The organism is Microbacterium sp. Y832 (genome assembly GCF_057669765.1).
This window is the reverse complement of record NZ_JBYHFM010000003.1, coordinates 343,336-458,678: the sequence shown is the minus strand read 5'-3', so window position 1 is coordinate 458,678 and position 115,343 is coordinate 343,336. Positions and strand designations below refer to the sequence as shown.

The 115,343-nt window shown below is 68.6% G+C and carries 106 protein-coding genes, 5 tRNA genes and 1 other RNA gene (2 of these 112 only partly in view); 75 read left to right on the top strand and 37 right to left on the bottom strand.

Annotated features, from left to right (window positions below; genetic code table 11):
- The 8 genes from AC25YV_RS07865 to ndk form a co-directional block, all read left to right on the top strand.
- Nucleotides 1–279 carry the end of an ABC transporter substrate-binding protein gene (locus AC25YV_RS07865; protein ID WP_488123275.1) on the top strand. Its footprint begins 1,344 nt before the window's first position, so only the last 279 of its 1,623 coding nucleotides appear in the window; its start codon lies off the left edge, out of view; it ends in the stop codon at nt 277–279.
- Nucleotides 276–1,244 (top strand): ABC transporter permease, encoded by a 969-nt coding sequence (locus AC25YV_RS07860; protein WP_488123274.1) that lies wholly within the window; start codon nt 276–278, stop codon nt 1,242–1,244. Before AC25YV_RS07865 ends, AC25YV_RS07860 begins: the two co-directional genes overlap by 4 nt.
- Nucleotides 1,241–2,053, top strand: a complete 813-nt coding sequence (locus tag AC25YV_RS07855; RefSeq protein WP_488123273.1) for an ABC transporter permease — start codon at nt 1,241–1,243, stop codon at nt 2,051–2,053. Before AC25YV_RS07860 ends, AC25YV_RS07855 begins: the two co-directional genes overlap by 4 nt.
- On the top strand, nt 2,050–3,600 hold the full coding sequence (locus AC25YV_RS07850; protein ID WP_488123272.1) for a dipeptide ABC transporter ATP-binding protein: 1,551 nt from the start codon (nt 2,050–2,052) through the stop codon (nt 3,598–3,600). Before AC25YV_RS07855 ends, AC25YV_RS07850 begins: the two co-directional genes overlap by 4 nt.
- Before the next feature lie 186 nt (nt 3,601–3,786).
- Nucleotides 3,787–7,188 (top strand): isoleucine--tRNA ligase, encoded by a 3,402-nt coding sequence (gene ileS, locus AC25YV_RS07845; RefSeq protein ID WP_488123271.1) that lies wholly within the window; start codon nt 3,787–3,789, stop codon nt 7,186–7,188.
- Nucleotides 7,185–8,537 (top strand): bifunctional folylpolyglutamate synthase/dihydrofolate synthase, encoded by a 1,353-nt coding sequence (locus tag AC25YV_RS07840; protein WP_488123270.1) that lies wholly within the window; start codon nt 7,185–7,187, stop codon nt 8,535–8,537. The genes ileS and AC25YV_RS07840 overlap by 4 nt, the downstream gene beginning before the upstream one ends.
- Nucleotides 8,534–8,935, top strand: coding sequence for a DUF4233 domain-containing protein (locus tag AC25YV_RS07835; RefSeq protein ID WP_488123269.1), 402 nt, complete (start codon nt 8,534–8,536; stop codon nt 8,933–8,935). The genes AC25YV_RS07840 and AC25YV_RS07835 overlap by 4 nt, the downstream gene beginning before the upstream one ends.
- 22 nt (nt 8,936–8,957) lie before the next feature.
- Complete coding sequence (ndk, locus tag AC25YV_RS07830; RefSeq protein ID WP_488123268.1) at nt 8,958–9,371, top strand: nucleoside-diphosphate kinase; 414 nt, start codon at nt 8,958–8,960, stop codon at nt 9,369–9,371.
- A gap of 6 nt (nt 9,372–9,377) precedes the next feature.
- Here the strand turns inward: ndk and AC25YV_RS07825 are convergent, their stop codons facing one another.
- On the bottom strand, nt 9,378–9,998 hold the full coding sequence (locus tag AC25YV_RS07825) for a vitamin K epoxide reductase family protein (RefSeq protein WP_488123267.1): 621 nt from the start codon (nt 9,996–9,998) through the stop codon (nt 9,378–9,380).
- Between the two features lie 288 nt (nt 9,999–10,286).
- On the opposite strand from AC25YV_RS07825, the gene AC25YV_RS07820 reads away from it, so the two are divergent.
- The gene (locus tag AC25YV_RS07820; RefSeq protein WP_488123266.1) at nt 10,287–12,560 is read left to right on the top strand and encodes an Rne/Rng family ribonuclease; all 2,274 of its coding nucleotides are present in this window, start codon (nt 10,287–10,289) and stop codon (nt 12,558–12,560) included.
- A gap of 8 nt (nt 12,561–12,568) precedes the next feature.
- Here the strand turns inward: AC25YV_RS07820 and AC25YV_RS07815 are convergent, their stop codons facing one another.
- A complete protein-coding gene (locus AC25YV_RS07815; protein ID WP_488123265.1) occupies nt 12,569–12,841 on the bottom strand; it encodes a DUF4031 domain-containing protein in 273 nt (90 codons plus the stop codon).
- Between the two features lie 198 nt (nt 12,842–13,039).
- Between AC25YV_RS07815 and rplU the strand changes: the two genes are divergently transcribed.
- From rplU to AC25YV_RS07760, 11 genes are all read left to right on the top strand, one after another.
- Nucleotides 13,040–13,348: a 50S ribosomal protein L21 gene (gene rplU / locus AC25YV_RS07810; RefSeq protein WP_488123264.1), complete on the top strand. Its 309-nt coding sequence runs from the start codon at nt 13,040–13,042 to the stop codon at nt 13,346–13,348.
- Between the two features lie 20 nt (nt 13,349–13,368).
- Nucleotides 13,369–13,629, top strand: a complete 261-nt coding sequence (rpmA, locus tag AC25YV_RS07805) for a 50S ribosomal protein L27 (RefSeq protein ID WP_488123263.1) — start codon at nt 13,369–13,371, stop codon at nt 13,627–13,629.
- Between the two features lie 100 nt (nt 13,630–13,729).
- Nucleotides 13,730–15,238: a GTPase ObgE gene (obgE, locus tag AC25YV_RS07800; RefSeq protein WP_488123262.1), complete on the top strand. Its 1,509-nt coding sequence runs from the start codon at nt 13,730–13,732 to the stop codon at nt 15,236–15,238.
- Nucleotides 15,235–16,065, top strand: coding sequence for a glutamate 5-kinase (gene proB / locus AC25YV_RS07795; protein WP_488123261.1), 831 nt, complete (start codon nt 15,235–15,237; stop codon nt 16,063–16,065). The genes obgE and proB overlap by 4 nt, the downstream gene beginning before the upstream one ends.
- Nucleotides 16,066–16,069: 4 nt before the next feature.
- The gene (locus AC25YV_RS07790; protein ID WP_488123260.1) at nt 16,070–17,329 is read left to right on the top strand and encodes a glutamate-5-semialdehyde dehydrogenase; all 1,260 of its coding nucleotides are present in this window, start codon (nt 16,070–16,072) and stop codon (nt 17,327–17,329) included.
- A 60-nt stretch (nt 17,330–17,389) separates the two neighbouring features.
- On the top strand, nt 17,390–17,617 hold the full coding sequence (locus tag AC25YV_RS07785; protein ID WP_488123259.1) for a hypothetical protein: 228 nt from the start codon (nt 17,390–17,392) through the stop codon (nt 17,615–17,617).
- A gap of 12 nt (nt 17,618–17,629) precedes the next feature.
- Nucleotides 17,630–18,226, top strand: coding sequence for a nicotinate-nucleotide adenylyltransferase (nadD, locus tag AC25YV_RS07780; RefSeq protein WP_488123258.1), 597 nt, complete (start codon nt 17,630–17,632; stop codon nt 18,224–18,226).
- A complete protein-coding gene (locus AC25YV_RS07775) occupies nt 18,223–19,434 on the top strand; it encodes a hypothetical protein (protein WP_488123257.1) in 1,212 nt (403 codons plus the stop codon). The genes nadD and AC25YV_RS07775 overlap by 4 nt, the downstream gene beginning before the upstream one ends.
- Entirely contained in the window at nt 19,434–19,811 is a 378-nt protein-coding gene (gene rsfS / locus AC25YV_RS07770; protein WP_488123256.1) for a ribosome silencing factor, read from the top strand. Before AC25YV_RS07775 ends, rsfS begins: the two co-directional genes overlap by 1 nt.
- Nucleotides 19,812–19,880: 69 nt before the next feature.
- A tRNA-Ala gene (locus AC25YV_RS07765) sits at nt 19,881–19,953 on the top strand.
- 134 nt (nt 19,954–20,087) lie between these two features.
- Nucleotides 20,088–20,429 carry a hypothetical protein gene (locus AC25YV_RS07760; protein ID WP_488123255.1) on the top strand — a complete coding sequence of 114 codons (342 nt, stop codon included), beginning with the start codon at nt 20,088–20,090 and terminating at the stop codon, nt 20,427–20,429.
- Between the two features lie 98 nt (nt 20,430–20,527).
- On the opposite strand, the gene AC25YV_RS07755 is transcribed toward AC25YV_RS07760, so the two are convergent.
- Both AC25YV_RS07755 and AC25YV_RS07750 read right to left on the bottom strand, forming a co-directional pair.
- On the bottom strand, nt 20,528–21,052 hold the full coding sequence (locus AC25YV_RS07755) for a hypothetical protein (protein ID WP_488123254.1): 525 nt from the start codon (nt 21,050–21,052) through the stop codon (nt 20,528–20,530).
- Between the two features lie 108 nt (nt 21,053–21,160).
- Nucleotides 21,161–22,642: an MFS transporter gene (locus AC25YV_RS07750; protein WP_488123436.1), complete on the bottom strand. Its 1,482-nt coding sequence runs from the start codon at nt 22,640–22,642 to the stop codon at nt 21,161–21,163.
- A 280-nt stretch (nt 22,643–22,922) separates the two neighbouring features.
- On the opposite strand from AC25YV_RS07750, the gene AC25YV_RS07745 reads away from it, so the two are divergent.
- The 13 genes from AC25YV_RS07745 (at nt 22,923) to AC25YV_RS07685 (ending at nt 37,207) form a co-directional block, all read left to right on the top strand.
- On the top strand, nt 22,923–24,665 hold the full coding sequence (locus AC25YV_RS07745) for an FG-GAP repeat domain-containing protein (RefSeq protein WP_488123253.1): 1,743 nt from the start codon (nt 22,923–22,925) through the stop codon (nt 24,663–24,665).
- A gap of 8 nt (nt 24,666–24,673) precedes the next feature.
- On the top strand, nt 24,674–25,129 hold the full coding sequence (locus tag AC25YV_RS07740) for a HEAT repeat domain-containing protein (protein ID WP_488123252.1): 456 nt from the start codon (nt 24,674–24,676) through the stop codon (nt 25,127–25,129).
- Entirely contained in the window at nt 25,126–26,010 is an 885-nt protein-coding gene (locus AC25YV_RS07735; RefSeq protein WP_488123251.1) for a GlcNAc-transferase family protein, read from the top strand. Before AC25YV_RS07740 ends, AC25YV_RS07735 begins: the two co-directional genes overlap by 4 nt.
- A complete protein-coding gene (locus tag AC25YV_RS07730; protein ID WP_488123250.1) occupies nt 26,007–26,603 on the top strand; it encodes a prolyl hydroxylase family protein in 597 nt (198 codons plus the stop codon). The genes AC25YV_RS07735 and AC25YV_RS07730 overlap by 4 nt, the downstream gene beginning before the upstream one ends.
- 24 nt (nt 26,604–26,627) lie before the next feature.
- Nucleotides 26,628–26,924 carry a hypothetical protein gene (locus tag AC25YV_RS07725; protein ID WP_488123249.1) on the top strand — a complete coding sequence of 99 codons (297 nt, stop codon included), beginning with the start codon at nt 26,628–26,630 and terminating at the stop codon, nt 26,922–26,924.
- Between the two features lie 112 nt (nt 26,925–27,036).
- Nucleotides 27,037–27,112 (top strand) — tRNA-Ala (locus AC25YV_RS07720).
- A 140-nt stretch (nt 27,113–27,252) separates the two neighbouring features.
- Nucleotides 27,253–28,041 carry an alpha/beta fold hydrolase gene (locus AC25YV_RS07715; RefSeq protein ID WP_488123248.1) on the top strand — a complete coding sequence of 263 codons (789 nt, stop codon included), beginning with the start codon at nt 27,253–27,255 and terminating at the stop codon, nt 28,039–28,041.
- A gap of 368 nt (nt 28,042–28,409) precedes the next feature.
- Nucleotides 28,410–29,978 carry an alpha/beta hydrolase gene (locus AC25YV_RS07710; RefSeq protein ID WP_488123247.1) on the top strand — a complete coding sequence of 523 codons (1,569 nt, stop codon included), beginning with the start codon at nt 28,410–28,412 and terminating at the stop codon, nt 29,976–29,978.
- A gap of 108 nt (nt 29,979–30,086) precedes the next feature.
- Nucleotides 30,087–30,929 (top strand): universal stress protein, encoded by an 843-nt coding sequence (locus AC25YV_RS07705; protein WP_488123246.1) that lies wholly within the window; start codon nt 30,087–30,089, stop codon nt 30,927–30,929.
- 104 nt (nt 30,930–31,033) lie between these two features.
- A complete protein-coding gene (locus AC25YV_RS07700) occupies nt 31,034–32,251 on the top strand; it encodes a PucR family transcriptional regulator (RefSeq protein ID WP_488123245.1) in 1,218 nt (405 codons plus the stop codon).
- A gap of 152 nt (nt 32,252–32,403) precedes the next feature.
- A complete protein-coding gene (locus tag AC25YV_RS07695) occupies nt 32,404–33,528 on the top strand; it encodes a COG1470 family protein (protein WP_488123244.1) in 1,125 nt (374 codons plus the stop codon).
- A gap of 39 nt (nt 33,529–33,567) precedes the next feature.
- Nucleotides 33,568–35,892 (top strand): Xaa-Pro dipeptidyl-peptidase, encoded by a 2,325-nt coding sequence (locus tag AC25YV_RS07690; RefSeq protein ID WP_488123243.1) that lies wholly within the window; start codon nt 33,568–33,570, stop codon nt 35,890–35,892.
- Between the two features lie 121 nt (nt 35,893–36,013).
- Complete coding sequence (locus tag AC25YV_RS07685; protein WP_488123242.1) at nt 36,014–37,207, top strand: glycoside hydrolase family 3 N-terminal domain-containing protein; 1,194 nt, start codon at nt 36,014–36,016, stop codon at nt 37,205–37,207.
- Here AC25YV_RS07685 and AC25YV_RS07680 read toward each other — a convergent pair whose 3' ends face one another.
- From AC25YV_RS07680 to AC25YV_RS07665, 4 genes are read right to left on the bottom strand one after another with little or no spacing between them, the layout of a single operon-like run.
- Entirely contained in the window at nt 37,208–38,083 is an 876-nt protein-coding gene (locus tag AC25YV_RS07680) for a 3-methyladenine DNA glycosylase (protein WP_488123241.1), read from the bottom strand.
- A 23-nt stretch (nt 38,084–38,106) separates the two neighbouring features.
- Nucleotides 38,107–38,826: an SOS response-associated peptidase gene (locus AC25YV_RS07675; protein WP_488123240.1), complete on the bottom strand. Its 720-nt coding sequence runs from the start codon at nt 38,824–38,826 to the stop codon at nt 38,107–38,109.
- 28 nt (nt 38,827–38,854) lie between these two features.
- Nucleotides 38,855–39,892 (bottom strand): App1 family protein phosphatidate phosphatase, encoded by a 1,038-nt coding sequence (locus AC25YV_RS07670; RefSeq protein WP_488123239.1) that lies wholly within the window; start codon nt 39,890–39,892, stop codon nt 38,855–38,857.
- A 4-nt stretch (nt 39,893–39,896) separates the two neighbouring features.
- Nucleotides 39,897–40,595 carry a DedA family protein gene (locus AC25YV_RS07665; RefSeq protein ID WP_488123238.1) on the bottom strand — a complete coding sequence of 233 codons (699 nt, stop codon included), beginning with the start codon at nt 40,593–40,595 and terminating at the stop codon, nt 39,897–39,899.
- A gap of 41 nt (nt 40,596–40,636) precedes the next feature.
- Here AC25YV_RS07665 and pabB point away from each other — a divergent pair, with 41 nt between their 5' ends.
- The 6 genes from pabB to holA all read left to right on the top strand — a co-directional run bounded on the left by pabB (nt 40,637) and on the right by holA (nt 49,371).
- On the top strand, nt 40,637–41,938 hold the full coding sequence (pabB, locus tag AC25YV_RS07660; protein ID WP_488123237.1) for an aminodeoxychorismate synthase component I: 1,302 nt from the start codon (nt 40,637–40,639) through the stop codon (nt 41,936–41,938).
- 72 nt (nt 41,939–42,010) lie between these two features.
- Nucleotides 42,011–44,590, top strand: a complete 2,580-nt coding sequence (leuS, locus tag AC25YV_RS07655; RefSeq protein ID WP_488123236.1) for a leucine--tRNA ligase — start codon at nt 42,011–42,013, stop codon at nt 44,588–44,590.
- Nucleotides 44,591–44,682: 92 nt separating this feature from the next.
- Complete coding sequence (locus AC25YV_RS07650) at nt 44,683–45,288, top strand: helix-hairpin-helix domain-containing protein (RefSeq protein WP_488123235.1); 606 nt, start codon at nt 44,683–44,685, stop codon at nt 45,286–45,288.
- 19 nt (nt 45,289–45,307) lie between these two features.
- Nucleotides 45,308–45,847 carry a YaeQ family protein gene (locus tag AC25YV_RS07645; RefSeq protein WP_488123234.1) on the top strand — a complete coding sequence of 180 codons (540 nt, stop codon included), beginning with the start codon at nt 45,308–45,310 and terminating at the stop codon, nt 45,845–45,847.
- 93 nt (nt 45,848–45,940) lie between these two features.
- Nucleotides 45,941–48,292, top strand: a complete 2,352-nt coding sequence (locus AC25YV_RS07640; protein ID WP_488123233.1) for a ComEC/Rec2 family competence protein — start codon at nt 45,941–45,943, stop codon at nt 48,290–48,292.
- 32 nt (nt 48,293–48,324) lie between these two features.
- Nucleotides 48,325–49,371 carry a DNA polymerase III subunit delta gene (gene holA / locus AC25YV_RS07635; RefSeq protein WP_488123232.1) on the top strand — a complete coding sequence of 349 codons (1,047 nt, stop codon included), beginning with the start codon at nt 48,325–48,327 and terminating at the stop codon, nt 49,369–49,371.
- A 66-nt stretch (nt 49,372–49,437) separates the two neighbouring features.
- Here the strand turns inward: holA and rpsT are convergent, their stop codons facing one another.
- Entirely contained in the window at nt 49,438–49,698 is a 261-nt protein-coding gene (gene rpsT / locus AC25YV_RS07630; RefSeq protein WP_488123231.1) for a 30S ribosomal protein S20, read from the bottom strand.
- Between the two features lie 114 nt (nt 49,699–49,812).
- A complete protein-coding gene (locus tag AC25YV_RS07625) occupies nt 49,813–50,553 on the bottom strand; it encodes an alpha/beta hydrolase (protein WP_488123230.1) in 741 nt (246 codons plus the stop codon).
- A 53-nt stretch (nt 50,554–50,606) separates the two neighbouring features.
- Here AC25YV_RS07625 and lepA point away from each other — a divergent pair, with 53 nt between their 5' ends.
- From lepA to era, 11 genes are all read left to right on the top strand, one after another.
- Entirely contained in the window at nt 50,607–52,475 is a 1,869-nt protein-coding gene (gene lepA / locus AC25YV_RS07620; protein WP_488123229.1) for a translation elongation factor 4, read from the top strand.
- A 10-nt stretch (nt 52,476–52,485) separates the two neighbouring features.
- On the top strand, nt 52,486–53,136 hold the full coding sequence (locus AC25YV_RS07615) for a DUF1990 domain-containing protein (protein WP_488123228.1): 651 nt from the start codon (nt 52,486–52,488) through the stop codon (nt 53,134–53,136).
- 2 nt (nt 53,137–53,138) lie between these two features.
- A complete protein-coding gene (gene hemW, locus AC25YV_RS07610; RefSeq protein WP_488123227.1) occupies nt 53,139–54,356 on the top strand; it encodes a radical SAM family heme chaperone HemW in 1,218 nt (405 codons plus the stop codon).
- 80 nt (nt 54,357–54,436) lie between these two features.
- Nucleotides 54,437–55,477: a heat-inducible transcriptional repressor HrcA gene (hrcA, locus tag AC25YV_RS07605; RefSeq protein WP_488123226.1), complete on the top strand. Its 1,041-nt coding sequence runs from the start codon at nt 54,437–54,439 to the stop codon at nt 55,475–55,477.
- A 52-nt stretch (nt 55,478–55,529) separates the two neighbouring features.
- Nucleotides 55,530–56,639 (top strand): molecular chaperone DnaJ, encoded by a 1,110-nt coding sequence (gene dnaJ, locus AC25YV_RS07600; protein WP_488123225.1) that lies wholly within the window; start codon nt 55,530–55,532, stop codon nt 56,637–56,639.
- Nucleotides 56,640–56,642: 3 nt separating this feature from the next.
- Entirely contained in the window at nt 56,643–57,398 is a 756-nt protein-coding gene (locus AC25YV_RS07595) for a 16S rRNA (uracil(1498)-N(3))-methyltransferase (protein WP_488123224.1), read from the top strand.
- A gap of 23 nt (nt 57,399–57,421) precedes the next feature.
- On the top strand, nt 57,422–57,769 hold the full coding sequence (locus tag AC25YV_RS07590) for an HIT domain-containing protein (RefSeq protein ID WP_488123223.1): 348 nt from the start codon (nt 57,422–57,424) through the stop codon (nt 57,767–57,769).
- A 52-nt stretch (nt 57,770–57,821) separates the two neighbouring features.
- Nucleotides 57,822–58,850: a PhoH family protein gene (locus AC25YV_RS07585; RefSeq protein ID WP_488123435.1), complete on the top strand. Its 1,029-nt coding sequence runs from the start codon at nt 57,822–57,824 to the stop codon at nt 58,848–58,850.
- Nucleotides 58,847–59,314 carry an rRNA maturation RNase YbeY gene (gene ybeY, locus AC25YV_RS07580; protein ID WP_488123222.1) on the top strand — a complete coding sequence of 156 codons (468 nt, stop codon included), beginning with the start codon at nt 58,847–58,849 and terminating at the stop codon, nt 59,312–59,314. Before AC25YV_RS07585 ends, ybeY begins: the two co-directional genes overlap by 4 nt.
- On the top strand, nt 59,311–60,660 hold the full coding sequence (locus tag AC25YV_RS07575) for a hemolysin family protein (RefSeq protein ID WP_488123221.1): 1,350 nt from the start codon (nt 59,311–59,313) through the stop codon (nt 60,658–60,660). Before ybeY ends, AC25YV_RS07575 begins: the two co-directional genes overlap by 4 nt.
- Nucleotides 60,657–61,565: a GTPase Era gene (era, locus tag AC25YV_RS07570; protein WP_488123220.1), complete on the top strand. Its 909-nt coding sequence runs from the start codon at nt 60,657–60,659 to the stop codon at nt 61,563–61,565. The genes AC25YV_RS07575 and era overlap by 4 nt, the downstream gene beginning before the upstream one ends.
- Nucleotides 61,566–61,569: 4 nt before the next feature.
- Here the strand turns inward: era and AC25YV_RS07565 are convergent, their stop codons facing one another.
- Both AC25YV_RS07565 and AC25YV_RS07560 read right to left on the bottom strand, forming a co-directional pair.
- Nucleotides 61,570–61,983, bottom strand: coding sequence for a DUF2255 family protein (locus AC25YV_RS07565; protein ID WP_488123219.1), 414 nt, complete (start codon nt 61,981–61,983; stop codon nt 61,570–61,572).
- A gap of 116 nt (nt 61,984–62,099) precedes the next feature.
- Nucleotides 62,100–62,726 (bottom strand): hypothetical protein, encoded by a 627-nt coding sequence (locus tag AC25YV_RS07560; protein WP_488123218.1) that lies wholly within the window; start codon nt 62,724–62,726, stop codon nt 62,100–62,102.
- 206 nt (nt 62,727–62,932) lie between these two features.
- Between AC25YV_RS07560 and leuA the strand changes: the two genes are divergently transcribed.
- Entirely contained in the window at nt 62,933–64,693 is a 1,761-nt protein-coding gene (leuA, locus tag AC25YV_RS07555) for a 2-isopropylmalate synthase (RefSeq protein WP_488123217.1), read from the top strand.
- Nucleotides 64,694–64,774: 81 nt separating this feature from the next.
- Here the strand turns inward: leuA and AC25YV_RS07550 are convergent, their stop codons facing one another.
- Nucleotides 64,775–65,461: a trimeric intracellular cation channel family protein gene (locus AC25YV_RS07550; RefSeq protein ID WP_488123216.1), complete on the bottom strand. Its 687-nt coding sequence runs from the start codon at nt 65,459–65,461 to the stop codon at nt 64,775–64,777.
- A 36-nt stretch (nt 65,462–65,497) separates the two neighbouring features.
- Between AC25YV_RS07550 and recO the strand changes: the two genes are divergently transcribed.
- Genes recO through AC25YV_RS07535 form a run of 3 tightly spaced genes read left to right on the top strand, consistent with a single transcriptional unit; the run spans nt 65,498 to nt 67,766 of the window.
- Nucleotides 65,498–66,232, top strand: coding sequence for a DNA repair protein RecO (gene recO / locus AC25YV_RS07545; RefSeq protein ID WP_488123215.1), 735 nt, complete (start codon nt 65,498–65,500; stop codon nt 66,230–66,232).
- Complete coding sequence (locus AC25YV_RS07540; protein ID WP_488123214.1) at nt 66,229–67,053, top strand: isoprenyl transferase; 825 nt, start codon at nt 66,229–66,231, stop codon at nt 67,051–67,053. Before recO ends, AC25YV_RS07540 begins: the two co-directional genes overlap by 4 nt.
- A 29-nt stretch (nt 67,054–67,082) precedes the next feature.
- Nucleotides 67,083–67,766, top strand: a complete 684-nt coding sequence (locus tag AC25YV_RS07535) for a DsbA family oxidoreductase (RefSeq protein ID WP_488123213.1) — start codon at nt 67,083–67,085, stop codon at nt 67,764–67,766.
- Here the strand turns inward: AC25YV_RS07535 and AC25YV_RS07530 are convergent, their stop codons facing one another.
- Nucleotides 67,767–68,270 carry a glutathione peroxidase gene (locus tag AC25YV_RS07530; RefSeq protein ID WP_488123212.1) on the bottom strand — a complete coding sequence of 168 codons (504 nt, stop codon included), beginning with the start codon at nt 68,268–68,270 and terminating at the stop codon, nt 67,767–67,769.
- A gap of 50 nt (nt 68,271–68,320) precedes the next feature.
- On the opposite strand from AC25YV_RS07530, the gene dusB reads away from it, so the two are divergent.
- The 5 genes from dusB to AC25YV_RS07505 all read left to right on the top strand — a co-directional run bounded on the left by dusB (nt 68,321) and on the right by AC25YV_RS07505 (nt 73,668).
- A complete protein-coding gene (dusB, locus tag AC25YV_RS07525) occupies nt 68,321–69,502 on the top strand; it encodes a tRNA dihydrouridine synthase DusB (RefSeq protein ID WP_488123211.1) in 1,182 nt (393 codons plus the stop codon).
- Complete coding sequence (locus tag AC25YV_RS07520; protein ID WP_488123210.1) at nt 69,492–70,838, top strand: deoxyguanosinetriphosphate triphosphohydrolase; 1,347 nt, start codon at nt 69,492–69,494, stop codon at nt 70,836–70,838. The genes dusB and AC25YV_RS07520 overlap by 11 nt, the downstream gene beginning before the upstream one ends.
- Complete coding sequence (gene dnaG / locus AC25YV_RS07515; protein ID WP_488123209.1) at nt 70,838–72,694, top strand: DNA primase; 1,857 nt, start codon at nt 70,838–70,840, stop codon at nt 72,692–72,694. The genes AC25YV_RS07520 and dnaG overlap by 1 nt, the downstream gene beginning before the upstream one ends.
- A gap of 53 nt (nt 72,695–72,747) precedes the next feature.
- Complete coding sequence (locus tag AC25YV_RS07510; protein ID WP_488123208.1) at nt 72,748–73,533, top strand: ATP-binding cassette domain-containing protein; 786 nt, start codon at nt 72,748–72,750, stop codon at nt 73,531–73,533.
- A 62-nt stretch (nt 73,534–73,595) separates the two neighbouring features.
- Nucleotides 73,596–73,668 (top strand) — tRNA-Asn (locus AC25YV_RS07505).
- A gap of 91 nt (nt 73,669–73,759) precedes the next feature.
- Here the strand turns inward: AC25YV_RS07505 and def are convergent.
- Nucleotides 73,760–74,326, bottom strand: coding sequence for a peptide deformylase (gene def / locus AC25YV_RS07500; RefSeq protein ID WP_488123207.1), 567 nt, complete (start codon nt 74,324–74,326; stop codon nt 73,760–73,762).
- Nucleotides 74,327–74,377: 51 nt separating this feature from the next.
- Between def and AC25YV_RS07495 the strand changes: the two genes are divergently transcribed.
- Both AC25YV_RS07495 and AC25YV_RS07490 read left to right on the top strand, forming a co-directional pair.
- Nucleotides 74,378–75,373, top strand: coding sequence for a DMT family transporter (locus AC25YV_RS07495; protein WP_488123434.1), 996 nt, complete (start codon nt 74,378–74,380; stop codon nt 75,371–75,373).
- Nucleotides 75,374–75,390: 17 nt separating this feature from the next.
- A tRNA-Ile gene (locus tag AC25YV_RS07490) sits at nt 75,391–75,464 on the top strand.
- A 48-nt stretch (nt 75,465–75,512) separates the two neighbouring features.
- Here the strand turns inward: AC25YV_RS07490 and AC25YV_RS07485 are convergent.
- The 5 genes from AC25YV_RS07485 to AC25YV_RS07465 form a co-directional block, all read right to left on the bottom strand.
- Complete coding sequence (locus tag AC25YV_RS07485; RefSeq protein WP_488123206.1) at nt 75,513–76,262, bottom strand: anti-sigma factor; 750 nt, start codon at nt 76,260–76,262, stop codon at nt 75,513–75,515.
- Nucleotides 76,249–76,707, bottom strand: coding sequence for an RNA polymerase sigma factor (locus tag AC25YV_RS07480; RefSeq protein ID WP_488123205.1), 459 nt, complete (start codon nt 76,705–76,707; stop codon nt 76,249–76,251). Before AC25YV_RS07480 ends, AC25YV_RS07485 begins: the two co-directional genes overlap by 14 nt.
- Before the next feature lie 122 nt (nt 76,708–76,829).
- Complete coding sequence (locus AC25YV_RS07475) at nt 76,830–77,273, bottom strand: class F sortase (protein ID WP_488123204.1); 444 nt, start codon at nt 77,271–77,273, stop codon at nt 76,830–76,832.
- A gap of 221 nt (nt 77,274–77,494) precedes the next feature.
- Nucleotides 77,495–78,319 (bottom strand): DUF4397 domain-containing protein, encoded by an 825-nt coding sequence (locus tag AC25YV_RS07470; RefSeq protein WP_488123203.1) that lies wholly within the window; start codon nt 78,317–78,319, stop codon nt 77,495–77,497.
- Nucleotides 78,320–78,411: 92 nt separating this feature from the next.
- The gene (locus AC25YV_RS07465; RefSeq protein ID WP_488123202.1) at nt 78,412–79,974 is read right to left on the bottom strand and encodes an SDR family oxidoreductase; all 1,563 of its coding nucleotides are present in this window, start codon (nt 79,972–79,974) and stop codon (nt 78,412–78,414) included.
- A 181-nt stretch (nt 79,975–80,155) separates the two neighbouring features.
- Here AC25YV_RS07465 and AC25YV_RS07460 point away from each other — a divergent pair, with 181 nt between their 5' ends.
- The gene (locus tag AC25YV_RS07460; RefSeq protein WP_488123201.1) at nt 80,156–80,605 is read left to right on the top strand and encodes an Hsp20/alpha crystallin family protein; all 450 of its coding nucleotides are present in this window, start codon (nt 80,156–80,158) and stop codon (nt 80,603–80,605) included.
- Nucleotides 80,606–80,742: 137 nt separating this feature from the next.
- Nucleotides 80,743–80,979: a hypothetical protein gene (locus tag AC25YV_RS07455; protein WP_488123200.1), complete on the top strand. Its 237-nt coding sequence runs from the start codon at nt 80,743–80,745 to the stop codon at nt 80,977–80,979.
- On the opposite strand, the gene AC25YV_RS07450 is transcribed toward AC25YV_RS07455, so the two are convergent.
- Nucleotides 80,958–82,970, bottom strand: a complete 2,013-nt coding sequence (locus AC25YV_RS07450) for a DUF262 domain-containing protein (protein ID WP_488123433.1) — start codon at nt 82,968–82,970, stop codon at nt 80,958–80,960. The two genes, AC25YV_RS07455 and AC25YV_RS07450, sit on opposite strands and share 22 nt — an antisense overlap.
- A gap of 217 nt (nt 82,971–83,187) precedes the next feature.
- Between AC25YV_RS07450 and AC25YV_RS07445 the strand changes: the two genes are divergently transcribed.
- On the top strand, nt 83,188–83,961 hold the full coding sequence (locus AC25YV_RS07445; protein ID WP_488123199.1) for a hypothetical protein: 774 nt from the start codon (nt 83,188–83,190) through the stop codon (nt 83,959–83,961).
- Between the two features lie 182 nt (nt 83,962–84,143).
- Nucleotides 84,144–84,647, top strand: a complete 504-nt coding sequence (locus tag AC25YV_RS07440) for a DUF3145 domain-containing protein (protein WP_488123198.1) — start codon at nt 84,144–84,146, stop codon at nt 84,645–84,647.
- Nucleotides 84,648–84,781: 134 nt separating this feature from the next.
- Here the strand turns inward: AC25YV_RS07440 and AC25YV_RS07435 are convergent, their stop codons facing one another.
- From AC25YV_RS07435 to aceE, 6 genes are all read right to left on the bottom strand, one after another.
- Nucleotides 84,782–86,020: a beta-ketoacyl-[acyl-carrier-protein] synthase family protein gene (locus AC25YV_RS07435; RefSeq protein WP_488123197.1), complete on the bottom strand. Its 1,239-nt coding sequence runs from the start codon at nt 86,018–86,020 to the stop codon at nt 84,782–84,784.
- 64 nt (nt 86,021–86,084) lie between these two features.
- Complete coding sequence (locus AC25YV_RS07430) at nt 86,085–86,333, bottom strand: acyl carrier protein (RefSeq protein ID WP_488123196.1); 249 nt, start codon at nt 86,331–86,333, stop codon at nt 86,085–86,087.
- A gap of 68 nt (nt 86,334–86,401) precedes the next feature.
- On the bottom strand, nt 86,402–87,403 hold the full coding sequence (locus AC25YV_RS07425) for a beta-ketoacyl-ACP synthase III (protein ID WP_488123195.1): 1,002 nt from the start codon (nt 87,401–87,403) through the stop codon (nt 86,402–86,404).
- A complete protein-coding gene (locus AC25YV_RS07420) occupies nt 87,400–88,314 on the bottom strand; it encodes an ACP S-malonyltransferase (RefSeq protein WP_488123194.1) in 915 nt (304 codons plus the stop codon). Before AC25YV_RS07420 ends, AC25YV_RS07425 begins: the two co-directional genes overlap by 4 nt.
- Nucleotides 88,315–88,411: 97 nt before the next feature.
- Complete coding sequence (locus AC25YV_RS07415) at nt 88,412–89,623, bottom strand: PucR family transcriptional regulator (RefSeq protein ID WP_488123193.1); 1,212 nt, start codon at nt 89,621–89,623, stop codon at nt 88,412–88,414.
- Nucleotides 89,624–89,631: 8 nt separating this feature from the next.
- Nucleotides 89,632–92,361, bottom strand: coding sequence for a pyruvate dehydrogenase (acetyl-transferring), homodimeric type (gene aceE, locus AC25YV_RS07410; RefSeq protein WP_488123192.1), 2,730 nt, complete (start codon nt 92,359–92,361; stop codon nt 89,632–89,634).
- A 152-nt stretch (nt 92,362–92,513) separates the two neighbouring features.
- Here aceE and AC25YV_RS07405 point away from each other — a divergent pair.
- A tRNA-Val gene (locus AC25YV_RS07405) sits at nt 92,514–92,586 on the top strand.
- A gap of 94 nt (nt 92,587–92,680) precedes the next feature.
- On the opposite strand, the gene AC25YV_RS07400 is transcribed toward AC25YV_RS07405, so the two are convergent.
- Complete coding sequence (locus tag AC25YV_RS07400) at nt 92,681–93,715, bottom strand: zinc-binding dehydrogenase (RefSeq protein ID WP_488123191.1); 1,035 nt, start codon at nt 93,713–93,715, stop codon at nt 92,681–92,683.
- A gap of 358 nt (nt 93,716–94,073) precedes the next feature.
- On the opposite strand from AC25YV_RS07400, the gene mgtE reads away from it, so the two are divergent.
- From mgtE to AC25YV_RS07385, 3 genes are read left to right on the top strand one after another with little or no spacing between them, the layout of a single operon-like run.
- Complete coding sequence (gene mgtE, locus AC25YV_RS07395; RefSeq protein WP_488123190.1) at nt 94,074–95,420, top strand: magnesium transporter; 1,347 nt, start codon at nt 94,074–94,076, stop codon at nt 95,418–95,420.
- 38 nt (nt 95,421–95,458) lie between these two features.
- Nucleotides 95,459–96,190, top strand: coding sequence for a zinc ribbon domain-containing protein (locus tag AC25YV_RS07390; protein ID WP_488123189.1), 732 nt, complete (start codon nt 95,459–95,461; stop codon nt 96,188–96,190).
- A 3-nt stretch (nt 96,191–96,193) separates the two neighbouring features.
- Complete coding sequence (locus AC25YV_RS07385; RefSeq protein ID WP_488123188.1) at nt 96,194–97,906, top strand: bifunctional 3'-5' exonuclease/DNA polymerase; 1,713 nt, start codon at nt 96,194–96,196, stop codon at nt 97,904–97,906.
- Between the two features lie 6 nt (nt 97,907–97,912).
- Here AC25YV_RS07385 and AC25YV_RS07380 read toward each other — a convergent pair whose 3' ends face one another.
- Together AC25YV_RS07380 and AC25YV_RS07375 are read right to left on the bottom strand one after the other, a co-directional pair.
- On the bottom strand, nt 97,913–99,691 hold the full coding sequence (locus AC25YV_RS07380; RefSeq protein WP_488123187.1) for a DUF4012 domain-containing protein: 1,779 nt from the start codon (nt 99,689–99,691) through the stop codon (nt 97,913–97,915).
- Nucleotides 99,691–100,329 (bottom strand): LPXTG cell wall anchor domain-containing protein, encoded by a 639-nt coding sequence (locus AC25YV_RS07375; RefSeq protein ID WP_488123186.1) that lies wholly within the window; start codon nt 100,327–100,329, stop codon nt 99,691–99,693. Before AC25YV_RS07375 ends, AC25YV_RS07380 begins: the two co-directional genes overlap by 1 nt.
- A gap of 146 nt (nt 100,330–100,475) precedes the next feature.
- Between AC25YV_RS07375 and rnpB the strand changes: the two genes are divergently transcribed.
- An RNA gene (gene rnpB / locus AC25YV_RS07370) (RNase P RNA component class A) lies at nt 100,476–100,862 on the top strand.
- 30 nt (nt 100,863–100,892) lie between these two features.
- On the opposite strand, the gene ppgK is transcribed toward rnpB, so the two are convergent.
- The gene (ppgK, locus tag AC25YV_RS07365) at nt 100,893–101,654 is read right to left on the bottom strand and encodes a polyphosphate--glucose phosphotransferase (RefSeq protein ID WP_488123185.1); all 762 of its coding nucleotides are present in this window, start codon (nt 101,652–101,654) and stop codon (nt 100,893–100,895) included.
- 110 nt (nt 101,655–101,764) lie between these two features.
- Here ppgK and AC25YV_RS07360 point away from each other — a divergent pair, with 110 nt between their 5' ends.
- From AC25YV_RS07360 to AC25YV_RS07350, 3 genes are read left to right on the top strand one after another with little or no spacing between them, the layout of a single operon-like run.
- The gene (locus tag AC25YV_RS07360) at nt 101,765–101,992 is read left to right on the top strand and encodes an SPOR domain-containing protein (RefSeq protein ID WP_488123184.1); all 228 of its coding nucleotides are present in this window, start codon (nt 101,765–101,767) and stop codon (nt 101,990–101,992) included.
- Between the two features lie 2 nt (nt 101,993–101,994).
- Nucleotides 101,995–103,332, top strand: coding sequence for a type I glutamate--ammonia ligase (gene glnA, locus AC25YV_RS07355; RefSeq protein WP_488123432.1), 1,338 nt, complete (start codon nt 101,995–101,997; stop codon nt 103,330–103,332).
- Between the two features lie 10 nt (nt 103,333–103,342).
- A complete protein-coding gene (locus tag AC25YV_RS07350; RefSeq protein ID WP_488123183.1) occupies nt 103,343–106,366 on the top strand; it encodes a bifunctional [glutamine synthetase] adenylyltransferase/[glutamine synthetase]-adenylyl-L-tyrosine phosphorylase in 3,024 nt (1,007 codons plus the stop codon).
- Here the strand turns inward: AC25YV_RS07350 and AC25YV_RS07345 are convergent.
- On the bottom strand, nt 106,357–107,352 hold the full coding sequence (locus AC25YV_RS07345; protein WP_488123182.1) for an alpha/beta hydrolase: 996 nt from the start codon (nt 107,350–107,352) through the stop codon (nt 106,357–106,359). The genes AC25YV_RS07350 and AC25YV_RS07345 overlap by 10 nt on opposite strands.
- A 160-nt stretch (nt 107,353–107,512) precedes the next feature.
- Nucleotides 107,513–108,937 carry a type I glutamate--ammonia ligase gene (gene glnA, locus AC25YV_RS07340; RefSeq protein WP_488123181.1) on the bottom strand — a complete coding sequence of 475 codons (1,425 nt, stop codon included), beginning with the start codon at nt 108,935–108,937 and terminating at the stop codon, nt 107,513–107,515.
- A gap of 134 nt (nt 108,938–109,071) precedes the next feature.
- Between glnA (AC25YV_RS07340) and AC25YV_RS07335 the strand changes: the two genes are divergently transcribed.
- The gene (locus AC25YV_RS07335; protein ID WP_488123180.1) at nt 109,072–109,506 is read left to right on the top strand and encodes an RDD family protein; all 435 of its coding nucleotides are present in this window, start codon (nt 109,072–109,074) and stop codon (nt 109,504–109,506) included.
- 10 nt (nt 109,507–109,516) lie between these two features.
- Here AC25YV_RS07335 and AC25YV_RS07330 read toward each other — a convergent pair whose 3' ends face one another.
- Nucleotides 109,517–110,224, bottom strand: coding sequence for a DUF4191 domain-containing protein (locus AC25YV_RS07330; RefSeq protein WP_488123179.1), 708 nt, complete (start codon nt 110,222–110,224; stop codon nt 109,517–109,519).
- A 122-nt stretch (nt 110,225–110,346) separates the two neighbouring features.
- Between AC25YV_RS07330 and AC25YV_RS07325 the strand changes: the two genes are divergently transcribed.
- Nucleotides 110,347–111,657, top strand: a complete 1,311-nt coding sequence (locus AC25YV_RS07325; protein WP_488123178.1) for a hypothetical protein — start codon at nt 110,347–110,349, stop codon at nt 111,655–111,657.
- A gap of 12 nt (nt 111,658–111,669) precedes the next feature.
- Here AC25YV_RS07325 and sucB read toward each other — a convergent pair whose 3' ends face one another.
- From sucB to AC25YV_RS07310, 3 genes are all read right to left on the bottom strand, one after another.
- The gene (sucB, locus tag AC25YV_RS07320) at nt 111,670–113,394 is read right to left on the bottom strand and encodes a 2-oxoglutarate dehydrogenase, E2 component, dihydrolipoamide succinyltransferase (protein ID WP_488123177.1); all 1,725 of its coding nucleotides are present in this window, start codon (nt 113,392–113,394) and stop codon (nt 111,670–111,672) included.
- 64 nt (nt 113,395–113,458) lie between these two features.
- Nucleotides 113,459–114,832 (bottom strand): dihydrolipoyl dehydrogenase, encoded by a 1,374-nt coding sequence (lpdA, locus tag AC25YV_RS07315; RefSeq protein WP_488123176.1) that lies wholly within the window; start codon nt 114,830–114,832, stop codon nt 113,459–113,461.
- Nucleotides 114,829–115,343: the 3' portion of a leucyl aminopeptidase gene (locus AC25YV_RS07310; protein ID WP_488123175.1), read on the bottom strand. It continues 958 nt past the right edge of the window; only the last 515 of its 1,473 coding nucleotides appear in the window; the start codon falls outside the window, past its right edge; the stop codon is at nt 114,829–114,831. The genes lpdA and AC25YV_RS07310 overlap by 4 nt, the downstream gene beginning before the upstream one ends.

Below are 115,343 nucleotides of genomic sequence, written 5' to 3'. Positions count from 1 at the left end.
CCCGATCTGCTGCGCAGCCACCTGCACACCGAGGGGTTCCAGAACGCCTCGCAGGTGTCCGACCCTGAGATCGACGCGCTGTTGGACCGCGGCGTCGCGACGAGCGACATCGACGAGCGCAGCGACATCTACCGCGAGCTGCAGCGCTGGAACGCCGACTACACCGCGATCGTGCCGCTGTACGTTCCGTCGTCCATCACGGCCGTCTCCCCGGGCCTGAGCGGACTCTCGTACGACCTCTACGGCCGGCCCCTGTTCTACGACGCCACGGTGGAATGACCCCGGCGGGGCGCGTCCTCGCGCGGATCGCCGGCCACCTCGCCGGACTCGTCGTGGTCCTCTGGGGGGCGGCGACCCTCGCGTTCGTCGCGATGCGACTGATTCCCGGTGACCCCGTCGAGGTGATGCTGGGCCCGCAGGCCCAGGTCTCGGACTCGGTCAAGGCCGGCATCCGCCAGGATCTGGGGCTCGACCGCCCGCTGCTGCAGCAGTACATGGACTACATGGCGCGTCTCGCGCGCGGCGACCTCGGCGAGTCCTATCAACTGCGGATGCCGGTGGCAGACGTCATCGGCAGGCAGCTGCTGCCGACACTCCAGCTCACCGGTCTCGCGCTCGTCATCGCGGTCGTGCTCGCGCTGGTCGTCGCCGTCACGGTGCGGCGACGCGCCGCGCGGATCGTCGTGGCCGGGGTCGAACTGGTCATCCTCTCGTCACCGGTGTTCTGGATCGGGCTCATCCTGCTCACGGTGTTCGCCTTCACTCTGGGCTGGTTCCCCGTGACGGGGTCGCGCAACGCGGCATCCCTCGTTCTGCCGGCCGTCACATTGGCCCTGCCGACAGCTGCCCTGCTCGGGCAGGTGCTGCGCGACGGCATCGAGGCGGCCGAGCGACAGCCGTTCGCCATCACGGTGCGCGCGCGCGGCGCGAGCCCGAGCAGGATGACGCTGCGCCACACACTGAGACACGGCGCCACGGGCGCCCTCACGCTCGCCGCCTATCTCGTGGGCACACTGCTCGGCGGGGCGGTGCTCGTCGAGACGGTGTTCGGCCGCCCGGGCCTCGGCCGGGTGACGCTGGTCGCGATCACCGACCGTGATCTGCCGGTCATCGGCGGCATCATCCTGCTGAGCGCCCTCGTGTTCGTCGTGATCAACATCGTCGTCGAGCTCACCTCCGCGGTCATCGACCCGCGGCTGCGTCGACCGAAAGCGGCCGATCACGCGAGAGTGGGCGTGCCGTGAGCCGCCGTCAGATCGCGGCGCTGACCGCGGCCGGGGCTGTTCTCTCGGTCTTCCTCGCGATGGCCGTCGCGCCGTCGCTGCTCACGCCGCTCGATCCGTTGCAGACCGACGTGCGGGCAGCGCTGTTGCCGCCGAGCGCCGAACACCTGTTCGGCACGGACCAGAGCGGGCGGGATGTCTTCGCGCGTGTCGTCTACGGAGCGCGCTCGTCGCTGTCGATCGGCCTGATCGCCGTCGGGATCGCGCTCGTCGTCGGCCTCATCGTGGGCACAGCGATCGGCGCGGCACCGCGCGTCGTCGATGCCGTGGCCGTGCGCGCCCTCGATGTCGTCCTGGCCTTCCCGGAGTTCCTCATCGCGCTCGTCGTCGTCGCGATCCTGGGGCCGGGCCCCACCAACGTCGCGATCGGCGTCACGATCGCGGTGATCCCGGTCTACATCCGGCTCGCGCGGGTGCAGACACGGACGCTCCTTGCCGCCGATCACGTCGAGGCGGCGGCGCTGCTCGGCGTCGCCCGGCCGGTCGCCCTGCTGCGGCATGTCGTACCCGGTGTGCTCGGTGCCCTCAGCGTCATCGCGACGATCGGATTCGGCACGAGTATCCTCGCCGCCGCGGGACTGAGCTTCCTCGGCCTCGGAGCCGTCGAACCCGTACCGGAATGGGGTCTCATGCTCTCGGGCGGGCGCAACGTCCTCGCGCAGGCGTGGTGGATCGCCGTCTTCCCGGGACTCGCGATCACCCTCACGGTCATCTCGGCGACGGTCGTCGGTCGCACGCTGCGCGCCGCCGCGGAAGGACGCACGACATGAGCGCCCTCGACGTCGCGAACCTGCGCATCTCGTTCGACGGGCGCACCGTCGTCGACGGCGTCGACCTCGCCGTCGAACCGGGGGAGTGCGTCGCCGTCGTCGGCGAGTCCGGCGCCGGCAAATCGCTCACGGCGCTGGCTCTGCTCGGGCTGACACCGCCCGGGGCGCACGTGCGCTCCGATCGGCTCGAGATCGACGGCGCCGACCTGCGCGATGCGGGGGAGCGCGCGTGGCGCACCGTGCGCGGGGACCGGGTCGGTGTCGTCTCACAGGATGCCCTCGTCTCGCTCGACCCGCTCGCCCGCATCGGCAGCGAAGTAGCCGAGCCGCTCGAGATCCACACGCGTCTGGACCGACGTGAACGCGCGCGGCGCGTACAGGACCTGCTTCACCGGGTCGGGATGCCGCATCCTGAGCGCCGCGTGCGCCAGCACCCGCATGAGCTGTCAGGCGGCCTGCGGCAGCGTGCGCTCATCGCGTCGGCTCTCGCCGCCGGGCCGCGCGTGCTCATCGCCGATGAGCCGACCACGGCGCTGGATGCGACCGTGCAGGTGCGCGTTCTGAGTCTGCTGCGATCGCTCGTCGACGACGACGGCGTGGGTCTGCTCCTGGTCAGCCACGATCTCACCGCCGTCGCGCGCATCGCGGACCGGGTCATCGTCATGCGGGACGGGCGCGTCGTCGAGTCGGGCCCCGTCGCGCAGGTGCTGGGCGCCCCCCAGCACCCGTACACGCGCGAACTCGTCGTCGGCGCGCTGATTCCCCCCGCCGCGTCGCCCGTCGGCGGCGACATCGTGCTCGCCGCCGACGGGCTGTACAAGAGCTTCCGCGGTGTGACTGCCGTCCAGGACGTGTCGTTCACGGTTCGGGCGGGCCGCAGCCTCGGGATCGTGGGCGAGTCGGGTGCAGGAAAGACGACCGTCGCACGGCTGCTTCTCGGTGTGGAGACTCCCGACCGCGGCACGGTGCGCCTCGAGGACACACTGTGGAACCCCGCCCGCGAGAGGGATCGTCGCGCTCGCCGGGCCCGGATCCAGCTCGTGCACCAGGATCCCCGCGCTGCGTTCGATCCGCGCTGGACGATCGGCAGGTCGCTGCGCGAAGCCCTGACGGCGGGTGGCGTCCCCGCGTCGCAGCAGGCGGGGCGCACCGACGACCTGATGAAGCTCGTCGAGCTCGACGCCGCCCTGGCGCAGCGCCGTCCGGGTCAGCTCTCGGGTGGCCAGCGCCAGCGGGCCGCGATCGCCCGCGCCCTCGCGACGCAGCCCGATGTGCTCGTGCTCGACGAGCCGGTGTCGGCCCTCGACGTCTCGGTGCAGCGGCGCATCCTCGAGCTGCTGGCGCAGCTGCGGCGCGAGATGGGACTCACGATGGTGCTCATCTCGCACGACCTGTCGGTCGTCCGCGGGCTCGCCGACGACGTGCTCGTCATGAAGGAGGGCCTCGTCGTCGAACGCGGCGCGACCGCCGATGTCCTGAGCAGCCCGCAGCATCCGTTCACCTCCGAACTCGTCGCCGCCTCGGCGCGGTCGGATAGAATCGCCTGAGCAGCACCGATCCGGCCATCACCGGGGAGCTCTCGGAAGAACGGCGCAAGCCCAGTAGAACCGAGCGGGTCAGGCCCGTGACAGCCGCAGTGAAAGTGGCCGGCAACGGCAACGCGGGGTGGTACCGCGGTCCTTCACAGGGTCGTCCTCGCAGGAACCGGCGACCACGACACCTGCGAGAGATCCATGACCTACCCCCGTCCTTCAGCAAGCTCAGGAAGCGACGCTTCGGCGTTCGGACCCGCAGCGGTCGTGCCGAGCCCGCGGTTTCCCGAGATCGAGCGCGAAGTGCTCGCTTTCTGGAAAGACGACGACACGTTCCGCGCCTCGATCGAGAACCGCGAAGGCGCCGATGAGTGGGTGTTCTACGACGGCCCGCCCTTCGCCAACGGTCTGCCCCACTACGGCCACCTGCTGACCGGCTACGCCAAAGACCTGTTCCCGCGGTTCCAGACGATGCGGGGCAAGAAGGTCGATCGCGTCTTCGGCTGGGACACGCACGGCCTGCCGGCCGAGCTCGAGGCGATGAAGCAGCTCGGCATCACCGAGAAGGCCGAGATCGAAGCCATGGGCATCGACGTCTTCAACGACAAGGCTCGGTCATCGGTGCTGGCGTACACGCGCGACTGGGAGGACTACGTCACGCGTCAGGCTCGCTGGGTCGACTTCGAGCGCGGCTACAAGACGCTCAACCCCTCGTACATGGAATCCGTGCTGTGGGCGTTCAAGACGCTGCATGACAAGGGCCTCGCCTACGAGGGCCACCGCGTGCTGCCGTATTGCTGGCGGGACGAGACCCCGCTGTCGGCGCACGAGCTGCGCATGGACGACGACGTCTACCAGATGCGCCAGGATCCGTCCGTGACGGTCACCTTCCCGCTCGTCGGCGCGAAGGCCGAAGCTCTGGGCCTCACGGGTGTGCGCGCCCTCGCCTGGACGACGACCCCGTGGACGCTGCCGACGAACCTCGCGCTCGCCGTCGGTCCCGACATCCGATATGTCGTCGTGCCGGGCGGTCCCGCGGGCGCAGCCGATGTGCAGCCGGGTGATGAGCCGTTCGAGGCGACGGCGCACCGCTACCTGCTGGCGGAATCGCTTCTCGCCGGGTATGCGAAGGACCTCGGGTACGAGTCGGCACAAGCCGCGCAGGACGCCGTCGAGCAGAGCGTCCTCGGCGCCGATCTCGAGGATGTCGCCTACGACCGGCTCTTCGACTACTACGCCGATGCCGACACGTGGGGCACCGAGCGCGCGTGGCGGATCCTCGTCGACGACTACGTCACCACCTCGGACGGCACCGGCATCGTGCACCAGGCACCGGCATTCGGTGAGGATGACCAGCGGGTGACCGAAGCCGCCGGCATCCCGCTCATCATGAGCCTCGATGACGGCGGACGCTTCCTGCCCCAGGTGACGGATGTCGCGGGCGAACTGTGGATGGACGCCAACACGCCGCTCGTGCGCCTGCTGCGCCAGAGCGGGCGCCTGCTGCGCCTGGCGAGCTACGAGCACTCGTACCCGCACTGCTGGCGCTGCCGGAACCCCCTCATCTACCGCGCCGTGTCGAGCTGGTTCGTGCGCGTCACCGACATCAAGGACCGCCTGCTGGCGGGCAACGAGCAGATCACGTGGGTTCCCGAGAATGTCAAGCACGGCCAGTTCGGCAAGTGGCTCGAAGGAGCACGCGACTGGTCGATCAGCCGCAACCGGTACTGGGGCTCGCCCATCCCGGTGTGGAAGAGCGACGACGCGGCGTACCCCCGCGTCGACGTCTACGGCAGCCTCGCCGACATCGAACGCGACTTCGGCCGCCTGCCGCGTGACCCCGACGGCAACGTCGACCTGCACCGCCCGTACATCGACGACCTGACCCGCCCGAACCCCGACGACCCCACGGGCCGGTCGACGATGCGCCGCATCGAAGACGTCTTCGACGTATGGTTCGACTCCGGTTCGATGCCCTACGCCCAGGTGCACTACCCGTTCGAGAACCGCGAGTGGTTCGACTCGCACGCCCCGGCGGACTTCATCGTCGAGTACATCGGCCAGACGCGCGGCTGGTTCTACGTCATGCACGTGCTGTCGACGGCGCTCTTCGACCGCCCCGCGTTCACGGGGGTGTCGTGCCACGGCATCGTGCTTGGCAGCGACGGCCACAAGATGTCGAAGTCTCTCAGGAACTACCCCGACGTGTCCGAGGTCTTCGACCGCGACGGGTCCGACGCGATGCGCTGGTTCCTCATGTCCAGCTCCGTCCTGCGCGGTGGCAACCTGGTCGTGACAGAAGAAGGCATCCGTGCGGCCGTGCGGGAGTTCATGCTGCCGCTGTGGAGCACGTGGTACTTCTTCGCGACCTACGCCAACGCCGCTGCCCCGGGCGGTTACGAAGCGACGTGGCGCACCGATTCGACGAACGTGCTCGACCGGTACATCCTGGCCCTCACGGGTGACCTCGTGCGCGACGTCGCCGCCGACCTGGAAGGGCTCGACTCGACATCGGCGGCCGCCAAGCTGCGCGACTTCGCCGCGGCGCTCACGAACTGGTACATCCGTCGTTCGCGCGACCGGTTCTGGATCGGCGTCGACCCGTCGTCGAGCGCGGCCACCGGGACCGAGGCGTTCGACACCCTCTACACCGTGCTCGAGACGCTCACGCGCGTCGCCGCCCCGCTCATCCCGCTCGTCTCGGAGCGCGTGTGGCAGGGCCTCACTGGCGGCCGCAGCGTGCATCTGCAGGACTGGCCTGACGCCGACGCGTTCCCGCAGGCGGCGGACATCCGCCACGCGATGGACGCCGTGCGCGACGTCTCGAGCGTCGCGAACGCGCTGCGCAAGAAGGAGGGCAAGCGTGTGCGTCTGCCGCTGCCGCAGCTCACGGTCGTCGTGCCGAATGCCGCGGACCTGGCGCAATTCGAAGACATCCTCCGCGACGAGCTCAACGTCAAGGAGGTCCGGATCGACGAGTTCCGACCGGAGTCCTATGACCAGTACGGTGTCGCGCTGCGGCTCGTCGTCGACGCGCGCGTCGCAGGACCGAGACTCGGCAAGCGGGTCCAGCAGGTCATCAAGGCGGCCAAAGCCGGCCAGTGGATCGAGGATGAGCGCGGAATCGTCGTGCAGACGGCAGACGGCGACGTCGTGATGGCGCAGGGCGAAGCATCGCTCGACAGTGACGTCTCGGTGCGTCCCGAGGGCGAGGCCATGGGCTTCCTCGGCGGCAGCGACGGGTTCGTACTGCTCGACACCACGACGACGCCCGAGCTCGAGGCGGAAGGACTCGCCCGCGACGTCATCCGCGCCGTGCAGGACACGCGCAAGGCGGCCGGTTTCGACGTCAGTGACCGCATCCGTCTCGCGCTGCAGTTCGACGACGCCGGGGATGCCGCAGCGGTGGCGCAGGCGTTCACGACGGCCGACGTCGCCGGCGAGACACTCGCCGTCGCCTACGCGGTGCGGAACAGCACCGCGACGATCTTGGCGCTGGGCGACGGGGGAGACCCCGAGTTCGAGGCGACCGTCGAGCCGGGAACGTACGCCAACCGGGGCGCGTTCACCGTCTCGGTGGCACGAATGGAGGCATCCGGATGAGCGACCGCACGCGGGCTGACGCCGTGTACGAAACGCTGCTGCAGCGGCAGGGCGAGCAATGGGTGCAACCGCGCGTCGAGCGCACCGCACGCGTGCTCGAACTGCTCGATGACCCGCAGAAGACCTACCGAGTCGTGCACATCAGCGGCACGAACGGCAAGACCTCCACAGCGCGGCTCATCGAGAGCCTGCTGCGCGCCCACGGGCTGCGCACGGGGCTGTTCACGAGTCCGCACCTCGAGCGGTTCACGGAACGCATCGCGATCGACGGAGAGTCGATCTCGGATGCCGCGATCGCCGACGCGTGGGATGAGATCGAGCCGTTCGTGGCCATGGTCGACGCCGAACTGACGGCCGCGGGCGACGCGGCGCTGACGTTCTTCGAGCTCCTCACGGTGCTCGCCTTCGTCGCATTCGCGGACGCGCCGATCGACGTGCTCGTGCTCGAAGTCGGCATGGGCGGTGCGTGGGACTCGACGAATACGGCAGACGGAGACGTCGCGGTGTTCACTCCCATCGACATCGACCACGTCGATCGCCTCGGTGACACCGTGGTCGAGATCGCGACGGTCAAGGCCGGCATCATCAAGGACGGCGCGGCGGTCGTCTCGGCACAGCAGCTGCCCGCCGTGAAGGCCGTCCTCACCGACGCCGCCGAAGCGCGAGGCGCGACCATCGCGTTCGAGGGCGACGACTTCGCCCTCGTGTCGCAGCGCCTCGCCGTCGGCGGACAGCTCGTCTCGGTGCGCGGTCTCGCGGGGGTCTACGAAGACGAGTACCTGCCGCTGTACGGCTCGCATCAGGGCTTCAACGCCGCGCTCGCCATCGCCGCCGTGGAGTCACTCCTCGGTGGCGGGACGCGGGCGATCGCGGGCGACGTGCTCGCCGAGGCCTTCGGCCAGGCGACGTCCCCCGGACGCCTGCATCTCGCCGGCACGCACCCGACCGTTCTCGTCGACGCCGCGCACAACCCGCACGGCGCGCAGGCTCTCGCGACGGCTCTGCGCGAGTCGTTCGACTTCGACGAGTGGGGCGTCGTGCTGGGCGTCCTCGATGACAAGGACGCCGTGGGCATCGTCTCTGCCCTCGCCGAGACCGCCTCGCACGTCTTCGCGACGGCGCCCGAGTCGGACCGGGCGAATGAGCCTGACACGATCGCCGACGCGGCTGAGGCAGCGGGTCTGCTCGTGACGGTTCACGATGGCCTCAGCGTCGCGGTCGAGGCGGCTCGGGAATGGGCAGCGGCATCCGATCGTCGTGGCGTCGTCGTGACGGGATCGGTCGTGCTGGCAGGCCAAGCGCTCACTCTCGCCGAACTCGAAGACTGGAAGTCAGGGTGGACATCATGACCGATACACAGACACCGCGGCCGCGCCGCCGGCGCGGGGCAGCCGAGTCGCTCGCCTCGATCGTGCTGGCCTTCGAATCGGTCATCGCGTTCCTCGGCGGGCTCGTCCTCTTCGGACTCGATGCGCTGCCCGACGGCGTCGAGCGCTGGTGGGGGATCGTCGCAGGTACGACCCTCGCTGTGCTCATGATCCTGACGGGCCGGTTCGTCCGCTACCGGTGGGGAATCGTGATCGGCTGGCTGCTGCAGGTCGTCGTCGCCCTCGGCGCACTCTTTGAACCCGTCCTCATCATCGTGGCGCTCATTTTCGGCGGCATGTACGGCTATGCCACCATCAAGGGTGCGGCTCTCGATCGGCGCAACGCCGCGATCGAGGCCCAGTACTCCGACCAGGCCTGACAACGGAACGGAAACACCAGACATGACCACGGAAGAGACCCTCGTCCTCATCAAGCCGGACGGCGTCGCCCGCGGGCTCACGGGCGCGATCCTCGCCCGCATCGAAGCGAAGGGCTACGCCCTCGTCGACATCCGACTCGTCGAACCCGACCGTGCGCGCCTCGAACGGCACTACGCCGAGCACGAGGGAAAGCCCTTCTACGAGCCGCTCCTCGAGTTCATGATGTCGGGCCCGTCCGTCGCGATCCGTCTCGCCGGCAACCGCGTCATCGAGGGGTTCCGCTCGCTCGCGGGAACGACCGACCCGACGACGGCGGCGCCCGGCACAGTGCGCGGCGACTTCGGGCGTGACTGGGGCGTCAAGGTGCAGCAGAACCTCGTGCACGGCTCGGACAGCCCCGAGTCCGCCGCGAGGGAACTTGACATCTGGTTCTGACGCGAGTCAGAACAGCGAGTTCACGATGCTTACGACGGCGTTCATCTCGAGCTGGGCAAGCAGCAGCACGAGCGCATAGCTGAGGATCGTCGCGAGCGGCACCCACGACATGAGCTTGTCCGCTGCCTGGCGCACGCCGGGCGGCACGGCGAGCACACCCGAGCGCAGCACATGCAGCGTCACGAGGTAGAACGTCGGAATCGTGACGGCCCAGGTGACCATGCACCACGGGCAGAGGGTGTGCAGGTTCGGCGCGTAGATGCTCTGGCCGATGAGCCAGATCACGAAGCCGAAAGCGAAGGTCGTCCCCGCCCAGAACAGCAGCCAGAACCAGCGCGCGAAGCGAGCACGAGCGAGGATCGCCGCCCCGACCACGATCGGGGCCACCCAGCATGCGAGCCCCAGGATCGGATTCGGAAAGCCGAAGATCCTGCCCTGCCAGGCATCGAGATTCGCGCTGCACTGCACGAGGACCGAGATGTCGCAGGCCGCGCCTGCGCCGGGATTCGCGAGCGTGTCGAGTTTCGCGACGGTGAGTGAGAACGCCGCCCACCACCCGATCGCTCCGGCGATGATGAGCCACACCGCGAGAACAGTCGGGCGCGTGTGGGTCTGAGTCGGGGGCATACCTCGGATTATGGCAAACACCGCCTATGTGTGAGGCATGGATGCGGCGCGGAAATGACTGCCGCGTCCTCATGTGAGCAATCCGGCGGGGAAAGTGCGATAATGATGCGGATGCGCCGCGGCCGCGCCGCCACAGCATCATCGAAGACTTCAGGGCGATGACAGCCCTTCGCAGCCTGGGCGCACAGCCGGTTGCAGACCGAGTGAGTTCGTGGCACCGCAGGTGCGGCGCCACACGAGATTTCGCCGGGCGACGCGCGGTGTCGCCCCGCAGGGAGTACGCCAGTGATGGCTGTTGACAGCACCTCAGAAAACCCCAACGGCGACGAATCGAGCGCCCCGACGAAGGCGGAGATCTCTCCGCCTGAGGTGACCGGGCTTCCGGTCGCCGACGAAGCGCCTGACATAGAGGTGCCGAGCGACGCCGAAGCACCGGCTGCCGCGAAGAGCACCGACGACGCGCCCGAGACGCCCGAAGAGGCGCCCGAAGAGGCGACGGATGCCGACACGGAGAAGTCCGAGGCCTCCGGCCCCGTCACAGCCGTGTCGCTCGGCCTGCTTCCCGAGACCTTCGTCTCGGAAGTGACGACCGATCTGCACTTCTACGCACCCGAGGTCGCGCCGCTGCCTTCGCTCCCCGAGGAGCGTCCGCAGATCGACGACCAGTTGTCGTCGACGAGTTCGCGCCGACGGGGGCGTCGACGCGGGGGAGACCGTGACGACGATCACGGCGACTCCGCGCCGCCCCCCCGCCAGCGCGCTGTCGAGCTCATCACCGAGCCGCAGCGCATCAAGGGCTCGACCCGTCTCGAGGCCAAGAAGCAGCGTCGTCGTGATGGCCGGGAAGCCGGTCGTCGCCGTGCCGTCGTGACCGAGGCGGAGTTCCTCGCACGCCGCGAGGCCGTCGACCGCGTCATGATCGTCCGCTCGAAGAACGGTCGCGTGCAGATCGCTGTGCTCGAGGACAGCGTGCTCGTCGAGCACTACGTCGCGCGCAACCAGGACGCATCCCTCATCGGCAACGTCTACCTCGGGCGCGTGCAGAACGTGCTCCCGAGCATGGAGGCGGCGTTCGTCGACATCGGCCGCGGGCGCAACGCCGTGCTGTACTCGGGCGAGGTCGACTGGGATGCGGTCGAGACCGGCAATCAGCCGCGCCGCATCGAGCTCGCCCTCAAGTCGGGCGACAAGGTCCTCGTGCAGGTCACGAAGGATCCCATCGGCCACAAGGGCGCGCGCCTGACGAGCCAGATCTCTCTCCCGGGCCGCTACCTCGTGTACGTCCCCGGCGGCGCGATGAACGGCATCTCACGCAAGCTTCCCGACACCGAGCGGGCACGTCTGAAGAAGATCCTCAAAGAGGTCCTGCCGGAGTCCTCGGGCGTCATCGTGCGCACGGCGGCCGAAGGGGCGACCGAGGAGCAGCTCACCCGCGACGTGCAGCGCCTGACCAAACAGTGGGAGCACGTCTCCCGTCAGGTCGATTCGATCCAGGCGCCCGCGCTGCTGCACTCCGAGCCGGATCTGCTGGTCAAGATCGTGCGCGACGTCTTCAACGAGGACTTCTCGCGCATGCTCATCCAGGGCGACGAGGCGTACGCGACGATCACGAAGTACCTCGAGTCCGTCGCCCCCGACCTGCTCGACCGCGTCGAGGCCTACGAAGACGACATCGACCCGTTCGACGCGTATCGGATCACCGAGCAGATCGAGAAGGCCCTCGACCGCAAGGTCTGGCTGCCCTCGGGTGGTTCTCTCGTGATCGACCGCACCGAGGCGATGACCGTCGTCGATGTCAACACCGGCAAGTTCGTCGGCTCGGGCGGCAACCTCGAAGAGACCGTCACCAAGAACAACCTCGAGGCTGCCGAAGAGATCGTCCGTCAGCTCCGCCTGCGCGACATCGGCGGCATCATCGTGATCGACTTCATCGACATGGTGCTCGAATCCAACCGCGACCTCGTGCTGCGTCGCGTCGTCGAGTGCCTCAGCCGCGACCGCACCAAGCACCAGGTCGCCGAGGTCACCTCGCTCGGGCTCGTGCAGATGACCCGCAAGAAGCTCGGCCTCGGCCTGCTCGAGACCTTCAGCGAGGCGTGCGACGTGTGCGCGGGCCGCGGTGTCATCGTGCATCACGATCCCGTCGTCAAGCACCGCGCGTCATCGGGCGGCTCGTCCAGCGGACGCCGCTCGCGCGGTGCCACGACTCCGCCGCCCGGTTCCAACGGAACGCACGTCATCACCGAAAGCGCCAAGACGGCGCTCGCGCAGATTGCGGCATCGACGATCCACCACGACGAGGCCGACGATCAGGCCCCTGTTGTCGAGGCGCCCGTCGAGCGCCCGAAGAAGCAGCGAAAGAAGCGGCGGGACTCGTCCGCGAAGGACGCCAATCCACCCCGCACCGAGAAGGACGCGCTGCTGGATTCGGTGCTCAGCGCGCTTCCTGAGCCCAAGGCTCCGGGCCAGGGGCGGTCTCGCCGCCGGGTCTCGACGGCCGCGCTGACGGGCACGCCGGTCTCGCCGACGACGTCGCCGGTCGCACCCGCCTCAGAGGACTGAGCCCGCCGTCACAGCCCGCGTCGTTCGCGGGCTGTGACGCGCAGGCCGGATGCGATCAGGCGGCGCACGAGCTCGTGCCCGCTGACGTGCTCGGCACCGGCGGCGACGAGCCGGGCATGACTCTCGTCCGGCACGTCGTAATGGTCGAGGTCGAAGCCGCGACGGGGGATCCCGTTGGCCGCCGCGAAGGTGTGCAGCTCGGTAAGATCGGTGTCGCTCACGAGGTGCGCCCACAGTCTTCCGTGGGCGGGCCAGAGCGGGTCATCGAGGAGGATCGCCACCCCGCGATCCTAGGCGGGCCATGACAGCGGCCGGTGCTTTTGCGGGAGATCGTTCCATCCGGTAAAGTATTCCTTTGGTGCGTCCCGTGTCGCATGCCTCCCGGCGTTCGTCGACAGCTCAGCCCAGCTCAGCCGTCCGCACCAAGACTTTCCAGTCTCAATCGGAGCATCCCGCTCCCAGACGAAATCAGGTGTGAAGTGGTTTACGCAGTTGTGCGAGCCGGTGGCCGGCAGGAAAAGGTAGAGGTCGGCACCATCGTCGTCCTCGACCGTCAGGCTGCCTCGATCGGCGACAAGATCGAGCTTCCGGCCTTGCTCCTCGTCGACGGTGACGCCGTGACGAGCGACGCCGACAAGCTCGCCAAGGTCAAGGTCACTGCCGAGGTTCTCGGTGAGCTTCGCGGACCGAAGATCATCATCCAGAAGTTCAAGAACAAGACCGGCTACAAGAAGCGCCAGGGCCACCGTCAGGACCTCACGCGCGTCAAGATCACCGACATCAAGTAAGTCCAGGAAGAGACGCAGAGATGGCACACAAAAAGGGCGCAAGCTCCACCCGCAACGGTCGTGACTCCAACGCACAGCGCCTCGGCGTGAAGCGCTTCGGCGGCCAGAAGGTCCTCGCCGGCGAGATCATCGTCCGCCAGCGTGGCACGCACTTCCACCCCGGCGCGAACGTCGGTCGCGGCGGTGACGACACGCTCTTCGCCCTCGAAGCCGGTGCTGTCCAGTTCGGCCAGAAGGGCGGCCGCAAGGTCGTCAACATCGTCGCCGCAGCGGCGGAGTGACCTCGACAGGTCTCACCGACCAGCGGTAGTACACCTTCAGCGAAGGGGGCGGGCTCCGGCTCGCCCCCTTTCGCATTCCTCAGACAGATAGGAGACGCAGATGGTCACATTCGTGGATCGAGTGACGCTGCACCTGCGTGCCGGCAAGGGCGGCAACGGCTGCGTCTCGGTGCGTCGTGAGAAGTTCAAGCCGCTCGCCGGCCCCGACGGCGGCAACGGCGGTCAGGGCGGAGACATCGTCCTGGTGGCCGACCCGCAGGTGACGACGCTGCTGTCGTACCACCACTCTCCGCACCGCACCGGCGGCAACGGGGGATTCGGCATGGGCGACAACCGTTCCGGCGCCGCAGGCGAGAACGTCGAGCTGCCGGTTCCGGTCGGGACGGTCGTCAAGGACGCCGAGGGCGAACCGCTCGTCGACATGATCGAGCCCGGCATGCGCTACGTGGTGGCGCCCGGCGGACTCGGCGGACTCGGCAACGCTGCGCTGGCTTCACCGAAGCGCAAGGCTCCCGGCTTCGCCCTGCTCGGCACGCCCGGGTGGGAAGGCGACGTTCAGCTCGAACTCAAGACGGTCGCGGACGTTGCTCTCGTGGGCTTTCCCTCCGCGGGCAAGTCGAGCCTCATCGCCGCGATCTCGGCGGCGCGTCCCAAGATCGCCGACTATCCGTTCACGACTCTGCACCCCAACCTCGGCGTCGTCCAGGCGGGCGACATGCGCTACACCGTCGCCGATGTGCCGGGCCTCATCGAAGGAGCAAGCGAGGGCAAGGGCCTGGGACTGGAGTTCCTGCGCCACGTCGAGCGGTGCACGGCGCTCGTGCACGTGCTGGACTGCGCGACGCTCGACCCCGGTCGTGACCCGCTGACCGACCTCGACGTCATCCTCGAAGAACTCGCGGCCTACCCCGTTCCCGAAGGCCAGACGCCCCTGCGGGAGCGGCCCCAGATCGTCGCGCTCAACAAGATCGACGTTCCCGAAGCCAAGGATCTCGCCGACCTCGTGCGTCCCGAGCTCGAGGAGCGTGGCTTCCGCGTCTTCGACATCTCGACCGTCAGCCACGAGGGACTGCGCCCGCTCACCTTCGCACTGGGCGAGATCGTCGCCCAGCACCGTGCCGAAGTGGCCGCGACCCCCGTCGCTGAGCGCATCGTCATCCGGCCGAAGGGCGGGGTCAAGGAGTTCACGATCCGTGTCGAGGGCGGCACGTACGGAAACGTCTACCGCATCCTGGGCGACAAGCCGCTCAAGTGGGTGCAGCAGACCGATTTCCAGAACGAAGAGGCCGTCGGCTATCTCGCCGACCGACTCGACCGCCTCGGTGTCGAGACCGAGCTGTTCCGTGTCGGCGCGACGCCCGGTGCGACGGTCGTCATCGGCGAGGGCGACGGCGTCGTCTTCGACTGGCAGCCCTCGCTCAGCTCGGCCGCCGAACTGATGGCGGCACCTCGCGGCACCGATCCCCGCCTCGATGACAACGCGCGGCGCACGACCGCGCAGCGTCGCGAGCGCTATCACGACCGCATGGACGCGAAGGCGGCCGCCCGGGCCGAACTCGACGCGGAACGGATCGCCGACAAGCAGCGCCCGGTCGAGGAAGCGGAATGACTGCGCTCGAGCGCGGGGACATCCCCGGTGCTCGACGTGTGGTCGTAAAAGTAGGTTCGTCGTCGATCAGCGGCGGGCAGGCCTCGCGCATCCCGCCGCTGGTCGCCGCTCTCGCGAAAGCCCACGGGCGTGGCACCGAGGTGGTCCTCGTCTCATCAGGGGCGATCGCGACCGGCATGCCGTACCTTGCGCTCGACGAGCGACCGAGCGACCTCGCGACGCAGCAGGCGGCCGCCGCGGTCGGTCAGAATGTGCTCGTCTATCAGTATCAGCAGGCGCTGCAGCCGTTCGGCATCGTCGCCGGTCAGGTGCTTCTCACCGCCGGCGACCTCGAGAACGCCACGCCGCGGTCCAATGCGCGCAGAGCGATGGAGCGTCTTCTCGGCCTGCGCATCCTGCCGATCGTCAATGAGAACGACACCGTCGCAACGCAGGAGATCCGCTTCGGCGACAACGACCGGCTCGCCGCACTGGTCGCCGGTCTCGTCGGTGCCGACGCGCTCGTGCTGCTCAGCGACATCGAATGCCTGTACACACGGCCGCCCGACCAGCCCGGTGCCCGCCCGATCGAACGTGTCGCCTACGACGAAGACCTTGCGGGCTTCGAGTTCGGGTCGACCGTCGTCAACAGCGTCGGCATGGGGGGCGCGGCGACCAAGGTGTCCGCGGCCCGTCGGGCAGCGGCATCCGGAATCGGGGTGCTCGTGACACGCACCGACCTCGTCGAGAACGCCCTCGCCGGTGAGTCGGTCGGAACATGGTTCGCCCCCAACCCCGACCCCGCCTCCGACCTCGCGACGGGCCCTGTTCGCACGTCGATAGGCTGAGGACGTGACCACCACCGCCGTGACAGCACGTGAGCGGATGCAGCGCGCTAAAGACGCCTCCCGCTCGATCGCGCTGTTGTCCGATGACATCAAGCGTGCGGCGCTGCTCGCGATCGCCGACGGCATCGACACGGCCGCATCCGCCGTCATCGCCGCCAACGCCGAAGACCTCGAACGCGGTCGCGCCGGGGGACTGTCCACGGCGCTGCAAGACCGGCTCGCGCTGGATCAAAAGCGCGTGAGTGCGCTCGCAGACGCCGTGCGCGACATCGCCGACCTCCGCGACCCCGTGGGCCGCGTGCTCGACGAGCGGACGCTTGCCAATGGCCTCGCCCTGACGAAAGTGGCGGTGCCGTTCGGCCTCGTGGGCGCGATCTACGAGGCGCGACCCAACGTCACGGTCGACATCGCCGCGGTCGCGCTTCGCTCGGGCAACGCCGTCGTGTTGCGCGGAGGCACAGCCGCCGAGCGCACGAACGCCGTGCTCGTCCGCATCATGCGCGCGGCGCTGGACGCACAGGGGATCGATCCCGACGCCATCCAGACGGTCGATGAGTTCGGCCGTGACGGCGCGCGCGACCTCATGCAGGCGCGCGGCATCGTCGACGTGCTCGTGCCCCGCGGGAGCGCAGAGCTCATCGAGACGGTCGTGACCGAATCGACGGTGCCTGTCATCGAGACCGGCGCCGGTGTCGTGCACATCGTCCTCGATGCGTCAGCGCCCCTGGAATGGGCTCGTGACATCGTCGTCAACGCCAAGGCTCAGCGACCGAGCGTGTGCAACGCCGTCGAGACGGTGCTCGTCCACCGCGCAGCCGCGGAACGCCTCGTCGAGCCCGTCGTCACGGCGCTGCGCGAACAGGGCGTCGTCGTGCACGGCGACGACGAGGTCGCGGCTCTGGCAGCCGACGTCGTGCCGGCATCCGAAGACGACTGGTCGACCGAATACCTGAGCCTCGATGTCTCGATGCGGATCGTCGACGACCTCGACGCGGCACTCGCGCACATCCGGCAGTACTCGACGCACCACACCGAGTCGATCATCACGACCGATGAGGCCAACGCAGAGCGCTTCCTCGCCGAAGTGGACTCCGCCGTTGTCATGGCGAACGCCTCGACGCGGTTCACCGACGGCGGCGAGTTCGGCTTCGGCGCCGAAGTCGGCATCTCAACCCAGAAGCTGCACGCGCGGGGCCCCATGGGACTCGCAGAACTCACGAGCTCGAAGTGGCTCGCGCGCGGCTCAGGACAAGTACGCGCCTGACCACCTAAACTGGAGGCGCGCTGTGCCACAAGCGCGGAAAGACCCTCGAATGGAGCCGGAATGACCATCGCCACGCTACTCGCCTTCGCCGCCGAAGAGGCGGACCACGGGAACGTGGCCCTCGAGACCGTCGGGTACGGCATCGTCGCGATCATCGCGTTCGCATCCCTGGGCCTGGTGACGCTGTCGTACCGCAACGTCGCCAACCGCCACGCCGCCAAGGCCGACGCCTACGCGAAGGCGCACGCCAACGACGTCCAGCACGCAGGGCACGGTCACGGCCACTGAGGCCGAAACCGCATGACGGTTGCGCGTCCCCCGCGGATCGGGGTCATGGGTGGGACGTTCGATCCCATTCATCACGGACACCTCGTCGCCGCGAGCGAGGTTGCGCAGTCGTTCGACCTCGACGAGGTCATCTTCGTGCCCACGGGTCAGCCGTGGCAGAAAGAAGACGTGAGCCCGGGCGAAGACCGGTACCTCATGACCGTCATCGCCACCGCATCGAATCCGCGCTTCAACGTGAGCCGCGTCGACATCGACCGCGACGGTCCGACCTACACGATCGACACACTGCGTGAACTGCAGGCCGAGCGTCCCGACGCCGAGCTCTTCTTCATCACCGGTGCCGACGCCATAGCGCAGATTCTCAGTTGGAGGGACCATGATGAACTTTGGGATCTCGCCCACTTCGTCGCTGTCTCCCGGCCCGGCCATGTCCTGAACACGGACGGGCTTCCGACCGAGGACGTCAGTCAGCTCGAGATACCGGCCCTGTCGATCTCGTCGACGGACTGCCGGGAACGCGTGCAGACCGGGCACCCCGTGTGGTACCTCGTTCCTGACGGGGTCGTCCAATACATTGCGAAGCACCACCTTTACCGGAGCGAGGCATGAGCACACCCGAGCAGCCGAACACCCCTCCACTGACGCGCAAACAGCTGCGCGAGATGCGCACAGGGGTGACGCCCATCGTGACGATGGATGAGGACCCGTCCGAAGAGTCCGCCGAAACGGTTCCGGACGTCTCCGTACCGCTTCCGCGGCCCGCAGAACCCGCCGTCGTACCCGACGCACCCGTGGACGATTCCGAGGTCGACCTCAGCGCCGCACCGCTGACCCGGCGCCAGGCCCGTCAGCAGGAGCGGATCCGCACCGCGTCGGTGCCGGTCATCACGCCCGAGCAGGCCGCCGCACACGCAGCAGCCATCGCTGCCGTTCCACCGATCTCGTCGCTGCCGCAGGATGACGAGCGCTCCGACGACGACGTCGAGGCGCTTCGCAGCCTGTTCGCGCCCGCGGACGAGGACGAGGACGAGGACGTCGAGCCTGAGGTCGTCGCGGACGAGGACGTCGAGGACGAGGACCAGATCGTCGAGGCCGAGATCGTCGAGGCTGAAGCACCCGAGTCCGTCGTCGTCGTCGACTACGAAGACGACGACGTGGACCTCATCGCATCCGACATCGTCAATGACCAGGCGGGCGACACCGCCGAGTACGACGACGAGCCGGAGCCGGCTGAGGATGCAGCCATGGAGGCCGCCTCCGACGTCGAGGAAGACGCAGACGGCGAAGCCGGAGACGGCTCGCAGGTCGACGAAACGCCCGAGCGCATCGTCAATCCGTCGCTCGGCGCGGGCGTGATCGCGGGGGAGCCCGTGCAGCTCGACCTGCCGCCGTCGTTCGACCAGCTTCTGTCGCGCGGAGCGACCGGTTCGATCGGCGCACCCAACGCGCTGATCCTGTCGCAGTCGACGGGGGAGCTGCCCATGGTCGCGCCCGTCACGGCCACCGGCGACGTGCTCGTCACCGGAACCTTCGCCCTGCCCGAGGGCCTCGGCTCGCGGGGACACGCACACGGCACGACCGACGGAAAAGAGCTCGACTCCGTGCTTCTCGACGGCGAACTGCCGGCACACTCCTCGCCGACGCCGATCGCGGCAAGTTCCGCGGTCAGCACCATCAAGCCCGCGGGCGAAGTGATCCGGCCGCCTGCTCCTGAAAAGGGCAATCGACTCATGCTCTGGCTGGCGATCACGGCCGGTGCACTCTTCGCAGCTCTCGCTGTTCTTCTCATCGTCGCCGTCGTGACGGGGCTCTTCTGATGGCCGCCGGTCCGCAGGCCCACGAGATGGTCGCGATCGCCGCGGCCGCAGCCGATGCGAAGGGCGGCGAAGACCTCGTCGCGATCGACGTATCGCAGCCGCTTCCGCTCGTTGACATCTTCCTGCTCGCGACCGGACGCAGCGAGCGCAATGTCGCCGCGATCGCCGATGAGATCGAGGAGAAGCTGCTCGAAGCGGGGCACAAGCGGCTGCGCCGCGAGGGCCGCCAGGAGTCACGCTGGATTCTGCTCGATTTCGGCGACCTCGTGGTGCACGTCTTCCACGAGCAGGAGCGCGTGTTCTATGGTCTCGAGCGCTTGTGGAAGGACTGCCCGGTCGTTCCGATCGAGCTGCCCCGCCCCGCTGCGAGCGAGTGACGCGGTCAAAGATGCCCTCTGCTGTGTAGTAGCATTATCGAGTTGCCTCGAGCGATCGAGACAGCGTCTGGGCCTGTGGCGCAGCTGGTAGCGCACCTGCATGGCATGCAGGGGGTCAGGGGTTCGAGTCCCCTCAGGTCCACGTAAAGTTGAACGTTCGAACCTTGCCCCGCTTGATCGCGGGGCAAGGTTCTTTCGTCGTGTGGCCTGGGGATGGCGTCAAGGATCGTCGCGATCGTGTGGGCTGGTTCGAGGGCAGCTTGGTCTTCGTCGTCGATGGTGATTCGGTCGAACAGTGTCGAGCCTGCCGGTGATGGCGTGGCGGCTCGCGCGGATGCGGTCCTGTTCGGTTTTGAGCAGGTCGATGGGGATCGCGTCGGCGTAGTGGGCTTGGCGGAGCTTGACCTGTTCGGCTTCGAGCTTGATCTTCTGTCCTTCGAGGAGGGTCCGTTGGGCACACTCGCCGGCCACTTCCGGCTCACGTTCATCACATGGAAGGTCACCGATGACGTGGTCACGGGGCTGAAGCTCTCTCGCAGGAAGCTCGGGCTGAAGTGGACGCTGAAGCAGAAGCGGGATGTCGTCCATCAGCACAACGACATGTCGCGGGCACGATGATCGGCGAAGTCGGGTCGTCTCGATCGGGTTGCGCCGGTGGTCACGTGCTCGAGTCTAGAGAGGCGTGCCTGTTGCGGTTTCGACAGCTTCGGTTGCTATCAACTCGTGGAATGGAGTCTCGGGATGTGCGCGCCGATGCTCTCTGGTAGCTCCCGCACGCGCTCCGGGCGCCAGAACTCGGTCAGGTAGACGATCTTTCCCATCGGGTCGCCCATCCAGAGGTTGTCGAAACCTGGCGGCGTGGTGAAGTACATGTAGAAGGTGCTCTCGCCGATGTAGACGAGCGCGAACACCGACTTCAGGTTCCAGTTCGGACTGTCGCCCTCGGGTTCGAACCGGAGATAGACGGGGCTCTTCATGATGTTCCCCGTGTCGATCGCGAACCCCACCCGGGGGTCGTTGAACTCCGGCCATTCGACGCGCACCTGCGGACTCGGCAGATCGAGCTCCTTCGGACCGCGCCCGAGCACATACTCGCGCCACGAGCCGCGCGCGTAGTCGTCGGCTTCGCTGTCGAGGCGGAACTCCCTCCCACCCAAGCCCAGATAGACCCTGCCGTCGGTACCCGCGTTCTCGACATCCCCCGTGATGATCTGCACGAGGATCCCTGTGATCGCCGACATGTCAATCTCCCATCCCTTGAGCCGGCATTGCGGTCGGCTATTCCGAAGGGAAGAGCAGCGGGGGAGGGTGCTGATACCCCTCCGGATGCAGGCGCGCGCCTGTACAGGTCAGCTTTCCGAGTCGGCAGCGGGGACGGGGTCCGACGCGGACTCCTTTGCCGACCGGCGCCCCAGCGGGATCGTGGTGAGGAGTCCGATCATGAGCGCGGCGACGCCGACCCAGGCAGCCACCGACACTCCCTGCGTGAGTGCTTCGCGCGCGGCATCCGCGATCGCTGCCGTCGACGGGTCGGACGCCAGCTTGGCGATGATGGCCCCGGCCGAGTCGGAAACGGCGTCCACGAGTTCACCCAACCGCGGATCGGCCGCGATCTGCTCGCTCAGGCGCGCCTCGGTGCCGACCCGCAGCGTGGTGAACAGCGCGGTCCCGAGGATCGCGATGCCCAGCGCCGACCCCACCTGGCGGGCCGTGGACTGCGTGGAGGACGCCTGTCCGGACTTGTCCACCGGGATGTCCACGAGGATCAGCTGCGTCAACTGCGCGGTGGCCAGCCCGACGCCCATGCCGTAGAAGAACAGGGGTGCAGTGGTGACCCACGGAGAGGAGTCGGGCCGGACCAACAGTGCCAGCGCGGCAAGGGAGAGGACCTCCAGCACCAGGCCTGTGCGCACCAGCTGGACTGCACTCATCCGCTTCGACAGCGGGCGGACGAATCCCGTGGCCAGGAAGGAGCCCACAGCGAGGGGGAGGAAGGCGAGCCCGGCTTGCAGCGGGTCCATCCCGAGTCCGTACTGGAACCAGATCGGAAGCGCGAGGATCAGCCCGAACTCGCCCATCGAGACGGTCAGCGCCGTGACGTTGCCGTTGCTGAAGGTCTTGAACCGGAACAGGGTGACATCGAGCAGCACGGAGCTCCCGGCAGCCGCGCGCCGCCGCTCCCGGAGGACGAGCAGGCCAAGCACGGCGATCGCGAGCACGAACATGACTGGGATGACGCTGAAGCCGCCGAGGCTGATCGGAGCGGAATCCCTCGCGTCCCACCAGCCGTAGGAGCGGCCCTCGATCAGGGCGAAGACGAGCAGCCCGAATCCCAGCACCGAAGTGAGGGCGCCGATCCAGTCCGTGAAGGGGGCGGTCCGGCTCTCCTTCGACTCGGGCAGGGAGAGCAGCAGGCCAATGATGACCAGGATGCCGAACGGGACGTTGATCCAGAACGCCCAGTGCCATGAGAACGCGGTGGTGAGCCAGCCGCCGAGGACCGGGCCGACGGCGGCCATCGCCCCGATCGTGGAGCCCCACACCGCGAACGCGATACCGCGCTCGGCCCCGCGGAAGGTCGCGTTAAGCAGCGCCAGAGTGGTGGGAAGGATCATCGACCCCCCGACGCCCTGCAGGGCGCGTGCTGCGATCAACCAGGTCCCGCTGAGGGCGAATGCGCACAGGATGCTGGAGCCGATGAAGATCACCAGACCGATCACGAGCAGCCGCCGACGACCCAATCGGTCACTCATCGTGCCCCACACCATGAGCAGGGCGGCGAAGACGAGGGTGTACACCTCCTGCACCCACTGCACCTGGGTCGTGCTCAGATCGAGCCGCGGTCATATCGGTGTAGGGCATCGGATCGACTCCGAGGAGGAGGTGGTCTGCGCCAGTGGCGAGTATGAGGCGGGAGCTGGCGCCGGATTCGGTCGCCTTCTTTGTGCAGTAAGACGTTCTGTCCGCGAGGGGCATGATCCAGCTGGCCCTCGCGCGTGAGCATCTTGTGGCCCGTGCCCCCCAGGAGTAGGTTCGGGCTGTCTCGGGGGAGCGGTGCACCGGGTGCGCGCGTGTGGAGAGTGTAGCGATCTACGAGAGCGAGGCTGCATCATGGTCGGTTCTTACCTCGACTTCGACGGCGACGGTCGGGCCGAGGTGCCTGTTCGTAGCCCGTGGGGCATCGGGCTCTTGGAGTACACCGGCGGTGCGCTCGGCAGTCCCGCGCTCAAACCCAACGGCACGCGCTTCGGCGGCTGGCTTCTCAATACCGCCGACAACGTCTTCGTCGACGCCGCTGACGTCGACGGCGACGGGCGTGCCGAGCTGCTCGTCACAAGCTCGTGGGGCATCGGGGTACTCGAGCAGGCAGGGTCCGGCTTCAACGGCCTCGCGCTCGCGGGCAACGGGACCCGCATCGGCGGCTGGTTGCTCAATACGGCCGACAACCGCATCGGGCCTACCGGCGACTTCGACGGCGATGGCGCCTCCGAGTGGCTCATGGTCAGCCCGTGGGGCATGGGCATCATGGAGCTGAGGGGCGGCGCGTTCGTCGGCGTCATGCTCGTGCCCAACGGCACGATGCTCGGCTCGTGGCGCCTGGACACCTCGATCGACCGATTCGGACCTGTCGGCGACGTCGACGGGGACGGATCCGCCGAGATCCTCGTGACGAGCACGAACGGGATCGGCATCCTGAAGCTCACGGGCACATCGCTCACCTCGCTGGCCGTCGTCAGCAACGGCTCCCGGATGGGCGAGTGGCTGCTCAACACGGCCGACAACCACTTCTGGGCCTTCGCCGACTTCGATGGCGACGGGCGCAGCGACCTGCTGGTGACGAGTCCGTGGGGCCTCGGCATCCTGTCGTACTCGTCCGGGAGGCTGACGGCGTCGGTGATGGCACCCAACGGCCCGATGTACGGGAACTGGCGACTCAATACCCTCGACAACCGCTTCGCGCGGCTCGGCGATCTCGATGGCGACGGCCGCGCAGAGATCCTCGTGACGAGCCCATGGGGCATGGGGATCCTCGAAAAGTCCGGATCGACGCTCGGCAATCCGTGGCTCGCTCCCAACGGCACGCGGTTCGGTGGCTGGCTGCTGAATACGGCCGACAACTACGTCGACGCGGTCGCCGATGTCGACGGCGACGGCCGTGACGAGATCGTCGTCACGAGCCCGTGGGGGATCGGTGTGCTCGGGTTCCGCCGCGGGACGATGACCGGGCTCATGCTCTCGCCCAACGGCACGCGGTTCGCCGGTGGCTGGCTGCTGAACACGGCCGACAACCATGTCGGGATCGGCATGCAGCTCCTGCGAATCCACGCGAAGGTGCTCACCGCGCCGACTTCCGTGTCTCTCGACACGATGTTCAGTCAGATGCAGCGGGTGTACGAGCTGCTCGGCGTCCGCGTGCAGCGCGTCAGCACGGAGAATCTCACTCTCCCTCTTCTTACGGATGTCGATATCGGCGGCTGCACGATGGGAAGAGTCACGGCGGAGCAGACGCAGCTCTTCGGCAACCGCAACAACGTTCCGACGGGTGACCTCACGGTGTACTTCGTGCGCTCGACGGTGCCATCGAACAACGGCTGCGCGGCGTTCCCGGCGGGGCGGCCGGGGGCTGTCGTCGCGAGCACCGCTTCGCCCTGGACGCTCGGGCACGAGTGCGGTCATGTGCTGGGGCTCAACCACGTCGACGACCCGCCGCCGCCGGCCCCTGCAGCGCCCGCCCCATTGCTGAACCGGCTCATGACGGGCCGCGGCACATGGAACATCACCGACCCGCCGCCCGACGTCACCGCGCAGGAGAATCTGGCGCTGCGCGCGAACCGTCTGACGCACAACATCTAGGAGCGGTCATGGCTGTCACCCGCGAAGACGTTCTCTGGGCGCTCTCGCCCGACGAGATCAACTACAACGCCGTCGCGGAGTATCTCGGACCCGCCGCGGTGCCGGTTCTGCGCGAACTCATCGCGGAGGGCGACCCCGCGATCGCACCGAAGGCGACCTACCTCGTCGCCCGGATCCCGTCGGACGAAACGTCCGATGCCATCCGCGAGGCTGCTACCGCCACGGAGCCGCTCGTGCGGCTCGCGGCGGCGTCGGTGGCGCCTGCGGTGGGCGTCGCCGACGCACCCGAACTGCTGGGGCGACTCCTCGAGGATGAGGACGTCGGGGTACGCAAGCAGGCAGTCGACTCCGCCGCGCGGTTCCGCGACCACGATGAGGTCAGCGTGCGCCTCGAGAAGATCGCGATCGGCGACGACGAAAAGGCCCTGCGCAACCTCGCCGAGCGGGTGCGTCAAGCGCCATGAGCATGCCGCCCCGTATCTTCGTGCAGATCCCCGCCTATCGCGACTCCGAGCTTGCCGCGACGCTGCGCGACATCTATGCCAAAGCCCGGCATCCTTCGACCCTGCGCACCGTCGTGCTGTGGCAGAAGGACGACAGCGACGTGCTGCCCGACGATGTCCGCGCGCTGCCCGGTCTCACGATCATCGAAACGGATGCCGCGGACAGCCGGGGGCCCAACTGGGCCCGGAATCTTCTGCAGCGGGAACTCGGCGACGAACCGTACACGCTCCTGCTCGACTCGCACCATCGCTTCGTCCGTGGGTGGGACGAACAGGCGATCGGGATGCTGCACGGGCTCGAGGGCGCCGGCATCCGCAAGCCCGTCCTGAGCTCATATCTCCCCAGATACGTCCCGGGCCGCAGCAAGACGCTGCGCCAGACCGACCCGTTCGCCGTCTCGCCGATGGAGCGCGAGGGGGGCGTCCTGACACGGCTCACGAGCTACCCCATCCACCGTTGGAGCGATCTTGCCGGGCCCGTGCGTGGGTCGTACGTATCGCTGCACTTCCTGCTGGCGCCCCGCGCGTTCACCGAGGAGGTCGGGATCGATCCCGAGATCTACTTCTTCGGCGACGAGGTGACGCTGAGCGTCCGCGCCTTCACCCACGGGTGGGACGTCTTCCACCCTCACCACGTGCTCGGCTGGCACGCGTACAGCCGGTCGACCCGCGAGCCGCACTGGGGTCGGCATCCCGACTGGCACGTCGCCCACCGCGCCTCGCTCGCGCGACAGCGTTCTCTCTACACCGGGGGTGCCGACACGGCGTCACTGCGCGGCGACGAACGCAGTGTCGCCCAGTTCGAGGAGTGGGCGCTGCACCGACTCGTGGTACCGGCATGAGCATCGTCGCGGACATCGCGACCCGCGGGATCGGATGGGACGCGTCGTTCATCACGCGCAAGCGCGCGGCTGCGATGGTCTCAGACCTCCGCTACGTGCGGTGGCAGTCAAGCCGCGTCATCACGCAGGGCGAGGCTGGGCGGATGATCGCGGACGACCCAATGCGCGTGAGCCGCTCGGCGGGACAGATGTGGTTCAACGAGGCTCTGTCCCACCGCGTCGCGCAGATCGCGGCGCGGGTGTGCGCCGACTTCGCCGTAGAGCCCGATCATCTCGAGACCTGGCAGGCGGTGCAGTACGACCCAGGCGGCAAGTTCGAGACGCACCTCGACGGGGGCTCGTTCCGCGACGAGCTCGGGGGAGAGCGCGTGCTCACCCTCTTGCTCTTCCTCGAGCAGCCGGACTCCGGCGGCGAGACCTATTTTCCCGAGCTCGATCTGCTTGTCGAGCCGACGGCGGGGAAGCTCGTGGCCTGGAACAACCTTCTCCCCGACGGGGGGCTCGACCGGCGCCTCCTCCACGCTGCCACGCCCGTGCGCGAGGGGCGCAAGACCATCCTCACGACCTGGTCGCGCGAGCGACCCGTGCGCTGAGGCCAGAAGAGAAAGGAAGGCACGATGTCCGATAAGGACCACGCCCTCGTCAAGCAGGTCATCGCGAAGTTCGGTCCGACGCTCGACCTCGTCAACCGGCCGCAGGAGTTCATCGAGATCCTTCGCAACACGAGATTCGACGATCAGGACGCGGGACTGAACCCCTGCGCGGGCACTCCGCCGGCACCGCCGCCCGGCCCCACGAGCCTGCAGTTCGACGAGACCCAGCTGGTGGACGTCATGAAGCAGGTCTTCGCCTTATCGAAGGCGGTCGACCAGAACACGAAGCAGCTCAAGGCGATCAGGAAGCAGTTGGGTTAGGCGGCGCCGAGCCCGTCAATCGATGAGGTGTTCCGCTCGCGACTTGCGTGCGGGGATCAACGGGATCAGGCCGAGATCGACCAGGTTTCACCCGGTCGATGCAACATCATCCGGGCCTGTGGCGCAGCTGGTCGCGCACCTGCATGGCATGCCGGTGGTCAGGGGTTCGAGTCCCCTCAGGTCCACCAGAACTCCCGCTTCGGCGGGGGTTCCTGTTTCCTCCGTCGCGGGGGCATCCTGTCCCTCTGGCGGTGCTCCCCTTCACTCTGGTACACGTGGCATTACGCGCGGCCGCGTGGGCCGCACGGCGTGGACAGGGGAGTGGCTCATGACCAGCGCGGAACCGTCGGCTCGCACGGACGGAGTCGTCGCGTCGGAGGACGGGACGCGGATCGCCTGGAGCCGCATGGGTTCGGGCCCCGACCTCGTGATGGTGCATTCCGTGGGCGTCTCTCGCGCCACGACGCCACAGCCGACCCTCGCGGAGGCGCTCGCGGACGCCTTCACGGTGTGGTCGTACGACCGCCGGGGAACGGGCGACAGCGGTGACACCGAGCCGTACGACGTCCAGCGCGAAGTCGAGGATCTGACCGCGATCATCGGGCTCGCGTCCGGGCCGGTCACGGTCTACGGCTTCTCCTCCGGCGCCACGCTCGCGTTGCTCGCGGCCGCGGCCGGTGCTCCGGTCGAGTGCCTCGCGCTGCTCGAGCCGCCGCTGTCGGACGAGTCGGATTCCGACGGTGCCTTGCAGGCGGAAGGGGAGCGACAGTTGCAGCAGGGACCGGACGTGCTGCACAGGTGGTTCTATACCGAGATCGTCGGTGTCCCGGATGAAGTGCTCGCCGAACTCGGGCCACCCTCGGAGGCCGTATTGCGCGATGCGCCGTCCCTCCTGCACGAGCTGGCCTTCCTGCCGGCCACGCCCGCACGCCGGTTCGCGGAGGTGAGGCAGCCGACGCTCGTGATCGCGTCGGACTCCACGGCCCCCGAGATGTACACGTGGGGGCGGGCGCTCGAAGCCGCGATGCCCAACGCGAGGTTCGTGGTACTACCCGGCGAGTGGCACGGCGTCGACGATGCGACGCTCACGCGCGCGATCGCCGATTTCGTGGGCTGAGGACGGCGGGTCCCGGCTGTCATCCGTCCTGGGCACCGGGAGCACGCGATCGAGGATCGCGGCGGCCGACGGGAACGACAGGGCGGACACGAGACCCGCCGTCCCCAGAGTGACGCCTCCGCGCAGTCCGGGCGATCGATGACCCGCGGAGCACGGTCGCACACCCCCTGCGTCCCGCGCCCGGGCGCAGCTGAGGGCTCGCCAAAGCGCGAGAGACGCGCGGGCCCCGTCCACCGTAACGACGCGTGCGGCTGGGCCGAGGGACACGTGTGTCGCCGCGGATCTATTTACAACGTCGTAAACCGTCGATAGCCTGGCGACGCTTCACCCCAGACCGGCGTGAAGCCGCCATTCAAGGAGGAACGGCTATGAAGGTATTCCGATGGAGTAGGGAGTCCGAAGGAGATCTCGGCTCGAGCCGGGTGGCCCGCCGCCGGTACCTGAGGCCGGTTGCGGTCTTCGGGATCGCCGTGGCGATGGTGCTGGGCACGTCGAGCGTGGCAGCGCAAGCCGACGACGTCGATCTGACTCCGGGGCCGACGGTCGTCGCCGATCCCACCTCGCCCACCGGTTACACGGGGCACTTCGTCTACTACAACCCGACCGCCACCAGCGTGCGGTTCGTCGCCGACATCATGCTTCGCAACTGGGCGAACCCCGCCGACACGACGGTCTATTCGCCGTTCCAGTACCGCCCCGGTCTGATGCGCGGGGGCGGCGGTTACGACGTGCAGATGACGAACGCCGGCGACGGCTACTGGGTCACCGACGTCCCGCTCGCAGCCGGCGCCAACCAGTACTGGTTCTACGTCGACAACAACACCAACCTCTGGGTGGCAGACCCGGCGAACCCGCCGATCTACGCGCCCGACGGGCTGACCGGCACCGCCAGGCGCGCCTTCAACAAGGTGAACGTGCCCTACGACCCGGAGAAGCAGAACTTCGCTCCGCTGGCGGCGCGCGAGATCGAGAACCCGCGGCCCGACTCGCCCAAGGGCACATGGAGCTACGTACCGTTCCAGGTGAACGACACGACACGCACCATGGGGGTCTACCTTCCCCCCGGCTACGACGCGAACCGCGCCGAGCCGTACAAGACGATCTACCTGCAGCACGGCAGCGGTCAGGACCAATCGGACTGGATGAACATCGGCAGCGCACCGGTCATCATGGACAACCTCCTGCAGGACGGGCTCACCGAGCCCGCCGTCATGATCACGACCAACACGACCTACCTCGGCGCCGCGAACCAGGGGCACCCGGTGCTGCGGGATGTCGTCATCCCCTTCGTCGAGACGACCTACAACGTCTCGACGGAGGTCAAGGACCGGGCGTTCGCCGGTCTATCGCAGGGCGCCGGGGTCACGAACGCCCTCATCAGCTACGACCCCACGCTGTTCGGATACTTCGGCCCTTGGAGCCGTGACGTGGGATTCGACAACGCCACGCCGAACCTCGGGGCGCCATACATCCTCTTGGGCGGAGGGGCATGGGACTTCGGTCTGCCGAACCCGACGCGAGTGGCGGCGCTGACCGACGCACACGTCGAGAACGTCGTCGTGTCCGGGGCTCACGACTTCAACACGTGGAACCAGCTGTTCACGACGTTCGCGCGGGACTACCTGTGGCAGCCGGATGCGTGGGACCTGAAGGTGTCGGCGACGGCTTCGGTGCGGTGCGTTGCAGGCAAGGGCCTGGTGACGGTCAAGGTGGCGAACGCCGATGTCAACGCCACCGTCGATCTCGGGGTCACGAGCACGTATGGGACGAAATCCTTCGCGGGCATCGCGACGGGCAAGGGCGCGACGCACGCGTTCACGACGCGCCTGGCGAACGTGCCCGCGGGATCGGTGACGGTGGCCGCGTCGTCGGTCGTGCACGGTGAACCGGTCTCCACTGAGGTGACGGCGTCGTACGCGGCGACCTCCTGCGGCTGACCGAGTCATGGTGGTGGTGGGCTCGTCCGGATGGGCGGGCCCGCCACACATTCCGGGCCGACGGCCACCGCTAAAGTGAGGACGGAAGCGCACGCGAAGGAGAAAGACATGACCGGCACGATTGTTGTGGGTGTTACGGGGGCTCCAGTAACCCGACGGGCCGTTGACTGGGCCATCGCACGCGCGGCAGCGCGCCGGCAGCGCGTTGAGCTCCTCGGCGTCGTCGGCGGCGCCATCGGGGCCGTGGGCGAAGGCAGCGTGCTCCAGGCGGCCGAGGCCGACACCCGCGAGATGCTCGAAGAGGAACGCGATCGCGTGGCGCCATCCGGTGTCGACGTCTCTATCCGCGTCGCGGTCGGTGACCCGGTCTCGACCCTCGTCGAGGCGACCAAATCCGCCGACCTGCTCGTGATCGGCAGCGACTACCGCGGTCCCGGAGACGGACCCAACCGCGGCGTGCACGGCATCCGCGTCGTCGCCGACGCGTCATGCCCCGTCGCCGTCGTGCCCGACCTCGAGCTCGGACAGCGACGCGGTGTCGTCGTCGGCATCGACGGATCGCCCGTGTCCGAAGCCGCCGTCGCCTTCGCCGCCGCGGAAGCCGACCGGCTGGGCCAGCCTCTCATCGCCGTTTGCGCGTGGACGCCGCTCGCGTCACCGCGGAACGCCCTCATGGTGCTGCCCGACGAGTACCGCGCGGGCATGGAGCTGCTCGCGCGCGAGCGGCTCGCCCTCGCTCTGGCGGGCCTGCTGGCACAGTATCCCGGCCTGGTGATCGACGAGCGCATCGTCGAGGGCTTCCCGTCTGACGTGATCAACGATGCGGCCGCCGATGCGCAGATGGCCGTCGTCGGGTCTCGCGGGCGCGGGCCCGTGCGCCGTTTCCTGCTGGGGTCGATCAGCCACGAAGTCCTGCAGCGTCTGGCGACGGTGACGGTGGTCGCCCGCTGACGTAGTTGCACATCCTGTGTCGATCATGAGAATCTGCTCATGTAGTCACGTCGAAGCGGCTGCACAGTAACGGCACTCCCTGCCCGACCCGAGCGGAGTCCACGATGATCGTTCCCGACCTCGTCAATCAAGTCGCCCATGTGCTCAAGCGTCCGGCGGTCCTCGAAGACACGCGCCAGCGCATGGTGGCCTTCAGTCCGCAGGATGACCGGATCGACTCGGTGCGCGAGGCGACGATTCTGCGCCAGCAGGCGGGATCCGACGTCAGCGAATGGCTGCGCCGCATGGGCGCCTTCACGACTGATCTCGCGGTGCACGTGCCTGGTAACGGCGACCTCGGGATGCTGCCGAGGCTTCTCGTGCCCGTGCGCGCCGACGGCGAACGGCTCGGTCACCTGTGGTTCATCGAGGCTCCCGACCAGCTGACGGCCGACCAGGTTTCGGTGGCGTCCGAATTCGCCACCCGCATCGGTCGCGCATGGCGACAGGCCGAGGCGACGGTGCAAGACGGCTCGGCCGAGCGGGCAGACCGATCGATGCGTCTGCTCACCGGCTCGACCAAGATGCGCACGCGCACAGCGCGCGAACTGGTCGGACGCGGTCACACGTGGAATCAGGGCACTGTCCGGGTGCTCGTGCTGTCGTTGCAGGGCACCGAGCGCAAAGCCGAGCCGTCTGAAGCGCTGCGCCGAGAGCTGCGTGCGTCCGCGCTCGGCGCGTTGCGCGGGGTCGGCGGCGCGGGTCTGCACGGAACGATCGGCCAGCAGGGCGTCGTGATCCTGACCGGTGCGGCCGGGGGAGACGATGACGCCGTCGCCGAAACGGCCGAACGATTCCTCTCGATCGCCGAGTCGCGCCTGCCCGAGGTGCCCGGCGCCGGGCCGATCGTCGTCGGCACGGGGAGCCCCGTCGACACGCTCATCCGTGCACGCACGAGCTACCGTGAAGCGCGGCACGCGATCGAACTCGGCGCGGCCTTCGGGCTGCAGGAGCGCGTGCTCGCGTGGTCGAAGCTCGGGATCTACCGCGTGCTGCACACGGCCGCGCAGAACGGCCTGCGCGCCGAGGGGCTGCAGCCCCGGCTCGATGAGCTGCGCACGCAGCGCGACGGCGCCGTGCTGCTGGAGACCCTCGACTGCTACCTCACGACGGGAGGCCAGGTCCAGGAGGCGGCCGCGCGGCTCAATCTGCATCGCAGTTCGCTGTATCACCGGCTCGCCCGCGTCGAGAAGATGCTCGGCACCGATCTTCAGGACGGCGCGCAGCGGCTCAACCTGCACGCGTCGCTTCTGCTGCTGCGTCTGGAGTCCTTCACATTGTGACCCGTCGCCGGCCTCGTCTCCTCGGGCGACATCTGTCGCACGGGATAGTGTCAACTTCGAACGGTCGCTTGATGAGGTCGAGGGCCGCACGACCTATCATTACCCGAGACTGGGCGCCCGTGTCGCGTGCCAGCGGATCCAGGAGTACCCACGTGAGAAGCATCGCCGCCCGGTTCGGGGCGATCGTCAGCACGCTCGCACTCGGTTTGGGGCTCGCCGCGCTGGCCGCGCCGGCCGCAGCGAGTGAGGCCGACGAGGTCACGACCTGGGCCGTCCAGCCCTCCTCTGTGGATGGGCCCGACGGCCGCGACGCCTTCACGTACACCCTGGCGCCGGGCGAGACGGTGACCGACTACATCGGCGTCTCGAACCTCGGCACCGCCCCGCTCTCCCTTCGCGTGTACGCACAGGACGCCGCCATGACGGCGGACGGCGCCTTCACGCTGCCGCCCGCTGACACGGCCTCGACGGATGTCGGCACCTGGGTCGGCTTCAACGGCGACGGCGTCTTCACCGTCGAGCCGGGCACGCGCATCGATGTGCCCTTCCGTCTGACCGTGTCTCCGACGGCCTCGCCGGGTGATCACGCCGGTGGCATCGTCGCATCCGTCGTCGAACTCGCCGGAAGCGGTGACGGCGAGCAGCAGGTCGCCGTCGACCGCCGCGTCGGTGCGCGGGTGTACGTCAACGTTCCGGGCGATCAGCTTCCCGCCGTCGATGTCTCCGATGTCTCGGTCGCGTATTCGGCGTCGCCCATCTTCGCGTCGAGCCCGGCGACGATCTCGTTCGACGTCACGAACACCGGAAACATGCGCGTCGGCGGCACCGCGACGATCCAGATCACGGGGCCCTTCGGACTCTCACTCGACGCGGTGCACGAGATCGAGGTGCCCGACGTGCTGCCGGGAGCGACCGTCACCCTCAGCGCAGAGCTCGACAACGTACCGCCCGCGCTGCTGCTCTTCGCCACCGTGACACTCGAGCCCACGATGGCCGGCGCTGCCGCCGACGTCGACGGCGAGCACTCAGCCACAGGGATCGCCTGGGCCGTGCCGTGGCTGCTGATCGTCGCGCTCATCATCGTCATCGCGATCTTCGTGCTCGTCTGGCTGCGCGGACGACGTCTGCGCCAGCGTCTCGCGGCGGCCGAGGCAGCTGCGGCCGAGGCGACGGCGGCGCGCGAACCCGCTACAGTGCCGGATACCAGCACAACGGATGCCGCGCCCCCGAGCGACCTCGAAGCTTCCGACGCGGCAGAATCACCGCGCGGAAACTGAGCCCTTCCCTCAAACCCGAACAAAAGGAGAAGCAGTAACATGCCACATTCCACCAAATCCACGACGCGACGCCGCGTCGTGGCCGCAGGGATCGCGGTTCCCGCGGTCGCCTGCAGCCTGCTGTTCGCGGCCGTGCCCGCGAACGCCGACACGGCGACGACGCCGACGTTCGTCGACGGGCTGTCGCAGGCGGTCTTCACGACCGACCGCAACGCCTGGATCCGCGAAGAAGCGTGGGTCGAGAGCGAGATCGACTCCGACGGAGACGGCAAGCTCGACCTCATCCACATCGACGTGACGCGCGTGCCCGAGACGGCCAACGGCCTCAAGGTTCCCGTCGTCTTCGAGATCAGCCCGTACTACGCCGGTGGCGGCGCTGTCGAGAACTGGTCAGTCGACCACGAGATCGGCCAGCCGCCGACATCGAAGCCCGGCTTCCCCGCACCGCGGGCGCCCCGCACCAGCCCCAAGATCTCCACGAGCCACGAGTCGACCTGGGTTCCGCGCGGCTTCGCCGTCGTGCACGCCGAGGGCATGGGCTCGGGCTTCTCCGAAGGCTGCCCCACGACGGGCGGTGTCAACGAGACGCTCGCCGGCAAGGCCGTCATCGACTGGCTGAACGGCCGGGCGAAGGGCTACACGAGCATGGACCGCTCGCAGCAGGTCACCGCTGACTGGACCACCGGTTCCGTCGGCATGATGGGCACGTCGTACAACGGCACGCTCCCGACCGCCGTCGCCACGACCGGTGTCGAGGGCCTCGACGCGATCGTCCCGATCGCCGCGATCTCGAACTGGTACGAGTACTACCGTTCGGACGGCGCCGTGCGCGCTCCCGGCGGATACCAGGGTGAAGACGCCGACGTGCTCGCCGACTACGTCCACACGCGTCCTGACCAGGCCACGTGCCAGCCCGTCATCGACCAGATCCGCGCCGAGCAGGACCGCGTCACCGGTGACTACAACGAGTTCTGGGACGAGCGGAACTACCTGAACGACGTCGACAAGATCAAGGCGGCGACGCTCGTGACCCACGGTCTGAACGACCGCAACGTCATGATGACGAACGCTTCCGACCTGTACACGGCGCTCAAGAAGACCGGCACGCCGCACCAGATCTACCTGCACCAGGGCGGCCACTCCAGCACCCTGCCCGCGGACATCGTGAACCGCTGGTTCACCCGCTACCTGTTCAAGCACGAGAACGGCGTCGAGAACATGCCGAAGGCGACCGTGCAGCGCGAAGACCGCGTCAACACGCCTTACTCGAACTGGCCTGACGTGGCTGCCGCCGACGTGACGCTGAACTTCCACGCGGCCGACACCGCCAACGGCGTCGGAACGCTGGACTTCGGCACGGAGCGCGACGCTGTCACCGAGACCCTCGTTGACGACGCCACGCTGCGCACGCAGGCGCTGGCTGCGGCTGCTGAGTCGCCGAACCGTCTCGTCTACCAGACGCGTGAGCTGACGGCTGGCGTGCGCTTCTCGGGCACCCCCCGCGTGTCGCTCGACATGGCGGTCGACCGCGAGAAGGCGAACCTGTCCGCTGCTCTCGTCGAGTACCCGGCGAACGGTGCCGCACCGAAGATCATCACGCGCGGCTGGATGGACGTGCAGAACCGCGAGTCGGCTGCACGCACCGACGCGATCGTCCCCGGTGAGTTCAACCAGTTCACCTTCGCGTTCGAGCCGCACGACTACGTGTTCCCGGCCGGATCGAAGATCGGCGTCGTCGTGACGTCGTCGGACAACGAGTTCACCGTTCGCCCGGCTCCCGGCACCAAGCTGACCGTCGACCCCTCGGGTTCGTCGCTCACGCTGCCGGTCGTCGGTGGCGCGCAGGAGCTCATCGCCCGCCTCGGCGCCAGCGGACCCGGCACCGACCACCAGGTCATCACGACCGAGGTCGAGCAGGGCACGCTCTCGCTCACCGTCACGAGCGACGAGCCCGTCGTTCTCGAGTCGGTCGCCCTCACGGGTGTCGACCAGACCACGACCGGTGCGCTGCACCCCGTTGACGTTCTCGACGGACGCGGCACCGCGGCCGGCTGGGACCTGACGGCACAGATGTCCGACTTCACGAGCGGAACCGGCAGCATCCTGGGTGAAAACCTCGGATGGACGCCCAACGCACGCGCCGCGGTGAGCGACCTGCCCACCGACGGTTCGCAGAACTCGGTCGTCACGCCGGGTGCACCGGCTGCGCCGGGCACCGGTATCGGCGACTCGGCGACGCTCTGCGCCGCCGCCGCCGGTCACAGCGCGGGTTCGTTCACGTGTGGTGCTGACCTCGTGCTCGGCGTGCCGGGCTCGACCCGGGTCGGCACGTACTCGGGTGTTCTGACGCTGACGCTCATCTGAGCATCCGAACGGGTGGTGCGCGGCGGCTCGTCCGCCCGCACCACCCGTTCGCATTTGTGCCGAAGCCCCACCCCACCCCCGACGCGACGGGCGAGAGCACCCGCGCGTCTATGCTGGCCGGATGACCCGTCAGCGCGCCCTCACCCTCGCGCTCCTGTGCGCGGGGGTGCTCGCGATGTCATCCGCCCCCGCAGCATCCGCCGACGACGAAGCGGTCACGGCGTCACGCGTCGTCGTCCTCGCCGCGACGCCCGACGACACCGCGACCCAGGCAGCCGCCGTGCGCGACGCGATGTCACTGCGCGAGCGTGCCGCGACGGTCGTCATGGGGCATATCCCGACGACGGATGCCACGGCGGTGAGTGCCTACCTCGCATCCACCGGCGTCGGCGGTTTCATCCTGATGGGATCGAACATCCCCGCGACCGAGGCCGAGCTGCAGACGCTCACGGCTGCGATGACCATCGACCCTTCGCTGCCGCCCCTGCTGGCCATCGATCAGGAGGGCGGCGATGTCAGCCGTCTGCCGTGGGACGACTTCGCCTCGGCCGCTGCGCTCAAGGACCGGCCGGCCGACGAGACGCGTGACGCCTTCGCGGGCCGCGCAGCACTCGTGCAGCGGGCCGGCATCGGCGTCAACTTCGGGATCGTCGCCGATGTCACGAGCGACCCGGGGATGTTCATCCACCGGCGCGCCCTCGGCACGACGCCTGCCGCGGGCGCCGAGCGGGTCGAGGCAGCCGTCGACGGCGAGAGCGGTGCCGCACTGTCGACACTCAAGCACTTTCCCGGACACGGCGCTGCGCCCGGAGACTCCCACGCGGGCATCCCGTCGACGGGCTTGTCGGCGACGCAGTGGCGTGCCACGGCAGGGGAGCCGTTCGCCGCGGGGATCGACGCGGGCGCCGAACTGCTCATGTTCGGCCACCTCGCCTACACGGCCGTCGACGCCGCACCGGCGACGCTGTCGGCCGAGTGGCACCGCATCGCGCGCGAGGACCTCGGCTTCGATGGTGTCATCATCACCGACGACCTCGGCATGCTGCAGGCTTCGGGAGACCCCGCGTACGCCGACCCGGTCGCGAATGCCGTGACGGCTCTCGCCGCGGGAAACGACATGGTGCTCGCCGTCATGTTCTCGACGGCGGATTCGGCGGCACTCATCATCGACGGCATCGTGACGGCCGTGGAGTCGGGGTCGCTGCCCGCGACACGGTTGGACGATGCCGCAGCCCGCGTGCTCGAGCTGCGATTGACGCTGGCGGCAGACGGGCGCGGCCTGCTGCCGTGCGCGGAGTGCGCGCCGGCGGAGTGATCAGCCCTGCTCGACGGCCTCGAGGAGGCGAGTACGCAGTGCCTGCCCGCGCTCGGCGAAGACACGCTGCGCGCGCACGTACGTCGCCTTGCCCTCGGGCGTTTCGATGGGGACCGGCGCATACCCCCACGCCGAGAGGTCGTACGGTGAGGCCCGCATGTCGAGGGCGCGGATGTCGCGAGCGAGCTCGAACGCGTCGAGCAGCAGGTCACCGGGCACGAGCGGCCCCAGCTTCTGGGACCACTTGTAGAGGTCCATGCCGGCGTGCAGGCATCCGGGCTGTTCGAGGGCTGCCTGCGTCGCGCGCGTGGGCTGCTCCCGGTTGCGCGGCACGGCTGCGGGAGTAAAGAAGCGGAACGCATCGGCGTGCGTGCAGCGCAGCTCGTGCGCCTCGACGACGGCGTCGGTCTCGGCCTGTCCGAGTCGCAGGGGTTCGGGGTGGCGGTGCTCGCCCTGGCGGTAGACCATCGCCCACTCGTGCAGACCGAAGCAGCCGAAGCCCGCCGGCCGAGCCGCGGTCGCGCCGAGGATCGCGACGATGCCGGCGACGAGCGACCCCCTGTCGGCGCGGAACGCGGCCGTATCGACCGTCACCGACCCCGGGGCGGCGCCAACCGCGTACCAGCGCCACGTCGCGCGCGGCTCAGCCGCGGCATCAGCCAGTTCGACACCCGCTCCCGGGTGCCACCGACGCAGCACCGCCGGCTTGTACGAGTAGTACGTGAAGAGGAAGTCCTCGACCGGGTGCCGCTCACCGCGACGCGCGCGCTGCCGGTGGGCGGAAGTCAGTGCGTCGGCGCGCTCTTCATGCCGCGCCTGGGCGCCACGCCACGCGTCGACGTCGAGGACGGTGCGGGATGCGGCGAGGGTGGACACCGTTCGAGGATAGGCGCCGCGCCTCAGGAAGACCCCTCGACGGGCTCGATGAGAGCGGGGGAGTCGTTGCGGACGTTGCCGACGGCGGCGGAGACGACGTAGTCGTCGAGCGTCTCGGCGACGGCCGGTGCGGCATCGATCGCGGCGTCGAGCACATCGCGCACGTTGTCGGTGTCGGTGTCGAGCCACGCGTCGGCGTGATCGGCGTCGACGAACAGCGGCATGCGGTCATGGATCGACCCCAGCCGTCCGATCGAGTCCCGCGTCAGGATCGTGAAGCTCAACAGCCACCGGCTCGGGTCGTCATCCGCCTTCGCCGGGTCTTTCCACCACTCGTAAAGGCCCGCGAAGAAAAGCGGGGAACCGTCTGCCGGGTGGATGTAATGCGGGATCTTCGCGCCGTCGGCGGTCTTCCACTCGAAATAGCCGGATGCCGGCACGACGGCCCGTCGGCGCTGCAGGGCCGTGCGGAACATGGGCTTGTCTTCGAGCTCTTCGGCGCGGGCGTTGAAGGCGCGCGCGCCGATCTTGGGATCTTTCGCCCAGCCCGGCACGAGGCCCCAGCGAGCTGGTTCGAGCCGGCGCGTCGGCGGCTCGGTCTTGGTCGAGTCGAGCACGATTCCGACCGCGCTCGTCGGCGCGATGTTGTACGACGGGGGCGGCAGGTCGTCGCTCTCGACGTCGACGCGCAGGACACCCACGAGTTCCGAGCTGACATTTGCCACGACGAAGCGTCCGCACATGGCGTCAGCCTACGTCGGGGACCCGACATCAGGGTTCGATGACGCCGACCTCTTCGAGCCTTTCGAGCAGTCCCGCCCCGTCGTTGTCAGCGACCCAGGGGATGTCCGCCGCAGAGTGGTCGTTCACGGCGGTGCGACCGCCCGCGAGCACGGCTTCGGCGGGTGTGAGGCGTCGGATGGCGACCGCGACGACATTGCCCGGGTGCTCGCTGGTGAACCTCGTGTACAGGTCATCGTCGTGCTGGCCGTCGTCACCGATCAGGAGCCATCTCACCTGCGGGAACTCCTGAGCGAGTCGCCGCAGGTTCGCCTCTTTGTGGGCCCTGCCGCTGCGGAACCACCGGTCGTGCGTGGGCCCCCAGTCGGTGAGAAGCATCGCGCCCGGAGGGAAGACATGGCGCCGCAGGAACCGCATCAGCGTCGGTGCGATGTTCCATGCGCCCGTCGACAGATACACGACGGGGGCACCGGGGTGATCGCGCACGACCCGCTCCAGCAGCACCGCCATTCCGGGAACCGGCTGGCGCGCGTGCTCGTTGACGACGAAGGAGTTCCATGCCGCGACGAGCGGGCGCGGCAGCGCCGTCACCATGACGGTGTCGTCGACGTCCGAGACGACCCCGAAGCGCACATCCGGCCCCACGATGAACGCGCGCGTCTCGACGGGCTCGCTGCCCTCGACCGACATCGTGAACGTCTGCCATCCCGGTTCGAGGGTCGCTGGCAACCTGGTGTCGATGACTCCGCCGCGATCGGCGACCACTTCGTGGGTGACACCGGCGATCGTCACGCTCACCTGCGCGAAGCCCACGGGCACGGCGGCGAAGCTGCGCCACCCCCGCACCCCGGCATACTCGCCGGGGTTTCGCGGCGCGGCGGGCGGCACGATGAGCACGCGTCCGAGCACACGGATCCACCCGACCCCGCCGTATCCGGGGAACGGCGTGACCGTCGGCGTCAGGCCGCGAGCACGCGCACGACGTTCTCGCCAGGTGTGCACACGGTGCTCGAGCCGAGCGAGCCACATCACCTTCGCGGGCCGGGCGGCCCCGGAGTTCTCGGGCATCCCGTCAGTCTTTCATGTCGTCCGCGCCACCCTGGGACGCATCGGCGTCGACGTCTGCCTCGGGCGAGCCGGTCAGGTGCCGCCGTTCGGAGCGCTCGATGAGCCGTTTGACGATCACGACGGCCACCACGAACACCACGATGACGGCCACGAAGATGTATGCCGCGAAGTGCAACTGATCCGCGAGCGCGCGGTATCCCTCGGCCGCGACGGCCGAGACCGAGATGTACGCGGTCGACCAGATGAGGCAGGCGGGTGTCGTCCAGGCGAGGAAGCGCCGATACGAGAAGTCGCTCATGCCGACGGTGAGCGGCACGAGGGAATGCAGGACGGGCAGGAACCGCGAGATGAAGATCGCAGGCCCGCCACGGCGCTGCAGATAACGCTCCGAGCGCGCCCAGTTCTCACGCCCGATCCACCCGCCCACGCGCGAGTCGCGGATCTTGGGGCCGAGCAGCCGCCCCAGCCAGAACCCGATGCTCTCTCCGACGAGCGCACCCATGACGACGACGAGGACGAGGACAGCGCCCTCGACGAATCCGTCGACCGCCGTACCGGCGACGATCACGATGGTGTCGCCGGGAACGACGAGGCCGACGAGCACGCTCGTCTCCAACATGATCGCGAGGCCGGCGATGAGGGCGCGCACGGCCGGATCCACGCTCTGAACCGTGTCCAGCAGCCACGTCAGGATCTCGTTCACCCCACGAGCCTAAAGCTCCAGCGTCGCCCTAGCCTGGGAACATGTCGCCTTCTCTTTCGCCGGTCGTCCTGCCGCGCTGGATCGACCCGGCGACGGCGTTCGCGCACTTCGAGGCGTCCGCGGAAGAGGTGTTCTGGCTCGATGCGGGCCCCTCCGCCGCGTCGGGGTGGAGCTGGGTCGGCTGCGGCGATTCCGAGCGCGACCCCGCGAGTGTGCGCGCGGTTGTGTGCGGGGGCGCGGGGGAGTCAACCGAAGGCGGTCCGTTCCGCGGAGGGTGGGTCGGCTGGCTGGGGTACGAGGGTGCCGCGCGGAGCGCCGGGGCGGCTGTCTCGGCCGGCGACGGGACGGCGCCCGATGAGGTCTGGCTGCGCGTGCGGCGCTTCGCCGCGTTCGACCACGCCGCGCAGCGGGTGTGGGTCTTTGCGGAACCGGGCGAGAGCACGGCGCTCAGTGACGCGCTCCTTGCGGCCGGCGGTGCTCCCGCTCCCAGCGCACCGCCCGACCTCGGGCCGGCCCGTGCGCGTCATACTCCGCACGGCTATGCGGATCTGATCGAGCGGTGCCGCGACGCGATCCGCACCGGCGATGCGTACCAGCTGTGCCTCACGACGCGGTTCGAGGTCGCCGCATCCGTCGATCCTGGCGACGTCTTCCGCAGGCTGCGCGAGGCGACGCCGGCCCACCACGGCGGCCTCGTCGTCAGCGGCGCCCACGCGCTCGCGAGTGCGAGCCCGGAACGCTTTCTCGACGTGGGCGGGGGCACGGTGCGCACACGGCCCATCAAGGGCACGCGCCCGCGCGGCGGCGATGCCGACGCCGACGCCGCTCTCGCACGCGAGCTGCGCGAGAGCGAGAAGGAGCGCGCGGAGAACGTCATGATCGTCGACCTCATGCGCAACGACCTATCGCGCGTCTGCGAACCGGGATCGGTGGGGGTCGACGCGCTCCTCGAGATCGAGTCGTACCCCGCCGTGCACCAGCTCGTCAGCACCGTGTCCGGCCGGCTGCGCACGGGGACGACGGTGGCAGAGCTGCTCGAGGCGACCTTTCCCGCCGGCAGCATGACCGGGGCGCCCAAGCTCTCGGCGATGCAGATCCTCCACGAGCTCGAGAACGCGCCGCGCGGCGTCTTCTCGGGGGCATTCGGCTGGATCGGAGTCGACGGGTCCCTCGACCTCGCGATGGTCATCCGCTCGATCGTCGTGCACCCCGGCGGTGCCTATGTCGGGGCCGGCGGAGGCATCACCTGGCGATCGGATGCCGGCGCCGAAGTCGCCGAGGTCGGGATCAAGGCACGGGGTCCCCTCGCCGCTCTGGGGGCGCATCTGCCGCACGGGTGGTGACTCGGGCGGTCCGCTAATCTGGAGGGTGGCGCCCTCGCGCCCCGCCCGGCATTCCATGATTGGTGTTTCTCTGTGAGCCAGACCCTGCCCCCCGACTCCCCGGCCGACGGCAGCGCCTACGACCCGCACGCCGTCCAGCGCAAGTGGCAGGCGCGGTGGGAGGCGCAGGATCCGTTCCGCGCAGGCGGCGAAGAGGACACGAGGCCGCGCAAGTATGTGCTCGCGATGTTCCCCTATCCGTCCGGCGACCTGCACATGGGTCACGCAGAGAACTACCTCTACTCGGACATCGTCGCCCGTTCGTGGCGTCACCGCGGCTACAACGTGCTCAACCCCATCGGGTGGGACTCGTTCGGTCTGCCTGCCGAGAACGCCGCGATCAAGCGCGGCGCCGACCCGCGCGAGTGGACGTATGCCAACATCGCGCAGCAGAAGGCCGGGTTCCACGCCTACGGGGTGTCGTTCGACTGGAATCGCGTGCTGCACACGAGCGATCCCGACTACTACCGCTGGAACCAGTGGCTCTTCCAGCTTCTGCACGAGAAGGGCCTCGCGTACCGCAAGCAGAGCCCCGTCAACTGGTGCCCCAACGACCAGACGGTGCTCGCGAACGAGCAGGTCGTCGACGGCCGATGCGAGCGCTGCGGCGCCGAGGTCATCAAGAAGAAGCTGACGCAGTGGTACTTCAAGATCACCGACTACGCCGACCGCCTGCTCGATGATCTGAACCAGCTCGAAGGGTTCTGGCCGCACAAGGTGCTGCAGATGCAGCGCAACTGGATCGGCCGTTCGGTCGGCACCGACATCGAGTTCGAGATCGAGGGGCGCGACGAGCGCGTCACGGTCTTCACGACGCGCCCCGACACTCTTTACGGCGCGACGTTCTTCGTCGTCGCCCCCGACAGCGACCTGGCTGCCGAGCTCGTCGCCGACGCCGATCCCGACGTGCGCATGCGCTTCGCGGACTATCTGACCACGGTGCAGAAGCAGACCGACATCGAGCGCCAGAGCACCGACCGCCCCAAGACGGGCGTCTTCCTCGGCCGCTACGCCATCAATCCCATCAACGGCGAGCGGCTGCCGATCTGGGCTGCCGACTACGTCCTGGCCGACTACGGTCACGGCGCGGTGATGGCCGTTCCCGCGCACGACCAGCGCGACCTCGATTTCGCGCGCGCCTTCGATCTGCCGGTGCGCGTCGTCGTCGATACGACCGCCCCCGTGACGGGCGCGATCCCCGTGATCGAACTCGACGACGAGGGTGTGCCGATCGATCCGGGCACGGATGCGGCATCCCTCGAGGACCCGGCACAGACCGGCGTCGCGCTCACGGGCGAGGGTCGCCTCATCAACTCCGGCTCTCTCGACGGCATGTCCAAGCGCAACGCCATCGCGCGCATCACAGAGGAGCTCGAGGCGAAGGGTCTCGGAAGAGCGACGAAGTCGTACCGCCTGCGTGACTGGCTCATCTCGCGCCAGCGCTTCTGGGGCACCCCGATCCCGATGGTGCACACCGCCGACGGTCGCATCGAGCCTGTTCCCGCCGACCAGCTGCCGCTCGTCCTGCCCGACGCGCACGGTCTGGATCTGTCGCCCAAGGGCACCTCGCCCCTCGGCGGCGCGACGGAATGGATGCAGACGGTCGACCCCGTGACCGGGGAGCCGGCGCTGCGCGACCCCGACACGATGGACACCTTCGTCGACAGCTCGTGGTACTTCCTGCGCTTCCTCAACCCCGGCGACCCCGACCAGGCGTTCTCACGCGATCAGGCCGATCGCTGGGCGCCTGTGGACTTCTACATCGGCGGTGTGGAGCATGCGATCCTGCACCTGCTGTACGCCAGGTTCATCACGAAGGTGCTCTTCGACTTCGGCTACATCGACTTCACCGAGCCGTTCTCGTCGCTCATCAACCAGGGCATGGTGATCCTGGGCGGTTCGAAGATGTCCAAGAGCAAGGGCAACCTCGTGCTCTTCTCGGACGAGCTCGAGGCGCACGGCGCCGACGCCCTGCGCGTCGCGCTGGCATTCGCCGGGCCCGTCGAAGACGACAAGGACTGGGACGACGTCTCGACCACCGGCGCCGCCAAGTTCCTGGCGCGCGCGTGGCGCGTCGCGCACGACGTCACGAGCGCCCCGGATGTCGTGTGGGCCGACGGCGACGCTGCGCTGCGCCGCGTCACCCACCGCCTGCTGTCGGACGCGCCGGGGCTCATCGAGCAGACGAAGTTCAACGTCGTCGTCGCACGGCTCATGGAACTCGTCAACGCGACGCGGAAGACGATCGACTCGGGCGCCGGCGGTGCCGACCCCGCCGTCCGGGAGGCCGCCGAGGCGACGGCCATGATCCTCGACCTCTTCGCGCCGCACACGGCCGAGGAGATGTGGGAGATGCTGGGCCACAGCTCGTTCGTCGGCCTCGTGCCGTGGCGTCAGGCCGACCCGGCGCTTCTCGTGGAGGACTCTGTGACGGCCGTCGTGCAGATCGATGGCAAGGTGCGCGCGACGCTCGACGTGCCCGCGCGTATCTCTGCCGACGACCTGGAGGCGCTCGCACGCGGTGACGAGCGCGTGCTGCGCTCGCTCGGCGATCGCGAGATCGTCCGGGCCATCGTGCGCGCACCGAAGGTCGTGAGCTTCAGCACGCGCTGAGCGACTCCTCCACAGACGGGCACCTCGTCCGCGAGCGCACGGCCTGCCGTGCTCGGGACAACGGGCGCGCTCACGCGGCCTAGCGTAGCCGGGTGACCACGGCCGAGGACCCGCCCGCGACGCGGCGCCGCCTCGGCGTGGGCGCCGCGGTCGTGCTCGTCATCGTCGCGCTGGCGGTCACGGTCGGGATCGGAGTGGTCCGCGGTGCTGCCGCGCCGGTCGAGTCGGTGACGTTCGACGAGGCGGCGGATGCACCGCGGGATGCAGCGGGGGTGCAGCTGTCCGACCTCTATGCGCACGTGTCGGGCGCGGTCGCCACTCCGGGGCTCTATGTCCTGCCGCAGGGGGCCCGGGTCGTCGATGCGATCGCCGCAGCGGGCGGCTTCACCGACACGGCGGCGCGCGACGCCGTCAACCTCGCGCGGCCGCTCAGCGACGGCGAACAGATCGTGGTGCCGCAGGAGGGCGACGACGTCGCGGCGCCCGGTGTCGCGCCCGTGACCGACGGCCGCGTCAACCTCAACGTGGCGGATGCGGCCGCGCTCGAGACGCTGCCGCGCGTGGGTCCGGCCATCGCACAGCGCATCATCGATTGGCGCGACCAGCACGGTCGGTTCACGAGCGTCGACGACCTGCTGGCTGTTCCCGGAATCGGCGACAAGATGCTCGCGGCGCTGCGTGATCTCGTGACCGTCTGAGCGCGTAGGCTCGATTCCCATGGCCCTCGGTGCGACGATCCACACGTTCGATGTGCAACTCGCCGACGTCGACCGCGGGGTGTATGAAGATCTCATGCTGCGCGTCGCTCGGCACCCGTCCGAGACCGATGCGTTCATGATGACGCGCGTGCTCGCCTACTGTCTCGAGCACGAAGAGGGCATCTCGTTCAGCGAGGGCGTCTCAGCGACCGATGAGCCCGCCGTGCTCGTTCGCGATCTCACGAACCGCGTCACGGCGTGGATCGAAGTGGGGTCGCCCGACGCGGCGCGGCTGCACCACGGCAGCAAACTCGCCGATCGCACGGTCGTCTACACCCACCGTGATCCCGCGAAGGTGATCGCGACATGGTCGGGCAAACGCATCCACCGGTCCGACGAGATCCCCGTGCGCAGCTTCGATCCCGGCTTCGTCGAGTCGCTCACCCCGGCGATCCAGAGGCGAAACACCGCGACGCTCTCGGTCACCGAGGGGCACCTCTACCTCGAGCTCAACGGCGCGGCGTTCAACTCGCCGATCCACGAGCACGCGATCGGCTGACTCGGCTCCTCCCCACCGCCGCTGACCGGCGACCTCGGCACGGATCACGGATGCCGCCCCGACGCCCCGTATGCCGCTGCGTAGCGTCGAGGCGTGGCGGAGGACGGTCGGCTCGGACGGCGCCTCCGGCTGCTTCCTGCCGCCGGGGTGGCGTGGGCGACAGCGGCCGGGACGACAGCCGCCCCCGACACCGCTGCCGCCACAGCGGGCCTGCTGTGGATCGCCTCACTGACGGCCGTGGTGGTGCTGTCGGTCCGGTCTCGGTCGGCGCGACGAGATGGCCTCCACGGCGCCGCCGTCGTGCTGGTCGTGGCGCTGGCGGCCGGGGGCGCCGCGGCATCCCACGTCGCGGTCGCGCACGGCCCGCGCGAAGCCCTCGCGGCACTGACCGTCGACGGCGGCCGCTCGATCGACCTGCGGGCGAGCGTCATCGGCAAGGTCGAACGCCGCGCCGACGACACGCTCGCCTTCGACGCGCGTGTGAGCGCTGTGCGCATCGGATCGGCCGAGCACCGCGTCACTGGGGAGATCGTCGTGCGCGTCGCGCCCGGCGACATCGACGCGCGTCGCGGCGACCTCGATGTCGGGGCCGAGGTGATCGCGCGCGGCACAGCGCGACGATCGGATCCCGGCGAGCGTTCCGTGCTCGATGTGAGGGCGGGCCGGGGCGTGACGGTCATAGCACCCGCGCGGAGCATCCTCGGTGTGTCCGCCGACCTGCGGCAGGGGCTCGTACGTGCCGTCGCGGGCCTGCCGGAACCAGGGGCGGGACTCATTCCCGGGCTGTCCGTCGGCGACACCTCCGCCGTCTCCGGCGACCTCGATGAGGCGATGAAGCGCTCCTCGCTGTCACACCTGACCGCCGTCTCGGGTGCGAACTGCGCGCTCGTCGTGGGGATCGCATTCTTCGCCGCGGCTGCCCTCGGGGCCGGTCGCACAGCACGCGTCGTCGCGGGGCTCGGTGCGCTCGCGGGGTTCGTGATCCTCGTCACCCCCGAGCCGAGCGTCGTGCGCGCCGCGACGATGGCCGCGATCGCCATGGTCGGGCTGCTGCTCGGGCGCGCCGGGGCGGGGGTGAGCGTGCTGAGCCTCGCCGTCACGGTGCTGCTCGTCGCCGACCCGTGGCTCGCGCATTCGCTCGGCTTCGCGCTGTCGGCTGCAGCGACCGGCTCGCTGCTCGTCTTCGCGCGTCCGCTCGCCGAGGGACTCGCCCGGCATCTGCCACGGGCCCTGGCGCTCATGCTCGCCGTACCGCTGGCGGCACAGCTGGCGTGCGGACCGCTCCTCGTACTGATCCAGCCGAGCGTGCCGCTGTACGGCGTGCTCGCCAACCTGCTCGCGGCGCCCGCGGCACCCGCTGGCACCGTGATCGGTCTCGCGGCCTGCCTCGCCGCACCGCTGCCCCGGCTGCAGCACGGCCTCGCGGCGATCGCGTGGGTGCCCGCGGCATGGATCGCGGCAACCGCCCATACGGCGACGGCGCTGCCGGGCGACCTCGTGCCGTGGGCCGAGGGTCTCGCGGGGGCGGTGCTTCTCGGCGCGACGGGGGCCGCGCTCGGCATCGTCGTGGGCCTGCGCCCGGGCCGAGGCCGTCGTCGCGCTCTGCGCGTGGCATCCGGCGCGCTGGTCGCGATCGTCGTCGGGGTCGTGGCGGGCAGTACCGCGACCGCGACGGTCGCAGGCGGGTGGACCCTGCCGGGGAACTGGCGCGTCCTCGTGTGCGATGTCGGGCAAGGAGACGCCGTGCTCGTGCGATCGGGCGCGGCGGTTGCACTCATCGACACCGGCCCCGAGCCTGAACCGCTCGAGGCGTGCCTCGCGCGCGTCGGCGTCGCACGCATCGACCTGCTCGTGCTGACGCATTTCGACCTCGACCACGTCGGCGGAGTGGAGGCCGTGCGCGGACGCGTCGGGGCCGTGCTGCATGGGCCCGCCGCCTCCGCCGCCGATGAGCGACTTGTCGCCGAGCTCGCTCGACAGGGCGCCGACACCGTATCGGCGACAGCGGGAATGCGGGGGAGGCTCGGGTCCGCCCGGTGGCGTGTGCTGTGGCCGCGCGCGGACAGCCTCGCGTTTCCGCACGGCAACGATGCGAGCGTCGTGGTGGACATCGGCGGGGGAGACGTTCCCCGAACACTCTTGCTAGGCGATCTGTCAGCGACGGCGCAGGCGGCGCTCGCCGCGTCCGCTCCGCTTGCTCCGCCGTACGCACTGGTCAAAGTCGCACACCACGGCAGTGCCGACCAGCACGTCGCCCTCTACGCCCACGCCGACCCCGCCGTCGCGCTCGTGACGGTCGGCGAGAACCGGTACGGGCACCCGCGCCGCGAGATCCTCGATGCCCTCACCGTGATGGGCGGGTCGATCGCGCGAACCGACACCGAGGGGATGATCGCGCTGTCGGTGCGCGATGGAGGCCTGCAGGTCTGGAGGGAGCGCGGCTGAATGCGGTCGGTACCGATCGGTAGGCTGATCTCATGGCTGCCGCACCCCGACGATCGACCGGATCGTCGAGTCGAGCGGCGAAATCGGTCATCCCCCAGGTGTCGTGGCGCGCGCCGCAGCCGGCACCGATCGTGCTCATCTCAGGCCCCGAAGAAGTCTGCGCCGAGCGAGCGATCGCCGGCATCCGCGAGTTCCTGCGGGCAGAGGACCCCAGCCTCGAGGTATCCGACCTGCGCGCCGACGACTACACGTCGGGGTCGCTCCTGGGCATGACGTCGCCGTCTCTCTTCGGCGAGCCGCGCCTCGTGCGCGTCTCGGGCGTCGAGAAGTGCTCCGACACCTTCCTCACCGAGGCGATCGCCTACCTCAACGGCCCGCAAGACGGCGCGACGGTCGTGCTGCGGCACACCGGCGCGAGCGTGCGCGGCAAGAAGCTGCTCGACGCGATCCGGGCAGGCACCGGGGGCGGCATCGAGATCGCCTGCCCCGCCATCAAGCGCGACTCCGACCGGTTCGACTTCGCAGCGGGCGAGTTCGCCGCCGCCCGCAAACGCATCGCGCCGACGGCTCTGCGTACGCTCGTCTCGGCCTTCGCCGACGATGTGACCGAGCTCGCCGCCGCGTGCCAGCAGCTGATCTCCGACGTGCCCGGCGACATCACAGACCAGGTCGTCGAGCGCTATTACGGCGGCCGCGTCGAGACCTCGGCCTTCACGGTGGCCGACACAGCGATCGCCGGCCGTTACGGTGACGCCCTCATCGCGCTCCGCCATGCGCTGGCCTCCGGCGCAGACCCGGTTCCCCTCGTCGCCGCCATCGCCTCGAAGCTGCGCACCATGGCACGCGTCGCGGGTCACCGCGAATCGTCATCGGCGATCGCGGCCCGCTTGGGGCTCAAGGACTGGCAGGTCGACCGGGCCCGCCGCGACCTGACGGGGTGGAACGAGACGACGCTCGGGATGGCGATCCAGGCCGCCGCGCGCGCCGACCTCGAAGTCAAGGGCGGCTCGCGCGATCCCGTGTTCGCGCTCGAGCGCCTCATCACCGTCATCGCGACGCGCGCGCCCTTCGGCGCCTGATCAGCGTCCGGCAGCCGGGAACGCGAAAGGCCCGCCCCCGAAGGGACGGGCCTGAAGTATTGCGGCTCAGAGAGCGGCGACCTGCTTCGCGATGGCCGACTTGCGGTTCGCGGCCTGGTTCTCGTGGAGGACGCCCTTGCTGACGGCCTTGTCAAGCTTCTTCGTCGCCTGCTTGAGCGCCTTCTCGGCGGCAGCCTTGTCGCCCGTGGCGACGGCGTCGCGCGTGTTGCGGATGACGGTCCGCAGCTCGCTCTTGACGGTCTTGTTGCGCTCGCGCGCCTTCTCGTTGGTCTTGTTGCGCTTGATCTGCGACTTGATGTTCGCCACGTTCGACGTCTTTCGTTCGGAGTGAATTCGATGGAAGTGCCGGGCGCCGGGAGAGGGCCGTCGCATCGGCGGTCGTGAGGGCAGAACCCACACGCAAGCCAATCACCGAGTCTATCAGTTCTCGTGCACTGCCTGTTCCCTCGCATCCAGCGTCGCGATCGCGAGATCGAGCACGGCGTTGAAGACACGCGGGCGCATCGCCGTCACGAGGTGCGAGGTGCGCGGCACGACGATGAGCTCGGCGTGCGGGGCGACCCTCATGAAGAGCCGCTCATTGGCCCGAAGCTGGTCGTACTGCCCGTTCACGAACCACAGCGGCACATCGATGCGCGCGAGGGCCGCGAGCAGATCCAGCACCGACAGGCTGCGCAGCGCGACATCCTGTGCGTCGAAGGCATAGCCGCCCGCACCGAAGTCTGCGCGCGTTTCGACCGGAAGGGTCGAGGCGAGCCAGCGGTTGCTGAGCCACATTCCCCGGTCGGGAAGGGCATCGAAGCGCCGCGCGAGGAACCGGTACGCCGCGAGCCCCACACCCCGCGGAACCGTCGTGCAGGATGCCGCGATGAAGCCCGCGATCGGGGGGCGCTGCTCGGACCCCGCATACGCGGTCGACAGCAGGCCACCCATCGAATGCCCCACGAGCAGCACGGCGCCGCGTGTCGCGGCGTCCCTCACGGCGCCATCGATCGTGGCGAGCGCTTCGCCCAGGTCGAACACCTCGGAGCGCCGGGCGCCATGACCGGGCAGATCGACGACCGTCGCAGCGAGTCCGCGCTCCTGGAGATGCGCGACCTGTGCGCGCCACATGGTGGCGGACGTGCGGATCCCGTGCACGAACACGACCTCGACCACCATGGTCACCAGGCTAGACCGCCTCACCCGCGCCCGCCGGGTAGGATCGACAGGATATGTCACCGCGCGCCCTGAAGCCCCTCGAGCCGTCCGCGACGCCGCCCGAGATGATTCGAAACTTCTGCATCATCGCCCACATCGACCACGGCAAGTCGACCCTCGCCGACCGGATGCTGCAGATAACCGGAGTCGTCTCGGACCGCGACATGCGCGCGCAGTACCTCGACCGGATGGATATCGAGCGCGAGCGCGGCATCACGATCAAGTCGCAGGCCGTGCGCATGCCGTGGGCGACCGCCGAGAAGGACTCCGCGGGCGCGTCGACCTACGCGCTCAACATGATCGACACCCCCGGACACGTCGACTTCACGTATGAGGTCTCGCGGAGCCTCGCGGCCTGCGAAGGCGCCGTGCTGCTCGTCGACGCCGCGCAGGGGATCGAAGCGCAGACCCTGGCGAACCTCTATCTCGCGCTCGAGAACGATCTGCACATCATCCCCGTGCTCAACAAGATCGACCTGCCCGCCGCCGACCCTGAGAAGTTCGCCGCAGAGATCGCGGGACTGATCGGCGGCAGGCCCGAAGACGTCCTGCGCGTGAGCGGCAAGACCGGCATGGGCGTCGAGTCGCTCCTCGATCGCATCGTCGAGCAGATCCCACCGCCGCAGGGCAACGCCGACGCCCCGGCACGCGCCATGATCTTCGACTCCGTATACGACTCGTACCGCGGCGTCGTGACGTACGTCCGCATGATCGACGGCAAGCTCGAGCCGCGCGAGCGCATCCAGATGATGTCGACGCGTGCGACCCACGAGCTTCTCGAGATCGGCGTCTCGAGCCCCGAGCCGGTCCCTTCCAGGGGACTCGGCGTCGGCGAGGTCGGCTACCTGATCACGGGCGTGAAGGACGTGCGCCAGTCCAAGGTCGGTGACACGATCACCAACCTGCGCAAGCCCGCCACCGAGGCGCTTCCGGGCTACACCGATCCGAAGCCCATGGTCTTCTCGGGCGTCTACCCGATCGACGGCAGCGACTATGCAGAGCTGCGTGAAGCCCTCGACAAGCTCAAGCTCTCAGACGCGTCGCTGCAGTACGAGCCCGAGACCTCGGTCGCGCTGGGCTTCGGCTTCCGCTGCGGGTTCCTGGGTCTGCTGCACCTCGAGATCATCACCGAACGACTGTCGCGCGAGTTCGGCCTCGACCTCATCACCACCGCCCCGTCGGTTACCTACGAGGTCACGACCGACACGGGCGAAACGGTGACCGTGACCAACCCGAGCGAATACCCCGACGGCCGCGTGGCCGAGGTGACCGAGCCCGTCGTCAAGGTGGGCATCCTGCTGCCGAAGGACTACGTCGGAACCGTCATGGAGCTGTGCCAGGGCCGCCGCGGCACCCTGCTGGGCATGGACTACCTGAGCGAGGACCGCGTCGAACTGCGGTACAACATGCCGCTCGGCGAGATCGTGTTCGACTTCTTCGACCACCTCAAGAGCCGCACGCAGGGTTACGCGAGCCTCGACTACGAGCCGGCGGGCTCTCAGACCGCTGACCTCGTCAAGGTCGACATCCTGCTGCAGGGCGAGAAGGTCGACGCGTTCAGCTCGATCGTGCACCGCGACAAGGCCTACGCGTACGGCACCCTCATGACCGAACGGCTGCGCAAGCTCATTCCGCGTCAGCAGTTCGAGGTGCCGATCCAGGCCGCCATCGGCGCACGCATCATCGCCCGCGAGAACATCCGCGCGATCCGCAAGGATGTCCTTGCGAAGTGCTACGGCGGTGACATCAGCCGCAAGCGGAAGCTGCTCGAGAAGCAGAAAGAGGGCAAGAAGCGCATGAAGATGGTCGGCCGAGTCGAAGTCCCGCAAGAGGCGTTCATCGCCGCACTCTCGGGCGACACCGACGCGAAGACTTCGAAGTAGGCGGGTCTTCATGCGCCGCGGAACCTTTCGGGACGGAACCGTCGACTACGCCGCCGTCGGGGCCACGCAGGCTCCCGACCTCATGGGCTACCCACCCGAGCGCAGCATTCCGGCAGAGGAATCCTGGCGGATCGGCAGCGGCGAGGCGCGGTTTCACAGCGCGAGCGAAGCCCTGCTCTCGTGGGGCGCGCAGCGCGGCGCAGGACTTGCGCTGCGGGATGTGCGCCCGGCCGCCGGGCCGATGTACTCGGGCGTCGGCTTCGACGCCGAGGGCAACCCCATCGCGCCGAGCCGCACCGATGCCGAGCAGCGGTTCGACGCCGACGGCACGCCGTTCGTCTCCAGCGGCACCAGCGTGCGGGTGCACGGGCGCGTGAGAGGACTGAACGGCGACGCCGAACTGCGCGTCATCTTCGTCGTCGAAGAGCCCCGCCGCGTCGGCTTCGCGCTCGGCACAGTCGGCGGTTCGGTCGTGAGCGGCGAAGAGTCGTTCATGATCGACTGGCACGAGAACGACGAAGTGTGGTTCACGGTGCGCGCGTTCGATGCCCCCGTCTCCCCGCTGTACCGTCTGGTGCCCGCGCTGACACGGCGCCGCCGCCGTGAGCTGTTCACGCGCTACCTGCGTGCGATCTCGCCGCTGTACACGACGCCCGCCTGACGATGGGCTCCGCACTTCCGCTCGGCGATCCCGCTCCGCCCGACGGCCGCCTTCCGGCCGGCGCCGCCGTCGATCAGAGCACGCCCTTCGGCGTTTACCTGCACGTGCCCTTCTGCGTCGTGCGGTGCGGCTACTGCGATTTCAACACCTACACGTCGACCGAACTGCGCGGGGCGCGTCAGGACGAGTTCGCCGACACGCTGCTGCAGGAAGTGGCGCTGGCGCGGAACGTCCTGGCCGAGCACGGCGATCTGCGGCCCGCGGCGACCGTCTTCTTCGGCGGCGGGACCCCTACCCTGCTGCCGCCCGGCGACCTGGTGCGCATGCTCGCGGGCGTCCGCGACACGTTCGGCATCGCGGACGACGCCGAGATCACCGTCGAGGCCAATCCGGACACGGTGACAGATGCCGTCGCGGCTGAGCTCGCGGCATCCGGCGTCACGCGACTGTCGATCGGTATGCAGTCCGCGGTGCCGCACGTGCTCGCCGCGCTCGATCGCACGCACGAGCCGCGCAATGTCGCGACGGCGGTGGCCGCCGCCCGTCGCGCGGGCCTCGCCGTGAGCCTTGACCTCATCTACGGTGCACCGGGGGAGTCGCTCGATGACTGGCGGGCCTCGCTCGAGGCGGTCACGACGCTGCAGCCCGACCATGTCTCGGCGTACGCGCTCATCATTGAAGACGGCACGAAGCTCGCGCGTCAGATCCGTCGCGGCGAAGTACCCGCACCCGACGACGATCTGCAGGCCGACATGTACGAGTTCGCCGACAGAGTGCTCGCCGAGGCGGGATACGACTGGTACGAGATCTCGAACTGGTCGCGCTCGGCCGCCCAGCGCTCGCGCCACAACCTCGCCTACTGGTCGGGAACCGACTGGTGGGGCTTCGGCCCCGGCGCGCACAGCCACATCGCGGGAACCCGCTTCTGGAACGTCAAGCACCCCGCCGCCTACGCCCAGCGGCTCGCGTCGGGCCTTTCCCCCGCCGCCGGCCGCGAGACGCCGGATGCCGCCGCGCGGGCACTCGAGACCGTGCTGCTGCGCACACGCATCCGCGAGGGGATGCCCCTGGCCGACCTGCCGCCGTCGGCGCGCGCCGGCGTGGCGGGTCTCATCGCAGACGGGCTCATCGAGGGTGCCGCCGCGATCACCGGACGAATCGTGCTGACGCTGCGCGGCCGGCTGCTCGCTGACGCCGTCGTGCGCGCCCTCACGTCATGACGTCGAGTGGGCCGGGCGTCCGCTAGAATTGGCACTCTCTTGCGGTGAGTGCCAGCACGGACGTTTTCGAAGGAGTCGCAGTGGTCAGCGAACGAGGTCTGCAGGTTCTGCGGGCGATCGTGCAGGACTATGTCGACACCCATGAACCGGTCGGCAGCAAGTCCATCGTCGAACGGCATGCCTTCGGCGTGTCGGCTGCGACGATCCGCAACGACATGGCCCAACTCGAAGACGAAGAGCTGATCACGGCTCCGCACACGTCGTCCGGTCGCGTTCCGACCGACAAGGGCTACCGCGTCTTCGTGGACCACCTCGCAGAGCTCCGCCCGCTCAGCCTGGCACAGCGCTCGGCCATCTCGTCGTTCCTCGACGGTTCGAGCGACCTCGACGACGTGCTGTCCCGCTCGGTGCGCGCCCTGACACAGCTGACCGGTCAGGTCGCGATCGTCCAATACCCGTCGTTCGCGCGGGCGACCCTCACCCACGTCGAGCTGGTCCAAATCGGCGGCGGACGGATGCTCGTCGTCCTCGTCACCGACACGGGCCGCGTCTCGCAGCGGCTCGTCTACGTGGGAGACGAGTACGACGATGTCGAGCTCGGCGTCATCCGTGCCGAGATCGCCGCCCTCGTCGTCGGCCGCCCCGTCCGCGACGGGCTGCAGCGCCTCACCGATGACGACGCCGTGCGCGCGGCGAGCACGTCGTCGCGCGATACCGCGATCAGCGCCATCGCGCAGATCGTCGCCGAAGAACTCGACGGGTTCCGTCAGGACCGGCTCGTGATGGCGGGCTCGGCCAACCTCGCCCGGCGCGAGACCGACTTCCGCGGCAGCATCTACCCGCTGCTGCAGGCCATCGAGGAGCAGGTGACGCTGCTCACCCTGATGAGCGAGATGGTCGCCGACGAGCATGGGCTCGCGGCGAGCATCGGTCGTGAAAACGAAGCATTCGGGCTCACCGAGGCCTCGGTGCTCGCGAGTGACTACGACGCGACCGGATCCCGTGCGCGCGTGGGTCTGCTCGGTCCGACCCGCATGGACTACTCCAACAACCTCGCCGCGGTGCGGGCGGTCGCCCGCTACCTCACGCGACTACTCGAAGAAGACGAAGCCGCCCGCTGACGCGGTGACGGCATGACACGACCCCGCGGTGAGCCGCGGAGGGAAGGCGACAGTGGCTGACCACTACGAAGTCCTCGGCGTCGGACGCGACGCCACCACCGACGAGATCAAGAAGGCGTACCGCCGTCTCGCCCGGGAGCTGCACCCCGACGTCAATCCGGGCGAAGAGGCGTCTGAGCGCTTCAAAGAGGTGACGCACGCCTACGACGTGCTGAGCGACGCCGATCAGCGTGCACGCTACGACAGGGGCGGCGATACGCCGTTCGGTGGCGCCGGCGGATTCGGTGGCTTCGGCGACATCTTCGAGACGTTCTTCGGCGCCGCCGGGGGTGGGCGCTCCGGTCGCCCCCGCTCGCGGCGCGAGCGCGGGCAGGATGCCCTCGTGCGGGTCACACTCGAACTGAACGACGTCGTCTTCGGCGTGCACCGCGACATCGAGGTCGACACGGCGGTGCTGTGCGACACGTGCGAAGGGTCGTGCTGCCAGCCGGGCACGTCGCCCGTGACGTGCGACATCTGCCACGGTTCGGGAAATGTGCAGCGACAGGTGCGGAGCCTGCTCGGCAACGTCGTCACGACGCAGCCGTGCAACGTCTGCCAGGGCTACGGCACGACGATCCCTTACCCGTGCGCGACGTGCCAGGGCCAGGGGCGCGTGCGCTCTCGCCGCACCGTGTCGTTGGACATCCCGGCCGGCGTCGAGACCGGCCTGCGCCTGCAGCTGCCGGGCTCGGGCGAGGTCGGGCCGGCGGGCGGTCCGAACGGCGACCTCTACGTCGAGGTGAGCGTGACCCCGCACCCCGTGTTCAGTCGTGACGGCGATGATCTACTCGCGACGCTCGACGTGTCGATGCCCGATGCGATCCTCGGCACGACGACGACCATCGAGTCTCTTGACGGGCCGGTCGAGCTCGAGATCCGCCCCGGCGTGCAGGCCGGCGACGTGCTGACGATCAAGGGCCGCGGCATCACGCCGCTGCGCGGCACCCAGCGCGGCGATCTGCGCGTCGGCGTCCACGTGCTGACCCCGACCCGGCTGGACGGCAAGGAACGGGCGCTCATCGAGGAGTTCGCCAAGCGCACGAAGGCGCCCGGCCCCAAGCTCACCGAACACCACCAGGGGCTCTTCTCGAAGCTGCGGGACCGCTTCCGGAACGGGTGACCGATGCCACTGCACTTCCTGCTCGACGAGCCGACGGCGGCGCAGTCGGGTGACGAGATCACCCTGACGGGCGCCGAAGCCCACCATGCCGCGACCGTGCGGCGCGTGCGCGTCGGCGAAGAGGTCACGGTGGGCGACGGCCGCGGAGCCTGGCTCGCGGGGTCGTGCGTGTCGGTCGCGCCGCGCGAAGTCGTCGTGCGCGTCGACTCGCGTCGCGACGAGCCCCCGCCACGCCCACGCATCGTGCTCGTGCAGGCGCTCGCGAAGGGGGACCGCGACGAACTCGCCGTGCAGGCCGCGACCGAGCTCGGCGTCGACGCGATCGTGCCCTGGCAGGCCGCCCGCAGTGTGTCTCGATGGGGCGAGAAGGCCGAGAAGGGCCGCGCGCGGTGGGCCACCATCGTGCGCGAAGCCGCCAAGCAGGCCCATCGCCCGTGGGTTCCCGAGGTCGAACCGCTCACGACCACGAAGCAGCTGATCGGCCGCGCCGCGGCATCCGTCATGCTCGTGCTCGAGCCGTCCGCGACGGACCGTCTCACCGACATCGTCCGCCCCGCGGATGCACCGGGGGACCCCTGGCACGACGGCGCTGACGTGCTGCTCGTCGTCGGGCCCGAGGGCGGGATCGCGCCCGTGGAGCTCGCCGTGCTGCGCGAGGCCGGAGCCCGGGCCGTGCGTCTGGGAAGCACGGTGCTGCGCACGTCGACGGCGGGGCCTGCAGCCCTCGCGGCCGTGAGTGTCGCCCTCCGCCGCTGGTGACCGGTGCCGATTAGACTGTCCGAATGAGCGAATCGTCGATCTTCACGCGGATCCTCCGCGGGGAGATCCCCTCCGAGATCATCGCCGAGACCGAGAATGCCTTCGCGATCCGCGACATCGCCCCGCAGGCGCCCGTGCACCTCCTCGTGATCCCCAAGACCGAGGAGTACCGGAACGTCGTCGAGCTGGCCGCGGGTGATCCCGCACTGCTGGCCGAACTCGTCGGCCTCGCGAACTCCCTCGCAGCCGAGCACGCCGACGGGGACTTCCGACTCATCTTCAACACGGGCCCCGGTGCGGGTCAGACGGTCTCCCACGTGCACGCCCATGTGCTCGGCGGCGGACTGTCAGAGGAGAGCCTCGGTGCCTGACGACACCCCTGACGGAGCGACCGTTGACCATGTGTACGTCGACGGCGTCGCGATGGTGCAGCTGCTCGGTCCGCAGGACCGCCTGCTGCGGGTCGTCGAGACCGAGCACCCCGGTGTCGACGTTCTCGTGCGCGGCAACGAGATCACCCTCACCGGAGCCGCAGACGCCGTCGCCGCTGCCCGCAGCCTCGTCGACGAGCTGATCCAGATGACCAAGGCCGGCCAGGGTCTCGAACCCGCCGATGTCTCGTCGTCCAGCCGCCTCCTCCGCACAGAAGGCGGACCGCGTCCGTCCGAGGTGCTCGGCGAGGCCATCCTGTCCTCGCGCGGCAGAATCATCCGCCCCAAGACGCCGGGGCAGCGTGCGTACGTCGACGCGATCGATGAGAACACGATCGTCTTCGGCATCGGCCCCGCCGGCACGGGCAAGACCTACCTCGCGATGGCCAAGGCCGTGCAGGCGCTGCAGCGCAAAGAAGTCAGCCGCATCATCCTGAGCCGCCCCGCGATCGAAGCGGGGGAACGTCTCGGGTTCCTTCCGGGAACGCTCACCGACAAGATCGATCCCTACCTGCGGCCGCTCTATGACGCGCTGAACGAGATGATGGATCCCGAGATCGTTCCCAAGCTCATGGCCAGCGGAACGATCGAGGTCGCACCGCTCGCCTACATGCGCGGCAGGACGCTGAACGACTCGTTCGTCGTGCTCGACGAAGCACAGAACACGACGCCCGAACAGATGAAGATGTTCCTCACGCGTCTCGGTTTCGGCACGCGCATGGTCGTCACGGGCGACATCACCCAGATCGACCTGCCCGAGGGCGCGTCGGGGTTGCGGCTCGTGACGCGCGTCCTCAAAGACATCGACGACATCCACTTCGCTCACCTGACGAGCGCCGACGTCGTGCGCCACTCGCTGGTGGGGCGCATCGTCGACGCGTACAGCGAGTACGACGAGCGCCGCCTTGCCGGGCGGCGCGAGCGCGACGAAGCGTCGGAGCTCGCCAACCGCGCCGACCGGCGCGGTGCTCAGCGCCCCTCGGGGCCCCGCGATCGATTCCCCAAGCGAGGACGCTCATGACGATCGAGATCGGCAATGAATCCGGTATGCCCGCCGATGAAACGGTGCTGCTGCGGCTCATGGAGCACAATCTTGCGCAACTGCACGTGAGCCCCGACGCCGACGTGGCCATCCTGCTCGTCGACGAGGGTGCGATGGAGGCGCTCCACGTGCAGTGGATGGACGAACCCGGGCCGACCGACGTGCTCAGCTTTCCCATGGACGAGCTTCGCCCCGGCACGGACGACGCCCCGACGCCCCCGGGCCTGCTCGGTGACATCGTGCTGTGCCCGCAGGTCGCCGAGACGCAGGCGGTGGCCGCGCACCATTCGACGATGGACGAACTGGTCATGCTGACGACCCACGGACTTCTGCACCTGCTCGGCTTCGACCACGCAGAGCCTGCCGAAGAGCGTGAGATGTTCACCCTCCAGAAGGAGCTCATCACCAGCTTCCAGTCGGCCGAGCGCCGACGACGCGCATGATCGCGGGTCTCCTCCTTCTCGCTGCCGTCCTGCTCATCGCCTTCGGCAGCCTCATGGCTGCGATCGATGCGGCGCTCTCCGTCACATCGCGCGCGGACCTCGCCGAGATGGGCGAGGACGGCGGGCGCAACGCGGCCTCGCTGCAGCGGATCGCCGCCGACCCCGAAGCGCACGCGACCGCCGTGGTCTTCATCCGCATCCTCGCCGAGACGGGCGCGGCCGTGGTGGTCACGGTCGCTTTCACGATCCTGTTCGAGGACATCTGGTGGGCGATGCTCGCCGCCGTCGTGCTCATGACCGGCATCTCGTTCGTCGTGGTGGGCGCCAGTCCCCGCGCGTGGGGTCGGCAGCACGCGACGCGCCTGCTGCGTTCGGCCGCGCCCGTGATCCGCGGCATGCGCCTCATCCTCGGCCCGCTCGCGCACGGGCTCGTCGCGCTCGGCACGCGTGTCACCCCCGGAGTGCGGCGCAGTGCCTCTTTCGCCTCCGAAGAGCAGCTGCTCAGCATCATCGACGAAGCGACCGAGAACGAGCTCATCGAAGAGGACGACCGCGAACTCATCCACTCGGTCTTCGACTTCACCGACACGATCGTGCGCGCCGTCATGGTGCCTCGCACCGACATGGTGACGGTGGATTCCGCTGCCACCGCCCGCGATGCCATGAGGATCTTCCTCGAGAAGGGCATCTCGCGCATCCCGATCGTCGACGACGAAGCCGACGACCTCGTCGGAATGCTCTATCTGAAAGACCTCGTGCAGTTCGCTTTCCGCGACGAAGCTGCGTGGGCCGACGCTCCCGTCACCCGTGTCGCGCGTCCCGCCGTCTTCGTGCCCGAGTCGATGAAGGCCGAGTCGCTCCTGCAGCAGATGAAGCGCGAAGCCGTGCACGCCTGCCTCGTGATCGACGAGTACGGCGGCGTCTCCGGACTCGTCACCCTTGAAGACCTCATCGAAGAGCTCGTGGGCGACATCGCCGACGAGTACGACCCGCGCGCCGACGAGGTCAGCGAGATCGAGCCCGGACGCTTCCGCGTCAGCGCGCGTCTCGGACTCGACGAAGTGGGCGACCTGTTCGGCATGGATCTCGAAGACGAAGACGTGGATTCGATCGGCGGGCTGCTCGGCAAGGCCCTCGGACGCGTGCCCCATCCCGGTGCCACGGCGGAGTACGCCGGCCTCGTGCTCACCGGCGGTGCCTCACGCGGTCGCGGGCGCGGCATCTCGACCGTCTTCGTCGAGCGCGGCGAGACGCCCGTCGACGCGAGTCGAAACCCCCGAACCGGAGAGCTTCGCCTGCCACGCACGGGCGAGATCCGCAGACCCCAGAACGAGGAGACGCCATGACCAATCCCGAGCCCACGGGGTATCGTTCCGGCTTCGTGACGTTCGTCGGACGGCCCAACGTCGGAAAGTCGACGCTCACCAACGCGCTCGTCGGCGAGAAGGTCGCGATCACGAGCGACAAGCCCCAGACGACGCGCCGCGCGATCCGCGGCATCCTGAACCGACCGACCGGGCAGCTCGTCATCGTCGACACCCCGGGAATCCACAAGCCCCGCACGCTCCTGGGTCAGCGACTCAACGACCTCGTCGAGTCGGTGCTCGGCGATGTCGATGTCATCGGGTTCTGCGTGCCGGCGACCGAGAAGGTGGGGCCCGGAGACCGGCGAATCGCCGAATCGCTGTCGGGATACGGGCGAGCCAAGAAGGTCGCCATCGTGACCAAGACGGATGCCGCGACCCGTGAGCAGATCACGGCACGTCTCATCGAGGTCGACCAGCTGCGCGAGGACTGGGCTGCCGTCATCCCGTTGTCGGCCCTCACACACGAACAGCTCGACGTGCTGACCGACGAGCTTCTCTCACTCATGCCCGAGGGCCCGCCGCTGTATCCGGACGACGTCGTGACGGACGAGTCGATCGAAGACCGCGTCGCCGAGATCATCCGCGAGGCCGCGCTCGAGGGCGTCCGCGACGAATTGCCGCACTCCATCGCCGTGACGATCGAGGAGATGTCGCAGCGCGAGACGGGGTCGATGACGGACATCCATGCGAACGTCATCGTCGAGCGCGACAGCCAGAAGGCGATCATCATCGGACATCGCGGCTCTCGCCTGCGCGACGTGGGCGCACGCGCCCGTGCGCAGATCGAACCGCTCGTCGGGACGAACGTCTTCCTGAAGCTGCACGTGCGCGTCGCTAAGGAATGGCAGCGCGACCCGAAGCAGCTCGGACGACTGGGGTTCTAGTCGCTCAGCGCGCTTCTTCGACGCGCAGGGTGCACGCGCGGGCGTCGGCGCTCAGCATCATCCTCACCGGGTCGGGACTCGACGCGTACTTGCGCCACAGCTCGTCATCGATCTCGGCCTGTACGGGGTCGTCGACGGGGACATGCGAGGTGGTGACGCGCTCGCGCTCGAGGTCCAATGCCGCGACGCGGTCCCGCTCGGCGATCGATCCGTCCCCCAGTGCGAAAGCGACTGGGCGACCGGACTGAACATGGCGGTACCACGCGGCCCCGGGGCCGTTGACTGACCGGATGTACGGCACGCCGTCGACCACCATCGACCAGATCGGCGTCGCGACGGGCTGCCCGTCGGCCTTCGTCGTGACCACGGCGACGACCTGGGTCTCATCCAGCACTCGAACGATGTGGTCGAAGCTCATGCAGCCGAAGCTACCCCACGCGGGTGACAGGCCGCTCAGGCCCGGCGGGTCCAGACAGCCGACCGCCGATGCGGCGAGCGGAGCGCGACACGCTCACACGCGCCGATCTGCACCTCTCACTCCGGGAGGGGCCTCAGTGCCGAGCGGATCACGACGATGTCCTCGCCGAAGTCCTCGTCCGCGGCCTTCTGCCACGTGCCGTCGTCCCACACGACGTCGACCAGGAGCCGCCCGTCCTCGGGGAACGACATCAGAAAAGCATCGCCCAAGCGGTTCGGCATCTCATCCTGCAGGTCGACAAGCTGCTCCTGTGTGGCCGGGCCCGGCTCGCCGGGGGTCGTCTCGGGGGATGCGATCGGGTCGTACAGCGCCAACATGATGGGTTCCTCCGTGAGCGTGAAAGTCTCACCGTCGTACGTCCCCTGGACGGCATACGCACCCCACGTGACGTCACCTGCCGTCTCGGAGCCGTCCAGTCCCTCCCAGTCCCATCCCTCGATCGGGATACCGCTGCACTGCGGGGGATACGATTCGGCGATCATGCCGAGACACAGCTGAGGGTCGCCGCCCTGGTCCAGCACCGTGCCCTGCGTGATGACGTCGCCCTGCGGCGGCGCGGGCCACACCGAGCCCAACGACGCCCCCGCAGCGGCATCGGACGCGGACGGCGTCGCACAGCCAGCGAGCACGACGGCGAACGTTGCGCCCGCGAGTGCGATAGAAAGTCGACGATGACGTGTCATGTCCTTCCAGTGTCGCGTGCGGCGGGTTCGTCTCAGGTGCCTTGCCCCCTGGTATCATCGACGCATGCGCTTCGGCGGGCTCCTTCTTCTTAGCCGCCGCGACGAGTCCTCGCTCTAGGACCTTCCTCGTCGCGGCGATCGTCGTTGGTCCGCTATCCATCCGGCACACTGCCAGCCCCATCGGGCGATGAAAGAAGCGACGAGTCATGCAGAACACCCAGAAGCCCTCGGGAATGCCGATCCACAAGTATCGGCCGTACCACGAACAGATCCGCGTCGACCTGCCCGACCGCACGTGGCCGTCACAGCGCATCACGACCGCGCCGCGCTGGTGCGCCGTCGACCTGCGCGATGGCAACCAGGCCCTCATCGATCCCATGAGCCCCGAGCGCAAGCGCATCATGTTCGAGCTGCTCGTGAAGATGGGCTACAAAGAGATCGAGGTGGGGTTCCCCTCGGCGAGCCAGACCGACTTCGACTTCGTGCGCCAGCTGATCGAGGACGACCTCATTCCCGAGGACGTCACGATCCAGGTTCTGACGCAGTCGCGCGAACACCTGATCTCACGCACCTATGAGGCCATCGCGGGCGCCAGGCAGGCGATCGTGCACCTGTACAACTCGACGTCGATCGTGCAGCGCGACGTCGTGTTCCGCACCGACAAGCAGGGCATCATCGACATCGCGCTCGAGGGCGCACGCCTGTGCCGCGAGTACGAGAAGCGCGTCCCCGAGACGGCCGTCTACTACGAGTACTCGCCCGAGTCGTACACGGGCACCGAGCTGGAGTTCGCCCTCGACATCTGCAACCAGGTGCTCGAGGTCTTCGAGCCCACGCCCGAGCGCAAGGTCATCATCAACCTGCCCGCGACGGTCGAGATGGCAACCCCCAACGTCTACGCCGACTCGATCGAGTGGATGAGCAGGCGGCTGAACCACCGCGAGAACGTCATCCTGTCGCTGCACCCGCACAACGACCGCGGCACGGGCGTCGCCGCCGCCGAGCTGGGATACCTCGCCGGAGCCGACCGCATCGAGGGATGCCTGTTCGGAAACGGTGAGCGCACCGGCAACGTCGACCTCGTCGCGCTCGGCATCAACATGCTGACGCAGGGGATCGACCCGCAGATCGACTTCAGCGACATCGACCACGTCAAGCGCACGGCGGAGTACTGCAACCAGTTGCCCGTGCCCGAGCGCAGCCCGTGGGCGGGAGACCTCGTCTTCACGGCGTTCAGCGGCTCGCACCAGGACGCCATCAAGAAGGGTTTCGAGGCGATGGAGGCCCGGGCCGAGGCGGCGGGAGTCACGGTCGACGAGATCGAATGGGCCGTGCCCTATCTGCCGATCGACCCGAAGGATCTCGGTCGTTCGTACGAGGCCGTCATCCGCGTCAATTCTCAGTCGGGCAAGGGCGGGGTGTCCTACCTGCTCAAGACCGACCATGCGCTCGACCTGCCGCGCCGCCTGCAGATCGAGTTCTCGGGCGTCGTGCAGGCCAAGACCGACGAACACGGCGGTGAAGTGACGAGCGAGCAGATCTGGTCGATCTTCACCGACGAGTACCTGCCCGCGGCCAACGAGGCCGACCGCTGGGGTCGGTTCGAGATCCTCGCGACGCGCAGTTCGAGCGACATGACCGGTGACGTCGAGCTCGCGGTGCGTCTGCGCGACGGCGAGGAAGTGCAGGACGCCACGGCGCACGGCAACGGGCCGATCGCGGCGTTCCTCGAGGTGGTGCGTGCGCACGGCTTCGACATCTCGCTCTACGACTACGTCGAGCACACGCTGAGCGCCGGCGGTGACGCGCAGGCTGCCGCCTACGTCGAACTGCAGGTCGACGGCGAGCGCCTGTGGGGCGTCGGCATCGACGGCGACATCTCGACCGCGTCGCTCAAGGCCGTCGTCTCGAGCGTCAACCGCGCGATCCGCACGCGCGAGCGCTCGGCCTCGCTCGTCTCCGCCTGACCATCCCGGCAGCGAGGCGGCACCGGCGTGCCGGCTGCCGTCTCGCGGGGAGCGGGGGAGCGGCGGCGGACGGCGGCGGGGTCAGGGCTTGATGATCGGGATCGTCGAGGTCTCGACGGCCACCTTGCGGCGGTGCAGGGCGCGCTGCTCGGGCAGCGAGATGTCGAAGATCACCGCGAGCAGACGGATCACGGCCGTCACGACGATCCCCGCGACGGATGCTGCGACGAGCGGTACGCCCAGGGCGTGGGTCGTCGCGAGCACGACGCATCCGGCCCCGGCAGCCACGGCATAGAGCGACCCGACGTGCATGATCGCAACCGGCAGCCCCATGATCATGTCGCGCAGGATGCCGCCACCCACCGCGGCACACACGCCGACGAAGATCGCCGGGATCTCGGGAAACCCGAGCCCGATGGCCTTGCTCGTGCCGAGGGCGCCGAACATGCCGATCACGAGGGCGTCGAGCCCCACGATGAAGCGGTTGAGTCGCTGGAAGATCCCCGCCAGGAGCATGCCGACCAGCGCCGCCGCCGTCGCCGTGATGAGATACCAGTTGCTCTGCAGGGTCGCCGGCGGCACGTTCAGCAGCATGTCGCGGATGAGGCCACCGCCCATTCCCATCACGATTCCGATGATCGCGACACCGAGCAGATCGAGGCGGCGCTGACCGCGGAAGCCCGACGCGAAGAGGGCACCCTGCACGCCGCCGAGTCCGACGGCAGTCAGGTCCACCCACAGTGGGATCTGGAAGAGCGGGTCGTTCACGCATCCATTCTCTCGCCTGGACGGGATAATCAAGTGGTGCCCACCTACCGCGATGAGGTCGTGATCCTGCGCACCCACAAGCTGGGTGAAGCAGACCGGATCCTCACGATGCTCAGCCGCCGCCATGGCAAGATCCGCGCGGTGGCGAAAGGGGTGCGCCGCACGTCGTCGCGCTTCGGCGCACGCCTCGAGCCGTTCATGGTCGCCGACGTGCAGCTCTATCAGGGCCGTTCGCTGGACATCGTGCAGCAGGCCGAGTCGCTGGGCTCGTACGGGGCGGACATCGTCGCCCACTACGACCGGTACACATCGGCTCATGCCATGGTCGAAGCAGCCGACCGCCTCAGCGAGGCCGACGCGACGCACCAGCAGTACCTGCTGCTCGTCGGTGGTCTGCGCTCGCTCGCGCGCGGCGAGCACACGCCGCGCAGCATCCTGGATTCGTATCTGCTGCGGGCGATGGCGCTGTCCGGGTGGGCGCCGGGTCTGTCGGAGTGCGCGCGGTGCGGGCGCCCCGGACCGCACGATGCCTTCGTCGCTCAGCTGGGCGGCACGGTGTGCGCCCAGTGCGCGCCCGCCGGTTCCGCCCGCATCGCCTCCGCGACCGCCGACCTGCTGCGATCGCTCATGGCGGGGGAGTGGGAGAAGGTGGATGCTGCCACCGCGGGGTCGACCGCAGCGGCGTCCGGCCTCATCGCGGCCTACGCACAATGGCACCTCGAGCGTGGCATCCGCTCGCTCGCGCACGTCGGCTCGGAAGGAGCACGATGACCCCGAAGCCGTACACGCACCGTGACGCCGTCGCGTACCGACCGCTGGATTGGACCGGGCAGTACCCGCCCGCGTTCCCGAAGGGCTCCGTGCCGAAGCACGTCGCAATCGTGATGGACGGCAACGGGCGCTGGGCGAACCGGCGCGGCCTCACCCGCGTAGAGGGCCACAAGGCGGGCGAAGCGGCCCTGCTCGACGTCGTCGCCGGTGCCGTGCAGGCCGGCGTGACGCACCTCTCTGTGTACGCCTTCTCGACCGAGAACTGGTCCCGCTCACCCGACGAGGTGCGCTTCCTGATGGGGTTCAACCGCGACGTGCTGCATCGACGCCGCGACCAGCTGAACGAGTGGGGCGTGCGGGTGCGCTGGGCCGGTCGCAAGCCGCGCCTGTGGGGTTCGGTCATCAAGGAGCTGCAGTTCGCCGAGCAGCTCACTCGCGACAACGACGTGCTCACCCTCACGATGTGCGTCAACTACGGCGGTCGGATCGAACTCGTCGACGCGATGCGCTCGATCGCGCAAGACGTCGACGCCGGACGACTGCGTCCGTCTGCCGTGACCGAGCGCCTGATCCGCAGCCGGCTGTACCAGCCCGACATGCCGGACGTCGATCTGTTCATCCGCTCGAGTGGCGAGCAGCGTACGTCGAACTTCCTGCTGTGGGAGTCCGCATACGCGGAGTTCGTGTTCCTCGACACGCTGTGGCCCGATTTCTCGCGCACCGACCTCTGGCGCGCGATCGGCCTCTACCTCGACCGCGACCGTCGCTTCGGGGGCGCCGTCGACACCCCGCGCGGGCCTGCAGAACATTCGCCGGAATAGACGCTGTCCGGGCGCCGTTGCACCGTGCTGTGAGTGAATCCATCAAGATCGACGTCTGGTCCGACATCGCGTGCCCCTGGTGCTACATCGGCAAGCGAAACCTCGAGAACGGTCTCGCGGCCACCGCCGACGATGACGACGCCCCGCACGTCGAGGTGACCTTCCACTCGTACGAACTCTCACCTGACACCCCCGTCGACTTCGACGGAGACGAGATCGACTTCCTCGCGACCCACAAGGGGATGCCGGCCGACCAGGTGCGCCAGATGCTCGATCGCGTGACCGGTGTGGCCTCCGAGGTCGGCCTCGAGTACCGCTTCGAACTGCTGCAGCACACCAACACCCTCAAAGCGCACGAACTGCTGCACTTCGCCAAGGAGCAGGGCCGGCAGCCCGAGCTCGCCGAGCGCCTGATGGCGGCGTACTTCACCGAGGGCCGGCACCTGGGGCGCGTGGACGACCTCGTCTCGCTCGCTGCCGACGCCGGTCTCGACGTCGATGCGGCCCGCGAGGCGCTGCAGTCGGGACGGTTCGCCCCGGCTGTGCAGGCAGACAAGGCACAGGCCGCGGCCTACGGCATCAACGGAGTGCCGTTCTTCGTCATCGACGGCAAGTACGGCGTGTCGGGCGCACAGCCCGCCGAGGCGTTCAGCGAGATCGTCCGCCAGGTGTGGAGCGAGTCCCGCGGCGGCGCGCCCGTCGCCGGCTCCTGATCAGCGCGGCAGGTTCTCTTCGATCACGGCCACGACGGCCGGGTCGTCGGGCTTCGTGGCCGGGCGGAAGCGGTGCACCTCACCTGAGGGAGTGATGACGAACTTCTCGAAGTTCCAGGCGATGCGACCCTTCTTGCCCTCGAGGTCGTGCGCCGCCTTGAGCGCCTGGTAGAGCGGGGCGGCATTCTTGCCGTTCACCTTGACCTTGTCGTGCACGGGGAAGGTGACGCCCCACGTGGTCGCGCAGTAGTCGAGGATCTCGTCCATCGACCCGGGCTCCTGCCCCATGAACTGGTTGCAGGGAAAGCCGACGACGGTGAATCCACGGTCGCCGTAGGCCTTCTGCAGCTCCTCGAGCTGGGCGTACTGCGGAGTCAGTCCGCACTTCGATGCCACGTTGACGACCATGACGACGTCCCCGTCGTACTCCGCGAGTGTCGAGGTCCCTCCGTCGGCGGTCTGGAAGGGGATCTCGCGCAGGTCGGGTGTCGTCTCATCGGTCATATCCCCAGGGTAAAGCCCGGCTGAGCAGCGGGACCGAAAGGGATGGGAGAATGGGAGACGTGACGACTGCCCTCGCTCCTGCACGGACGCTGCGCATCGGGCCCATCGAGCTCGATGCGCCCGTCGTGCTTGCGCCCATGGCGGGAATCACCAACACCGCCTTCCGGCGACTCTGCCGCGAGTACGGCGCGGGGCTGTACGTCAGCGAGATGATCACGACGCGGGCCCTCGTCGAGCGCAACGCCACGACGATGCGCCTCATCACGCACCACGAGTCCGAGACGCCGCGCTCGATCCAGCTCTACGGCGTCGACCCCGCGACGACCGAGGCTGCCGTGCGCCTGCTCGTCGACGAAGACCGAGCAGACCACATCGATCTCAACTTCGGATGCCCCGTGCCCAAGGTCACCCGCCGGGGCGGGGGAGCAGCCCTGCCGTGGAAGCTCGGCCTGTTCCGCGAGATCGTGACGCGCGCGGTGCGCGCCGCGGGCGATGTGCCTCTCACGATCAAGATGCGCAAGGGCATCGACGCCGACCATCTGACGTACCTCGACGCCGGCCGCATCGCCGAAGACGCGGGTGTCGCCGCCGTCGCACTGCACGCCCGTACCGCGTCGGAGTTCTACTCGGGCCAGGCCGACTGGACCGCCATCACGGCGCTCAAACAGGCCGTCACGAGCGTGCCCGTGCTCGGCAACGGCGATATCTGGGCAGCGGACGACGCGGTGCGCATGATGACCGAGACCGGGTGCGACGGGGTCGTCGTCGGACGCGGCTGCCTCGGGCGCCCGTGGCTGTTCGGAGACCTCGCCCGATCGCTCGGAACCCCCGACGCGCAGGGGCCCGGCAGCGCTCCCGTCGATGCGACGCTCGGCTTCGTCGCGCACGCCTTCCGCCGCCACGCCGAGCTGCTCGTCGACTTCTTCGATGACGAGGTCCGGGGCTGCCGCGACATGCGCAAGCACGTCGCGTGGTACTTCAAGGGCTACCCCGTCGGCGGCGAGACACGGGCGGCACTCGCGGCCGCCTCGACGCTCGCCGAAATCGACGACCTTCTGGCCACGCTCGACCTCACCGCGCCGTACCCGGGGGCGGATGCCGAAGGCCAGCGGGGGCGCGCCGGCTCGCCCAAGCGACCCGCGCTGCCGCAGGGGTGGCTCGACTCCCGCGAAATCGGCTCCGCCGCGAGCAGCGCCCTCGCCGAAGCGGAGCTCGACCACAGTGGCGGGTGAGCAGACGGCGGTCGAGCCCCTCGCCCGGCCGCTGGGTTACGACGACCGCGACGCAGAACGCCTCTTCACCGAACGACACCGCTCGCTGCGCGACGACTTCGCGCGCGACCGTGCCCGCGTGCTGCATTCGGCGGCGCTGCGACGCCTCGCCGCGAAGACACAGGTGCTGAGCCCCGCGAGCCCCGCCGACTTCGCGCGCAACCGGCTGACGCACTCCCTCGAGGTCGCGCAGGTCGGACGCGAGCTCGCCACCGCGCTGCAGCTGTCGCCCGACGTCGTCGACACGGCGTGCCTCAGCCACGACCTCGGACACCCGCCGTTTGGGCACAACGGCGAACGTGCGCTCAACGACTGGGCTGAGGACATCGGCGGATTCGAGGGCAACGCCCAGACGCTGCGTATTCTGACGCGGCTCGAGCCGAAGACGATCGGCGCCGACAAAGCGACGTTCGGCCTCAATCTGACGCGCGCGAGCCTCGACGCGACGTGCAAGTACCCGTGGACGGCCGCGCACCCGCTGCCCGACCCCGGCGGCCGTCTGAAGTTCGGCGTGTATCCCGACGATGAGCCCGTCTTCCACTGGATGCGCGCCGGTGCTCCCGGTCGCGTGCGCTGCATCGAGGCCGAGGTCATGGACCTCTCGGACGACATCGCCTACTCGGTGCACGACTTCGAAGACGCCATCGTCAACGGCTACCTGCGGCCCGACTGGCTCGGCGACCCCGCGCAGCACGACGCGCTGCTGAACGGCATCCAGGCGTGGGTCGGCTTCGACTTCCCCCGGGATGCACTCGCCGACGCGCTCTACCGCCTCATGCGAATGCCGGAGTGGATCACGTCGTTCGACGGCACGCGCGGCGACTTGGCCCGGCTGAAGAACCTCACGTCCGACCTGATCGGACGCTTCGCGCGCGCCGCGACCACGGCGACCCGCGATGCATACTCGGTGACGGCATTGACCCGCTACCGCGCACACGTCGTCGTTCCCCCCGTCGTCGCCGCGGAGATGGCGGTGCTGAAGGGCATCATCGGCACCGCGGTCGTCTCGATCGAGGGGCGCAAGGAGCTCTACAAGGAGCAGCGTCGTGTTCTGAGGCGGCTGGCATCGGCGCTGTGGGAATCGCCCGATTCGCTCGACGCTCTGCACGCCGCGGACTTCGCCGCCTGCGCGTCGGATGCCGCACGCCGACGGGTCGTCGTCGATCAGGTCGCGAGCCTCACCGACCAGCTCGCGATCGCCTGGCACGAACGTCTCGTCGGAGACGTCGATGCGGCATCCATCGGGGTGTGGGCGCCCGGCGCGACGACATCGTCAACTCTCGCAGAGGCGACCTGATGGCGGGGCGCATCCGTCAAGCCGACGTCGACGAGGTCAAGGCCCGCACCAACATCGCCGACATCATCGGAGAGCGCGTCGCCCTCAAGAACGCGGGCGTGGGGGCGATGAAGGGGCTCTGCCCCTTCCACGACGAGCGCAGCCCCAGCTTCAACGTGCGCCCGCAGGCGGGCTTCTACCACTGCTTCGGATGCGGCGAGTCCGGCGACGTCTACTCGTTCCTGCGCGCCATGGATCACGTGTCGTTCCAAGAGGCGGTCGAACGGCTCGCGGGGCGCATCGGCTACTCGCTGCACTACGAAGACGGCGGATCGGCCCCCGAGACGAGCGGACGCGCCCGCCTGTATGCCGCGAACGCCGCGGCGGCCGAGTTCTTCCGCGAGCAGCTCATGACCCCCGAGGCCGAGACCGCACGTCGGTTCCTCGGCGAGCGGGGCTTCGACGCGGGAGCGGCGGCGCACTTCGGGGTGGGCTACGCACCGCGGGGCTGGTCCGGCGTCATCGCGGCGCTCCGACCCCGGGGGTTCACCGACGACATCCTGACGCAGGCCGGCCTCGTCTCGCAGGGGCAGCGCGGCGTGTACGACCGGTTCCGGGGTCGGCTCGTGTGGCCCATTCGCGATGTGACGGGGCAGGTCATCGGCTTCGGGGCACGTCGCCTGTTCGACGACGACAAGGGGCCCAAGTACCTCAACACCCCCGAGACGACGATCTACAAAAAGGCGCAGGTGCTCTACGGGCTCGACCTCGCCAAGCGCGACATCTCGCGCCAGCACCGTGTCGTCGTCGTCGAGGGGTACACAGACGTCATGGCGTGCCACCTCGCCGGCATCACGACGGCGGTGGCCACGTGCGGCACGGCGTTCGGCACCGACCACATCACGATGCTCCGCCGCGTCATGGGCGACGATACGACGGCCGGCGAAGTCATCTTCACGTTCGATCCGGACGCCGCCGGCCAGAAGGCGGCGCTGCGCGCCTTCGCCGACGCGAAGCGCTTCAATGCGCAGACCTATGTCGCGACCGGGCCCGAAAGTCTCGATCCGTGCGATCTGCGCCTCGAGCGCGGCGACGGTGCGGTGCGCGCCCTCATCGAACGCAAAACGCCGATGGTGGAGTTCGTGCTCGATCAGCGCATCGGCGGTTTCGATCTCGCGGCCGCCGAAGGGCGCGTGGGAGCACTGCGCGCCGCCGCGCCGGTCGTGGCAGACCTGCGCGACGCGCTGCTGCAGCCGGAGTACATCCGCGTGCTCGCGCGGCGCCTCGGGATGGACACCGAAGACGTGCGCCGCGAAGTCGAACGCGCTGGCCGCAGCGCACGGCGGAACGCCGACCAGGTCACACCACGCGCGGGTGGCCAGCCTGACGCCGAGACGCCCGTCGAGCGCGTGACGATCGCCTCGCTTCCACGGGTGAAGGACGTCTCGCTCGAGCGAGACGCGCTGATGGGCTTCTTGCAGTTCGGGCACCGGCTCGACGATGCCCTCGTCGCGCGGGCGACGGCGCTGACGTACCGGCATCCGGCGCTGGACGCGGTGCGGCAGGCGATCGCTTCCGCCCCGGATCGGCAGCGGATCGGTTGGGCTGCCGAAGCTGTCGGCACCGTCCGGGAGCCGTATCGCTCACTCGCGGCCGAGTTGCTCGCGGCCGATTTTCCCGCGCTCACCGACGATCTGGCTGTCGCCTCTGCCGCCGATCTCGCGCGCCGCCTCATCAGCCGCGCACTGGAGTTCGAGAAGAGCGAGCATCTCGGCGCGATCCAGCGCGTGCCGCCGGACTCCGAGGCCGGTCGCGTGATCCGTCTGCGACTGCGCGAGATCGATGCGGAGCGCCGCCGGCTCGCCGAGGAGTCCTGACCTCTCGGTCGTGTCCGCTGGCCGCTCGCTCGATCACCGGGCAAAATGGCGTGATGAGCTCTCCTCGAGAAGCTGACGCCGCGATCAGGGCCGGTGATCTCTCGATCGCCCAGGCGGGTCGTCTCGGCTCGGAGCGCCTCGTCGACGGTGTGTCGTTCACTCTGCAGCACGGCAGCACCCTCGCCCTGATGGGTCCGACGGGATCGGGCAAGTCCAGTGTGCTCGGCGTGCTGGCCGTCGAGTCCGCGACGGGACTGGCGATCGTCGGAGGCGACGCCTGGATCGACGGCATCTCGGTGCGTCGGCCCGGTCGTTCGCACCGGCTGCTCGACTACATGACGGGATATCTGCCGCAGTCAGCCGGCGCGGCACTGCCCGCCCGCCACACGGTCTCAGAGGTGATCAGCGGACCGATCACGAGTCGTGACCGGCATATCAACCAGCGCGCCCTCGCCGTACGGGTCGCCACACTGCTCGACGAGCTCATGCTTCCGCTGGGAGCCGCCGGCAAGTACCCCTACGAGTTGAGCGCGGGAATGCGGCAGCGTGTGGCGTTCGCGCGGGCGCTCGTGTTGCAGCCCAAGGTGCTGCTGGCAGACGAGCCGTTCGCCAACATGGACGTCGAGGTGCGCGTCGCAGCGCGCGAGGCGATCATGCGCCGCCGCGACGAGTACGGCATGTCCACGCTCGTCGTGACGAACGAACCGGATGTCGCGACGGAACTGCGTGCTGACGTGCTCGTCCTGCACGCGGGGCACCCTGTCGCATATGGGCGGAGCCCCGACGATCTGCTGTGGACGCCGGGAATCGAATCGGATCGGCGATTGATCGCCACCTGATGTCACGAGCACACTCTGAGATTTGGTACGCTATCTGAGTTGCCTCGCGAAAGCGGGGCTCTTCCTCGGTAGCTCAATTGGCAGAGCAATCGGCTGTTAACCGATAGGTTCTTGGTTCGAGTCCAAGCCGGGGAGCGAGGGCCTTCGTGCATCTACACGAAGCCTCACCAAGACCCGGGCTTCCACCCCGGGTCTTACTTTTTTCTCGGGTGGCCGCCGCGGCGCTTCAGCCCTCGAGATCGTCGATTCCGGGCGTCCAAGCCTGACCAGGACGCCCCCATCCGCGCTTGCGGGCGATCTTCTGCGCGGTCTTCCAGTCACCGTCGGCGAGTCGATCGACGTAGAGGACACCGTCGAGGTGGTCGTACTCGTGCTGAATGATGCGGGCACGCCAGCCGTCGACCTCGATGCGGACCGGCTCGCCCTCGAGATCCGTGCCCGTCACCAGCACGGCGTCAGAGCGCCGCAGCGGAAACCGCTCCCCGGGGAAAGACAGGCAGCCTTCAGATTCCTCGTCGGGGTCTGGGTGTCCGGGCAGCGGAGGACGGATCCAGAGGTCGGGGTTGATGATGACGCCGCGCCAGGGCTGACCCTCGTCGTCTTCGTAGCTGTACGTGAAGATGCGCAGCGGAACACCCACCTGCGGAGCGGCGAGGCCCACGCCGGGTGCGGCATCCATCGTTTCGTACATGTCCGCGACGAGGGTCCGGATGTCATCGGTGATGTCGGTGACAGGGGAAGCAGGAGCGTGCAGGACGAGATCGCCCATGATGCGAATCGGGAGAACAGCCACGCCTTGAGCCTATCGAGCAGTGACGAGGACTAGTGTCAAGGGGTGATTCTGATGGACGGGATGATCGGTGACGTCACCGGCGAACTCATCGGTGTCTTTCGCGACCCCGCGATCCTGACCGGCATCCCGCTGGCCCTGCTCGGCGCCATCTTCATGTCCTTCGGAGCGCAGTATCAGCACCGCGGCGTCGTGAAGGTCGAGCATCTCACGGGCTCGTCGGGAAGCAGCGGCCTGTCGGGCAAGCAGCTCGCCAGCCTGCTCAAGCGGCCGTCCTGGGTCTTCGGTTCGGCGATGCTGGGCGCGGCGATCCTCTGCCAACTCGGCGCACTCGCGTTCGCGCCACTCATCGTCGTGCAGCCCCTCGGCGCGATCTCGCTCGTCATCACGACACTGCTGAACGCCCGCGTCAGCGGGCACAAGCCGACGCGCCAGTCGATCCGCTCGATCATCGCGTGCGTCGGGGGCGTCTTCATCTTCGTCACGATCGCCGCCTTCGTCGCCACCGAGCAGGAGATCGACGAAGGCGAGCTCATCACGATCCTCAGCCTGCTCGGCGTCGTCATCGTCATCTTCGGCGCCCTGTGGCTGTGGCTGCGCAAGCGCGCACAGGCGCTCTTCTACATCGTCGCTTCCGGCGTGATCTACGGCTTCGTAGCCACCCTGGCGAAGGTGGTCATCAAGCGGGTGCAAGCCGGCGACTTCGAGTGGCTGACCCTTCTGTGCCTCGTCGCGCTCCTCGGCGCGACCGCCGCCGGTGCCTACTTCGTGCAGACCGCCTACTCGGTCGGCCCGCCTGATCTCGTCATCGCGGGCCTCACCGTGATCGACCCCATCGTCGCGGTGCTCATCGGCCTGATCATTCTGCAGGAGGCTGCGACGGCGCCCGTCGGCGCGTTCATCGGCTTCGCCGTCGCCGGAGCGATCGCCATCTACGGCGTCGCGACGCTCGCCCGAAACCACCCGCAAGTGCTCAGCGACAGTCGCGAGCTGCCGTTCGAGCGGGGCAGTCGCGGCAACAGCAAGAAAGACCCGGACTCGGCGGCCTAGTAGGCTCCTTGTCGAACGGGGCGGTGGCCAAGCTGGTCAAGGCAGCGGGCTCATAACCCGACGATCGTGGGTTCAAGTCCCACCCGCCCTACGACTGAGGGGCCGCCCACCGGGCGGCCCCTCATCTGTGCCACAGGGGCTAGGCGGTCGTGAGCTGGCCGCGCACGATCGAGTCGCCGGAGTGTGCCGGGTCACCATCGAGTGGCTCGAACGAGATGTCCACGAGGTCGTAGTCGTCCAGGTCGATTCCGCTCGGGATGTCGAAACGACCGCTCTCGCCGGTCAGCACACCGAGGCTCACGAGAGCCTCCCCGTCGTTGCGGATCAGCCACACCTCGCGATAGGTGTCCGGCGCATCCGCGCCATCCAGGTTCACGGTGAGGAATCGTGCACCATCACGGTCCCGTTCGACGGCGGCCGACCCGACGGCATCCGGGTGATCCGGGAACGGATCGAGGGCTGCGGTCGCGATCGAGGTCGGTGCCATGCGCGCGTTGACCACGCCCCAGGTGCCTGCTCCCACCACGGCGACTCCCGCCAGCGATGCCGCCAGGACCCACGCCGTCCGCCAGCCCGCTCTCCGCTCTCGGCGCAGTCTCGACGCGGGGGCGTCCGACGGGGCAGGAGCAGTCTCGGGGATCGGGGGAGTCGTGACGGGAGCGGGCCGTTCCAGCAGAAGTTCGTCGGCGATCCGCGCCCACACACGCTCGGGCGGAGCCTCGAGCTCGCCGTCGTGGATGGTGGACCGCGCGATCGTCGTGACTCGGATCATCTCCGAGACTTCGGCCGCGCATACGGGACAGGAGGCGAGGTGTTCGGTCTGCTCGTGGTCGTCGAGCGGCTCGCCGAGTGCGATCAGTGCGAGCTGTTCGGGATCAAGATGCGACATGGTTCACCTCCAGACGGTCGCGCAGTCGCTTGAGACTGCGTCGGATATGGCTCTTCACGGTACCGAGTGGCATCGCCAGTCTTCGCGATATCTGCTCGTGGGTGAGATCGTCGAAGAACGCCAAGCGCATGACTTGCTGCGCGTCGGGTTCGAGCAGTTTGAGTTCATGGGCCACGAGGATCTGTTCGGACAGGTCCGCGTGGTCCTGGACGAGGTCGTCGGGCCTCGTGAGGCGTTCCATCTCCTGCTGGAGCGCACGCACTTTCGATCGCGATTCGAGGGTGTCGGCGATCCGTCGGCGCGCGATCGCCACGAGCCAGGTCGACAGTTTCGACTTGCGCGGATCGTAGGACGCTCGTGAGGTCCAGGCAGAGACGAAGGTCCGCTGGGTGATGTCCTCTGCATCGCCGCGATCTCCGACCGACCGCAACGCGAGCGTGAACACAACGGGTGACCACCGCCGATACAGCTCCGCGAGGGCGGCCTCGTCACCCGCGACGAAACGGGTGTTGAGAGCCTCCTCGGCATCCGATTGCGTATTCACGATCTCCTCGTCGGCACTCACCGTCACACCTCCCGGGCGACCGCGACGACGTTCTCGCGGTACCGCCCCGTCGCACTGTCGTAGAGACCACCGCATGTGATGATCACCACAGCGGGAGCGCCGTCTCTGCGGAAGAGTTCGGTCGTCGGGAGCCCCGTCTTGTCGTAATTGACGACGGACTCCACGACGAAGCTGCGGGTCGTGCCGTCGGCAGCGACGACGTCGACCTTTTCTCCGACGGCAGCATCACGAAGGCGGGCCAGCGGACCGATCGGGTAGTCGGGTGCGTCGACATGGGCTGCCAGAACGATGTTGCCTTCACTGCTGGCCGCGTCCGCACCGTAGCGATACCAGCCGGCGACCGCGGGGTCCTCCGGCAGCTCCATCTGTCCGTTGCTCTCCACGCCGACCGGAAAGATCGGCATATCCACGCCCAGCCCGGGCATGACCAGTCGTTCAGGAGCCACGGCGACCGTGGGTGCTTCCAGTGCCCCGGATCGAACCGGGACGCTGACGGCGGGAGTGGGAGCGGGCGACGACGTGACCGCACGGTCGCCGGTTGGGGGAAGCGACCGGGTCGCGTCGCCCGCCCCCACGGGTGAGCATGCAACGAGGCATGCCGCAGCGGTCACAGCCAGGAGTCCGCGAACGAACACCGGGCCGATCCGCCGCGGCACGCCCCGGCTCATCAGCGGCCCGCCTGCTGACGGGTGTGCATGGTAACGACGGCGCCGGCCGCGATCACGATCGCGCCGATCGCGGCGATCCAGCCGACGCTCGTGGCGGTGTCACGAGCGGCGAGGTAGCCCGCCGAGCCCGACGGCACGCCGTCCGGCGTGGAGTGCAGGCCCGAGATCGTCTGCGAGGCCAGTGCGAGGTTGCCGTCTTCGGCGCTGCCCCAGGCGTAGACGATCGTGAGGACGCCTTCCTGAATCTGCACGTCCGCCGGGCCGATCACGGGATCGGTCGTGCCCGTGAGGGCGACTGCTGCCTGCACGGTGCCGGCGGGGAGATTGAGCGTCGCCTCGTCAGGGTTCGAGAGGTCCTCGACGACGGGGCTTCCCCCCGCGAGGATGTCCACGGCAGGTGCCGCCGCGACGTGGCGCACCGTGAGGCGGCCCTCTCCGGCCGCGGTGGTGGCGGTGTCGTTGGTGAAGAGGTTCAGTCCGGGGTCACCGGCCTCGGTGAGGTGAGCGACGGCGGTGAAGTTGCCACCCGCGGTCAGCGTGATCGTGGCGGGCCCGAGCACCGGCGAGCTGGCGTCTGCGGCATCCGGCGCGGTGAGGGCGACCTCGTAGTCGCCCGCAGGAAGTTCGAGCGGCCCGGCGAGATCTCCCGGCTGGAAGTCATCGAGCGTGAGATCACCGTTGACGTAGACGTCCACCGGCGTGTCGGGAATGCCGTGCAGCACCGAGAGCTGGGCGGCATCGGCCGTGGATGCCGACGCGGGGAACGCGAGGCCGAGGGCCGCGATGATGCCGACGGTGACGCCGGCAGCTGCTGTCTTTCGCACTGTCTTCCTCCTTATGAGAAGGCGGTGATTTCCGCCTATGAAAGTGCTTTCTCCTCGAATGGCCGTTTTGGATGCACCTGAATGCAGATTGATCAAAGAACTTTCACTGCGTCCGCTTTGGGGCCTCGCCGCGGCTGTGTTTCCGCTGCCGCGGCGGCCGTGATGCGGTTGGCCATACCCCGGAAGATCACGCCATGGAAGGGGAGGACCGCCAGCCAGTACGCGCGGCCGGCCAAGCCGCGCGGAAAGAAGATCGCGCGCTGTCGGTAGCGGGAACCCGCGCCTTCTGCGCTCGCCCGCATCTCGAGCCATGCTTCACCGGGCACCCTCATCTCGGCGCGCAGACGCAGCAGCGATCCGTGCTCGACGGCTTCGACGCGCCAGAAATCGAGTGCGTCACCGACCTGCAGTCGGGACTGGCTGCGTCGACCACGTGCCAGGCCGACGCCGCCGACGAGTTTGTCGAGCCATCCCCGCAGCGCCCACAGCACGGGGCTCGAGTACCAGCCGTTCGCGCCGCCGATTCCCGAGATGACTCGCCACAGCGATTCGACCGGGGCGCGTGAGGTGGCCGACCGCTCATCGACGTAGGCTGTGCGCCCCGCCCAATCCGGATCGCTGGGCAGCAGATCTCCGGGCGCTGTCAGGACTCCCGCATCCTGCCAGCTCGTCTCCACTCCGTCTTCGCCCAGCCGGCGCAGCGCCAGTCGCATGGCCTGGCGATAGGGCGTCAGGCCGCCCTCGGGCGGGAGGATGATGTCGTCGATGCGGTGATCCGCCATGACGCAGTCGTTCTGCAACGACTCCACGAGGGGTCTCGCCAGCGATCGCGGTATCGGCGTGACGAGGTTCACCCAGTGCGACGCGAGACGTGGAGTCAGCACGGGCAGCGCGGCGATCGCTCGTTGCGGTAGTCCCGCTTCGACGGCGTAGCCGTTCATCATCTGGCCGTAGCGGAGGACGTCGGGGCCGCCGATGTCGAACTGGCCGCTGACCGGGTTCGGAAGCCGCGCAGCGCTCATCAGGTAGTGCAGCACGTCGCGGACCGCGATCGGCTGGATCCGATTGCGCACCCACCGCGGAGCAGGCATGTAGGGCAGCACGTCGGTGAGGTGGCGCACCATCTCGAACGACGCGGAGCCTGAGCCGATCACGACTCCCGCTTGGAGAACGAGGGTCGGCACCCCACCGGCCCGCAGGATCTCGCCCACCTCGACCCGTGACCGAAGGTGCGGCGAGAGGTCCTCGCGCGGATGCAGGCCACCCAGGTACACCAGCTGTCCGACCCCCGCTTCGGCGGCGGCAGCGGCGACGGTTCTCGCGATGGTCCGGTCGGTCTGTTCGAAGTCCCGGCCGGTCCCGAGCGAATGGATGAGGTGAAACGCGACGTCGACTCCCTCCATCGCGCGCGAGAGGACCCGGCAATCCTGCGCCGACCCCTCGATGACGTCGACGTCCTTGCCCCATGGGAAGGCGAGTGCGCGATCACGAGAGCGCGCCAGCACACGCACGCGGTATCCGGCATTGAGAAGCCGGGGCACGAGGCGACCCCCGATGTAGCCGGTTGCTCCGAGGACCAGGACGAGCGGGGGAGGGACGCGATCCTCGGGAGCGCGAAGATGGGGCTCTCGGCCCGTGGGCGACGAAAGATCCATGGCTGTCCACTCCCCTAATTGCTAGCTAGGCTAGCTATTCCTGGAACGTACACCACCTTCTAGCGAAGCAAAACCTGCTGGCACTCGCAGGGCGAGAGTGCTAATCTGTTCGCACTTGAGCCCCTTCGGCTCAAGTTCCATCGCTCGGAGCACCGTCCGAGCCCGCTCGAAGGAGATGATGATGGCAACATATGATCCGCTCCGCGAACTGGAGCGCTTTGCACAGACGATGCTCGGCCAGAGCAGTCGGGGTCCGCGTGAGATGCCGATGGATCTGTACCGGGCCGGCGACCACTACGTCCTGACCGCCGACCTACCCGGCGTCGATCCCGGATCGGTCGACGTCGACGTCGATGGACAGCTGCTCACCATCCGCGCCGAGCGCACGCTCGCGACAGGCGATGAGGTGACCTGGATCACTCGGGAGCGAGTCGCGGGCAGCTACCTGCGCCAGCTCAGTCTGGGACAGGGAATCGACACCGAGCGCATCTCGGCGACCTACCGCAATGGTGTCCTGAGCGTGACTCTGCCGGTCAGCGAGCGGGCCAAGCCCCGCAAGATCTCGATCGACACCGATGACCGTTCCTCCGAACTGAAGATCGAAGAATCGCGCCCGACCGTCGACGCGTAAGCCCTCCACTGGGTCGTGCCCTCGGGCTGAACGGGGGCACGACCCGGTCCCACACGCTCAACGAAGAGAAGGACATGGTCAAAGACGTGAGCAATAGGTACGCACTGAAACGACTGACCTCGTTGGAATGGATTCTCGTGGACGCATCACGCGACGAGCACGATCCCTTCCGCACCATCGCCTGCATCTACCGCGTGGACGATCTGGAGTGCGATGTCGTATGGCTGCGCGACATGGGCCTGCGTGAGCGGTACGCGACTCCCCAGGAGGTGCGGGACGCCGTCATCGAGGTGACGGCACCCGCTCCGGCTTCGGACGGCGACGCCCCGGTGCTCTCCCTGCCGGGAGCGCGCTACATGGCGGCGGCGATGTAGGAGTACTTGACGAACACTTCATGAGCGATGCCGGCCTCCTCGAGGACGCCCTGCACCGCCGTGAGCATGTACTTCGAATCCCACCCCATGTACAGGTGGGTGTTCTCGTCGAGCTGGTCCCACTGTCCGTTCCATGAGCGGGTCGGATAGAGGGGTCCGCCGCGACGGGCGCTGAAGGCGACGACGCTCTCACGGGAGTCGGCCCACAGTCGCTTGAAGATCCGGTTGAAGAGGTACTTCACGTCGTGCACTTCCCAGTGCTCGCCGCGGTACTCGGTATAGTCGAACTCCCGCTCCCAGCCGCGCGGCCAGCCGCGCCGCCGGACGGCGTCGAGGATCGGCGTGAGGCCGTCGTCGTCGATGAGCACTGAGGCGGGGCGGGCCCAGATCTCGAGGAACCGGGCGCTCAGTCGCGCCGTGCGCGCCGTTATCGCCGCGGTGCCCCAGGATGCCTCGTCGGCGAGGGCGCGGGTGTCGTCGATCTCGCTCGCGCGATAGAGCTCGCGCTTGGCCGGGAAGTCGCGATCCAGCGCGCGCTCCGCGAGTGGCTCTTCGAGCAGCGCGAGGTTGCCGAGGGTCTGCGCGAGCGCGCGGTGGCTGTTCTGCTCGTCTTCGGAGTAGTCCGCCCACGCGCGCACTCCGTCGCCCGTCCAGGCATCCGAGGGGGCCAGCGGGAAGAGATGTTCGACATCGAGTCCATCCGCAGACGACACTTCGGCGATCCGGCCGAGGACGTACACGGCGTGCGGAAGATCGCCGTACTTGAGGGCAACGCGCACCCGCTCGTCGGACGGCGTGATGCGGGCGATGGCGTGCACGAGCGCCTGCGCGCCCTCGTCTCGCGCACGGCAGAGCCGTGCGACGAGGCGCTCGTTCGGGAGGCCCACGACCGTGCGGCGAAGCAGGAGCGCCTGCATGTGCTCGAGGGTCGCCAGCAGGTCTGAGCGATCGGTCCGTCCCGTGCTCGCGTCTCGGTGGGCGCGCATGATCAGGGGATACGCGATGCGACCGAAGGTGTTGATGTAGCTCAGGTGACGCGAGACCTCGACGTCGTCTTCGAGCGTCGGGTCGAGGAGTGTCCGATAGATCTCGGCGTGCGCCCGCCATTCCGCGGCATGCGCGCGCAGGGTCGCGACATCGATGCGCGGGAACTCCTGGCGAAACGCACTGTAGACGCCGTGCTCGCCGGCGACGGCGACCTCACGGCCCGTGATCATGATGAGGTAGTGCCGCCAGAAGGCGCCGATCGCCGAACCGGTGCTCTGCTCGATCGGCACCCAGTAGTCGTGCTCGATCTCGGTCTGCTCGTCGTGCGTGAGGCCCATCAGCACGTAGTTGTGGATGAGCTCATGATCACGCAGCGGCTCACCCGTCGAGTTGAGACTCGCGAAGATCTGCTGCGCGTTCGCACCCGCTCCGAGGGTGATCGCCACGTGCTCGAGCCGCTGGAGACCCCGCCAGATGGCGGGCGCCTCGCCCGGACTGATCTGGCTGCGGAAGAAGGCGTAGTTGTCGTCGAAGCGCGAGTCACGCTCGTCGATGTCGGTCGAGCGCCGGTTGAGCACGACGTCCTGGAAGACATCGGCCCACGCGCGGTGGGGCCGCAGTTTCGTGCGCGCCGGATCATCGGCGCGGACGAGCACGGCTTCGAGTTCGGCGGCGAGCTCCGGGTCGCTCTCGCCGATCGTGTGATGCAGCGCCGCGACGAGCAGCATGAGCGTCGTGACACGCTGCTGGCCGTCGATCAGCACGAGATCGGCGGCACCACCAGCGGCATCCGCGTCGACCGAGGACAGGATCGACCCGATGAAGTGCATCGTGCGGGACGGCGAATCGGCGACGGCGCGGACATCGGCCAGCAGCTGCTCGCAGCCTCCGATGTCCCAGCGGTACTGTCGCTGATAGACCGGGACGACGATCGTGATGTCCGGTGCCGAAAGCCACGCGATGGTGTTGACCGCGGTCGCATCGATGTTCGTGGCTGTGGCCATCACGTCGCTTCGCCTCCTGCTCATCGGGTGTGCAGATATCCGCGGAAGAATCGTCGCGGCCCCGCCGCCGTCGAGTTTAGCCCTGCGGCGTGTGCGCCACCGGCGGACGCAGACCACCCCGCTCGTCCTCCGGGAATCACCCAGACCGCGGAGGTAGGCTTGCCTAAGTTGGGCCTGTTAAAACGTGCTGGCCCCCTACGAAAGGCTGATCCACCTCATGGGTTACATCAAGTCTGCCGCGCTCGAAGAGACCGGCTATGTCGTCCTCGACAGCTACAACCAGGAGCTCGATCCGAAGGAGTGGCTCGACCTCGAGTACAACGACTGGAAGTCCTCGGGCGACACCCGCTTCGCACCGCTCGCCAGCGCCTTCGGCGAGATCGAGTGCAACGGGTTCTGGAACCACAAGCCCCCGCGCACCGACAAGGACGGCGTCTGGATCGACTCGCAGGTCGCCAAGGCCCCGATCCTCGCGCGTCGCGCGCAGGAGCCCGGCGCCAACGTCGGTCGGTGCCGCGTGATCGAGCTGCAGCCGACGCCTTACGGGGAGTGCCTCTACAACCTGCACCAGGACGACAACAACCGCCTCAACCCCGACGGCACGGGCTGGGTCGTCCGCGGATTCTTCAACCTGACCGATGACGCGACCAGCTACTTCGTCCTGCGCGAGAACCGCACCGACCCCGAGGGCGAGGTGCGCATCGCGCTGCCCGCCGGCGCACAGCTGATCGTCGACACGCAGCGCCTGTGGCACGCGGCCACGCACAACGGCGATGAGCCGCGCTACTGCCTCATCACGTCGTGGACCTCGGGTCCCGAGCTCGACGCCTACATCGAGAAGTACAACGGCGTGAACCGTGTCGACAACGTCGAGGTGCCGCAGGACGTGCTCGAAGCCGGCTACGCCGAGCAGGCACGCAAGGATGCCGCACGCGCCGCGTACTACGCAGCCAAGGGCCAGGCCATGCGGAATGTCATGAGCGAGGCCTGACCTTCGTTCCGCGCGATGCCCCCGACCCCTCCAGGTCGGGGGCATCGCTCATGACACGCCGGAACCACACGATTGTCATTCCCGGGTCGCGTGGGTGATAATGACCACAGCACAACAGAACAAGCCGCGGTGAGCCGTGTCAGGTCGTAGGGGAAGACGCACCTGACGAAACGGAGAACATCATGGCGACATCGCAGGCGCGTGGAGTGGTTCTCATCCATTCCGCGCCACGAGCGTTGTGCCCCCACCTCGAGTGGGCGGTAGGTCGCGCCCTTGGGCGCGCCGTCAACTTCGAGTGGGCCGACCAGCCTGTCCTCGAGGGCAGCCGTCGCGCCGAGTTCTACTGGGACGGCACAGCCGGCACGGGCGCCGCGCTGGCGACAGCGATCCGCGGTTGGGAGCACTTGCGTTTCGAGGTCACCGAAGACCCCACTCCGCGCAGTGATGGCGGCCGCTGGATGCACACGCCCGGTCTCGGCGTCCACTATGCGCAGACCGACTCCGCCGGCAACATCGTCATCGGTGAAGACCGCATCCGGTACGCGATGGAACTCGCCGCCGGTGACCCGCAGGAACTCCAGCGGGAACTGCAGATCGCACTCGGCTCGGCGTGGGATGAGGAGCTGGATACCTTCCGGCACGCGAGCGATGACGCTCCGGTGGTCTGGCTGCACAAGGTCGGGTAGATGTGGGGCGGTGGCGAGGCGCGACTAGCGGACGCCGGTGACGACTCCCGGTACTGAGAAAGCGAATCGCCGCCGCCCGATAACCACAGACGCCCCCGGCGATCGAACCGATCACCGGGGGCGTCTTGGCGTGCTCAGACGGACGCGAACGCGACGACCGCGTTGTGCCCGCCGAAGCCGAACGAGTTGCTGATCGCCAGCTGGTCCCCGTCGCCCAGGGGAGTCGGAGATCCAGAGAGGCGGAACGGGACCTCGGGGTCCTGCTCGGTGATGTTGATCGTGGGCGGAGCGATCCGGTCGCGCAGTGCGAGCACGGTGAAGATGCCCTCGAGCGCGCCCGTGCCACCCAGCAGATGTCCCGTCGATGCCTTCGTGGCCGAGACCGGGATCTCGTCGACGCGGTCGCCGAAGACGCTGCGCAGCGCCTGATACTCATTGGGATCGCCCACGGGAGTCGACGTCGCGTGTGCGTTGACGTGCGTCACGTCGCCGGGGGCGGCGTCGGCCATATCGAGCGCCATGCGCACGGCGCGTGCCGCGCCCGCGCCTGAGGGGTCATTCGCCGTGATGTGGTACGAATCCGCCGTCACACCGCCACCGACGACGGCGGCGTAGATCTTCGCACCGCGAGCCTTTGCATGCTCCTCGGTCTCGAGGATGAGCACGCCGGCGCCCTCACCCATGACGAACCCGTCGCGGTCGATGCTGCCGGGCCGCGACGCCGTCGCGGGGGAGTCGTTGCGGCGCGAGAGGGCCTGCATCGAGGCGAACGAGGCGATCGTGATCGGGTGGATCGCGGACTCCGTGCCCCCCGCGATCACGACGTCTGCCAGCCCTGCGCGCAGGTGCTCGACGGCGTTGACGATCGATTCCGTGCTCGAAGCGCATGCGCTGGCCACCGTGCGCGCATACGCGCGTGCGCCGAAGTGCAGCGAGAGGTTCCCCGCGGCCGCGTTCGGCATCAGCATCGGCACCGTCATCGGCATGACCCGACGGGGCCCCTTCTCGCGGAGAGTGTCCCAGGCGTCCAGCAGCGTCCAGACTCCGCCGATGCCCGTCGCGAAGTCGACGCCGAGACGCTCCGCCTCGACCTCGGGGCTGCCGGCATCGGCCCACGCTTCGAGTGCGGCGACGAGCGCGAACTGCGACGACGGGTCGAGCCGCTTCGCCATCGGGCGCTCGAGCACCGTATCGGGGCGCACGAGCGCCTCGGCCGCGAAGGTGACGGGCAGCTGGTACTTTTCGACCCACTCGTGCTCGAGGGACCGGGCGCCGGACGCGCCGGAGAGCAGTGCGGACCAGCTTTCGGGTGCGGTGCCACCGAGAGGCGATGACGCCCCGATGCCGGTAACGACGATGCGTGACATGGTCATAGACGGATGTTCCTCGCAGAAGGTTTGATCCGGTGGGGGCCGGAAGCCCCCACCGGTGATCGTGCTATGCCTGGTTCGACGTGATGAAGGTGACGGCGTCGCCGACGGTCTTGAGGTTCTTGACCTCGTCGTCAGGGATCGTGACGCCGAACTTCTCTTCTGCGTTGACGACGATGGTCATCATCGAGATCGAGTCGATGTCGAGGTCATCGGTGAACGACTTCTCGAGGGCGACCTCATCGGCCGAGATTCCCGTCTCGTCCGTGATGAGCTCGGCGAGTCCGGTGAGGACCTCGTCGTTGGTGAGTGCCATTTTTTCTCCTGTCATTCGGATTCCGGACCGGCCGGTCCGGAATCAGTGTAGGGCTGGGGTCGCACGCGTCAGGGGAGGACGACGACCTGCGCGCCGAAGACGAGGCCGGCGCCGAACCCGATCTGAAGCGCAAGTCCGCCGCTGAGCTCAGGGTGCTCCTCGAGCAGCCGATGCGTCGCGAGCGGAATCGAGGCAGCTGACGTGTTCCCCGTGGTCTCGATGTCGCGCGCCACGACGACGCTCTCGGGAAGCTTCAACTGCTTGGCGAATTCGTCGATGATCCGCATATTGGCCTGGTGCGGCACGAAAGCGGCGAGATCGGATGCCTCGACACCGGCGGCCTCCAGTGCTTGGCGAGCGACCTTGACCATCTCCCACACCGCCCAGCGGAAGACCGTCGGGCCCTCTTGGCGCAGCGTCGGCCACGGCACCTCGCCGTCGCGGAACTGCGTCAAAGTGCCGTTCATCGCGACGGCATCCGCTTTGGATCCGTCCGAACCCCACACCGTTGGGCCGATGCCGGGCGTGTCGCTGGGTCCGATCACGACCGCGCCGGCGCCGTCGCCGAGAAGGAACGAGATGCTCCGGTCGGTGGGGTCCACGACGTCGCTGAGCTTCTCGACGCCCACGACGACCGCGTAGGTGGCAAGGCCACCGCGGATCAGGGCGTCACCCTGTGCGACGCCGTAGGCGAAGCCCGCGCACGCCGCGTTCAGGTCATAGGCCGCGGCGGGGTTCGCTCCGATGCGGTCGGCCACGATCGCCGACACGGACGGGGTCTGGCGCGGGTTCGAGATCGTGGCGACGAGCACGGCGTCGATCAGAGCCGGATCGATGCCCGAGCGCTCGACCGCCTCGCGGGCGGCATCCGTCGCCATCTCGATGGCCGTCGTCTCTTTGACCGCCCGCATGCGCGTCACGATGCCCGTGCGCTGGCGGATCCATTCGTCGCTCGAATCGATGGGGCCGACGAGGTCTTCGTTCGGCACGGCGATCTCGCCGCGTGCCGCGCCATACGCGTAGATCCGCGTGTGGGCCGGGCCGGTCGGCTGAACGATCGTGCGATTCATGCGGTGCCTCCTGAGAGCAGGGCGACGGCAGCGTCGAGGTCAGCGGGGGTCTTCAGCGCGACGGTCGGCGTGCCACGCAGTGCGCGCTTGGCGAGCCCCGTGAGGGTTCCCGCCGGGGCGAGCTCGATGATGCCGGTCGCTCCGGCATCGCCGAACGCCGTCATACAGAGGTCCCACCGCACGGGAGAGGCGACCTGCTCCACGAGCAGGCGCGCGAACTCCGAGCCCGACGACACGACGGATCCGTCGTGGTTGGTCCACACAGTGAGGGCGGGATCGTTCACATCGACACCCGCGACCGCGGAACGCAAGGCGTCGACGGCCGGCGCCATGAAACGCGTGTGGAAGGCACCCGCGACCTGAAGCGGAATGACGCGCGTGCCGGCGGGAGGCTCGGCCGTGAGCGCCGCAAGCGCAGCGTGTGCGCCGGCGGCGACGATCTGGCCCCCGCCGTTGTAGTTGGCGGGGGTGAGGTCGAGCTCCTCGAGACGCGAGACGACAGCCGCCTGGTCGCCGCCGATGACCGCGCTCATGCCGGTCTGTTCGAGCGCAGCTGCCTCGGCCATCGCACGCCCGCGGATGCCGACGAGGCGCATCGCGTCTTCTTCCGAGAGGACGCCCGCGGCCGCGGCGGCGGCGAACTCTCCGACGGAGTGGCCGGCGACGCCCTGAACGGCGTGCTTCGCTCCGAGCGCCGACCACGACAGCAGGCTCGCGGCGACGATGAGGGGCTGCGCGACCTGGGTGTCGCGGATGCGGTCGGCATCCCACTGGGTGCCGGCGGCGACGAGATCGACCCCTGCCCATTCGGAGTAGGAGGCGAGTCGCTCGGGGACCCCGTCGAGTTCAAGCCACGGAGTCAAGAAGCCGGGGGACTGAGAGCCCTGTCCGGGGAAGACCGCAATGATCACTTACTCATCCTGCCAATCATCGTCTCTGCGGATCTGGCGAGTCTCGCACAAGAATCCCGCGATGGTTTGTGTGTGTTGTACAGGCTGTCGATGCCCATCATGACGCCGATCGCCGGGCCGTGGGGCGCCGGCGCACGGAATCCGACCCGATCGAGCCGAGGATGAGCGACGTCTGCAGGATGAGCGCTTCGCGCGGTCCCGTGGCATCCCACCCGATCACTTCGGAGACGCGCTTGAGCCGATAGCGCACCGTATTGGGATGCACGAACAGCTCGCGCGCCGTCGCCTCGAGCGAGCGGCCGTTGTCGAGGTAGCTCCACAGGGTCGCCACGAGATCGGCGCTGTGCGCCTGCAGGGGCCGGTAGATGCGCTCGACGAGGGTGACCTTCGCGAGCGGGTCCCCCGCAAGGGCACGCTCGGGGAGCAGGTCGTCGGCCTCGACGGGTCGCGGCGCGTGGCGCCAGGCTCGCGCGACAGCGAATCCCGCGAGGGCGGCACGCGCGCTCTGGCCCGCATCGACGAGCGCCGGCACGGTACTCCCGAGCACGAGGTGCCCCGGACCGAAGCCCGGCTCGAGGCGTTTCGCGATCTCGATGAACGGCAGGTCCACGGGGACGTCCTCACGACCCGCGACATCGGCTCGTCCGATCACGAGCACGAGCCGTGACCCCTGCACACCGATCAGCACGTCGATGCCCAGCTTGCGTGCGACGCGCCGCAGCTGATCGACATCGAGCTGCGGCGGAGTCGTGCCCACGAGAACGGCGACCTCGCCGTGACCGTGCCAGCCGAGGGCAGCGATCCGGCTCGGCAGCTCGTCATCGGCTTCGCCCGTCAAGATCGAATCGACGACGAGCGCCTCAAGTCGGGCATCCCACAGTCCCCGGGCCTCGGCCGCGCGGGCGTACACGTCGGCGGCGGCGAAGGCGACATCGCGCGAGTAGAGCAGGATCGCCTCGCGCAGATGCTCGCCCCTGCCCGCGACACGCTCCTCTGTCACCCCGACCGTGACGCGGATCAGCTGCAGCGTCTGCTGGAGGCTGACGCTGCGCAGCAGCTCGCGCGGCGCGGCGGCGAAGATGTCGGCGGCGATCCAGGGCGTCGACGTCGGATCCTCGTACCACTGGATGAACGCCGTGATCCCGGCCTGCGCCACCAGGCCCACGGCAGACCGACGCGCGGGGGGCATGTCGGCGTACCAGGGCAGAGTGTCATCGAGGCGCTGGATCGTCGCTGTCGCGAGATCGCCCGAGATGCGCCGCAGCCACGCGAGCGTCTCGGTCTTGTCTCCTTCTGAGGATGCGGGCATCGCGCGGGTCAGCTCTCGCCACCCGCGTTTCCGCTCGTTCCCGCGTTGACATCGTTCAACCGGTACTTCTCGATCGCCTGCGCCGCGAGGGACACATCGACCGTGCCCTCGGCCGCAAGAGCCTGCAGCGTGCGGACGACCATCGACGGGCCGTCGATCTTGAAGAAGCGGCGCGCTGCCGCGCGGGTGTCCGAGAAGCCGAATCCGTCGGCGCCGAGCGTCCAGTAATTGTGCTCGACCCAGGGGCGAATCTGGTCCTGCACGGCGTTCATGAAGTCGCTCACGGCGACGACCGGGCCGGGCGTGCCGCGCAGCTTGTCGGTGATGTACGCCGTCTTCGGCTCGTCGGCGGGGTTCAGGAAGTTGTGCTCGTCGACGGCCAGGCCGTCGCGGCGCAGCTCGGTCCACGACGTGACCGACCAGACATCGGCGTGAACGCCCCAGTCCTTGCGCAGCAGTTCCTGCGCCTCGAGCGCCCACGGCACACCGACACCCGACGCGAGCAGCTGCGCGCGGGGTCCGTCGCCCTCGGACGACGAGATACGGTGGATGCCGCGGCGGATGCCTTCGACGTCTACATCCGCGGGCTCGGCGGGCTGCACGAGCGGCTCGTTGTACACCGTCATGTAGTACATGACGTTGGGATCCGGGTGCGTGCCGCCGTACATGCGCTCGAGTCCGTCACGCACGATGTGCGCGATCTCGTAGCCGTAGGCCGGGTCGTAGGACACCGTGGCGGGGTTCGTCGAAGCGAGCAGGTGCGAGTGGCCGTCGGCGTGCTGCAGGCCTTCACCCGTGAGGGTCGTCCGCCCCGCGGTCGCGCCGATGATGAAGCCGCGCGCCATCTGGTCGCCGGCCGCCCACTGCGCGTCGCCCGTGCGCTGGAAACCGAACATCGAGTAGAAGACGTAGACGGGGATGAGCGGCTCGCCGTGCGTCGAGTACGACGTGCCCGTCGCGGTGAACGCAGCCACCGCGCCGGCCTCGTTGATGCCGACGTGCATGATCTGCCCCTGCGGACTCTCCTTGTACGCCAGAAGCAGCTCGCGGTCGACCGAGGTGTAGTTCTGGCCGTGCGGGTTGTAGATCTTCGCCGTGGGGAAGTACGCGTCCATGCCGAACGTGCGGGCTTCGTCGGGGATGATCGGCACGATGCGGTGACCGAAGTCCTTCGAGCGCAGCAGGTCCTTCAGCAGACGGACGAACGCCATCGTCGTGGCGATCTCCTGCGTGCCGGAACCCTTCTTCGGCATCGCGTACGCCTCGTCACCGGGGAGGACGATGTCGACGTGATGCGAGCGGCGCTCGGGTAGGAATCCGCCGAGCGCACGGCGACGCTCGCGCAGGTACTGGATCGTCTCGTCCTTCTCACCGGGGTTGTAGTACGGCGGCAGGTACGGGTTCTCTTCGAGCTGCGCATCCGTGATCGGGATGCGCATCGAGTCGCGGAAGTGCTTGAGGTCGTCGAGGGTCATCTTCTTCATCTGGTGGGTCGCGTTCCGACCCTCGAAGTGATGACCGAGACCGTAGCCCTTGATCGTCTTGGCGAGGATGACGGTCGGCTGGCCCTTGTGCTCGGTCGCGGCCTTGTAGGCGGCGTACACCTTGCGGTAGTCCAGGCCACCGCGGCGCAGCTTGCCCCAGATGTCCTCGTCGGACCAGTCCTTCACCAGAGCGGCTGTGCGCTCGTCGCGGCCGAAGAAGTGGTCGCGGATGAAACCGCCGTCTTCTGCGCGGTAGGTCTGGTAATCGCCGTCAGGCGTCGTGTTCATGAGGCGCACGAGCGCGCCGTCGGCGTCCTGCGAGAGCAGTTCGTCCCATCCGCTGCCCCACACGACCTTGATGACGTTCCAGCCGGCGCCGCGGAAGAAGCTCTCGAGCTCCTGGATGATCTTGCCGTTTCCGCGGACGGGGCCGTCGAGGCGCTGCAAGTTGCAGTTCACGACGAACGTGAGGTTGTCGAGTCCTTCGTTCGCGGCGACCTGCAACTGGCCGCGGCTCTCGACCTCGTCCATCTCGCCGTCGCCCAGGAACGCCCACACGTGGGAGTCTCCGACGTCTTTGATGCCGCGGTTCGTCAGGTACTTGTTGGTCATCGCCTGGTAGATGGCGTTGATGGGGCCGAGCCCCATCGAGACCGTCGGGAACTGCCAGTAGTCGCCCATGAGCCGGGGGTGCGGGTAGGACGGGATGCCGTTCGGCGCCTGAGACTTCTCCTGGCGGAACCCGTCGAGCTGGGCCTCGGTGAGGCGTCCTTCGAGGAACGAGCGCGCATAGATGCCGGGCGAGGCGTGACCCTGGATAAAGATCTGGTCGCCACCGCTGGGGTGGTCGAGGCCGCGGAAGAAGTGGTTGAACCCGACTTCATACAGCGAGGCCGAAGACGCGTAGGTCGAGATGTGGCCGCCGACGCCGATGCCGGGGCGCTGCGCACGGTGCACCGTGACAGCGGCGTTCCAGCGGATCCACCGGCGATAGCGCCGCTCGAGCTCTTCGTCACCGGGGAACTCCGGTTCGTTGTCCGGCGCGATCGTGTTGATGTAGTCGGTCGTAGGGACCTGCGGCACATTGAGCTGCAGTTCTCGCGACGTTTGCAGCAGGCTCAGCATGATCTCGCGGCCGCGGCCGTGACCCTTTGCCTGAACGAGCTGCTGCAGGGACTCCTGCCACTCCGACGTTTCTTCAGGGTCGCTGTCCAGCGGCTCCTGAGAGTAGGGATCCTGGTCGTTGACAGTCACGCGAGACCTTTCGTCGTTCTGGCAGGTCATGCCAGGTATTCGCTACCGATGGACGCACGACGTTGTCGGTCGTGCACAATCACCGTCCGCCAGCCTAGCGCGGTTGGGGGTGCACTGAGCCGGGATGCACGCACCGTAGAATCGTCCGTCGAGGGCCTTTAGCTCAGCTGGTAGAGCGCCACGTTTACACCGTGGATGTCGTCGGTTCGATCCCGGCAGGGCCCACCGAACCATCGGGCGGTGTCGCCTGTCCCGCAGGGACGTATTCCGCGAAGAGCACCACCGGATTGCGCTCCCGCTCGCGGAGGCCGGAACGCTTTTACGGGCGGATGAGGACTTTGAGTGCTTCGCGGGAGTCCATGAGACGGTACGCCTCGGCGATCTCAGAGAGTGGCAGTTCGCGATCGAAAACCTTGCCGGGCGCGATCGTCCCGTCCAGGACCTGCGGCAAGGCGGCCTCGATGTACGCGCGGACGGTCGCCGGCCCGCCGGTCAGGGTCGCGTTCTTGCCGAACAGCGACCCGAAGCCGATGGGCGCCTCCTCGTACTGAGGGACGCCGACACGAGAGATCGTTCCGCCAGGGCGCACGATGCCGTAAGCCTGCTCGTACGCGAGCAAATGCCCGACAGCTTCGAGCACGACAGGCGCACCCTCCCCACCGGTGATCTCGAGCACCCTCTGGATACCTGTGTCGCCGCGTTCGGACACGATGTGAGTAGCGCCGAACTCGCGACCGAGGGCGGTTCGATCCTCGTGGCGTCCCATCAGGATGATCGTGTCGGCACCGAGCTGGCGGGAGGCGAGCACGGCGGATAGTCCGACGGCGCCGTCGCCGATGACGACGACGATCTTTCCTGCCCGGACTCCACCTTTGTGAGCGGCGTGGTAACCGGTGAGGTAGACGTCCGAGAGCGTCAGGAGCGACGGCATGAGCGCCTCATCCGTCCCCTCCGGGATGACAACGGCGGTGCCGTCTGCTTGGGGCACCAGAAGCTTCTCGCCCTGGCTCGCGGAGGCTGCGCCGTCGAAGAACCCGCCGTGCACGCACGACGTCGTCACGCCGTCGCGGCAGAATACGCAGGTGTTGTCGCACCAGGCGAACGGGATGATCACGGTGTCTCCGATGGAGAGGCGTTCGACATCGGCGCCGATCTGCTCCACGACGCCGATCGCCTCGTGTCCCATCCGGCGTCCTTCGGGGGTCTCGTCGAGAGAGCGGTAGGGGTGCAGGTCGGAGCCGCACACGCACGTGTAGGTCACCCGGATGATCGCGTCCGTGGGGTTCTGGACGGTGGGCTCGGGGACATCTTCAATGCGGACGTCGCCGGCCTTGTACATCACGGTTGCTCGCATGAGCGCCCCTCTCTTGTCGGTGCTGCGGTGCTTCGGTTGGAGCGATCGCGTGCTCAATGGCTGCTGTGAACCGCTCGGAAGGGTTCTTCACCGTGCGGGTTGTGGGGACGGTGCGCATGATCGTCCTTTCTCCTTCGCTCGATGGGGAATGTTCGCTGGTCGTGCACCCGCGAGAGCGATAAGCAGCGCGAGGGGGAACAGTCCCGCAGGGATGAGCCGTGCGATAGCTACAACGCGAGTGAACTCGATCAAGGCCGGACGGGGGAGTGTCTTGCGAAAGGTGTACTGACCGTGCATCCCTCACTCAGATAGACCGTCGCCGACGTCATTCCCACGCCGGTTCTGAGATGATGCGGCCATGGATGACGAGTTCGAAGAGCTGCGTTCGAGGATCGAACCGGTGCTGCGCGATCGTGACCTCGTGGCGCTGGGCGGGATGCTTGCGGAACAGGATGCCCACGAGATCGCGCGCCTGCTCGAACGCGAAGACGCCGCCGACCGCGCGGTGCTCTATCGCCTGCTGCCCCGCGCGAAGGCGCTCGAGGTCTTCGAGCTACTCGACAACGGCATCCGTGCCGAGCTCTTTCGGGGGCTCCGCGACGAAGACGTCGCGCGCGTCTTCGAAGAACTCGACCCCGATGACCGGGCGCAGCTCATCGACGAGCTCCCCGCGGGCGTCGCGCAGAAGCTCATGAGCGGACTGTCGGCGCGCGAGCGGGAGCTCACGGCCCCCATGCTCGGCTACCCGAGAGGCAGCATCGGTCGCTTCATGAGCACCGAGTACGTGCGCCTGCAGCCCCAGCTCACGGTCGGTGACGCGTTGAGCCACATCCAGCACCGCGGCCGCGACGCCGAGACCGTCTACACCCTGCCCGTCACCGACACGCAGCGGCGCGTACTCGGGGTCGTGGGTCTGCGAGATCTCGTGATGGGCCCATCCGACACGCTCATCGCCGACCTCATGACGGATGCCCGTCACGTGCACGCGAGCGACGAGGCCGAGATCGCGGCGCGTACGCTCGTCGACGCGCAACTGCTCGCCGCGCCGGTCGTCGACGGTGAAGACCGGCTCCTCGGCATCCTCACGGTCGATGACGCGGCGCGCATCCTCGAGCGGGCAGAAGACGAGGATGCCGCACGCCAAGGGGCCTCCGAACCTCTCGGTCGCCCGTACCTCACGACACCCGTGCTCGGTATCGTGCGCTCACGCGTCGTGTGGCTTCTCGCCCTGGCGGTGTCGGCGCTGCTGACGGTCGGCGTGATCGACGTCTTCGAAGCGACGCTCGAGCAGGTCGTGACGCTCGCCCTGTTCATCCCGCTGCTCACCGGCACCGCCGGGAACACGGGCGCCCAGGCGGCGACCACGGTCACGCGCGCCCTCGCCGTCGGCGAAGTGTCCACGAGAGACGTGCTCGCCGTCGCCTGGCGCGAAGTGCGGGTCGGTGCGCTGCTGGGCGGCATGCTCGGGGTGCTCGGCTTCGCGATCGCAGGTCTCGTCTTCGGGATGCCCCTCGGCCTCGTGATCGGCTCGACGCTGTTCGCGATCTGCACCCTCGCGGCCACCGTCGGGGGGATCATGCCGATGCTTGCGCGCACGCTACGTGCCGATCCCGCCGTCTTCAGCACGCCGTTCATCTCGACGTTCTGCGATGCGACGAGCCTCATCATCTACTTCGGCGTCGCAACCTGGGTGCTGCAGCTCTGACCCGCGAGGCTCCGCGCCCGGCGGGGTAGGTTTGAGGGGTGAATGCCAGCCCCGCAGACCAGCGTCGCCTCTTGGACCTCGCCGACCTCGACGTCCGCATCCGTCAGTTCGAGAACGCCCGACGCAATCCTCCGCAGGCGGCGCGCGTGAAGGAACTGCTCGCGCGTCGGCAGGAGCTGTCGCGCGAGCTCACATCGCGTCTCGGAGTGCGCGACGACGTGCGCACCGAGATCTCGCGTCTCGAGTCCGACATCGCCGTCGTCGATGCCCGTGCGGCGCGCGACGCCGAGCGGCTCGCGGCCACCTCGAACGTGAAAGAGGCGCAGGGCTTCGAGAGCGAGATGCAGTCGCTCGCTCGCCGCAAGAGCGAGCTCGAAGACGCCGAACTCGAAGCCATGGAGCGACTCGAACAAGCCGAAGCAGCCGTCGCCGAGCAGGAGGGCCTCATCGCGGCGACCAACGCCGAGGGCACTGAGCTGAGCGCCGAGGCCAAGCGCGTGGTCGCCGAGGCGACGGCAGCGCTCGAGGCTGCGACCCGCGATCGCGCGGCGGTCGCCCACGATGTTCCCGCTGACCTGCTCGCTCACTACGAACGGATCGCGACGCGCGGCGTCGGCGCGGCGCTCATGCGTGCGCGCACGTGCGAAGGGTGCCGCATGGTTCTCTCGGGCACCGATCTGCAGACGCTGCGCTCCGCCGCCGATGATGTCGTCCTCACCTGCCCCGAGTGCGGCTGCATCCTCGTGCGCACGGAGGAATCCGGTCTGTGAGCTGTGACGGGCGCTGACGCCCCCGCCTGGATCGTCGTCGGCCGCGCGGGCGACGACGTCGGAATCGTCACGCTCGACATCGAGGGAAGAGAGCTCGAGCGGCTCAGCCTCGACCGCTCCGACCTGAGCCCATGGATCACGGCTCAGGAACACCTCGGGCATCCGCGCTGGGTGTGGAGCGACACCCCGGCCTGGTACTCACCGCTCCTCGAGAACGGCGTGCGCGTCGAACGCTGTCACGACCTGCGACTGTGCCGTGCGATCCTGCGCGACAGCGAACTGGTCACGGATGCCGCTCTGCGCGCCCCGTCGGCCTGGGACGCCGCCCCGGCGCCGGTCGATGACACACCGGCGCTCTTCGACTTCGTCGATACCGCGTCATCGGCCCTGCCGGACCGGCTCGACGCGTCGCGCGACGAGCTGTTGCGCCAGCGTGCCGCGATCGCGACCTCCACCGACCCCGCGCGCCTGCGCCTGCTGACAGCTGCCGAGTCGGCCGGGGCGCTCATCGCGGTCGAGCTGCGCACCGCGGGCGTTCCGTGGGATGCAGTGGGGCACGACCGCATCCTGACGGCGGTGCTCGGCGCTCGCCCCGCGAGCGGGGGAACACCCGCGCTCGTCGTGCAGGCCGCGCAGCGGGTGCGCGACGCTCTCGGCGACCCGCACGCGAACCTCGACTCGCACCCGAAGCTGCTGCGCGCTCTTCACCGCGCCGGTGTACTCGTCACATCGACGAGTCGCTGGGAGCTGGCGGAGCACACACATCCCGTGATCGAACCGCTGCTGGAGTACAAGAAGCTCACCCGGCTACTGTCTGCCAACGGCTGGGCGTGGCTCGACGAATGGGTCACTGACGGCCGTTTCCGGCCCGTCTATGTGCCCGGGGGAGTCGTGACGGGCCGGTGGGCGTCATCGGGCGGGGGAGCATTGCAGCTGCCGCGGCAGCTACGCCCCGCGGTGCGCGCGGATCCGGGCTGGAAGCTCGTCGTGGCCGACGTCGCGCAGCTCGAGCCGCGAGTGCTCGCAGCCATGTCCCGCGACACCGCTCTGGCAGCGGCGGCGAACGGGCGCGATCTCTACGAGGGCATCGTCCAGGGTGGCGCCGTGCCGACTCGCGCCGAAGCGAAGCTCGCCGTCCTGGGCGCGATGTACGGCGCGACGACGGGGGACTCGGGCCGTCTCGTGCCGCGGCTGCGGCGCACGTACCCGCGAGCGATGGGGCTCGTCGACGCGGCGGCGGCGACGGGAGAGCAGGGCGGCGTCGTGTCGACGTGGCTCGGTCGCACGTCACCGCGGCCCTCGACGGAGTGGACCGCTGCGCAAGCGCGCGCGAGCGACACCGGTGCGTCGACCGGCGAGGAGTCGCACGCTCGCCGAGCGGCGCGCGATCGCGGGCGCTTCACGCGCAACTTCATCGTTCAGGGAACGGCGGCAGAGTGGGCGCTGGCCTGGCTCGCCGAGATTCGGCGGCGCCTCGCGGCGATGCCGTTGACGACGGATGCCGCGGCGTCACGGTCCGGCGCCGTGTTCGAGCGGGCACCGCATCTGGCCTTCTTTCTGCACGACGAGGTCATCGTGCACGCGCCCGCAGCGATGGTCGATGATGTCGCCGAAGCGGTCACGGATGCCGCAGCGGCAGCGACCCGGCACCTTTTCGGAGATTTTCCGCTGGATTTCCCGCTCGACCTGCGCATCGCCGACACGGCTGAGGAGTAAGCCCGATCAGCCGCAGGCCGTCGGTCCGATCTCGACCTGGGGCGTGGTGAGCAGCGGAGTGTGCAGCACGACGAGGTCGGCGACGTCGTCGTGCGGCATGAAGAAGTGGAAGGAGAGCCGGCTGGACTCGCCGGGGGCGAGATCGACACGCGCAGCACTCGTCGGCCGTCCGTCGTCGACGGCTGTCGCGCCGGCGTACGGCTCGCCGTCGACGAGCACGGCGCCCACCGACCCCGCCGTCGGCCCTACAGCCGCCACATTCGTCGCGATGTCCCCGGGCGCCACTCCGTAGTAGCCGCCGCCCGTGACGCTCATCGGGAGCAACGCGGCATCAGCCCGCGCGGTGCTCGTGAGGGTGACGGTGACCGCGACCTCGGTCTGTCCGTCCGCGCGGCACGAGACGACCTCGGCGGTGATCGCGGCGTCAAGGAATCCGCCCATCTTGGCGCCGGTGGCGTCGTTCAGATACACCGCGAACGCGCCGTCGCCTGCGACATCCTGTCGTGCCGCCGGGCCGCCCAGTGCGCTCGAAGCGAAGATCTCGTTCGCGTTCTCGTCGGCTTCCCACACCGCGATGCGACCCTCCTGCACCGGCACCGCCATAGCCCCGATGAGCGCGACCAGATCGACGCCCCCGCCGGCGACGCGATCGAAGACCGCGTCGGTCACCGACGCGAAGAGCGAGGTCTGCTGTTCGATCGACAGTGTGCGGTAGGCATCGAACAGGAGGGTGTCCAGGAGACCGTCAGCATCCAACTGCTCGCCTGTGGCCAGCTCGATGGGCCCCGTGACGGTGAGGAGCGCCTGCAGCACCATCGGATCGATCGAGACGACCGTATCGGGCACGCGCCCGGTCAGCTCCTGCCACCATGCCGTCGCGAGTGCGCCGGTGGTGGCGAAGTCCGCCGGCATGGACATGTTCTGGGCGAAGCGTCCGACGACGTCGGAGTAGACGGTCGTGAGGCCCTCGGGCAGGTCGATAATCGCGTCAGCCCGCGCTGCGAAGTCAGCCGACTCGGCTTGACTCACCAACGTCAGCTCTCCCTCGAGAGCGCGGATCTCGGCGAAGGACCCCGTGATGCCGCCACCCGTGCGCAACTCGGCGGGGTTCTGGATCATGACCAGGATCGTGCGTTCGCCTTCCCCGCCGAGCATCGCGGGCAGCACAGCGCTCGCTCGAGCCGCCGTGGCGATCAAGGGGGCGGCTTGACTCACGACACCGTCGAGCCGGGCGACTCCGTCGGCGACGGGCGGAAGAAGTGCGTCGGCGTCGAAGGCTCCGAGCCGGTGGGCGGCCCGGACGAACACGGCATCGGCGTCCGAGAGCACGTCGGCAGCGCTCGACAAGGCCGCGGGCGAGACGAGCGCACCGGTGTGCGGCTCGTCCAGCGAACGCGCGACTCCCGTCAGACGGGGGAGCACCTCGGCGATCGTGGCGAGCTCGCTGCCGGCGGTCCGCACGGCGACGAGATTCTGTCCCCCGAAAGGCATCCACTCGGCGGCGCGCCAAAGCGGGTCGTTCTCGAGGACGGCGATGTCGGACGCATGGTCCTCGAGCGCGACGGAGAGCTCGTCGATCCGGTCCAGGTCACCTGCCGCTGCGGCATCCTGCATCTGCTGCGCGAGCGGCATGATCTCGTCGACGGCGGACTTCGCCAGCACTGCCCGCGCGCCGACCCAGGCCAGGGCCACGATGAGAACGGCGAGGATCAGGAGGAACCACAGACGCGCCCGGGGACGCCGCGTACGGCGGGTCGTCCCCGGGTGCGTCTCGGCAGTCGCCACTAAGCGCGGCGGCGGCGCTGCACGAGCATGAAGCCCACGCCGGCGAGCAGAACGACTGCACCGGCCAGCGCGATCGGAAGAACCGCGGCGTCCATTCCCGTCAGAGGAAGTGACGAAGGCGCGCCATCGGCACCGGCGGGACCGTCGGTGAGGGGCAGCGACAGGCACTCGGGGCTCTCGAGCGGGTACGACAGCGGCGTCGCGATCTCTTCTGCGCCGGCGCGAATCGTGGCGTGGATGTCACCGAGCGTCCAGGCGTACGGGCCGGTGGCGACACCGGAGCCGTCTGCGGACGCACCAGGCCACAGGACGCGGCCGTTCAGACGGTTGTCGACCAGCGTGCCGAGCGGAACATCGACGCTGTTCATGCCGTCTGTCAGGTGCAGCACGGCAGGGATGTCGGCCGCGACGCCGTCGGGATCAGACCGCAGGACGGAATAGCTGATCCACGGAACACTCTGCAGGCAGTCGCCCATGACTGTGCTGCCCGCAAGCGACGGCGCGTCAGGAGTCCCGGGCGGGTAGTCGCCGATCTCGACATTGATCTGAACCGACGGCGGCTGTACTTCGGATTCGTCGGCTGTGGCCGCGAGCGGTGTGGCGATGATGAGTGTCGCTGCGGCCATTGCAGCGAGCATGATTTTTCGCATAGTTGTTTTTGCCTCCCTGAAGACTGTACAACCGCGGCACGTTCCCAGTGCGCACCGTGGCTGGTCACACGCTAACGCTTTTCCGCACATTCTCTCGGACGTTCCGCAAATACGGGTAAAGTCGTCGCAGCGAATGGGTCGGCTGGACGGTCGCGTCGCGCACGGTTCACCGTGTAGCGCCGAGGAACGTCCGGGCTCCACAGGGCAGGGCGGTGGATAACACCCACCCGGAGTGATCCGCGAGACAGTGCCACAGAAAGCAGACCGCCTCCTGGTCCTGAGCGTGTCTCAGGACCGGGCGGTAAGGGTGAAAGGGTGGAGTAAGAGACCACCGGGTTCGCGGTGACGCGAATCGCACGGTAAACCTCGCCCGGAGCAAGGTCATACAGGGGATGATGACGCGGCCCGCCGAGTCCCCGGGTAGACCGCTAGAGCGGCACGGCAACGTGTCGCCGAGAGAGATGACCGTCCACGGGGCTCACGCCCCCGGACAGAACCCGGCGTACAGGCCGGCCCATTCGCCTCCACGCCCGCCGCTCGCCGCGGCCTCGTCAGCCCAGCGCGAGCGCGGCTGCGCCGATGATGCCCGCGTTGTTGCGGTGCACCGCAGGCACGATCGGTGTAGCGATGTCCAGCAGCGGCAAGAACGAAGCGGCGTGCTTGGACACGCCTCCGCCCACGATGAACAGGTCGGGGCTGAAGAGTGACTCGATGTAGCTGTAGTACCACTGCAGCCGGCTCGCCCACTCCTGCCAGCTCAGGTTGCCGCGCTCCATCGCCGAGTAGGCCGCGTAGGCCTCGGCGTCCTTCCCGTGCTTCGCGCGCTGCACGTGGCCCAGCTCCGAGTTCGGCACGAGCACGCCGTCGTGGATCAGCGCGCTGCCGATCCCGGTGCCGAGCGTCGTAAGGATCGTCAGCCCGTCGCGCCCCTTCGCCGCGCCGTAGCGCAGCTCTGCGACGCCGGCGACGTCGGCGTCGTTGGCGAAGTGGATCTCGCGACCGAGTCCGTCCTCGAAGAACTTCTCGGCCTCGAACCCGATCCATGCGTCGGACACATTGGCCGCCGACAGCGTGCGCCCCTTCTTCACGATCGCGGGGAACGCGATCCCGAGCGCCACACCCTGATCGCTGATCCCGAGCCGGTCGAGCACGGTGCGGACGGCGGCGAGCACGTCACCGGGTTCGGCTCCGGCGGGAGTGGCCACTTTGATGCGCTCGCTCGCGAGTGCTCCCCGATCGAGATCGACCACACCGGCCTTGATCCCGGTGCCGCCGATGTCCACGCCGACGGCCCGGGTCGCGAGTTCTGCCATACCTGCCAGCCTATCCAGCAGCATCCGTCGCATCAGTAGGATCAACCCAGGCGGATCCGTCCACACACGCCCGGGAATCCGGGCGCGACCGCCGCATGGGAGGAGTCACGGTGTCCAGCGAGAACGAGAAGTACTGGTACAACCTCACGACGGGCGAAGTGGAGAAGGGCTTCGAGTCTCCTGCGATCGACCGGGCAGGCCCTTTCGACACCGCCGAAGAGGCCGCACGGGCACCCGAAATCCTGCGTGAGCGTTCGCGCGCGTGGTCCGAGGATGAAGCCCGCGAGGACCGCTGGGGCTCCGCACAGAGCGGCTCCTCCGAGGACACCGGCAAGTGACGTTGGACAAGCAGCGCGATTTCGTCCTGCGGACGATCGAGGAGCGCGGCGTCAAGTTCGTCCGCCTGTGGTTCACCGACGTGATCGGCACCCTCAAATCGGTCGCGATCGCCCCTGCCGAGGTCGAAGGAGCCTTCACGGAAGGCCTCGGGTTCGACGGGTCGGCCATCGAAGGCCTCACTCGCTCGTACGAGTCTGATCTCTTGGCGCATCCCGATCCCTCGACATTCCAGACGTTGCCCTGGCGCGGCGAGATCGACCCCACCGGGCGGATGTTCTGCGACATCACGACTCCCGACGGCCAGCCCGCCGTCGCGGATCCTCGACACGTCCTCAAGCGGGCGCTCGCGAAGGCCGCCGATGCGGGCTTCACGTTCTACACGCACCCCGAGATCGAGTTCTACCTCCTGAAGTCCTCGTCCTTCGGCCCCGAAGGACCTGTTCCCGTCGACTCGGCGGGCTACTTCGACAACGTCCCCGGCGGCACGGCGCACGATTTCCGCCGCCGCTCGGTGCGGATGCTCGAAGATCTCGGCATCTCGGTCGAGTTCAGCCACCACGAGGGCGGTCCCGGCCAGAACGAGATCGATCTGCGCTATGCCGACGCCCTCGCGACGGCTGACAACATCATGACCTTCCGCACTGTCGTAAAAGAGGTCGCGATCGAGCAGGGCGTCTATGCAACGTTCATGCCGAAGCCCCTCGGCGGCAAGCCCGGCAGCGGCATGCACACGCACATGTCGCTGTTCGAGGGCGACCAGAACGCCTTCTACGAAGAAGGCGCGCAGTACCAGCTCTCGCAGGTGGGCCGCCAGTTCATCGCCGGCCTGCTACGGCACGCCAACGAGATCTCGGCGGTGACCAACCAGTTCGTGAACTCCTACAAGCGACTGTGGGGGGGCGACGAAGCGCCGAGCTTCATCTGCTGGGGTCACAACAACCGGTCGGCACTCGTGCGGGTGCCGATGTACAAGCCGAACAAGGGTCAGTCCTCGCGCGTCGAGTATCGCGCGCTCGATTCGGCGGCCAACCCCTACCTCGCGTACGCGCTGCTGCTCGCCGCGGGCCTCAAGGGCATCGAAGAGGGATACGACCTTCCCCCCGAGGCCGAAGACAACGTGTGGTCGCTGACGGACGCCGAGCGACGCGCGCTCGGCTACGCACCGCTGCCGCAGAGTCTCGACCACGCCCTCAGCTACATGGAGGAGTCCGAGCTCGTCGCCGAGACGCTCGGCGAGCAGGTGTTCACCTACGTGCTGCTCAACAAGCGCAAGGAGTGGCAGGAGTACCGCGCTCAGGTGACGCCGTTCGAGCTCACGAACAACCTCGAGATGCTCTGACCGGTCCCGCATGTCCGCGAGCCCACGCACATCGTCACTGACCGCTCTCGCCCGGCAGGGCTTCTCTCGGCTCGCCGAGACGGATGCGCTGCTGCGTGAGCTGCAGGAGGAGACGGGCCTCACGCGCGATGACCTCACCTCGGCGGCGTCCGTCGCCGCCGATCCGGATGCCGCGCTGGCGGCGATCGCGCGCATCGGGCGCCGTGACCCCGATTCGGTGCGCGCGCTCATCGTCGATGAGCCCGGCTGGCGTGCCCTCTGGGCCGTGGTGGGGGCTTCCACGGGTTTCGGGGACTTCTTCTTCCGGCATCCCGAAGAGATCCTCCACCTCGCCGGAGGGGCGTCCACGCTGCCGACGGCAGAAGAGCTGCGCGCCGACCTGCTCGATTCCGTGGGCGACGTCGACGGCTTCGCGTCCGACGGAGACGAGGCATCCTGGGTCGCGCTGCGCGTGCGCTATCGCCGCCAGCTCGCCCGGATCGCCGCGTTCGATCTACTCAACGACAGCCCCGTCGATGCACTCCCTGCGGTTGCGGCGACTCTGGCGGATGCCGCGGGGGCAGCGCTCGAAGCGTCGCTCTCGGTCGCCCGCACGCGGATCTCGACGGGCGTCGCCGGCGCCGGGCTGTTTCCGCGCGAGCAGGTCGCCGGGACGGCGCTCGCGATCATCGGTATGGGCAAGGCCGGGGCGCGCGAACTGAACTACGTGAGCGATGTCGACGTCATCTTCGTCGGCGGTGCCGACGACAAGACGCTCGCCGAGGCGGGGGAGAGCCGGGTCGTCGACATCGCGACGCGGCTGGCCCTGCAGACGATGCGCGGCGTCTCGGGCTCCGAGATGGAGCCGCCCCTGTGGGATGTCGATGCCAATCTGCGCCCCGAGGGCAAGCAGGGAGCGCTCGTGCGCACGCTCGACTCGCACCTGTCGTACTACGACCGCTGGGCGAAGAGCTGGGAGTTCCAGGCGCTCCTGAAGGCACGCCCGCTTGCGGGCGACGCGGCGCTCGGTCAGGCATACGTCGACGCAGTGCTGCCGAAAGTGTGGACGAGCGCGGCGCGCGAGAACTTCGTCGACAGCGTGCAGCGCATGCGCGAGCGGGTGACCGAACACATCCCGCCCGCCGAGGTTCCGTACCAGCTCAAGCTCGGGCCCGGTGGCATCCGCGATATCGAGTTCACGGTGCAGCTGCTGCAGCTCGTGCACGGGCTCGCCGACGACCGCATCCGTCAGCGCGGCACGCTGGCGGCACTGGATGCGCTCGTCGCTGAGGGGTACATCGGCCGGGCCGAGGCCGGCGCGTTCTCTCGCGACTACCGCGAGCTGCGCCTGCTCGAGCACCGTGTGCAGCTGCGCCAGCTGAGTCGCACGCACCTCATGCCCGCCGACCCCGATGACCTGCGCGTCCTGGCTCGATCGTCGGGTCTGGCCACGAGCGGTCAAGCATTGTGGAAGCGGTGGGAGGCCATCAAGCGCGAAGTGCGCGACATCCACGTGCGGCTGTTCTACCGACCTCTGCTTTCAGCGGTTGCCGCGCTGCCGGCAGACGAGCGGATGCTGCCCGACGAAGGGCGAGCACTCTCGATCTCGCAGGCGCACGACCGTCTCGCGGCGATCGGCTTCGCCGACCCCGCGAGTGCCCTGCGCCACATCACGGCGCTCACGAGCGGGCTCAGCCGCAAGGCGACGATCCAGCGCCACCTCATGCCCGTCATGATCCGCTGGTTCGCCGATGGTGTCGATCCCGACTACGGCCTGCTCGCGTTCCGACGTCTGAGCGAGCGGCTCGGGTCGACGCACTGGTTCCTGCGGATGCTGCGCGACTCCTCGGGCGCGGCTGAGCACCTCACGCACGTGCTCTCGGGCTCGCGCTACGTGGCCGACCTCATGGAGTGGATACCGGAGTCCGCCGCGTGGCTGGACGACGCCGCCCTGCTGCGGCCGCGCTCGGCAGAGGTGCTCTTCGAAGAGGCGCGGGCAATCCAGACGCGACACGGCACGATCGCCGCTGCGATGCGCGCCGTTCGTGCGCTGCGCCGCCGCGAGTTGCTTCGCATCGCAATGGGCGCCCTCCGCGCCGAGTCCGACGTCGCCGATGTCGCCGCGGCGCTCACGAACATCACCGACGTGACGATTCAGGCGACACTGCGCGCCGTCCGCCGCGAGATCGTCCCCGAAGAGGACGACGCGTTCGAGTTCGCCGTCATCGGCATGGGACGATTCGGCGGGGGCGAGCTCGGCTTCGGCTCGGACGCCGACATCCTGTACGTGTACCGCCCCAACGGCATCGACCCGCAACGTGCTCAGTCGCTGGCGGTGCGGATCGTCAATGCGCTGCGTGAGCACTCCGAGGACCACCGCATGCCGCTCGACCTCGACGCGGGCCTGCGCCCGGAGGGACGCAAGGGCCCGGTCGCGCGCTCGCTCGATTCGTACGCCGAGTACTACCGGCGCTGGTCCTTGTCGTGGGAGGCCCAGGCGCTCCTGCGGGCGCGCGGCGTGGCAGGGAGCCCCGCCCTGCTGGCGGACTTCATGGCATTGGCCGACGACATCCGGTATCCGGCATCCGTGGACCCGCAGGGATTGCGTGAGATCAAACGGATCAAAGCCCGCGTCGAAAGCGAACGACTGCCTCAGGGTGCCGACCCCGCGCGGCATCTCAAGCTCGGACCCGGCTCGCTCAGCGACGTCGAGTGGCTCGTGCAGCTGCTGCAGCTCGAACACGCGCATGCCGTCCCCGGCATGCGGACGACGTCGACGCTCGGGGCGCTCTCCGCGGCTCAAGAGGCCGGCTTGGTGAGCACGGTCGCCGCAGAACGGCTCACGGCCGCATGGGTCTTGGCGAGCCGCTTGCGCTCGGCGAACACCCTGCTGTCAGGCCACACGAGCGACTTGCTCCCGACCGACCGCAAGAAGCTCGACGGGATCGGTCGTCTGCTCGGCTACCCGCCGCGCGCGGCGACCGAGGTCGAAGAGGACTACCTCGGCGTGACGCGCCGGGCGCGCCGAGTGTTCGAGAAGCTCTTCTACGGCTGATCCGACGCCGTGAGCTCAGCGAGCCACGCGATCGTCGCATCGAGAGCCTGCTGCGCCTCGGGCCTGTCGAGATGGAACTGGTACTCGTGGGGGAGCGCGGGCGTGTGATCGGCCGGCCAGAACAGCTCGGTGACCTCGACGCCGGCATCCTGCAGCGCCGTGGACATGGGGATGGACTGCAGCCAGGTGAGTCCGTCTCCGTTGCCTCCGCTGATGTACGTCGGCGGAAAACCTTCCGTGACGAAGTCGATCGTCGACATCGTGGCTCCCTCATAGGTCGCCGACCAGCCCTTCGTGCCGGTGTACGCCCACAGCGAGACCTGCAGGCCCCACGCCATCAGGCCCTCGAGTTCCGCCATGGCGGGCATGTCGTACACGCCGCAGTTGAGGATGATCCCGATCAGCTGCGACGCGTCGAGCGAGGGCTCGATGCCCAGCAGGTGGGCATAGCGTTCGTTCGTCGTGAGCGTCGCGAGCTGGCTCGCGAGCTGGGCGCCGGCGGAGTCGCCGGCCAAGATGATGCGGTCGGGATCGATCCGCAGCTCGGCCGCATTCTCGTCGAGGTAGGCGAGCGCGTCGTTGAGTTGTCGCACGGCCGTGGGGTAGGTCTGCTCGGGACCGAGCCCGTAGTTCAGGCCGACGGCCGTGTAGCCCGCGTCGGCAAGGATCCGCAGGTACGGATCGACGTTCGCCGATGACCCCGAGATCCACGCGCCGCCGTGCACCCAGACGATCGTCGGCAGCGTCTCGCCCTCTTCTGCGACGGTGAACACGTCGAGCGTCGTCGTCTCATCGCCCGGCGTGCCATACGGGATGTCGAGAGTCTCATCCACCGGCCCTGCGGGCTGGTGACGTTCCATCTCGGCTGCCGCCGCCGTGCCGCCGCGCTCGAACACCGCGCGGATCAGCATCGCCGACGGCCACGGCGTGATCGCGCCGACGATGCCGATGACGACGGCGATGCCGACGATGACGGAGACGATCACCAGCACGATGCGTCGGCCCCGCCGGCGTGAATGCTTCGGGGCAGCGGCACCATCTGTCATCGTTCCTCCGGAGTCGGCTCTGGCAAGTCTGGCAGAACCGAACGCACGAAACCCGCCTCCCCGTCCGTGTCGTGCGGGGAGGCGGGTTCGTTAGCGACGATCAGACGCCGAAGTACAGCTCGAACTCGAACGGGTGCGGTCGCGCGTTGATCGGACGGATCTCGTTCTCGATCTTGTACTCGATCCACGTCTCGATCAGTTCGGGCGTGAACACGTTGCCGCGCAGCAGGAACTCGTGGTCGGCGCGCAGCGCCTCGAGCGAGTCGAGCAGCGAGTTCGGAACCTGCGGGATGTTGACGGCCTCCTCGGGGGGCAGCTCGTACAGGTCCTTGTCGACGGGCTCGTGGGGCTCGATCCGGTTCAGGATGCCGTCCAGGCCGGCCATCAGCTGCGCTGCGAAGGCGAGGTACGGGTTGCCCGAAGCGTCGGGAGCGCGGAACTCGATGCGCTTGGCCTTGGGGTTGCTGCCCGTGATCGGGATGCGGACGGCAGCCGAGCGGTTGCCGGCCGAGTAGACCAGGTTCACGGGGGCCTCGTAGCCCTTGACCAGACGCTTGTAGGAGTTCAGCGTCGGGTTGGTGAAGGCGAGGACGGCCGGAGCGTGGGCCAGCAGACCGCCGATGTACCAGCGGGCGACGTCCGAGAGACCCGCGTAGCCCTTCTCGTCGTAGAACAGGGGCTTGCCCTCGAGCCACAGCGACTGGTGCGTGTGCATGCCCGAGCCGTTGTCACCGAACAGCGGCTTGGGCATGAAGGTCGCGACCTTACCCCACTCGAGCGCGGTGTTCTTGACGATGTACTTGAACTTCAGGATGTCGTCCGCCGCGTGGACCATCGTGTCGAAGCGGTAGTTGATCTCGGCCTGGCCGCCCGTGCCGACCTCGTGGTGCGAACGCTCCAGGTGCAGGCCCGCGTCGATGAGGCGCAGGCTGATGTCGTCGCGCAGATCGGCCTGCTTGTCGACGGGGGAGACGGGGAAGTAGCCGCCCTTGTAGGTCGTCTTGTTGGCGAGGTTGCCGCCCTCTTCGACGCGGCCCGTGTTCCACGCACCTTCTTCGGAATCGACGAAGTAGAAGCTCTGGTTCGGCGTCACGTCGTAGCGCACGTCGTCGAAGATGTAGAACTCGGCCTCGGGCGCGAAGAACGCCGTGTCCGCGATCCCGGTCGATGCGAGGTACTTCTCGGCCTTCTTGGCGACCTGACGCGGGTCCTTCGAGTACACCTCTCCCGTGCGCGGGTTGTAGATGTCGAAGATCATGATCAGGGTCTTCGCTTCACGGAAGGGGTCGACGTAGGCGGTCGAAACGTCGGGGATGAGCTGCATGTCCGACTCGTGGATGTTGGCGAAGCCGCGGATCGACGATCCGTCGAACAGCTGCCCCTCCGTGAAGAACTCCTCATCCACCGTCGAAGCAGGGATGTTGAAGTGCTGCTGAACACCCGGAAGATCCGTGAAACGGATGTCGAGGAACTTGATGTCCTCATCCTTGATGTACGACAGGACCTCAGATGGTTCTTTGAACATTGATGCTCCAGAGTTAGGGCTTCGTCTCGTGCCGCGAACGGGCCGGGCACGTCTGGCACGGTACCCCTCAGGGGTTGCCCTGCCATGACACCTTTGTTTCCGGCATGTTACGCGGTGCTCGGTAGGCTGGGGGAATGCCCGACGCACTTCCTGCCACTTCGTACCCCGGTGAAAGGCTCGGCCTTCCCGCATCCGGCCGGGGCAGCATCGCCAAACTCGGGCGCCGCACACTCGCCCTTCTGATCGACTACCTCACGGCGACGGTCATCGCGATTGCGTTCTTCGGATACGACCAGTTCGCACTGCCCGCCGAGGCGGGACTGACGATGTTCACGCCCATGATCGTGTTCGCCGCGGTGCAGCTGCTGTTCATCCCGACGATCGGCGGGAGCCCCGGGCACCGCCTGATGGGCATGCGTCTTCAACTTGCCACCGGCGGCTGGACGGGACTGTGGCGTCCCATCGTGCGCACGCTGCTTCTGCTGCTGGTCATCCCGGCGGCGATCTGGGATGCCGACAACCGTGGTCTGCACGACAAGGCAGCCGGGACGGTGCTCGTCCGCGCCTGACCCTGACCCGTCAGCGAGGACGCGGTGCGCGGGCCTTCGTGGGGTCGATGCCCTTGGGGATCGGCAGCGAAGCGAGCGACTGCGACACCGAGTCGACACGCTTCACGACGGCGGCCATGGTCGCCCGGTCGATCGACTTCGGAAGCGACTTGATGGTCGGCGCGAGCTTGCTGATCGGAATCTCGTCCTCGCCGTGTCCGACGTAGAGAACCGTGATCGGCACGCCCGAGGCCACACGCTGCACCTTCATGCGCTCGTCGTTGACGAGGCGGGTGAGACGGCCGCGCGCACCTTCGCCGACGATGACGACACCACCGCGGCCGATCGCGCGGTAGACCGCCTCCTGCGTCTTCGGGTTCACACCGACAGGCATCTCGCTGCCCTGCCACTTTCGCCCGAGCGACGTCGAGAGCACGTGGCCTGCGGCCCCCGGCATCCCGTCGAGTCGCGTGTACATCGCGCGGGTCGACAGACGGGTCATCGCCATGAGCGAACCCAGGATGCCGAACATGAGTCCCGTGACGCCCCAGAGGATGACACTCCAGATCGCCACCGGGGGGATCAGAAGTCCGACGGTGACGCCGAGCCCGATTCCCACCAGCAAAATGCCGATGAGGAGGAACGGAAGCCACCGGAACGCCTTCTGCGTGAAGACGTAAAGGGTGCGGATCTGCGAAAAGAAGCCGGGGCGCTTCTCGGGAGCGGTACTGCGGGCCATGACACCCAGCCTACCTTTTCTGCTCCTGCGACCGTTCCTCCCCAAACCGATCCATCGGCACTTCGTCCGCCGCTTCCTTCCACCTCGTTCGGCTGCCCCGCCCGGAAGGGCAGACTCCCCGCATGCCGACCGCTGCGAACGAGCGCCTTCTCGCCCCGTACCGCGTCGTGCGGCGCGTGGGCTCGGGTACGGATACCCCCTGGGCCGGCATCCTCGTCCGACTGGCCTCAGGAGAATCGCGGGTGCTCGTCGACGCGGCGATGTTCGACGATGAGTGGGCAGGATGGCACGCGTCGGACACAGGGCACGTTCTCGCGTGCCTCGATGTGGTGCGTCGCGAAGATGGTCACGACGTCGTCTTGCCCCCGTGTCCGCGCCGCGTGACCGACGCCGTCCGCCGCCGGCGCGAAGCCCGTGTCGAGCTGACGTCGGGCGAGCGGGTGACGATCGCGGTCAGCGTGCTGCGCGGAGTCGCCGAACTCGCGCGGATCCCACACGCGGGTGACAGATCGACGGTGACAGGGGAGTGGTGGCTGACCGACGCCGGCAGGCCGGTGCTCGCGACGGGTGTCTCGTCCGATGACGCACTCGAGGCATCGACCCAGCTGCTCGAGCAGGTTGCCGAGCCCGGATTGGCGGTGTGGCACGACCTGATCGAAACGATCGCGACCCGCGCGCTCACCGATGCGGCGATCGCTCGACTCGAAGACGAGCTCTTCAGGCTGGCCCGGCCGGAGCCACTCGGCGACGCGGTTCTCGCTCCGGCGCGGGCATCGTGGCGTTCCGAGCCTGCGACCGCACCGGCCGAGGGCACAGTCCCGACGCCGGTGGCGGCGCACGAGCGCGGCAGCCTGTTCGACAGCCTGGCCCGGCACGTCGACGCCGACGTCGCCGACCTCGTGTCGAAAACGACGACGCGCGTCTGGCGACGGTGGCGCGAACGGGGCAGCCGGGCGCGCGTCACCCCGTGGGCGGTGGCGGCAGGGGCGGCGGGTCTGGTGGTCGCTCTCGGCGCGTTCTGGCCCGGCGACGAACAACCCCTCGCGGCCGCCACACCGGTGCCCATCGCCAAGACGAGCGAATCGATCGGGAGTCCATCCCCGTCAAGCGCTCCGCTGGACGGCCCCCCGCCGGCCGCGACGGCGCTGCGTGACGACCCCACCGCGGTCGTGACCGACCTGCTGACAGCGCGCGCCGCCTGCGGAGCATCCGCGGAATGCCTGACTGAGGTGCAGGCAGATCCCCACGTGTCGTTCCCCGCCGGGGCGATCGATCGAACGGCAGACACCCGCAGCGTCACACTGCTCGATGACTTCGGCGGCGTGGCGGTGCTGAGGGTCGACGCGCCCGACGCAGCATCTCAGCTCGTCGTCATACAGCGCACAGACGACTCATGGCTGTTGCGCGACGTATACGCCGCGCAACAGCCATGAGGATGCGTCAGATCAGGCGCCGAGCTGGCCCTCGAAGTCCGCCGCTTCGAGGCGGGACTTGACCGCGCCGAGGAAGCGAGCGGCGTCAGCTCCGTCGATGATGCGGTGGTCGTACGACAGCGCGAGGTAGACATACGAACGGATCGAGATCGCGTCCTTGCCGTCCACCGTCACGAGGCCGGGCCGCTTGACGACGATGCCGGTGCCGAGGATCGCCGACTGCGGCAGGAACACGACGGGCGTGTCGAAGAGCGCCCCGCGCGATCCCGTGTTCGTCAGCGTGAACGTTCCACCGGCGAGCTCGTCGGGCTTGAGCTTGTTCTCGCGCGTGCGCGCTGCGAGATCAGCGATCTCGCGGGCGATCTGCGCGATGTTCTTGCTCGCGGCGTCGCGCACGACGGGCGTGAGCAGACCGCGCTCGGTGTCGACGGCGATCGAGAGGTTCTCCGACGCCGGGTACACGATGTTCGTGCCGTCGACCGTCGAGTTGACGACGGGGTAAGCCCGCAACGCCTCAGCCGCCGCGAGGGCGAAGAAGGGCAGGAACGACAGCTTGTCGCCCGTCTTGGCGAGGAAGTCAGCCTTGGTGCGGTCACGGAATGCCGCGAGCTTCGTGACATCGACCTCGACGACCGTGGTCAGCTGCGCCGTCTGCTGCATCGACGCGACGGCACGCTCCGCGAGCACCTTGCGCAGACGAGACATCGGCTGCGTCGTGCCGCGCAGCGGCGAGACCTCGAGCGGAGCAGCAGCGGGTGCCGCTGCCGGAGCACCGGCGGCAGGCTTCGACGCGGCCTCGGCGGCCTTGATCACGTCTTCCTTGCGGATACGCCCGCCAACGCCCGTGCCACTGACCGTCGACAGGTCGACGCCCTTCTGCTGCGCGAGGCGGCGCACGAGCGGCGTCACGTACGACGTCGCATCGGACGACTCTGCAGCCGAAGCAGCCGAAGCAGCCGAAGCAGCCGCCTGCGGTGCCGCCTCGGGCGCGGGCTGCGCCGCGGGCTTGGCCTCAGCCGCGGGCTTGGCCTCGGGTGCTGGGGGTGCAGGCTGCGCCTGCTGTTCAGTAGCCGGGGCCGGCGCCGCCGGGGCAACGCTCGCGCCGTCGCCGATCTCAGCGAGCACAGCGCCCACCTCGACCGTCTCGTCTTCCTGGACGAGCACCTTCTGCAGCACGCCGGCATACGGCGAGGGGATCTCGGTGTCGACCTTGTCGGTCGAGATCTCGAGCAGCGGCTCATCGACGGCGACATCGTCGCCGACCTGCTTGAGCCAGCGCGTGACGGTTCCCTCGGTGACGCTCTCGCCGAGTTCCGGCAGCACGACCTGCTTGCCTTCGGATGCCGCCGGTGCGGGGGCATCCGACTGCGCGGGCGCCTCGGCAGCCGGGGCTTCGGCGGGCGCAGCCTCGGCCGGCGCTTCTTGTGCCGCCGGCTCGGGTGCGGACTCCTCAGCGGGCGCAGCCGCTTCGGGAGCGGCATCTGACGATGCCGCTGCGGAGCCGTCACCGATCTTGGCGAGCACAGCGCCCACCTCGACCGTCTCGTCTTCTTGGACGAGGATCTCTTCGATCACGCCGCTGATGGGGGAGGGAATCTCGGTGTCGACCTTGTCGGTGGAGATCTCGAGCAATCCCTCGTCCGCCTCTACGGTGTCGCCGACGTTCTTGAGCCAGCGGGTGACCGTTCCCTCGGTAACGCTCTCGCCGAGCGCGGGGAGGACCACGGAAGTGCTCATGGGCTTGTCTCCTTCAGGATTGCCAATGTCGTGTCTAGCTTAGTGATGCCGGTGCGCACGCAGGTCAGAGCGCGTGCAGCGGCTTGCCGGCGAGGGCGAGGAACGCTTCGCCGAGCGCCTCGCTCTGCGTCGGGTGAGCGTGGAGGAACGGGGTGATGTCTTCGGGGTGTGCCTGCCAGCCCACCGCGAGCTGTCCCTCGGTGATGAGCTCGCCGACCCGGTCGCCGAGCAGGTGCACGCCCAGGATGGGGCCGTCCTTCTCGCGGACGACCTTGACGAGCCCGCCCGTGCCGATGATCTCGCTCTTGCCGTTGCCGGCGAGGTTGTAGTCGTACGACACGACCCCGTCTGCGCCGTGCGCCTCGATGGCCTGCGCCTCGGTCATGCCGACCGAAGCAACCTCGGGGTGGGAGTAGGTCACCTTGGGGATCAGCGCATCGGCGATCACTTCGGGATTGAGCCCCGCGATCTCTTCGGCGACGAAGATGCCCTGCTGGAATCCGCGGTGCGCGAGCTGCAGGCCGGGAACGATGTCACCGACGGCCCACACGTTCGCGACACCCGTGCGCAGCCGCTCGTCTGTCACGACGAACCCGCGGTCGATCGTGAGCCCGGCTTCTTCGAATCCGAGCCCGGCGGTTGCGGGGCCGCGCCCGACGGCGACGAGGAGGTAGTCGGCCTCGATGCTCTTCCCATCCTCGAGCGTCACCGTCACGGCGTCGTCGGTCTGCGTCGCCTTCTGGAACCGGACGCCCAGCGAGTAGGAGATGCCGCGGCGACGGAACGCACGCTCGAGGCCCTTGCTGAGGGCGATGTCCTCGTTGGGCACGAGGTGCTCCAGCGCCTCGACGATCGTCACCTCGGCACCGAACGAACGCCACACGCTCGCGAACTCGACGCCGATAACACCGCCGCCGAGGATCACGACGCGGTCCGGAATGACATCGAGGGCGAGAGCCTGCTCGCTCGTCAGGATGCGTCCGCCGATCTCGAGGCCGGGAAGGGTGCGGCTGTACGACCCTGTGGCCAGCACGACGTCGGTACCGCGGTAGAGGTCGTCACCGACGCGCACGGCGGCGCCCGCTTCGAGGCGTCCCTCACCGGGGACCACCGTGATGCCGCGCGCCTTGATGAGACCTTCGAGTCCCTTGAACTTCTTCGCGACGATGCCCTCGCGGTAGGCGCGCACGCCCTCGGGGTCGATGCCGTCCAACGTCGCGCGCACCCCCATGCTGGCGGCATCCCGCGCTGTGTCGGCGACTTCGGCGGCATGCAGCAGCGCCTTGGTCGGGATGCAGCCGCGGTGCAGGCACGTACCGCCGACCTTGTCCTTCTCGATCAGAGCGACGGTCTTGCCGAGTTCGGCAGCCCGCAGGGCCGCGGCGTAACCGCCGCTGCCGCCGCCGAGGACGACGAGGTCGAAGGTGTGATCTGTCATTGTGTTTCCTCTCCCGCAATGAAGCGGATGAGCGACCGCACGGTGGCGGCGGTCGGTCCTTTGTCGGTGAATCCGTAGCCGCTGCCCTTGTTCATGCCGACACCGGCGATGTCCAAGTGCACCCACGGGATGCGCGGCGCGTCGGCGTCATCGCTGACGCGTCCGACGAACCGCTGGAGGAAGAGCCCCGCGAACATCGACCCGCCTGCCGGGTCTCCGATCTTGGCGTTCTGCACGTCTGCGATGGGGGAGTCGAGGTCATCGGTCATGTGCACCGGCAGAGGCAGCTGCCACGCGAGCTCACCCACGGCATCGGCAGCCGCGAGATACTCGGCGACGGCTTCATCCTCGCCCATGACTCCCGTGTGACGGTTGCCGAGCGCGACCGTGATCGCCCCGGTCAGGGTCGCGACGTCGACGATGACGTCGGGCTTGCTGCGGCTCGCCGCGACGAGTCCGTCGGCCAGCACGAGGCGGCCCTCAGCGTCGGTGTTGGTGACTTCGACGGTCG

Coding starts and splice junctions, on each gene's coding strand:
- AC25YV_RS07710 (WP_488123247.1), top strand. CDS start 28,410: ATGAAGGTATTCCGATGGAGTAGGGAGTCCGAAGGAGATCTCGGCTCG.
- ppgK (WP_488123185.1), bottom strand. CDS start 101,654: ATGGCAGAACTCGCGACCCGGGCCGTCGGCGTGGACATCGGCGGCACC.
- AC25YV_RS07670 (WP_488123239.1), bottom strand. CDS start 39,892: ATGCCCGAGAACTCCGGGGCCGCCCGGCCCGCGAAGGTGATGTGGCTC.
- AC25YV_RS07775 (WP_488123257.1), top strand. CDS start 18,223: ATGAGCACACCCGAGCAGCCGAACACCCCTCCACTGACGCGCAAACAG.
- rpmA (WP_488123263.1), top strand. CDS start 13,369: ATGGCACACAAAAAGGGCGCAAGCTCCACCCGCAACGGTCGTGACTCC.
- AC25YV_RS07715 (WP_488123248.1), top strand. CDS start 27,253: ATGACCAGCGCGGAACCGTCGGCTCGCACGGACGGAGTCGTCGCGTCG.
- AC25YV_RS07675 (WP_488123240.1), bottom strand. CDS start 38,826: ATGTGCGGACGCTTCGTCGTGGCAAATGTCAGCTCGGAACTCGTGGGT.
- AC25YV_RS07415 (WP_488123193.1), bottom strand. CDS start 89,623: ATGCCCGCATCCTCAGAAGGAGACAAGACCGAGACGCTCGCGTGGCTG.
- AC25YV_RS07735 (WP_488123251.1), top strand. CDS start 25,126: ATGAGCATGCCGCCCCGTATCTTCGTGCAGATCCCCGCCTATCGCGAC.
- ybeY (WP_488123222.1), top strand. CDS start 58,847: ATGACGATCGAGATCGGCAATGAATCCGGTATGCCCGCCGATGAAACG.
- AC25YV_RS07565 (WP_488123219.1), bottom strand. CDS start 61,983: ATGAGCTTCGACCACATCGTTCGAGTGCTGGATGAGACCCAGGTCGTC.
- AC25YV_RS07375 (WP_488123186.1), bottom strand. CDS start 100,329: ATGCTCGCTGCAATGGCCGCAGCGACACTCATCATCGCCACACCGCTC.
- AC25YV_RS07755 (WP_488123254.1), bottom strand. CDS start 21,052: ATGTCGGCGATCACAGGGATCCTCGTGCAGATCATCACGGGGGATGTC.
- AC25YV_RS07645 (WP_488123234.1), top strand. CDS start 45,308: ATGGCCCTCGGTGCGACGATCCACACGTTCGATGTGCAACTCGCCGAC.
- AC25YV_RS07585 (WP_488123435.1), top strand. CDS start 57,822: ATGGTGCAGCTGCTCGGTCCGCAGGACCGCCTGCTGCGGGTCGTCGAG.
- AC25YV_RS07625 (WP_488123230.1), bottom strand. CDS start 50,553: ATGGTGGTCGAGGTCGTGTTCGTGCACGGGATCCGCACGTCCGCCACC.
- AC25YV_RS07825 (WP_488123267.1), bottom strand. CDS start 9,998: ATGCCCCCGACTCAGACCCACACGCGCCCGACTGTTCTCGCGGTGTGG.
- AC25YV_RS07325 (WP_488123178.1), top strand. CDS start 110,347: ATGCCGACCGCTGCGAACGAGCGCCTTCTCGCCCCGTACCGCGTCGTG.
- leuA (WP_488123217.1), top strand. CDS start 62,933: ATGCAGAACACCCAGAAGCCCTCGGGAATGCCGATCCACAAGTATCGG.
- AC25YV_RS07540 (WP_488123214.1), top strand. CDS start 66,229: ATGACCCCGAAGCCGTACACGCACCGTGACGCCGTCGCGTACCGACCG.
- AC25YV_RS07425 (WP_488123195.1), bottom strand. CDS start 87,403: ATGAATCGCACGATCGTTCAGCCGACCGGCCCGGCCCACACGCGGATC.
- mgtE (WP_488123190.1), top strand. CDS start 94,074: ATGGATGACGAGTTCGAAGAGCTGCGTTCGAGGATCGAACCGGTGCTG.
- rsfS (WP_488123256.1), top strand. CDS start 19,434: ATGGCCGCCGGTCCGCAGGCCCACGAGATGGTCGCGATCGCCGCGGCC.
- AC25YV_RS07430 (WP_488123196.1), bottom strand. CDS start 86,333: ATGGCACTCACCAACGACGAGGTCCTCACCGGACTCGCCGAGCTCATC.
- AC25YV_RS07400 (WP_488123191.1), bottom strand. CDS start 93,715: ATGCGAGCAACCGTGATGTACAAGGCCGGCGACGTCCGCATTGAAGAT.
- AC25YV_RS07760 (WP_488123255.1), top strand. CDS start 20,088: ATGGTGATTCGGTCGAACAGTGTCGAGCCTGCCGGTGATGGCGTGGCG.
- AC25YV_RS07590 (WP_488123223.1), top strand. CDS start 57,422: ATGAGCGAATCGTCGATCTTCACGCGGATCCTCCGCGGGGAGATCCCC.
- AC25YV_RS07350 (WP_488123183.1), top strand. CDS start 103,343: ATGTCCGCGAGCCCACGCACATCGTCACTGACCGCTCTCGCCCGGCAG.
- dusB (WP_488123211.1), top strand. CDS start 68,321: ATGGGAGACGTGACGACTGCCCTCGCTCCTGCACGGACGCTGCGCATC.
- AC25YV_RS07335 (WP_488123180.1), top strand. CDS start 109,072: ATGCCCGACGCACTTCCTGCCACTTCGTACCCCGGTGAAAGGCTCGGC.
- AC25YV_RS07850 (WP_488123272.1), top strand. CDS start 2,050: ATGAGCGCCCTCGACGTCGCGAACCTGCGCATCTCGTTCGACGGGCGC.
- ndk (WP_488123268.1), top strand. CDS start 8,958: ATGACCACGGAAGAGACCCTCGTCCTCATCAAGCCGGACGGCGTCGCC.
- AC25YV_RS07450 (WP_488123433.1), bottom strand. CDS start 82,970: ATGGCCACAGCCACGAACATCGATGCGACCGCGGTCAACACCATCGCG.
- AC25YV_RS07835 (WP_488123269.1), top strand. CDS start 8,534: ATGACCGATACACAGACACCGCGGCCGCGCCGCCGGCGCGGGGCAGCC.
- AC25YV_RS07530 (WP_488123212.1), bottom strand. CDS start 68,270: ATGACCGATGAGACGACACCCGACCTGCGCGAGATCCCCTTCCAGACC.
- AC25YV_RS07575 (WP_488123221.1), top strand. CDS start 59,311: ATGATCGCGGGTCTCCTCCTTCTCGCTGCCGTCCTGCTCATCGCCTTC.
- AC25YV_RS07730 (WP_488123250.1), top strand. CDS start 26,007: ATGAGCATCGTCGCGGACATCGCGACCCGCGGGATCGGATGGGACGCG.
- lpdA (WP_488123176.1), bottom strand. CDS start 114,832: ATGACAGATCACACCTTCGACCTCGTCGTCCTCGGCGGCGGCAGCGGC.
- AC25YV_RS07485 (WP_488123206.1), bottom strand. CDS start 76,262: ATGTCGCATCTTGATCCCGAACAGCTCGCACTGATCGCACTCGGCGAG.
- AC25YV_RS07685 (WP_488123242.1), top strand. CDS start 36,014: ATGACCCGTCAGCGCGCCCTCACCCTCGCGCTCCTGTGCGCGGGGGTG.
- era (WP_488123220.1), top strand. CDS start 60,657: ATGACCAATCCCGAGCCCACGGGGTATCGTTCCGGCTTCGTGACGTTC.
- lepA (WP_488123229.1), top strand. CDS start 50,607: ATGTCACCGCGCGCCCTGAAGCCCCTCGAGCCGTCCGCGACGCCGCCC.
- AC25YV_RS07445 (WP_488123199.1), top strand. CDS start 83,188: ATGGGTTACATCAAGTCTGCCGCGCTCGAAGAGACCGGCTATGTCGTC.
- obgE (WP_488123262.1), top strand. CDS start 13,730: ATGGTCACATTCGTGGATCGAGTGACGCTGCACCTGCGTGCCGGCAAG.
- AC25YV_RS07860 (WP_488123274.1), top strand. CDS start 276: ATGACCCCGGCGGGGCGCGTCCTCGCGCGGATCGCCGGCCACCTCGCC.
- AC25YV_RS07595 (WP_488123224.1), top strand. CDS start 56,643: ATGCCACTGCACTTCCTGCTCGACGAGCCGACGGCGGCGCAGTCGGGT.
- ileS (WP_488123271.1), top strand. CDS start 3,787: ATGACCTACCCCCGTCCTTCAGCAAGCTCAGGAAGCGACGCTTCGGCG.
- AC25YV_RS07615 (WP_488123228.1), top strand. CDS start 52,486: ATGCGCCGCGGAACCTTTCGGGACGGAACCGTCGACTACGCCGCCGTC.
- holA (WP_488123232.1), top strand. CDS start 48,325: ATGGCTGCCGCACCCCGACGATCGACCGGATCGTCGAGTCGAGCGGCG.
- AC25YV_RS07745 (WP_488123253.1), top strand. CDS start 22,923: ATGGTCGGTTCTTACCTCGACTTCGACGGCGACGGTCGGGCCGAGGTG.
- AC25YV_RS07690 (WP_488123243.1), top strand. CDS start 33,568: ATGCCACATTCCACCAAATCCACGACGCGACGCCGCGTCGTGGCCGCA.
- AC25YV_RS07820 (WP_488123266.1), top strand. CDS start 10,287: ATGGCTGTTGACAGCACCTCAGAAAACCCCAACGGCGACGAATCGAGC.
- AC25YV_RS07465 (WP_488123202.1), bottom strand. CDS start 79,974: ATGGATCTTTCGTCGCCCACGGGCCGAGAGCCCCATCTTCGCGCTCCC.
- proB (WP_488123261.1), top strand. CDS start 15,235: ATGACTGCGCTCGAGCGCGGGGACATCCCCGGTGCTCGACGTGTGGTC.
- AC25YV_RS07330 (WP_488123179.1), bottom strand. CDS start 110,224: ATGGCCCGCAGTACCGCTCCCGAGAAGCGCCCCGGCTTCTTTTCGCAG.
- AC25YV_RS07495 (WP_488123434.1), top strand. CDS start 74,378: ATGGACGGGATGATCGGTGACGTCACCGGCGAACTCATCGGTGTCTTT.
- AC25YV_RS07700 (WP_488123245.1), top strand. CDS start 31,034: ATGATCGTTCCCGACCTCGTCAATCAAGTCGCCCATGTGCTCAAGCGT.
- AC25YV_RS07560 (WP_488123218.1), bottom strand. CDS start 62,726: ATGACACGTCATCGTCGACTTTCTATCGCACTCGCGGGCGCAACGTTC.
- AC25YV_RS07840 (WP_488123270.1), top strand. CDS start 7,185: ATGAGCGACCGCACGCGGGCTGACGCCGTGTACGAAACGCTGCTGCAG.
- AC25YV_RS07740 (WP_488123252.1), top strand. CDS start 24,674: ATGGCTGTCACCCGCGAAGACGTTCTCTGGGCGCTCTCGCCCGACGAG.
- pabB (WP_488123237.1), top strand. CDS start 40,637: ATGTCGCCTTCTCTTTCGCCGGTCGTCCTGCCGCGCTGGATCGACCCG.
- AC25YV_RS07510 (WP_488123208.1), top strand. CDS start 72,748: ATGAGCTCTCCTCGAGAAGCTGACGCCGCGATCAGGGCCGGTGATCTC.
- AC25YV_RS07435 (WP_488123197.1), bottom strand. CDS start 86,020: ATGACCATGTCACGCATCGTCGTTACCGGCATCGGGGCGTCATCGCCT.
- dnaG (WP_488123209.1), top strand. CDS start 70,838: ATGGCGGGGCGCATCCGTCAAGCCGACGTCGACGAGGTCAAGGCCCGC.
- hemW (WP_488123227.1), top strand. CDS start 53,139: ATGGGCTCCGCACTTCCGCTCGGCGATCCCGCTCCGCCCGACGGCCGC.
- AC25YV_RS07725 (WP_488123249.1), top strand. CDS start 26,628: ATGTCCGATAAGGACCACGCCCTCGTCAAGCAGGTCATCGCGAAGTTC.
- AC25YV_RS07705 (WP_488123246.1), top strand. CDS start 30,087: ATGACCGGCACGATTGTTGTGGGTGTTACGGGGGCTCCAGTAACCCGA.
- sucB (WP_488123177.1), bottom strand. CDS start 113,394: ATGAGCACTTCCGTGGTCCTCCCCGCGCTCGGCGAGAGCGTTACCGAG.
- glnA (WP_488123181.1), bottom strand. CDS start 108,937: ATGTTCAAAGAACCATCTGAGGTCCTGTCGTACATCAAGGATGAGGAC.
- AC25YV_RS07460 (WP_488123201.1), top strand. CDS start 80,156: ATGGCAACATATGATCCGCTCCGCGAACTGGAGCGCTTTGCACAGACG.
- AC25YV_RS07785 (WP_488123259.1), top strand. CDS start 17,390: ATGACCATCGCCACGCTACTCGCCTTCGCCGCCGAAGAGGCGGACCAC.
- nadD (WP_488123258.1), top strand. CDS start 17,630: ATGACGGTTGCGCGTCCCCCGCGGATCGGGGTCATGGGTGGGACGTTC.
- AC25YV_RS07440 (WP_488123198.1), top strand. CDS start 84,144: ATGGCGACATCGCAGGCGCGTGGAGTGGTTCTCATCCATTCCGCGCCA.